We start from the raw sequence: 101,536 nt of genomic DNA, 5'->3' as shown, positions 1-101,536 counted from the left end.
CTCCCCGCGCTTCCACCGGTCCCATAACTCCGTCTTTTCTGCCGCAGTGAAACCTCTATGAAATCTCCGTTCCATCCAACACTCCATCTTTTCCTCTAAGATAAAGTGTTGCGTCGATCAGTTGAGATCGCCCCTCAACAGTGGACATCGGAACACTGCCGCCGCAGGTCCGAAAAGTGCCATAAGCTGCCATTGAAGACGAAGGCACATTTTTTCTCGATCCTGACCGGCATTCTTCCCGATGTCCTAAAGTCTATCTTGGTTGAAAAGACACGAGAGGCAGCGAAATGCTACCGGCACCAATCACTTATTGCTTCTACCGTTGTCGCGGACTCTGCCTTCAGACTTGGATCGTCGCGACTTTCGCAATCATGATGGCCTCCGCTCCACTGCAAGCCTCAACAGCACCAAAAACGTCAGCGTGCGGATACCTCGCTGGTCTAATTGATAAGGCACCGCCATCAGGGCCGTTGTTCCTGCCCAGCTATCCGACCGTCGAATCGGGGCCTCTGCATGGCGCCGCCTACCTCTATGACAATGCGGTAGCCGCCATCGCGTTGGTCGGTTGCGGTGAGCAAGACAAAGCGTATCGGATTGGCTCGGCGCTTCTCTGGGCCATCGACAACGACCGCACCTGGCATGATGGACGGCTCCGGAACGCTTACGCCGCGGGCGTGGTGGGGAATGGCCCCGTCAAACTTCCGGGGTGGTGGGACAATACTCAGAACAAATGGTTAGAGGATCGATATCAGGTGGGCAGCGATGTTGGTAACATGGCATGGGCCATGTTGGCGTTGCTGTCGCTTGATGATGTGAACGCCGGCTCTCGGTCCCGCGATGGTGCAGCACGGCTTGGCGCCTGGGTCGCGCAATGGGCCGATACGCGCGGTACTGGCGGTTTCACGGGTGGTACGTTTGGGCACGAACCGACGCCGGAAGTGCGGACGTGGAAATCGACTGAACATAATACTGACCTCGCCGCCGCGTTTGGCCTTCTTGCGATCCGTACAGGGGATTCGCGCTGGCGCGATAAGGCAACGGTCGCTGAGTACTTCGTAAATACGATGTGGGATCCGGCATGCGCCTGTTTCGCCGCAGGTACCGCTGAAGACGGTGTCACGCACAATCCGATTTTGGCTCTCGATGCTCAGGTCTGGCCTTTAATAGCGCTCCACGGAGCGGTCGAGAAATTTGCATCGGCAATTACGACCGCCGAACAGCGAATGAGTGTCGATGAGGGCTTTTCTTACGGTGAAGACCGAGACGGTGTGTGGACCGAAGGAACGGGCCAAATGGCTCTCTTGATGAAATTGCTCGGCAGGACTGGGAGGGCAGACTCGTTGATCGCTGTAGTCGAATCCCAGAGGTCGCCGGATGGTGGGTTCTATGCCACAACTGCCCGCGAGTTGCCGACCGGGTTCGTGTTGGACACCGATCCGACCAAACCGCGGCTCTATTTCCGATTGTCACATCTTGGCGCAGCTTCGTGGGCTGCCCTCGCGGAACGTGGGTTCAATCCCTTTACGGTGACAAAAGGACTCCCGTAGTTGAGTCGCGGTGCTTCTCGTCCGTTTCGGTCTGTTTTGATTTCGATATGTCCGTTCCGGGTCACAAGCCGACATCTGAGCAAAGACTACAAAGCGTCCGCTTTGGGCCAATAACGGAAGTCGCGATTGGACAACAGGTCCGCGGCCATGGGCGGCTATAAGTATCGTACGTGAAGTGGTTCACAAATGGACGGTTCAGACCGCGATAGGCTAAGCAGGCTCTTCGTGCGCCAGTGGGATCAGCAGATTCGAGATCGAATATCGACGTCCACCGCTCCGTCGCACGTATCGTATTTCGCAATGCTGGCTCTATGAACTGTCAGATTTGGTTCGATGGCATTCTGTGCGGCCGAGAGCCCAAGAATGACCAATTCTTCACGCAATTCAGAAAGTTGATTGGAGAATAAGCCACACGAAAAATCAGATGGAGGATCTGATGGTAAAGAGAGCGATTGCGCTCGGCGGAGGCGGTCCGGCAGCAGGATTGCACATCGGGGTTCTGGAAGCCCTTGCCAACGCAGATATAGAGTTTGAGGTGTGGGCTTTGTCCTGCATCGGCGCCTGGGTTGGGATCGTCTACAATCAGTTTGATGGAGTTGAAAACAAAGCCAGGGCGGAAAAGACCTATCAATTCTTCAAGAATGGCGTGTTTCGAGACGACGAAGGCTATAAGCGCTTCCCCATAAACACCGTGTTTGGTCCGGATTGGGCAGGAAGCATGAGCAGGGCTCTGACCAGCTTCGTCATGGATCCCAAGAACTATCTGCATTTATGGGACCCATCGACCATGGTGAATGCCTTCAGGGATTCTATGTCGCTCTGGTTCCCTCAACAGAAGTTCACGATCCCGGACGACGGAGACATCAACAGATGGATCCTTAATCAGGTCCTGGCACCCAATCCCTTCGTTCGCTATCTCACGTCAATGATGTACTTGTCCCATGTCACTGGCCTCTCCAAGATCAACTATCCGAATAGCCAGTTCATGAAGAGCATAAAGTTCGAAGCGCTCAAAGAGCCTGGAAAGCCCGTCATATTTCACAACGCCTGGAATCTTGATGACCATAAGCTCGCGTTGTTTTCCAACAGACCAATGATCCAGCAAGCCGACAAGAAAGAGTACAAAGGGCCAATTAGCGCGTCCAGCCTATGTGCGTGCTCAGCTCTTCCCTTCATCGAAGAAACAGTTGAGATCGACGGAGTTACGTACTGCGAAGGAGCGCTGATCGACACGGTCAACTTCGAGAGCTTGCTCGAGGAGCACCGTGATCTGGACGAAATATGGGTGAGCAGGATCGTCGATTCGAAGCAGGTCCGCAAACCGAAAGACCTTCATGATGCCCTGGCGAATCTTTGCCAATTATTCGCAGCGACCGTTGGCGAAGATGACGTCAGGATCTTCAAATATCACGTGCAGTACGACGAACCCAAATGGGAAGGCATAATCGTCGAGATCCAGGTGCCGGGGCACATCAATTTCAAATGGAATCACAGCAACCTCTATAACGGGCGAGTGTTGGGAAGAGCTGCTGCGGAACAAGCAATCAAGAGGTATCACGCACATGCAGACCTCGACCCGCATGATGGGCCACACTTCATAAATGAGCATCCAGAGAAGAACGACAAGGAGGGATGGCAAAAGGTGAAAGATACGTATCGTAAATGCCAAGAGCGAGCGGATGCCTAGTGCCAAAGGCAAGTAGCTCTGCGACCGCTGAACCAGACTCCAATATCTGTGATCCGGGCAAAATTACTGCAGTCGATCGAGCAGTGCCTTCGCTTGCTTTAGATCCTGCGTTTCAAAACCCTCGGCGAACCCGGCGTAGATGGGCGCGAGCAGATTGAGCGCGTCCTTGCGTCTGCCCTGGTCGATCCATAAAGCGCCAAGGTCTACTGCAACTCGAAGTTCAAGGGCCTTGGCGTGTTGGCTTCTTGCAGTTGTCAATGCGCGCTCGAACAGTGATTGCGCCTCGGTGCCGGCTCCCGGTACGTCATCGAAGAGCAGCACGCGCGCCTTCAGTCGATACAGTTCGGCCTCAAATATCCGCTCGCTATTGCGGCTGGTTGTTGCAAGGCCCTGTTCGATCAGCTCGAGCGTGGCTTCGCGCTGACGGCTCGACAATAGGGCCGGGCTCAGGAGCACGTATAGGGCCGTGATGCCGAGCTGATAGCCCGCGTTGCGATATTCGTTCATCGCACCCTGGATTTCCGCGAGCGCGGCGGACGAAGGATCAAGAAAGTTGGCACTTATCCCCCGAACGGCGCGCGCCAATCCTCTCCATTGCCGGAATCCGTGCTCCTCCGACAAGGCAAGACAGCGTTCCGCATAGCCGTGCGCAGTCAGGAACTCGCCCCGAAGAGCGTGGAGAATGGACGCATAGTAACATCCATAGGCCTGCGAATGCGGATGACCAATGGCGTCGGCACGCCGAATGGCGGTATCCAGTCGTGCGAGCGCGGTATCGGGGCGGCCCAGCAGCCAGAGCACCCATGACATCAGGGCAAGGTCGGCCACGCCCGCATCCTGGCCGGCGGCACGCGCCGCCAATCTGTCCTGCTCGTTGCTTGCCTCGAACGCTTCGAAGGCCCGTACGATCACTTCGTGGGCTCCTTCGAGATGTCCCATGAAAAGTCGAATCATGCCTTGTCCACGCATCGCGTTGAGCAACGTTGGTCGATCGCCGCGCGCCTCCGCGAGTTCGAGCAGCGCCGAGATCATTTCCTCGGCGACCGGCAACTCACCACGAATGACGCTCGCGGTGGTCAACCAGAACATGATCTGTAGTTGCTCGGGGGGGTCTTCGAGGCGCTGGCACAGCTCGCGCGCGCGAGCGAAGATCGCCACCGCATGTGGCGATGCCGGTCCCTGGGTAGCGATCAGGCATGGTCCCAGCGCGAACTGGAAATCAAGCTCTCGTCTGTCCTTCCGGGCACCGTCGGCCAAATGGGCCAACACCTCGATGCCCTTCCGCAGGTGTGCGATAGCTTCGAGGTTGGCGGAGCGCATGGCCGCCTTCCTTCCCGCCTGAAGCCAATATTCTCCTGCCTTTTCGAACAGTCCCGCCTCCGTGAGGTGGAGCGCGAGAGTCTCGGGTTGAGCCTCCACGATTTCCGGGAACTGTTGCTCGAACACGTCCGCGATGGTGGCGTGCAGCGTCGCGCGTCGGCTCTTCAGAAGTCCGGATTCGGCAGCGTCGCGTACCAGCGCATGCTTGAAAGTATAGACCGCCCGGGGTATCTCGCCCCGGCAGAATATCAGCTCCGCCCTGACAAGCTGGGCAAGCGCCTCCTCCAGCGTCTGCCTTGGCAACTCGGCAACGGCGCTCAGCAGTTCGTAGGAGAACTCGCGCCCCACGACGGCGCCGATCTGAGCCACGTATTTCACCGGAGCCAATCGGTCGAGCCTGGCCATCAGCGATGCGCTCAACGTCGTCGGAATCGCCATCGATGGTAGCGGACGGCTGAGCGTGTAATGGTCGTCCCGCTCCTGCAACAGCCCGGTTTCGAGCACGGCCTTCGTCAGTTCCTCGACGAACAAGGGTACGCCATCGGTACGGGCGAGGATTTGGTGCATGACCTCCTCGGGGAGCGTCTTGCCGGCGGTGACGCGCTCGACCAATGCCGCCCCGTTGCGCCGGCTGAGCCGCGTGAGCGAGATCGTCGTCACATGGGCATGACCAGGCCAGGGCGGGGCGAACTCCGGTCTCGCCGTGATCAGCAGCAGTACGCGAAGCCGCGGCAGCTTTTCCAGTGTAACCGCGAGCAGTTCCAGCGACGTCGGATCCGCCCAATGGGCATCCTCGAATATCACGAACACCGGCTGACGCGCCGCCAATGCTTCGAGCTGGGCCAGGAACGCCGCCAGCGTCATGTCCTTGCGGGTCTGCGGAGTCATTTCGGGAAGGCGATAGCGGTCGCAGAGCGGAAGCGACAGAAGATTGGCCAGGGCCGGCACCACGCGGTCTGCATCGGCGCCAAACCGCAAGAGCAGAGCTTCAAGCTTGGCAAACTTCTCCGTCGGCGTCTCGCCTCGCTCGAACCGGGCGGCACGTTCGAGGTTGACGATGAATGGATACAGCGCACTGTTGGCGTGGTGCGCCGAGCAGAAGTGCCGTACCGTAATGTGTGGTTCGGCCTGGAGCCGCTCTTGAAGCGCCAGCGCGATATGCGACTTACCGATACCCGGCTCTCCAGTTAGAACCACGACGCAGCCTTCGCCTGACGCGGCATGCCGCCAGCGCCGCAACAGCAGCTCGATCTCCTCGTCACGCCCGATTAGCGATGTCAACCGCGTCTTGTGCTGCGCCTCGAAGCGGCTTTCCGCTCCACTGATCCCGAGCACCTGCCAGGCAGGTATTGGTTCCGCCCATCCTTTGAGCGCGACAGGGCCGAGATCGCGGTACTCGAAATGTCCATCGGTGAGCTGGTGTGTGCTCTCGGAAATCAGCACCATGCCGGGCTCGGCGAACTGCTGCAGGCGAGCGGCCAGGTTCGGTGTCTCACCAATGACCGCGTGCTCCTTGGCGGCGCCTTCGCCGGTCAGATCACCCACGACGACCATTCCGGTGGCGATGCCAACGCGGACCTGTAGCCTCGTACCGATATCTGTCTGGAGGTTGGCCACGGCATCGACCAGTGTCAGCCCCGCGCGTGTCGCCTGCTCGGCATCGTCCTCGTGGGCCTGGGGATAGCCGAAATAGGCAAGCACGCCATCCCCCATGTACCGCGCGATGACGCCCTCATTCCGGGCGATGACACCCGCGATGCAGTCGTGATAGGCACCGATTACCGAGCGCAAGTCCTCTGGATCCAGTCGGGCCGCAAGTGCCGACGAGTCCACCAGATCGCAAAACATGACCGTCAGTTGGCGCCGCTCGGCGCTGTCCCGCGGCGCCGGTTTGGCGGCCGTTCGGACTGATACGAGGACTTCACTCTTGAGTTCTGCAATTGCGCGCAGAATTTTGCGCCGGTGCCCAAGCAGGACGCCAAGGTCCTTGAGGTCCTGCTCCGTGAGATCGCTAACGACCGAGAAATCGATGGCGTTCTCGGCGAAACGCTGGGCGTACTCCCCCAAACCGATCGATGCGAGCCACTCTGCAGTACCTGTCATGGGATACCTATGGCCTATGCGATAAGAATAGCACATTGGAATAGCCAGCGAAGGCGCATCTATCGCCGGAAGCGCAGATCGCCGGACCTCTCGCCCAATTGAAAGGGCTCCGGCGAAAACTGGATGCTGCCAAGCGATGTCGCAGTTGGGTCAAAAGCCGACATCAAGCAGACGGCCACGATAGGTCTGCCATGAGCCAATAGCGGTCTTCGGCGAGGCCGGACGTAATATGCACTTTGTGCCAAAATGCGGATTCAAGATGGAGCGCAACTGATGTTCGATTTATCGCGCCGACTAGAGCATCATTGATTAGCCTTTGCTGTCGCCCAAGATGTGGGCGCGCAGGCGACGCCATTTCATCGGGTGATGGTGTGCTCCACCGTTCCCAATTGTCGCGGGCGGGCTTTAGCTTGCTGATCCCCTTGTAACTGGGATGTCCGAGTTGGCGATGAAAGCCATCGGCTATCCATGGGCAGCGATGATGGCATTGTGCCACTGTTTTGCCCGACGGATCAAGTTGATTTCGTAAAATCCGCAGTTGCTGGGTATCAAACCATTGATATCGCTGTCGCCAGCTACTGTGCATGGGGTTGTTTTTCGATATTTTGTTGTGTGGCTCGCCGGGCCTGATCCCGGCTCGCTCTAGTGTCCACCTAGATAGGCCGTGATCAGCCGGGGGTCGTGGATGAGATCCTTGGCCGGACCTGACTGCACGACCTCGCCGGTCTCGAGCACATAGCCGTAGTCGGCTGTCTCAAGCGCGGCGCGGGCGTTCTGCTCGACCAGCAGGATCGACACGCCGAGATCGCGCAGGGACGCGATGGTGCGAAAGATCTCGCGCACGATCAGCGGCGCGAGGCCGAGGCTCGGCTCGTCCAGCATGAGCAGTTTCGGCTTGGCCATCAGCGCGCGGCCGAGCGCGAGCATCTGGCGCTCGCCGCCGGAGAGCGTGCCTGCCGCCTGGCGCTGCCGTTCCTTCAGCCGGGGGAAGCGATCATAGACCTCGTCCAGTGTCTTCTGGACGCCCGAGCGGTCGCGCAGGCTGTAGGAGCCGAGCAGGAGGTTGTCCGCGACCGTCATGTCGGAGAACAGCTCGCGCTTCTCCGGCACCAGGCACAGCCGGCGCTCGACGCGATCTTCGACCGACATCCTGCCGATGTCGTGACCCTGGAAGACCATGCGGCCACGCGAGGCCAGCAGGCCGATGGCCGCCATCAGCAGCGTGGTCTTGCCGGCACCGTTCGGGCCGATGACGGTGACGATCTGACCTTCCTCGACCGACAGCGACACGTTGCGGACCGCTTCGACATTGTCGTAGCAGACCGTCACATCCGTCATGGACAGCATCTCGCTCACGCGACGCCTCCGAGATAGGCTTCCTGGACCCGTTCGTCGCTGCGGATCGCGGCTGGCGCGCCTTCGCAGAGTTTTGAGCCGAAATCGAGCACCACGATGCGGTCGACCAGCGACATCACGAACTCCATGTCATGCTCGACGATCAGGATGGTCAGATGGTCTGCCCGCAGCGACCTGAGCAGCTCCGCGAGCCGCAGCTTCTCCTGGCGGCGAAGGCCGGCGGCGGGCTCGTCCAGCACCAGCAGCGCAGGGTCGGCGGCGAGCGCACGCGCGATCTCCAGAATGCGCTGGTTGCCGAGCGGCAGATTGCCCGCGAGCTCGAACGGCTTGTCGCCGAGCCCGACACGTTCGAGCTGCATCAGCGCCTCGTGCCGGGTACTGGCTTCCTCACGCCCGTTGAGGCGGAAGGCGCCGGCTAACAGGCCGGTGCTTGTGCGCGCATAGGTGCCGAGCATCACGTTTTCCAAAAGGCTCATGCGCGGCCTCAGCTTCACATGCTGGAAGGTCCTGGCGACGCCGGCCTTGGCGATGCGGGACTGCGCGTCATGCGTGATCGGGCGTCCCGCAAAGACGATCTCACCCTTGTTGACCCGGAGCGCCCCGGTCAGGCAGTTGAACATCGTGCTCTTGCCGGCGCCGTTGGGGCCGATGACGGCAAGGATTTCGCCGGCGCGGACTTCGAAGCTGACATTGTTGACGGCGACCAGGCCGCCGAACCGGCGCTCGGCGCCATCCACTTTCAGAAGCAGCTCCCCGGGCGTCGGTTGCGCGCGACGGGGCAGGGGCGGCGCCGGTTGAGGTCGCTCGCGCCTGGCCTTGGGCAGATAGCGCGCGACGAAGGGAACGATGCCCTGCCGGGCCCATTGCAGGAACAGGATGAACAGTGCGGAGAAGGCGACGATCTCGAGCTGGCCGGAGGCACCCTTGGCGATCAGCGGCAGATAATCCTGCACGCTGTTCTTGAGCAGCGTGACGACCGCGGCCCCCACGACGCCGCCGAGCAGGCTGCCGGCGCCGCCGACCATCGACATCATCAGATATTCGATGCCCATGCCGGCATCGAACGGACCCGGGCTGATGAAGCGGCTCATATGCGCATAGAGCCAGCCGGAGAGCGAGGCGAGGGAGGCCGCGATCACGAAGGTCACGAGCTTGATGCGGAAAGCGTTGATGCCGAGGCTCTCGACCAGCGTATTGCCGCCGCGGAGCACGCGCATGGCGCGGCCGAGCCGGGAGTCCAGCAGGTTGTAGCCGAGGAAAAGCACCGCGGCGACGATGCCCCAGATCAGGAAATAGATCTGGGCGCTCGTGACCAGCGCAATCGAACCGAAGCTGATCGGCGGGATCGACGAGATGCCGTTGAAGCGGCCGAGCCCCTCGACATTGCCGAACAGGAAGCCGATCGCAAGGCCCCAGGCGACGGTCGAGAGCGACAGGAAATGGCCCTGAAGTCGCAGGGTGACGACGCCGAGAACGGTTGCGACGCCGCAGGTCAGCACCACGCCGAACACGAGGCCGAGCCACGGGGAGTACCCGTTCAACGCGGAGACCCACGCGGTTGCATAGGCGGCGACGCCCACGAACGCCGCCTGACCGAACGACACGATGCCGCCGACGCCGGTCAGGAGTGCAAGACCGATGGCGACCAGCGAATAGATGCCGATATAGTTCATCAGCGTGATGCTGAACGGACTGAGCACGAAGGGAGCCACCGCGAGACACAGCACGGCGAGGACGGCGGCAAGCTGAATGTGGAGGCGCGTCATTCCTCGATCTCCTCCTCGGAATGCAGCGAGGCGAGGGATCGCCAGATCAGGATCGGGATCAGCAGCGAAAAGACGATGACGTCCTTGAGCGCGCTGCTCTCGAAGGAGGCAAAGCTTTCGAGGATGCCGACGCCGACGGCGCCGATCGCCGCACCGGGATAGCTGGTCATGCCGCCGACGATGGCGCCGACAAAGGCCTTGAGGCCGATCAGGAAGCCGGAATCGTAGAACACGGTGTTCACCGGAGCGATCAGGATGCCCGAGACGCCGGCCATCAGCGACCCCAGCAGATAGGCGATCGTGCCGGCGCGGGCGGGGCGTATTCCCATCAGCCGGGAGCCGGTCCGGTTCACGGCCGTGGCGCGCAGCGATTTTCCGACCAGCGTGAAGTCGAAGAAGAGGTAGAGGAGGCCGCTGAAAACGAGTGCCGCGATCACGATCAGCATGGTCTGGCCCGAGATCAGCACGCCCGCGAACTCGGTCGAGAGCGAGGTCAGCGGCTCGGTCCGAACCCCTTCGGGCCCGAAGAACAACAGGCCAAGGCCGACCAGCGCGAAATGCAGCGCCACGGACACCGTCAGCAACAGCAGCACGGTGCCGTCAGCGATGGGACGGAAGACGATCCGATCCAGAAGCGGGGAGATCGGCGTGATCAGCATCAGCGCCAGCACGAGCCTGACGGCAAGCGGCGGGTCCAGGCGCATGACAAGCCAGGCTGCACCGACCACGGCGAGCGGAAGCAGGAGATAGAAGGACAGCGCGCGGGGCAGCAGCCGGAGTTCGCCGGAGCGCACCAGCGAGATGATCTCGATCAGGGTCGCAAGACAGGCCAGGATCACGACCAGCGCTCCCGTGCCGGGAAAGCGCTTCGCGTCGAGGGCAGCCAACGTCAGCGCGGTGAAGGCCGCGATGTCGCCGAAGGGAATGAAGATGACCCGCGTCACCGTGAAGATCAGGACGGTCCCGATCGCCACCAGGGCGTAGACGGCCCCGGTGGCGATCCCGTCGATCGCGAGAATGGCTGCAATGTCGCTCGTCATTGAGACGTCGTTGCTCCCTGTGATGCCGGGGCCATTGATCCGGTTATGGCGCGTACTTCCAGGCGCCGCCGGTCAGGCGCACCACGACGAGCGAGCGCTCGTCGACACCGGTGACCGCACCGGGCTTGAAATTGTAGACGGCATGCACGCCCGGCAGCTCCTTGGTGCTGAGGATCGCGTCCCGCAGCGCGGTGCGGAATTCCGCCGTTCCGGGCTTGGCGGTCTTGAGCGCGCGCTCGGCAGCGTTGGCGAAAATCAGCCAGGCGTCGAAGGAATAGGCGGAGAAGCCGTCGGTGGTCGGGATGTTATGGGTCTTCTGGTAGACGCTGCGGAAATCCAGCGCGATCTTCTTGGCAAAGTGCTCGTCGGGAAGCTGCTCGGCGACGATCACGGGACCCGCGGAGACCTGAATGCCGTCGGCCGCCTTGCCGCCGACGTTGACGAAGTCCGGATTGACGAGTGCCACCGTGCCGTAGGTGTTGCCCTTGAAGCCCCGCTCGGCGAGCGTGAGGAGCGGCAGCGCGCCTTGCGTGCCCGAGCCGCCGTCCAGCACGGCGTCAGGACGTGCGGCCATCACCTTGAGGATCTGCGCGGTGACCGAGGTGTCGGTGCGGGCGTAGCGCTCGTTGGTCTGTATCTTGATGTCGCCGGCGGCTTCGGCGGCCTTGGCGCCGTTGTAGACGAGGTCGCCCCAGGCGTCAGAGAAGCCGACATAGCCGATGTTCTTCATGCCGTCGCGCTTCATGCGGTCGGCGACGATCTTGACGAGGAGAGAGGCCGGCTGCGGCACCGACACCACCCACTGCTCCGGCGTATCCGGCAGCTTGCCGATCGGCGAGACCGCGATCATCGGCACTTTCAGCTCGCTCGCCACCGCCGCCATGGCGATAGTCGAGGGCGCCGTGGCCGTGCCGATCAGGAGGTCCACCTTCTCTTCTTCCACCAGCTTGCGCGCATTGCGGGTCGCGGCCGACGGGTCGGAGCCGTCGTCGAGCTGGATCAGGCGAATGGTCTCGCCGTTGATGGTCTTCCTGTATTCATAGGCGGCATTGATGCCGCGCCCATAGGGGATTCCGATCGACGAGCCGTTGCCGCTCAGCGAGGTGACGAAGCCGATGGTGATGTCGGCCTGCGCAGCCGGCGCTGCGAAGAGTCCGGCGACAAGTGCGAGTAGGCTCAGAGTCTTGCGCATACGCGTTCTCCTCCGTTGGTGCTGGATAGGAATGCCTCGAAGCTGCCGTGCGGGGACCCCGAACGACGAATGAACCGATTGAAAGCATTGCTGCAGCGCCGAAATCCGGGCGCGACCGAAGAGGGTTTGCTCGGCCGGATCTTAGCGGCCATGGCGCTGGTTGCCGCTCGAATGACAGGCCCATCGGCAGATGCGGGCGGGAATTTCCTGAAGCAACGAAAGGCCGTTTGTCCGGCCGCGATGCGCGGCCGGCGATGCTGTTGCTGCCGGCTGTTCGAGCACGGCGACTGTCCACACGATCGAGTCTCTCAAAATCGGTGCCCTGCAACATCCACCGGTCCCTGGCCGGCGAGGAATTACTTAAAGCCTAAAGTATTGTTGGTGGAGCCGTCAACACGTGTCACGGCTCTGTCAGAAAAAATGTTGTTGCATACAATTTCGCCAGAGTGCGGCGCCTCAGTGCCGATCGAGCGTACAAAATGGCCGGGCTTCCCTTGCGGTGGCGGTCGCCGTCGGCGGCGACGCCGAGCGCATTTGACGCGTGAATTAGTTTATGATTGAAATATATTTATCGGCCGTCGACGACCGATCCTCCGATCACCGCCTGAGGAGAAGGACGATGCGCATCTTCTGGCAGAGCTTCGTTGATGCGAGCGTGAACGCGCCCTACATGGCGCGGCTGTCGGAATACCTCAACAACATTGCTGCATCGGGCACGACAGTTCACGTCGAGGGCATTTCGCCGCCCGACCGGGAGTTCGGACGGCTCGCGGAATTGCGCTGCGCCGTCCAGGCGATCGACAACGGCATCGCGGCGGAGGAGGGCGGGTTCGACGCCTTCGTGATGGGACATTTCCAGGATCCCGGACTCTACGAGTTGCGCTCGACGCTCGACATTCCCGTGATCGGGACCGGCGAGGCGACGTTGCTCGCGGCCTCTCAGCTCGGCCGGAGACTCGGCCTTGTGACGCTCGATCCCGTCTTCGAAGTCTGGCACTACGAGCAGGCCGAGCGTTATGGCCTCGGCGATCGCGTGGTCCACGTGACCGGTCTTGGCTGCAAGCCGGCGGATTTCGCCGATGCCTTTGACGGAGATCAGGCCGCGCAAGCCCGCATGATCAAGGACTTTGTCGCCTGCGCACGCCCGCTGATCGAGCACGGCGCCGACGTCGTGATCCCCGCCGGTGTACTGCCGGGCCTTCTGATCGGAAGGGAGCATGGCCTGAAAGTCGGGCACGCGCCGGTGGTCAATTGCGCGGCGGTGGCGCTGAAAAGTGCCGAGATGTGGGTGCAGCTCCGGCAGCTCAATGGCACCGAGCCCAGCCGCGGGCCGAGCTTCAAGCGGGCCAGCGCCCAGGCGCGCGACGATTTCCGCGCACTGCTTGCTCGCAACAGCCGCTAGGACTGGAGAGTGAATGATGATGACTCCCGAAAAGATCCTGTACGAGACCGAGGTGACGGCGATCGGCGGCCGGGACGGCAAGGCCGCCAGCGCCGACGGCCTGTTGTCGGTATCGCTGTCCGTGCCGAAATCGCTGGGCGGTCCCGGGGGCGAAGGCACCAACCCCGAACAGCTCTTTGCGGCCGGCTACGCCGCGTGCTTTCTCGGTGCGGTCAAGCTCGTCGCGCGCACCCGGAAGGTCGTCCCATCCGCTGAGCCGTCAGTGACCGCGAAGGTTGCGATGGGTCCGGTTCCAATCGGATATGCGCTCGCCGTCGAACTGAAGGTCAATCTGCCCGGTGTCGAGAGGTCGGTGGCCGAGGAGGTCGTCGCGGGCGCGCACGAGCGCTGTCCCTATTCGAATGCAACCCGCGGCAATATTGCCGTGAAGCTGACGGTCATCTGAGACAATGAACGAGGCGGGCGGTTGGTGACCAATACTTTGCGCACACCGTACGACGGCGTCGTGATTGCGGCGCCCGTCACGATTCCCTATGTGCGCTACTCCATCGAGAGTGCACAGTGGTGGATCGGGCGGGCACTGAGCACGCTCGTTGCGCAGGCGGGCATCAAGGCTTCCGACATCGACGGTCTGTGCGTCTCCAGCTTCACCATGGGCACCGACAGCGGGATCGGGCTGACGCAGCATTTCGGGCTCTGCGTGCGATGGCTGGATACGATTCCGCTCGGTGGCGCCAGCGCCATCGCAGGCTTGCGAAAAGCGGCGCGCGCGGTTCAGGCGCGCGACGCCGACATCGTGGCGTGCATCGCCGGCGATACCAACCACGTCGATTCCTTCCGGCTGACGCTGGAGAACTTCTCGCGCTTCAACCAGGATGCCGTCTATCCCTATGGCGCCGGTGGCGCCAATGCGAGCTTCGCGCTGATCGCCCGCAACTACATGCGGGCCTTTGGCGTCACGCGTGAGGATGTCGGCAGGATCGCCGTCGCCCAGCGCGCCAATGCCCTGCGCAACCCGCATGCGCTGATGAAGACGCCAATGACGATGGAGCAGTATCTGGCGGCCCGGCCGATCTCGGATCCCATCCATCTCTTCGATTGCGTGATGCCATGCGCCGGCGCCGAGGCCTTCCTGGTGATGCGAGACGAGACCGCGGCTTCGCTCGGGCTGACAGCAGCACGGCTGCTTTCGACGATCGAGCGGCACAATGCCTTTGCCGACGATCCGATGCAGGTTCGCGGCGGCTGGGCAATGGACGTCGGCGAGCTCTATGCGATGGCCGGCGTGAAGCCTGACGATCTCGATATCGTGCAGACCTATGACGATTACCCCGTCATCACGATGATGCAGTTCGAGGATCTCGGCTTCTGCAACAAGGGGGAGGGGGCCGAGTTCGTGCGCCAGCACGATCTCACCATCGACGGCGACTTTCCGCACAACACGTCGGGCGGACAGCTCTCGGCCGGACAGGCCGGCGCCGCCGGCGCCTATCTCGGTCTCGTCGAGGGACTTCGACAGGTTCTGGGGACTGCAGGCCCCACGCAGGTCGGGAACGCGAGCGTCGCCTTGGCCTCGGGGTTCGGTATGATCAACTATGACCGTGGTCTCGCCTCGGGCGCCGCGATCTTTGCAGGGCCGTCGCGATGATAGAGCCGATCAAGCCGCCCCGGCGCAAGAACCCGCTGCTGCGGACGCGGCTGCCTGCTTCGCCGCCGCGACCGCGCAGCAGGACGTCGCATGGGTTTACGCGGGCAGCCGCCGAGGGCCGCTTCATGCTGCAACGCTGTGACGCTTGCGGTTCTTTTGCTTATCCGGCGCGGGAGGCCTGTCCGTCTTGCCTGTCGGCCGGCCTCGCATTCGTCGACGCGCCGCGCCGGGGCATGCTTCTTTGCGAGACCACTGCGCGCGTGCCGAGCGATGTCTATTTCCGCGAGCGGGCGCCCTGGCGCATCGGCCTCGTGAAGATGGATTGCGGTCCGACGATTGTGACGCACCTCCATGCCGACTGCGTGGAGGGGGCACCGGTCCGCATGTCGTTTCAACTCGACAAGAGCGGCCAGGCAGTGGCCTTTGCCCATCCCGAGGGGGAGACTCCCAACATGGCAGACGACAAGCAATGGCGGGAAATGACGGCCGATCCGAAATTCCGGCGCGTGCTGGTGACCAACGGTCGGAGCGTGATCGGTCAGGAGGCCGTCGCCGCCTTGAAGGCCGCAGGCGCCAAGACGGTGTTCGTCGGGGTTGCCGAACCGTGGCGGCCTTTCGCCGGCGAGCAGCTGCTGCGCGGCCATGACGGAATCGAGATCGTGACCCTTGACGCCGCCGACGAGAAATCTGCGGCCGATCTCGCGGCCGACATCGGCGGCAAGGTCGATATCCTCGTCAACACGACGGAATATGTGCGGCCGGGCGGCCTGCTCGACCGCAGGGGCACGAGCATCGCGCGCGACGAGATCGACCAGGCCTATCTCGGCTTCATCAACCTCGCACAGGCCTTTGGCCCCGCCATGCGGATGCGCGGTGCCGATGGCATCAACAACAGTGCCGCGTGGGTCAACATTCTCTCGGTCTATGCGCTGGCGAACTGGCCTGCCTTTGGCGCCTACTCGGCCTCGCAAGCGGCGTGCCTGTCGCTCTCGCACTGCCTCCGCGCCGAGCTGCGGCCCGGCGGCGTCAGGGTGATGAATCTGTTCACCGGGCCCGTCGACACCGAGTGGTTCCAGACCGTACCGCCGCCGAAGGTCGCGCCGCGCGCAATCGCGCAGGCGATCGTGTCGGGTCTCAAAGGCGGGCTCGAGGAGATGTATGTCGGAGATGTCGCCGAAGAGATCCGGCAACGTCTCGCGGCCAATCCAAAAGCGCTCGAGCGCGAGCTCGACAGGTGACATCGGGATTTCAACCAAGCCGGAGGACGTGACGATGCAGAGCAACAATCTCCTGGAGCTGGCGGGTGCGGTTTCTTCCGGCGCGGTGCGCGTCGTCGATCTCACATTTACGCTCAGTCCGGATTTTCCGGTCATCGTGCTGCCGCCGGAGTTCGGCCAGGCCGCGCCGGTCCGCATCCAGGAAATCTCGCGTTATGATGGTCGCGGTCCGGCCTGGTACTGGAACAACGTCACGTTCGGCGAACACACCGGCACGCATTTCGACGCACCGATCCACTGGTTCACGGGCAAGAACCTGCCGAACAATGCCGTCGACACGATGCCGACCAAGGACATGATCGCGCCGGCCTGCGTGATCGACTGCTCCGCGCAGGCGGCGCAGGATCCCGATTTCCTGCTGACGGTCCCGCTCGTCGAGGCCTGGGAAGCAAAGCACGGCCGGATCCCCGAGCGGAACTGGGTGCTGCTCAGGACCGACTGGTCGAAGAAGGGCTGGCGCGACTACTCCAATCTCAGGGATGACGGCGCACATACGCCCGGCCCCAACGCGGCCGTCATGAAGTGGCTGGTGGAGGAGCGCGGCGTCATCGGGTTCGGCACCGAGACCATCGGTACAGATGCGGGCCAGGCCGGTCATTTCGAGCCGCCTTATCCAGCGCATCATTTCCTGCACGGCGCCGGACGCTACGGCCTGCAATGCCTGTGCAACCTGGATCAGCTTCCACCCACCGGGGCGGTCATCGTGGCCTCGCCGCTGAAGATCCAGAACGGCTCCGGCAGTCCGCTTCGCGTCATCGCGCTGGTTGCGTCAGCCTGAATCCAATCCATGGCGCTTGCCAATCGGAACAGACATCCTCACGAAAGACAGGTGCCATGAACTTGATCAAGAGCCTGCTGGCTTCCACCGCATTGCTTCTCGCCGTCCCGCAACTTGCGCAGGCCGAGATCCTCGTCGGCTTCGTCACCGGCCTCAGCGGGCCGGTATCCTCGATCGGCATCCCGAATGCGAAGGGCATCGCCGCGGGAGGGGCCTATGTCGGTGAGATCGGCGGCGAGAAGGTCCGCGTCATCCAACTCGACGACGCTTCCGATGCCACCGCCTCGGCGCGCAACGCGCGCAAGCTCGTCGAGCAGGAGAAGGTCGATATCCTGATCGGAACGTCGGGTGCGCCGCAGACCCTGGCGATGGCGACCGCCGCGATCGAGATGAAAGTGCCGATGATCGCGGTATCGCCGATCGCGCCGGTGCCGCCGGGCGACGGCGGCCCCTGGGTCGTCCAGACGCCGCAACCGACGCCGCTTCTCGTGCAAGGCATCGTCGACCACATGAAGGCGAAGGGCCTGAAGACGGTCGCCTTCATCGGCTTCTCCGATGCGTTCGGCGACCTCATGTACAACTCGCTCGAGCAGAGTGTGAAGACGACCGACATCAAGATCATTGCCAACGAACGCTACGCCAGATCGGATTCTTCGGTGACGGCTCAGGTGCTGCGCGCACTCGCCGCACGTCCCGACGCCATCATGCTCGGCGGCACTGGAACGCCCGGCGCGCTGCCGGTCATCGCCTTGTCCGAGCGCGGATATAAAGGGCCGCTATACGGCAATCATGGGCTGATCAGCGCCGATTTCCTGCGTCTCGCCGGCAAGGCCGCCAACGGCATCATCTGCCCGACTGGACCCGTGACCGCGGCGGAGCAGCTCCCGTCCGGCAATCCGATCCAGAAGGTGGCCCTGGATTTCCGCTCTGCCTTCGAGAAGGCGAACGGCGAGGCGCCGACGGATTCATTCTCGTCCTATTCCTTCGACGGCTGGCTCGTCTTCGCCGATGCCGCCAAACGCGCGATGGCAACCGGTGCCAAGCCCGGCACGCCGGAATTCCGCACCGCGCTTCGTCAGGCGCTGTTCACGACCAAGGAGGTCGTCGGGACGCAGGGCGTCTACACCTATACGCCGGCGGATCGGCATGGCGTCGACGATCGCTCGCGCGTCATGGTCCAGATTGAGAACGGCAAATACAAGCTGTTGCCCTGAGACGGGAGCATGATCGTGACGGAGAACGCGCCGGTGAACGTCAGCGACGCGGTCGGCCGGGAGAACGTGACGCCGGCCTGGGCGTGTGCAGTGACGTCGTTTCCGCCGTCGGACCGCATCCTCTCAACGATCCTCACCCGGCAGGCCGAGCGCTACGGCGAGCGCGTGCTGCTCGTCGCTGGTGAGACGCGCTGGAGCTTTGCGCAGACCGCGGCGATCGCGGCCGCGTCGGCTCAGACGCTCGTGGATGCCGGGATTAGGCCGGGCGATCGGGTTGCGTTGATGTGTTCGAACCGTCCGGAGTTCCTGCAGGTCTATCTCGGCTGCGCGTGGCTTGGTGCCATCGCGGTCCCGATCAATACCGCGCTGCGCGGCTTCCAGCTCTCCCACATCTTCCGCAACTCGCGTCCCGCGCTCCTCGTCGTCGAGGCTCAGTTCGTCGACGCGATCGAGAGTGTCGAGGCGGGTGTCGACCTGCCACCTCGCACCTGGATCGTCGGAGCTGCCGCCGGTGCAGTCGACGCCAGGCTTTCCGCGGTACCGTTGCCGGCGCTGGGAGCCGCGGCCCCGGCGGGTGCCGTGCGTCCCGGCGACACCGTTGCGATCCTCTACACGTCGGGCACGACCGGGCCAGCGAAGGGCGTGTGCTGTCCGCAGGCGCAGCTGTTCTGGTGGGGCATTTATTCGGCGCGGGCACTTGGCATCCGCGAGGGCGATGTACTGTTCACGACACTGCCGCTGTTCCACACCAACGCGCTCAATGCATTCTATCAGGCGCTCCTGAACGGCTGCACCTACGTGCTGGAGCCGAAATTCTCCGCGTCCGGATTCTGGGCGGCCGCGCAACGGCACAATGCGACGGTCGGCTATCTGCCCGGCGCGATGGCGTCGATGCTGCTGGCGCAGCCGAAGAATGCGAACGACAAGGCGCATCGTCTTCGCGTTGCGCTTGGCGGCGGCGTGCCGCCGCAAATCCACGGTCCGTTCCTCGAGCGGTTTGGCGTGCCGCTGGTTGACGGCTACGGGTCGACCGAGACCAACTTCGTGTTCGCGGGCACGATCCCGTCGGATCGTCCGGGAACGATGGGCTATCTGGCCGACGGAATCGAGGCGCGGATCGTCGATGAGAATGATTCAGCGCTTCCTGACGGGCAGGCCGGCGAACTCGTGCTTCGCGCCGGAGAACCCTTTGCTTTCGCCACCGGCTATTTCGGCATGCCGGAGAAGACGGTCGAGGCCTGGCGAAATCTGTGGTTCCATTCGGGCGATCGGGTCGTTCGAGATGCTGACGGACACTACCGCTTCATCGATCGCATGAAGGATTCGATCCGCAGGCGTGGCGAGAACGTATCCTCATGGGAGGTCGAGCAGACCATCCAGTCCCATCCCGCGGTCGCCGCCTGCGCGATCTACCCGCTGCCGTCGGAGCTGGGCGAGGACGAGGTTGCGGCTGCGATCCTGCTCGAGCCGGGCCAATCGCTGGAGCCCATCGACATCGTCAGGCATTGCGAAGGGCAGATCGCCTATTTCGCCATCCCGCGCTATGTGCGCATTCTGAGCCAGATACCGTTGACTGAGAACGGCAAGATCAAGAAGGGCGTGCTGCGCGAGGCGGGCATCACCACGGATACTTGGGATCGCGAGGCGGCCGGAGTGAAGGTGCGGCGCTGACTGTCGGTCCGCTCAAGGTTTTTGCAGGGCGTCCCTGACGGCCCCCTTGAGGTCGTCGAGCTCGCCGATCAATCCGTCGAACCGGTCGGCCGGGAAATCCGCCAGCAGCTCGGCAAGCCACGCGCCGTGGCTCTTGGCCATCCGTCTGAAGGTCTTGCGGCCTTCGACCGTCATGCAGACAATCTGCACGCGGCGGTCGAGGTTCGAGGGCGTGCGCGTGATGTATCCGTCCTCGACCAGGCGGTCCACGATCGGCGTGAGGTTCCCGGCCGAGACCATCAGGCGCTTGGGCAATTCTCCCAGCACAAGCCCGCTCGGTTCGCGGTCGAGCTGGGCCAGAACATCGAAGCGGGGCATCGTGAAATCGAACTCTTCGCGAAACCGGCGCCGCAACTCGCCTTCGATCAGGGTCGTGCAGGCGAGCAGCCGGAGCCAGACCCGCGTTTGAGCCCTGTACTCGGCGTCCTGATCCGCCCCATTCTTTGAAACAGGCGTGGACTCCTTCGCGAGTGCCAATCGAATCTCCCGGGCTTGGTGGCCTGACGAAAGCCGGCGCAGCTGTCGTGGTCATTGGCAAGATAGTTCGTGCCAAAAGTAAATTCAAGGCTGCGCCCGAGCGGCTCGGAGTCGGCGCTGCCGTGTGTCCAATTTACACTGAATCTCCAGATCGACGCCGCGGAGACCAGCCCGTGGGCCGGGTCTTTGCAGAACCGCCTTGACAAGACGCGCGCCGAGGAAATATTTTATGCTTAAAATAATTTGGGTGAAAGCTCGGCACACGGCGCGACGCGCGAAAGCGAGGGATCATGCGCATAGTCTGTATCGGCGGCGGCCCGGCCGGTCTCTATCTGGGCCTGCTGATGAAGCGCCGGCACCCGGAGCATGTCATCACGGTCGTCGAGCGCAACAAGCCCTACGATACGTTCGGCTGGGGCGTCGTGTTCTCGGATGCCATGATGTCCGCGATGCGCCTTGCCGACCCCGAGAGCGCGGCCGAGATCGAGGACGCCTTCAATCACTGGGACGACATCGAGCTCGTCTTCAAGGGGACGCGCCAGCGCACGACGGGCCATGGCTTCATCGGTATCGGGCGCAAGCATCTGCTCAATATTCTTCAGCGGCGCTGTGAAGCGCTGGGTGTCGAGCTCGTCTTCGAGCGCGAGGTCGAATCCGATCTCGAATACCCCGACGCCGACCTGATCGTCGCCTGTGACGGCGTCAATTCCAGGATCCGCGCTCGCTATGCCGAGCAGTTCCAGCCCGACATGGTGATCCGGCCCAACCGCTTCATCTGGCTCGGCACCAAGAAGGCGTTCGACGCCTTTACATTTGATTTTCAGAAGACCGAGCACGGCTGGTTCCAGGCGCACATCTACAAGTTTGATGCGGAGACCTCGACCTTCATCGTTGAGACCACGGAAGAAGCCTACAACGCCCACGGGCTTGGCGAGCTCGATCAGCAGGCCTCGATCGAGTTCTGCGAAAAAATCTTCGCCGAGACTCTCGACGGCGCGAAGCTCCTGACCAATGCGCGCCATCTGCGCGGCTCGGCCTGGCTCAATTTCAGCCGCCTGATCTGCGGCAAATGGAGCGTGTTCAACGGCAAGTCTCATGTCGTGCTGATGGGGGACGCCGCGCATACCGCGCATTTCGCGATCGGCTCGGGCACCAAGCTCGCGCTCGACGACGCCATCGAGCTTGCCAACCAGTTCGATCGCCATGGTCACGGTCGCGCCGGCATCGAAACCGTGCTGGACGCGTACGAGGAGGTGCGCCGCGTCGACGTGGCGCGCATCCAGAATGCGGCGCGCAACGCCATGGAATGGTTCGAGGTGGTCGGCCACCGCTATGCCGATACGCTCGAGCCGCCGCAGTTCTTCTATTCGATGCTGACGCGCTCGCAGCGCATCAGCCACGAAAACCTTCGCCTGCGCGACCGCTCCTGGCTGGAAGGCTTTGAGCGCTGGTTCGCCGAACGCTCAGGGATCGCGGTCAAGGACGGCGAGCGGGTGCCGCCACCGATGCTGACGCCACACCGCGTGCGCGGCCTTTCGCTTGCGAACCGCATCATGGTTTCGCCGATGGCGATGTATTCGGCACAGGACGGACTCATCGACGACTTCCACATCGCCCATCTCGGCGCGCGCGCCATGGGCGGCGCCGCGCTGGTCTTCGCTGAGATGACCTGCGTCTCGCCCGATGCGCGGATCACGCCGGGCTGCCTCGGGCTCTGGAACGATGCGCAGGCGGCGCAGTGGCGCCGCTTGGTCGAACTCGTCCATGGCGTCGGGCATGCCAAGGTGGGGATTCAGCTCGGCCACGCCGGCCGCAAGGGTGCGACCAGGGTGCCCTGGGAAGGGATCGATCAACCCCTTGAATCCGGCGAATGGCCCCTGATCTCCGCGTCGGCCTTGCCGTATCTGCCGCACAGCCAGATGCCGCGGACGATGGACCGCAGCGACATGGACCGCGTGCGTGACGATTTTGTCGCGGCAACAGGTCGTGCCGCTGCCGCCGGCGTCGAGTGGCTCGAACTCCATTGCGCGCACGGTTATCTGCTGTCGAGCTTCCTCTCGCCGCTGACCAACCGGCGCACGGACGAATACGGCGGCAGCCATGAAAACCGCGCGCGCTTTCCGCTGGAGGTGTTCAAGGCGATGCGCGCGGTGTGGCCGTCCGACCGGCCGATGTCGGTGCGCCTGTCCTGCCATGATTGGACCGACGGCGGTAACATTCCGGCCGATGCGGCGGTCTTCGCTGCGATGTTCAAGGAGGCCGGGGCGGACCTGATCGATTGTTCGTCGGGGCAGGTCTGGAAGGACGAGCGGCCGATCTATGGACGCCTGTTCCAGACGCCGTTCGCCGACCTGATCCGCAACGAGGTCGGCATTGAGACCATCGCAGTCGGTGCGATCTCCGAGGCCGATCACGCCAATTCGATTCTCGCGGCCGGCCGCGCGGACCTCTGCGCCATCGCGCGGCCGCATCTCGCCGACCCGGCCTGGACGCTGCACGAAGCCGCGCGCATCGGCATCACCAAGGTCGAGTGGCCGAAGCAGTATCTGTCCGCCAAGGGACAATATGAAACCAATCTGGCGCGCGCGGCGGCAGCTAGCGCGCAATGAGCGGAGGAGGGATCAGATGAGCTCCACGGCGAAAGTGATCCGGCGCGAATGGCTCGACTGGCCGTTTTTCGAGCCGCGCCATCATGCGGTCGGCGAGGCGCTCGATCGCTTCGTGCAGTCGGGGGCTCTCGACACAATCGATCACAATGATGTCGATGTCGCCTGCCGCAAGCTGGTGCGCGCGATGGGCGAGGCGGGGGTGCTCGATTGCGCCGTAGCGGCGCCCGACGGCGATGCGACGACGATCGATTCCCGCTCGATCTGCCTGTCGCGGGAGTCGCTTGCCTATGCCGATGGCCTCGCCGATTTCGCCTTCGCCATGCAGGGGCTCGGCTCCGGCGCGATCGCGCTCGGCGGCTCGGCGGACCTGCGCAAGGCCGTGCTGCCGAAAGTTCGCGCCGGCGAATGGCTGGCGGCCTTCGCGCTGTCCGAGAAGGAGGCAGGATCGGACGTCGCGGCGATGTCTTGCACGGCGCGGGCCGACGGCAATGACTACGTCATCGATGGCGAGAAGACCTGGATCTCCAACGGCGGTATTGCAGACGTCTACACGCTGTTTGCGCGAACGGGCGAGGCGCCGGGTGCCCGCGGCATCTCGGCCTTTGTCGTATTCCCGGATGATCCCGGCTTCGGCATCGCCGACCGCATCGACGTCATCGCGCCGCATCCGCTGGCGACGCTGCGCTTCACCAATTGCCGGATTCCGGCGAGCCGTCGCCTCGGCGCGCCGGGCGGTGGGTTCAAGCTCGCGATGCAGACCCTCGATATCTTCCGGGCGTCTGTCGCAGCCGCAGCCCTCGGCTTTGCCCGTCGTGCACTGGACGAAGCGCTGTCGCATGCGCGCAGCCGGCACATGTTCGGTGCGACGCTGGGAGATCTCCAGCTGACCCAGGCCGCGCTCGGCGACATGGCGACGGAGACTGACGCCGCCGCGCTCCTGACCTACCGCGCGGCCTGGCGACGCGACGTCCAGAAGCTTCCGACGACGCGCGAAGCTGCCATGGCGAAGCTGACGGCAACCGAGACCGCGCAGCGTGTCATCGACCGCGCCGTCCAGATGTTCGGCGGCCGCGGCGTGCGCAAGGGTGAGATCGTCGAAAGCCTCTACCGCGAAATCCGCGCGCTGCGCATCTACGAGGGCGCGACCGAGGTCCAGAAACTGATTGTCGCGCGCGATCTCCTGAAGCCGCGCTGAGAGGATTGAGAACTCCGCATGAGTACGATGATGAAATCAGAAGCCGCCGCGACGAGCGGCCTGCAAGTGCTTCAGCCCGGTGGCTGGCCGCAGCCGAAGGGATATGCCAACGGCATCATGGCCGATGGACGTCTCGTTGTGACGGGTGGTGTCGTCGGCTGGGATATCGCAGGTCGGTTCGCCGACGGGTTTGTCGCGCAGGTTCGGCAGACGCTCGAAAACATCGTTGCGATCCTGGCGGAAGGCGGCGCCCGGCCGGACCATCTTGTGCGCCTGACATGGTATGTCGTCGACATGGATGAATACACCACGAATCTGAAGGCGCTCGGCAAGGCCTACCGCGAGGTGGTCGGCACCCATTACCCCAGTATGGCGCTCGTGCAGGTGGTGCGCCTCGTCGAGCCATCGGCGCGCGTCGAGATCGAAGCGACTGCCGTCGTCCCGCGCTGACGAGGGCGTGCGCGAAGGTGCTGCCGCCCGTCGCGCGGGCTCATGGGCCGCTACGCGACCGGAATGAACGCATATCCTTTCGCGTCTTCGACCACTCTGCCGATGCCTGGTCGACCTAAATGAGTGCCGGCCAGCCACGTCTGCGCATTTGCTGCGTCCCGGAGCAACCTGATCCGGGTAGCCCTCGCCACGGCTTCGTCATCGTCATAGGCCCAGGTAAGCTCGGGACGGGCAAACTGTGCGACGGGAACGTGGATAAGGTCGCCGCAGAACAAGACATCGTCCTCGTCAGTGTTGAGGAGATAACCCATATGGCCCCGAGCGTGCCCAGGTATATCCACCGCCAGTAAATGATCGGCCAGCCGATCTCCACCGTTAACGGGGGCAAGGAGCGAACGAAACTGCTCCAGCACTGGCTCGGCAAGAAACTCCTCGACGGCGTCTGCCCCTATCACGATCTTCCTCAGGCCGTTAAACGCGCGTCGACCGTCGGGCATCAGGAGACCATTGACGTGGTCGCCATGAGCATGAGTGAGGGCGATCATCGTGATCGATGACGTGTCGATGCCTGCCTCCGCCATCGCCTCCGCGAGGTGACCCATGGACGGGTCCCAACTCGCGCCCGCTCCACAATCGATCAAGACGCGATCCATGCCAGAGCGATCGAATAGGAAGCAGTTGACCGATAATCGAACCAGCGAAGCGTCCCGCTGAGGCGGTTCGGTCTGCCTGCCTACTTTGTCGTTTGGATATTTGAGGGATTCGGCGGGCAGGTCGACATATCCATCAGAGAGTGACCAAATCCTCCATGATCCCGAAGCGCAGCCCAAGGTGTTGGCGCTTTGTGACAGAGCTTTCACGGACAACCTGACAAGCGTTTGATTCACTTTCTCAAAACGGTACCGAAACCGTCAGAGTTTCGAAGTCATCACTTTCTGAGCGATCTTCCAGGTTCCGTCGACCTTCAAGCACGACAGCATGTCGGTGAAGTAGCGCGGCGGAATTTGCAATTTCAGCTTCAGAAGCGCGAGCTCTCCTTCAACGTCAATCGAGAGGATCTGATCCTGGCGCTCCAGGCCCTGTTGCTTCGGAGCTTTCAAATTACGGACAGCTGCCAGCCACGTCGCAATTGGCGTCACGCTCACGTTGCCATCGTCGCCGACCTTGGTCACGGAACTCGAGGGATGAAATATAGACGCGAATTTGTCAGCATCCATTTCATAGGCACTGTCGAAATAGGTCTGCGCCAGGGAGCGCAAGGCACGAGCATCGGTATCCATAGGCCTGTTATCCATCAGCTTGGGAATGGGAAGAAGCTGCGCGTGGCTGGAAAGCGTGGTCTCCGGCCGAAACCTGCAGAAGGTTGCCTCAAGTCTTCCTTGCTGACCGAACCTAGGACAAAGTAGCTTATGAGGATAGGCGTGCTGGACAACTTGGGCTTATGAGGAATATTCATAAACCATGAGAAACGAACTGAACGAACTCGCTACGTTTGCAATCGTCGCCAGAGAACGGAGCTTTACGCGGGCTGCGGCAAAGATCGGTGTGTCTCAGTCTGCCCTGAGCCACACAATCCGGGGACTTGAGCAACGGCTCGAGCTGCAGCTTCTTGCTCGAACGACCAAGAGCGTCGCACCAACCGCCGCAGGCGCAGCTCTTTTGAAAGAATTGTCTCCGGCACTTGAGCAGATTGCTCGTGCCATCAACGAGGCCCGAAACGTTCGGCACCGGCCGGCAGGCCGCCTTCGGATTGTCATGTCCCGGTCGGCTGCCGTGATGGTATTGTTGCCGCGGCTCACGGCATTCGCGGAAGCTTACCCCGACATCGTTCTTGACGTTGTTACCGTCACTGGCCCCGTCGACCTCGTTGCGGGTGAGTTCGACGCCGGTATTCAACTTGGCGAGTACATTCAGAAAGACATGATCGCGGTGCGGGTCACCCAGGAGTTGAGATTGGCGGTGGTCGGATCGCCCGGCTATTTTTCATCACGAAGCATTCCCCGGAAACCCAAGGATCTAAATGACCATCGATGCATAAGCCTGCGTCTTCCGGGCGGTCCATACAGGTGGGAATTCGAGAAGGGACGGAAGGCGGTCACGGTCGGCGTGAATGGCCCGCTCATCATCGATGATACCCACCTGGTGATTCAGGCGGCACTCGCTGGCGCCGGCCTGGGGCTCGCATTTGAAGAGCAGGTCGCAGAGCATGTTGCGAAACGTCGCCTTATCCGTGTGCTGGAAGATTGGACGCCGCCAATTCCCGGCTTCTTCATGTATTACCCCAGTCGTCAGCATCAGCCGGCTGCGCTGTCTGCATTGACGAACGTGCTGCGAGCCTCTTAACCACAATTCGACGCGACGAACTGTATGGTGGCACCGTCGCTGAAATCGAATCCGAACGCCATCAGGGCCCGCGTGGGTCGCGATGCAGCAGTCGACAATCCGTCGAGCGTTCAACGCCGGGATGTCCGGAAGCCACCCAGACCCGACCGCCGATGGCGACGACGACCGTCGTGCTCTTTTAGGAGGCTTGCCTCGGGCTTTTGCGGTGGCTTAGGTACCGAACGGCCAATTTGATGAAATTGCGCACGACCATCGACGTCTCATCCTCTCGGAACACCAAAAACACATCGGCCGAGGGTGGTGAGGGTCTGATGGGCCGGAATACAATGTCGGCTGTCGTGAAGCGCGCAATGGACTGCGGCACCAGTGCCACGCCGAAGCCCGCCACGATCAGGCTCGGAATCGACTGGGCGTCGACGACCTGCTGGGATACCCGCGGCAAAAAGCCGGCATCGACACAGCATTTCTGGATGTAGCGTGCGAACTCCGAGCTATTGGGGTCGAGGACGATGTGATCCTCCGATGCTAGTTCGCTAAGCGCAACGCGCTTGCGCCCGGCCAACGGGTGCGCGTGCGGCAGTGCGAGGACCACCTCTTCCCGCCAAGCAAGCTTGCTGGTCAGGCCGTGTTCGGTCGGAACGCTGCGAATAAGACAAATGTTGGTCGTGCGGTTGAGGAGTGCTGCGATCTGCAATGCAGGCGCCTGCTCATGCACCGTGGTTTTCACCGATGGAGCAACCTTTCGGTAGGCGGCAAGCAGTTCCGCCAGCCGACCGCGCAAGATGGAGCCGGTCGCACCAACGTCAAGCGTGCCGATAAGGCCGGCGCCGATCGACTGAACTTCGTCTTCCGCGAGCTTGATCTGCTGGAGAATGGCGCGACCTCTGCCCAGCAGGGCTTCACCGGCCTTAGTCAGTTCGACCCTTCGGCTGGTCCTGTGGAGAAGCTGCGTCTTGAGCTCGGCCTCCAGCGTCTGGATGTGCTGGCTCAGCGGTGGTTGGGAAAGGTTCAGTCGCCGAGCGGCGAGGGTGAAGCTGCGCTCTTCGGCGACGGCGATGAAATATCGGAGCTGGCGGAGATCCATTTGGAAAACCTATCAATCGTGTCGTTCTATATATTGGACTTGAGATCCGCGATGGTCAACGAATGCCCGACGGAGCCCTCTGCGAGCCGGGCGCGGTCCGCGATCACGGGCAAGCGCGCTCCATTGTGCGTACGACGACACGTCACCATCAAACAACAAGATAGGCGGAGGCCTGAAGGCCCACCAAGCCGCGTCAGTCGAAGACCAGCCAAGCGAGGAAAAGCCGTGCCCAAGATCTTCAAGTCACTCTTCTTCCAGGTCGTCATTGCGCTCATGCTGGGCATCGCCCTCGGCATGGCTAATCCCGACCTCGCCCTTCAGATGAAGCCGCTCGGCGACGGCTTCATCAAGCTGATCAAGATGCTGGTGCCTGTGATCGTGTTCTGCGTCGTCGTGCACGGTATCGCCGCGGCGGGAGACCTGTCGAAGGTTGGAAGGGTCGGCATCCGCTCTCTCCTGTATTTCGAGATCGTCACCACCGTCGCACTGGTGTTCGGCATTGGGCTTGCCTACTATTTCGAGCCGGGCGCAGGAATGAACATCGACCCGAAGACGCTCGACGCCAAGGCCCTTAGCGGGTTCAGCCAAACCGCGGCTCAGGTCGCGGGAGGCGGCGTCTCCGAATTCCTGATGAAGCTCATCCCCTCGACGATTGTGGGGGCCTTCAGCTCCGGCGACGTCCTGCAGGTGCTGATCGTCTCGATCATGTTCGGCTGCGCCGTGTCCTTGTGCGGCGAGCGAGCGAAGCCGGTCGTCGAGTTCATCGAGCGCGTGAACGAGATCATCTTCAAGATGATGAATTTCGTCGTCCGGCTCGCGCCGATCGGCGTCTTCGGTGCCATCGCCTTCACGGTCGGGAAGTACGGTGTTGGTTCGCTCAAGCAACTCGGCGGGCTCGTCGGCCTGTTCTATCTGGCCGTGGTCCTGTTTGTGATCGTGGTGCTCGGCGCGATCATGCGACTGTCCGGCTTCAGCCTGTTCAAGTTGCTCGCCTACTTGCGCGAAGAGTTGATGATCGTTCTCGGCACCGCCGCAGGTGACAGCGTTCTGCCGCAAACCATGCGAAAGCTCGAGCAGCTCGGCATCAAGCGGTCGACGGTTGGTCTCGTTATACCGACCGGATACTCGTTCAATCTGGACGCGTTCTCCATCTACTTGACGCTGGCCGCAGTCTTCATCGCACAGGCGACCAACACGCCGCTTGCGACAGGCGATCTCCTCGCCATCCTTGGCATCGCGTTGCTCACCTCGAAGGGCGCGCACGGCGTTCCGGGCTCGGCCATCGTCGTGCTCGCCGCGACGCTTGCCGCTATCCCGGCCATTCCGGCGATTGGCCTTGTGCTCATCCTGTCGGTCGACTGGTTCATCGGCATTGCCCGCGCCCTCGGCAATTATGTCGGAAACTGCGTTGCCACCGTCGTCGTCGCGTCCTGGGAAGGCGACATCGACAGGGCAAAGGCGCATCGTATCCTGAACGGCGAGATTGATCCCTCAAGTGAGGGGCTGGTCGATGCCGTCGGCGGAGATGAGCCCGTCCCGAGTGCACAGACGGCGTGAAACGCGAGTGTTGGTTGGAATATGGCGATGCTGACGCTTTCGATTGAGCGTCTAACGAGGAAGGCATTTGCGCCGTTTGGCGAGGTCGTCGATACGGATGGGTTGACGCCCCTGCCGATCAACGAAGGCTTTGCCCGGCGCTTCAACGATCTCGCCACGATCGACGTCACCGCGGAAGGCGGACAGATCAACATCAGTTGGTTTGTCGCCTCCACCCGGCCTGCGCCGATCGCGATCCGGCTGATGGAGCGCCATCCGCTTGGAAGTCAATTGTTCATGCCCTTGAACCGCAAGGACTGGCTGATCGTCGTCTGCACGGATCCGCATATCGCCTCGACCTATCGGGCCTTCGCTGCAACGGGATACCAGGGCGTAAACTATGCCCGCAACTGCTGGCACCATCCGCTGCTTGTTCTGGAAGACTCCAGTCCGTTCTTCGTCGTCGACCGGAAGGGCGGGGGCGACAATCTTGAGGAATATTGGCTGGAAGAGATGGTGCAGCTCGATTTTGCGCCGGACAGCATTCTCGGGAAATGACGTGCGGCAAGCAGAGCCGCGCAATGACATACCACACGGGAAACCTATCGGAGGCCACGACCATGCGATCGCAAACCTATCACGTGCCGCAGGGCGGCCATCCGGCCCAGACGGAGCTCTTGAGCGGCCGGGCGGTCTTCACGAACGCATATGCGGTCATACCCGGCGGTGTGCAGCGCGATATCGTCGTCAGCCATCTACCGCATTGGGATAACACGCGTGTCTGGGTGCTGGCGCGACCGCTCTCCGGATTCGCCGAGACATTTTCCCATTATCTTATGGAGGTGGCACCGGGTGGGGGAAGTGAGCTGCCGGAGCCGGACAAGGATGCCGAAGGCGCGCTGTTCGTCGCGGGTGGCAAATTGAGCCTCGAGGTGGCGGACAAGGAGCGGGAGCTGCGACCCGGGGGCTTTGCCTATCTTCCACCCGGCCGCGGCTGGAGCATTCGCAATCGCAGCTCGAGCCCCGCTCATTTTCATTGGATCCGCAAGCTATATCAGGGCGTACCGGGGCTTGCTCACCCCGACGTCATCGTGACCAACGAGGACTCGGTCGCACCGACGCTAATGCCAGATACGGATGGGAGATGGAGGACCACACGCTTCATCGATCCGGCCGATATCCGATATGACATGCACATCAATATTGTCACGTTCGAGCCGGGCGCATCTATTCCCTTCACAGAGACCCATGTCATGGAGCACGGTCTTTACGTTTTGGAGGGCAAGGCCGTCTACCGGCTCAACCAGGACTGGGTCGAGGTCGAGGCAGGAGATTTTATGTGGCTGCGGGCGTTCTGTCCGCAGGCGTGCTACGCCGGGGGCCCAGGTCGGTTCCGTTATCTCCTCTATAAGGATGTCAACCGGCACATGGATCTGCGGCCCTTCACGGCAGCGTAAGTTGGAGGCGCTTTTTGGCGAGCTATCGCGGACGGATCATCCGGACGATGCTGATAATTGCACAAAAGCTCGGGGTTACATCGGCTCGATGCCGATCTTCTTGATGACCGCAGCCCATTTCGTCGTTTCCGATGTCATGAAATCCTTCAGGCCTTGTGGGTCCATCACCATGGGCTCGGCGCCTTGCTCGACGAAGAGGGCGCGCACCTTCGGATCGTTCACGGCTTCCGCCATCGCCGCATAGAGCCTGTTGAGCACGGCCTTGCCTGTGCTCGCGGGCGCGAGCAGAGCAAGCCAAGCGGCGCTCTCGTAATTCTTGAGGCCCGCCTCCGCCGCGGTCGGCACATCCGGCAGCGCGGACATGCGCTTGTCGCTGGCCACCGCGAGCGGGCGTGCATCGCCGCTCTTGATCAGGCTGATGACGTTCGGCAAGAGCTGGAAGCCAAGCGGGACCTGGCCCGCGATGAAGTCCGGCGTGTAGGCGGCGATATTGCGATAGGGAACGTGCGTGATCTCGGTGCCCGTGAGCTGCTCGAAATAGGCGGCCGCCAGATGCTGCGACGAGCCGACGCCGACCGTTCCGTAGTTCAGCTCCCGCGGATGCGCCTTGGCATAGTCGATCAGCTCGTTCAGTGATTTCGGTGGCAGCCTCGAATTGATCACGATGACATTCGGCAGCGTCGCGAACAGGCCGATGGGGACGAGATCCTTCTGCGGATCGTAGGGCAGCTCCTTGTACAGCGATTTGTTCGCGGCCAGCGGACCGGAGGTGCTCATAAGCAGCGTGTAGCCGTCGGGTGCTGCATGCGCCGCAGCAGCGGTGCCGATATTGCCGCCGGCGCCGGGACGATTGTCAACCACGAAGGCCTGCCCTAGCGACATGGACATGCGGTTGAGCAGGATGCGGGTGATGACGTCGCTGGCGCTGCCGCCGGCGAAGGGCACAAGCACCTGGACCGGGCGGGTCGGATAGTCTTGCGCGTTTGCATGCCGCATTCCCGTTGCTGCGAGCAGGGCGCCACCACCGAGCGTGAGCAGCGACCTCCGGTCAGGACGAAATCCCTCGCTCTCCTGGTGAGCGCCATCTGTGATCTTGCTGCGACCGAACCGTGCCATCTCGGACTGAATCTCCCGACTGTGTCTTGTTCTGCGAGCCCAGGGAGCGTCCGGGACGGGAGTCGTCGGGGATGAGCGCCAGGTCGCGTTTTTCTGCGCCTGGACCGTAGTTAGCAGGCCGCTACGACCGTCATGCCTGCACGTCTCAAAACTTACCAACCCGTCTCATTTTGCAGTGGGCGCGACATCTTGTCCGAGCAGGAATTCTGCACTCAAGAGATCGCTTTCCGCCGCGTCTTGCTGCGCGCCTTGCGAGGCGATGAGGTCGTGCTGCCAATGAAAGGCTCCACAAACTCTCGCGCCACGGCGGCCGCTTGCGCAAGATCGTGGCTGATGACGTCGAGCACCGCCTTGGCCGCGACCGACACCGCTCGCCGCGGGTGATGCACCCAGGCAATCGAGCGCACGATCCGTTGCTGGTCGAAACGATGCGCCCGGATGGCGCCGCTCGCGAGCGATTGCCGGAGCGCGATGGTCGGCAGCACTGTGGCAAAGTCGGTGGTCGCGATCACGTCGCAGAGCGCGGGGAGGGTGTCGAGCTCGAGCCGCGGCCGCAGGTCGATGCCGATGGCGGCGGCGTGCTCATCCAGGATCAGCCGCAGGCCGTGGCGCTTGGACGGCAGCACGAGGTCGAAATTCGCGATGTGGTCGAACCGCAGCTTTGCCGGTGGCCTGACCGGGCTGTCCTTGCGGCAGGCGAACACCATCTCCTCGTCCATGATGTGATGCGCGGACAGCGGCGTCTTCCGGCGCGGCACGTTGATCAGCGCGAAATCGAGCTGACCGGTGTTGACCCAGTCCACGAGCGTCTCGGTATAGCCCTCGCAGGCGGACAGCGTGATCTCGGGATAACGACTGGCGACCGTCGCCGACGAACTGGCCATAGTGCTCTGCGCCACCGACGTGATGAGGCCGACCGAGACCCGCCCCGAAATGCGCCCGCCGAGCTGCGCCATCTCCTGCCGCGCATATTCGGCGTCACGCACGATCGGCGCGGTCAGCCGCACCAGCGCCTCGCCGGCGCTGGTCAGAGTCATGCCCTGGACGCTGCGGTCGAACAGTTTTTGGCCGAGTTCGGCCTCGAGCTTGGCGATCTGCATGCTCAGCGCCGGCTGCACGATGTTGAGCTGGCGCGCGGCGCGGGTGACGTTCTTTTCCTCGGCCAGGCAAAGGAAATATTGCATCTGCCTGAGTTCCACGGAGCTGTCCTTTGTTCGCTGTTGCTTGTGCGCGGCCATCATCACAGATGATGGATGATATAATCAATCATTATTTGTAGTGATGGGTGGGATTGCCTAGTCTCGTGGCGGACCGCGAGGCCTCGAGGGCCGCGCCGTCTGGGAGCGAAATCAGACATATGCAGGACGCCACACCCAAACGGATGATCATCGGCATTTCCGGCGCCTCCGGCGTCACCTATGGCGTTCGCCTGCTGCAGCTCCTGCGCAATGCCGGCGTCGAGACGCATCTGGTGATGTCGAAGACCGCTGAGCTGACCTTTGCCTACGAGACCGACCTGAAGATCGCGGAGGTGAGGGAGCTCGCCAATGTCTGCCATGCGATCGACGACATGGCCTCGGCGATCTCCAGCGGCTCGTTCCGCACCGCCGGCATGATCGTGGCGCCGTGCTCGATGCGCTCGATGTCCGAGATCGCCTCCGGCGTGACCACGACGCTTTTGACCCGCGCTGCCGACATCGTGCTCAAGGAGCGCCGGCGACTGGTGCTGATGGTGCGCGAGACGCCGCTGCACACCGGGCATCTCAGGACGATGACGGCCCTGTCGGAGATGGGCGCGATCATCGCCCCGCCCGTGCCGGCCTTCTACGCAAAACCCGAGAACCTCGACGACATGGTCGAGCACACCGTCGGCCGTGTGCTCGACCTGTTCGACATCGATATCGGCGTTGTGCGCCGCTGGGGCGAGGACGAGTCGCTCAAGCGCCGCTCGCCGCCGCTGCGCAAGATCGCGCCCTGACCTGAAGACCTGAGGAATGACCCGTATGCCAATGGAAAATGTTGCGAGGAGAGGCGCGAACGCGCCCGCCGATCTGCGCGCCTGGCTCGCGTTTCTCGCCGAGCGCGGCAAGCTCGCGATCGCCCGCGAGGGCATTGGGCTCGCTGACGAGCTCGCCGCCGTCGCCAAGCGGCTGGAGCGCGACAGCGCGGTGCTCTTCCCGCGCCCCGATGGGCATGAAATTCCCGTCGTCGCCAATCTCTTCGCCGGACGCGACTGGGTCGCCGATTCCATCGGCGTGACCGAGGACCAGTTGCTGCCACGGTTCCTGGCTGCTGCAAACCATCCACTGCCGACGCATGAGGTCGCGAGCGGACCGGTGCAGGACGTCGTCCACGAGGACGTCGATCTGCTGCGCCAACTCCCGGTGCCCAAGCACAATGAGCGCGACAGCGGCCCCTACATCACGGCCGGCCTGCTGATCGCGCGCAACCCGAAGACCGGTGTACAGAACGTCTCGATCCACCGCTGCCAGATCTCTGGCAAGAACCGCATCGGCGTGCTGCTGCTGCCGCGGCACACCTTCTCCTACTACCGCCTCGCGGAGGAGCTGGGCCAGGCGCTGGAGATCGCGATCGTGATCGGCGCGCATCCGGCCTTGATGTTGGCCTCCCAGGCGATCGCCGCGCTTGACGATGACGAGATGGCGATTGCGGGTGCGCTGCTCGGCGCGCCCGTCGACGTCGTGAAGTGTCGCACCAATTCAGTCCGCGTGCCCGCCCACGCGGAGATCGTCATCGAGGGACGCATTCTTCAGGGCGTGCGCGAACCGGAAGGTCCGTTCGGCGAATTCCCCCAATATTATGGTCCGCGCGCCAATCGCGAGGTGATCGAGGTCGATGCGATCACGCATCGTGCGAAACCGATCTTCCATACCATCGTGGGCGGCGGTTTTGAGCACCTGATCCTCGGCGGCGTGCCGCGCGAAGCGACGCTGCTCCAGCATCTGCGGCGCAGTTTTCCGGGCGTGATCGACGTCCGCCTCACGCGCGGCGGCACCTGCCGCTACCACCTCGCGATCAAGATCGACAAGGCGAACGACGGGGAGCCCAAGAACATCATGATGTGCGCCTTCGGCGCCCATTACGACATCAAGCAGGTGATCGTGGTGGACAAGGACGTCGACATCTCCTCGTCCGAGGAAATCGAATGGGCGGTGGCGACGCGCTTCCAGGCCGACCGCGACCTCATGGTCGTCGCCGGCGCGCTCGGCTCGAAGCTCGATCCGACGACCGACAACGGCATCAGCGCCAAGATGGGTCTCGATGCGACCGCGCCGGTCAACGCGCCCGAGCTCGCTTTCAAGCGCATTCGCGTCAAGGGCGAGGAGGAGGTCGATCTCGCCACTGCCTTGCAGGCCGACCCCGGCGCTGCGGTCGCGCGGTTTCTTTCGGAGACGCGCGCATGAGCGGATTACCGCTCGGAAGCAACTTGCGTCGGTTTGCGCCGTTGGAATATGAAGCGGGTGCTGCTTATAGTGCCGCGCCAATGAAGCAATCATTTTGCAGCGCAACGCTGCCGGGAGGAAGGAACTGATGTCGACGGCCCTGCGCATCGCTCATGGCGCTTTCGGCAGGGTCGCTCTGCTCGACATGGACCGTTCGCTGGTCCGCCACGCTCATCATCACTGCCACGTCCTGCTCAAGGTCGAGGGCTCCGACACGCAGTTTCTTGTGGGCGACCAGGTCACGCCGCTGACAGACACCGCCGCCGTGCTCGTCGACGGTTGGAAGCCGCATGCCTATGTGCACGACGCCAACCGTCCGCGCACGCTGATCATGGCGCTCTATATCGAGCCGGAATGGCTGAAGGAGTTCCGTCCCGGCTGGGCGGCCAGCGGTGCGCCGGGCTTTTTCGAGCGGCCGTCGGGCGAGGTGTCGCCGCGCATCCGTCAGCTCACGCTGCATCTGGCGGCCGAAATGATGGCGAATCCGGATGCGGTGCGGACCCACGAGCAGACGCTCTCGGATCTCATGATCGCGGTGATCGAGCGCTTCACGCCCTGGCGCAGCTTCCCGACCTCGATCCGCGGCATGAGCGCGGTGAGCTGCGACTGGCGGATCCGCCGCGCGATGGACGCGATGCGCGTGCATGATTCCTATGCCAACGTCGATCAGTTCGTGAAGGGCGCAGGCCTCTCGCGCGCGCAGTTCTTCCGCCTGTTCGAGACCTCGCTCGGCGTCTCGCCAAAGCTCTATCTCAACGTCGTCCGCATGGAGCGCGCGCTCGATGCTGTCATGCGCGAGGACACACCGCTCGGCGAGCTCAGCGAGCGTTTTGGCTTTCCGGAGCCTGCGCATTTCACGCGCTTCTTCCGCGATCACGCCGGCGTCAGCCCGCGCGAGTTTCGCAATGTCTCGCGTCTTGCGGGTTGAGTCTTGCGGGCCGATATTGCGCTGCACGCTCTCGAATGAGACGATTTGGTAAGTCGTGAGAGCGGGCGGTATGGCTCCCGCACCCCCAGTCCTGACAAACGTCATCGTCGCGTCAAAGAACGCGTCGGGAGGTATGCCGGGACATGTTGCAGGCGGTCAAATCCGCAAATCCGGGAAGTGGCGATGAGCCGTGGGTCGGGCGTTCGATCGAGCGCGTCGAAGACGCCGCGCTGCTCTCTGGCCGCGGCCGCTTCATCGACGATCTCGGTGTCCAGCCCGGCACGCTGCACGCGACGATCCTGCGCTCGCCGCATGCGCATGCCGATATTCTCTCCATCGATGTTGAAGCCGCCAAGCGTCTGCCGGGCGTTGCAGCCGTTCTGACCGGCAGCGACGTCAAGGCCGTCACCACGAGCCTCGTCGTCGGCGTGAAGGCGCCGGTGGAGTGTTGGCCGATCGCGATGGACCGCGTGCGCTATGTCGGCGAACCGGTCGCTTTGGTCGTCGCAACTGACCGTGCGCGCGCCGAGGATGCGGCCGAGCTGATCAACGTCGAGTATCGCCCGCGGGCTGCTGTCGTCGATCCGCTCGGGACGCTCGTATCAGGCGCGCCGGTACTGCACGAAGGCTTTCCCGGCAATCTCGCCAGTGACCGCCATTTCCGGTACGGCGATCCTGAAAAGGCCTTCGCGGACGCGCCGCATCGCTTCTCGATCGACATACGCTATCCCCGCAATTCCTGCACGCCGATCGAGACCTACGGGGTCGTCGCCTCGCACGATGCGGGCGAGGATGCCTATGAGGTGCTCGCCAATTTCCAGGGCCCGTTCAGCATCCACACCGTGATTGCGCGCGCGTTGAAAGTGCCGGGCAACCGGCTGCGGCTGCGTACGCCGCCGGATTCCGGCGGCAGCTTTGGTGTCAAGCAGGGCGTGTTTCCCTATATCGTGCTGATCGCCGCGGCCGCGCGTGTCACGGGCCGGCCCGTCAAGTGGATCGAGGACCGGCTCGAGCATCTGACCGCGTCGGTGTCGGCGACCAACCGCGCGACGACTTTGTCGGCGGCGGTCGCAGCCGACGGAAAGATCCTCGCGCTGGACTGGGACCAGGTCGAGGATTGCGGCGCGCATCTGCGCGCGCCTGAGCCTGCCACGCTCTACCGCATGCACGGCAATCTGACCGGCGCCTACGACATCCGTCACGTCAAGATCCGCAACCGCGTCGTCGTCACCAACAAGACGCCGACCGGTCTCAACCGGGGCTTTGGCGGCCCGCAGGTCTATTTCGCACTGGAGCGCCTGGTGCAGCGGATCGCGATCGGCCTTGGCCTCGATCCGCTCGATGTCATCAAGCGCAATCTGATCGACGCCGGCGCGTTTCCCTATCGCACAGCGACTGGTGCCTTGCTCGACTCCGGCAACTACCAGGAAGCCGTCGCGCTCGCAGTCGAGCAGGGCAGGCTCGCTGCGCTCAAGGCGAAGCGGGACGAGGCGCGAGCGCAGGGGCGGCTCTACGGGATCGGCTTCACCGCGGTGGTCGAGCCCAGCGTCTCCAACATGGGCTACATCACCACCGTGCTGACGGCGGCCGAGCGCCGCAAGGCAGGTCCCAAGAACGGCGCGCAGGCAACCGCAACCGTCGGGCTCGACCCGGTCGGCAGCGTCACGGTTCACGTCGCCTCTGTGCCGCAGGGGCAGGGCCATCGCACGGTGCTGTCTCAGGTGGTTGCCGACGTCTTCGGCCTCCAGCCGAAAGACATCCGGGTCAACACCGAGATAGACACCGCCAAGGATGCCTGGTCGATTGCGTCAGGGAATTACGCCAGCCGCTTCGCCGCAGCCGTGGCCGGTACCGCGAAGATCGCAGCCGAGCGCGTTGCTGGCAGGCTCGCCCGCATCGCCGCCAGCCAGCTGAACGTCGAAGCCGCCGACATCGTGTTTGCGAAAGGCTTCGTTGCCTCCAGGCACAATCCGGAGAACCGGATCGCGTTCTCGCGCGTCGCGGCGCTCAGCCATTGGTCGCCGGGCTCGCTGCCTGATGATGCCGGCCAGACCATCCGCGAGACCGTGTTCTGGACGCCGCCGGAGCTGACGCCGCCCGACGAGGACGACCGCATCAACTCTTCGCTCTGCCACGGCTTCATCTTCGATTTCTGCGGCGTCGAGATCGATCCGACGACGCTGGAGACGCGAATCGACCGCTACGTCACCATGCACGATTGCGGCACCATCCTGCATCCCGCCATGGTCAACGGCCAGATCCGCGGTGGCTTTACGCAAGCGCTCGGCGCCGCGCTCTACGAGGAATATGCCTACGCCGAGGACGGCAGCTTTCTGACGGGAACGCTCGCCGATTATCTGCTGCCGACCACGACAGAGGTGCCGGAGCCGCAGATCATCCACATGGAGACGCCGTCGCCGTTCACGCCGCTCGGCGCAAAAGGCGTCGGTGAGGGCAATTGCATGTCCACACCCGTCTGCCTCGCCAATGCAGTCGCGGACGCGCTCGGCATTGCCGATATCACCTTGCCGCTGGTGCCGGCGCGGCTTGCAGAGCTGGTGCGCGGTGCCGAACCGCCGCCTCCCGCTGGCGGCGCGACTGCCGCGCCTGTGCGCGAAGGCGACCGGCGGCTGCGCGGTGAGGGGCAGGCCTCGGTAAAGGGGGCGCCCGAGCAGGTCTGGGCGATGCTGCTCGATCCCGCAACGCTGCAATCGGTCATTCCCGGCTGCCAGCGCGTCGACAAGATCACCGACACGCATTTCCGCGCCGACGTCACGCTCGGTATTGGCCCGGTCAGCGGGCGTTATCGCGCCGACGTCGAGCTGTTCGATCTCGATCCGCCGCGCGCGGTCACCCTGCGCGGCGGTGCCACCGGCGCGCTCGGTTTCGGCAATGCCGAGGGGCGCATCACGCTCGCGCCCGACGGCAATGGCGGAACGAAGCTGACCTACAGCTACGACGCCGCGATCGGCGGCAAGGTGGCGAGCATCGGCGGTCGCCTGCTCGACGGCGCGACGCGCGTCATCATCGGCCAGTTCTTCACTGCGCTCGCCCGCAAGGCCGGCGGTGGTGGTGCGGAGGGCGGCTTCTCGCTCTTCGCGCTGCTGGCAAAGGTGGCGAGCCTGTTCGGGGGACGCCGATGAAACCGTCCGCATTCGACTATCTCCGTGCCGAAACCCTTGGCGATGTCCTCGAAGGACTCGCGCAGCAGGGTGGCGATGCGCGCGTGCTCGCGGGCGGGCAGTCGCTGATGGCGATGCTCAGCATGCGCCTCGCCAAGCCAAAACTGCTGATCGACATCATGCGCATCAGGGAGCTGCGCGAGATCGAGCGGAAGGGCGATGCCGTCACTATCGGCGCCGGCGTGCGCCAGGCTGACCTCCTGGCATGGCCTGACCTCGCCGAGGCGCTGCCGCTGGTCGCGCTGGCGCTGCCATGGGTTGGGCACATGCAGACCCGCAGCCGCGGCACCATCTGCGGCTCGCTCGCGCACGCCGATCCCAGCGCCGAGATGCCGCTGACGCTGGTTGCGCTCGGCGGCGAGGTGTTGCTGCGCAGCGCCAAGCGGCGGCGGCGCGTTGCCGCCAAGGACTTCTTCGCCGGCATGATGCTGACCGCGCGCGCCGATGACGAACTGATCGAAGGAATCTCGCTGCCCGCCGTCAAGGGATCGCGCTTCGTCTTCCGCGAGGTCGCGCGACGCCATGGCGATTTCGCCATCGTCGCCTGCGCCGCGATGAAGACACCGACGGGCGTGCGCCTCACAGTCGGCGGCGTCGCCGACGTTCCGACCGCGCGCGACTGGCCGCGGCTGGAGGGCAGCGCGCTCGACGATGCCCTCAATGACTTTGCCTACGAGCTTGGCGCCCGCGACGACGTCCACGCCACCGCGCGCTACCGCCGCGACCTCGTGCGCATGATCGGTCGCGATCTGATCGGCGAGGTGCTGCAATGACCCGTCTCAAGGCAGATCAGCGCCATGCCGTCCGTTTCGCGCTCAACGGCAAGCCGGTCGAGGGCGAGGCCGAGCCGCGCATGCTGCTGTCCGATTTCCTGCGTCACCAGTTGGGCGCGACCGGCACCCATGTCGGCTGCGAGCACGGCGTCTGCGGTGCCTGCACTGTTGTCGTCGACGGCATGCTGACGCGGTCGTGCCTCACGCTCGCCGCGCAGGTCGATGGTTGCGAGCTCAAGACTGTCGAAGGCCTCGCGCCGTCGGCGGACCGGCTCGGCGTGCTGCAGCAGGCGTTCCGCCGCAACCACGCGCTCCAGTGCGGCTTCTGCACCGCCGGCATTTTGATGTCGCTCGACCACTATCTCGCCAGGAACCCGGCGCCGACCGAGGCCGAGATCCGCGACCTCCTTAGCGGACATATCTGCCGCTGCACCGGCTACACACCGATCATCCAGGCGGCGCTCGAAGCCGCCGCCGAACTCGCTTCATCCAAAAAAGAGACGTCCGATGCTTGATCTCGCCAGCAGCTTCATGGCCAGCGCCGCGCGCGATCCTCATGCGATTGCGCTTGTCGACGGCGATCTCCGCCTGACCTACCGCCAATGGTACGGCAAGATCTCTGCGCTCGTGGCGTCATTCGACCGCCTTGGCCTCAAGCCCGGCGATCACGTCGTCACGCTGCTGCAAAACCACTGGGAAGCGGCGACGCTGCACTGGGCCTGCCAGTTCGCAGGCCTCGTGATCACGCCGATCAACTGGCGCGCCAAGGCCGACGAGCTCGATTACTGCATCGAGAACGCCGAAGCCTGCGCGATCGTCTATCAGGATATCTCTGCCGAGGCGGTGCAGGGCTCGGGGTTGGCAGGCAAGCTGCTGCGTGTTTCCGTCGATCCCGGGACGGGGGAGGCCACCAGCTTTGCCGATCTGATCAAGGACAGCGCGCCGGACGCCGAGCCGCGTGTCGGCACCGATGCCTGGTCGATCATGCTCTACACGTCAGGCACAACCTCGCGGCCGAAGGGCGTGCCGCGGCGGCATCGCGCCGAACGCGCCGCGGCGATCGCCCATGTCGCGCAAAATCTCTACGGCCGCGGCGAGCGCACGCTCGGCGTCATGCCGCTCTACCACACCATGGGCGTCCGCTCGCTGCTGGCGATGTCGCTGATCGGCGGCACTTTCATCTGCCTGCCGCGCTATGACAGCCACCAGGCCCTGGCCCTGATCGAGAAGGAGGAGATCACCAACCTCTATCTGGTGCCGACGCTCTATCACGACCTCGTTCATCACGAGGCCTTTGCCAGGACCGACGTCTCCAGCGTCCGCAAGCTCGGCTTCGCCGGTGCCTCGATGACCGACGGCCTTCTCAAGAAGCTGAACGAGGCGTTCAAGCCAGAGTTGTTCGTCAATCACTACGGCAGCTCCGAGATCTACACCTTTACGATCGACCAGAACGCCGCCGCAAAGCCCGGCTCGGCCGGCAAGGCGGGGCTGAACCAGCACGTCAAGGTCGTGCGCATCGGAGCGAAGTCGGTCGCGGAGCTTGCCGCGGTCGGCGAGGAGGGCGAGATCATCGCGACGCTGGCCGGCGACGAGGCCTTCGAGGGCTACTGGCGCCGCCCTGAAGCCGACGCCAAGTCGCTGCGCGAGGGCTGGTATTTTACGGGCGATACCGGCTTCGTTGATCCCGACGGCGACCTGTTCGTCACCGGCCGCGTCGACGACATGATCATCACCGGCGGCGAGAACGTCTCGCCGGTCGAGATCGAGAGCTGCCTGTCGCTGCATCCGGCGGTCGACGAGGTCGCAGTGGTCGGCGTCGCCGACGAGAAATGGGGCAAGGTCGTAGCCGCCTTCGTCAAGCGCAATCGCCCTGTGTCGGACGTCGAGCTGGAGCAGTTCTGCCGGACCACGGGCCTTGCCAATTTCAAGCGGCCGCGCCGCTACGTCTTCGTCGACGCCATTCCCAAATCGCCGGTCGGCAAACTGCTGCGGCGACTGCTCGTCGCCGGTGAATACGAAGCCGAGCGCCTGCCGCCATCAGACGCCGCCTGATCATCACTCATCTACAATCAACAGAAGGAAACCAACATGCCGTCAGCCTACAATTTTACCGATCCTCGACTCGCAAAACTCGACGGGTTCAAGGTCGAGATCGATGAGGCGCATGAGCGGGCCGATATCATCCTGGGCCGGCCGCCCTACAACGTCGTGGCGATGCCGCAGCGTGACCAGCTGCGCCTGACCTTCGAGACGCTGGACGAGGATCCGCGCGTCCGCGTGATCGTGGTGCGCGGCGAGGGCGAGCATTTCTCCAGCGGCGGCAATATCGGCGGCTTCATGGAGGCGAGCCCCGAGCACGTCTCCAAGCTCGCCTGGAACATCGCCGCGCCGGCGCGCTGCGCCAAGCCCGTGATCGTTGCCAACCGCGGTTATTGCTTCGGCGTCGGCTTCGAGCTGTCACTCGCCTGCGACTTCCGCATTGCCTCGGAGACCACGCAGTACGCGCTGCCGGAGCAGAAGCTCGGCCAGATCCCGGGCTCGGGCGGCTCGGCTCGCTTGCAGAAGATGGTCGGCATCACCCGCACCAAGGACATCGTGATGCGCTCCAAGCGTATCTCGGCCAAGCAGGCGTTCGACTGGGGCATCTCCACGGAGTGTGTGCCGGATGCCGAGCTGGAGAAGGCGACCGACAAGCTGGTCGACGAGCTCCGCACTTTCTCGCCGCTGGCACAGCGCACCGCCAAGAAGCTGCTCAACGACACCGAGGATTCGACGCTCGCGATCGCCATCGAGCTCGAAGGCCATTGCTACAGCCGCCTGCGGCAGTCGGAAGACTTCAAGGAAGGCGTCGAAGCCTTTAACGCCAAGCGTCCGCCGAAGTTCACCGGGCGCTGATGCGCGACAAAACTGCCGCGGGTCGCAATGACGCGAACCGCGGCTCTATCAAAACGGGGGAGGTAAAACAGCATGGCTGAGATGGATATGCCGGCCGCGGGCGCACAGGCGTCGGCGGATAACAAGCAGATGGTCAATGCGATCATCGCATCGGTGCTCGGATGGGCGCTGGATCTGTTCGATTTGTTCATTTTGCTCTACGTGGCGCCGGTCGTCGGCGCGCTGTTCTTTCCGTCGAGCAACCCAGCGCTGTCGCTGGCTGCGGTCTACGGCTCTTTCGCCGTGACGCTCCTGATGCGGCCGCTGGGCTCGGCGGTGTTCGGGCATTATGCCGACGTGCACGGCCGCAAGCAGGCCATGCTGATCGCCATCATCGGCGTCGGCATCAGCACGGCGGCGTTCGGCCTGCTGCCGACCATCGCCCAGGTCGGCGTGATCGCGCCGATCCTCTTCCTGATCCTGCGTCTGGTGCAGGGCATCTTCGTCGGCGGCGTCGTGGCCTCCACCCACACCATCGGCACCGAGTCGGTGCCGGCGCAATGGCGCGGCGCGATGTCGGGTCTGGTCGGCGGCGGTGGCGCCGGCATCGGTGCGCTGCTCGCGTCCTTCATCTTCCTGATCACGTCCTCGATCTTCCCCGGCGATGCCTTCGCGGTATGGGGCTGGCGCTTCATGTTCTTCTCGGGGTTGCTGAGCTCGCTGCTCGGCTGGTTCATCTTCCGCAACCTCGAGGAGTCGCCTTACTTCAAGGAGCTCAAGCGCCAGCAGGGTAAGAAGCAGGCGAAGGTCTCGAAGGCGCCGGTCAGGGACGTGTTCTCCGGCGAATATCGCGGCGTGCTGCTGGTCAACCTTCTCATCACCTTCGGTGGCGGCGCCGGCTACTACCTGACCTCGGGCTACCTGCCGAGCTTCCTGAAAGTCATCAATGCGGTCCCGAACCAGACCTCGTCGTTGATCCTGATGGGTGCGAGCGTGTCGGCGTTCTTCTCCGCGGTGCTGGTCGGCGCGCTGAGCGATCGTATCGGCCGCAAGAAGACGTTCCTCATCATCGGTGTCTTGGCCGCGGTGCTGCTGCCGCTGTGCTATCTCAATCTCGCGGCGACCAAGGACACGACGCAAATCACGCTCTATGCGCTCGCCATCGCTTTCATCGGCAATGCCGGCTATGCGCCGGTGCTGATCTTCCTCAACGAGCGTTTTCCGACCGCGTTGCGCGCGAGCGGAACGGGCCTGTCCTGGAACATCGGCTTCGCGCTGGGCGGCATGATGCCGACCTTCGTCTCGCTGGTGAGCGGCAGCCCTGCGGAGATCCCGATGTCGCTGGCTTATTTCGCGGTCGGCGTGTTCGTGATCTACCTGATCGGGGCGGTCGTGATCCCCGAGACCAAGGGTAACTTCCGCTGAGCCAAATCGGCGCGGCCGCATTCGTGGCCGCGCCGATCCATCGAATTGCGCGATGAGACGGGAATGGATGGGCTGCATTTCGACGACGTGATCGTCGGCGGCGGGTCGGCGGGCTGCGTGCTCGCCAATCGGCTTTCCGCAGACGGAAGCCGTCGCGTGCTTCTGATCGAAGCCGGGATGGACACGCCGCCCGAGGCGACGCCGCCGGAAATACTCGACAGCTATCCGATGACGCTGTTCTTCGGCGACAAATACATCTGGCCGGGCCTGTCAGCGGCCGCCGGCCGCAATGCCGAGGGCAAGCCGGTCGTCCGCGCCTACGAGCAGGGCCGGGTGATGGGCGGTGGCTCCAGCATCAACGTGCAATCGGCCAATCGCGGCCTGCCGCGCGACTATGACGAGTGGCGCGATCTCGGTGCCCGGGGCTGGGGCTGGGCGGATGTGTTGCCGTACTTCCTCAAGCTCGAGACTGATCTGGATTTCGACGGCCCGCTGCATGGCAAGCACGGCCCGATCCCGATCCGCCGCATCGCGCGCGAGGCGATGCCGCCGTTTGGCCACGCCGTCGGCGAAGCGTTGTCGGCGACCGGCCTGCCGTTCCGAAAGGACCAGAATGGCGAGTTCGAGGACGGCATCTTTCCGCCGGCCTTCTCCAATCGCAATGACCGGCGCGTCTCGACCGCAACCGGATATCTCGACGCAGCAACGCGCGCGCGGCCGAACCTGATCATTTGGGCGGACAGCGAGGTCGAACAACTCCAGCTCGATGGCCGCCGCGCGACGGGCGTCGTGGTCGCGCGGGGCGGGCAGAAGCTCGCCGTCGCCGCCGGCCGCGTGATCCTGACCGCAGGCGCGCTGCAATCGCCGGCGATCCTGATGCGGGCGGGCATCGGCCCGGGTGCGGCGCTGCAAGCGCTCGGCATTCCCGTGGCGATCGATCTGCCCGGCGTCGGCAGCAATCTGCGCGATCATCCCGCGCTGACCTTCTGTCAATATTTGCCGCGGCGGTTGCGGTTGCCGCTTGCCCGGCGGCGACCCAATTGCGCGGCGATGCGCTTCTCGTCGGGACATCAGGGCTGCGATGCTTCCGACATGTACATCACGGCCTCGGCCCGTGGCGGCTGGCACGCGCTGGGCACGCGGCTCGGGCTCTACTTCCTCTGGTGCAACCGGCCGTATTCGAGCGGCTCGCTCACCTTGGCGACGCCCGATCCCAGAACCTATCCGGTCGTGGATCTCAACCTCTTGTCCGACGATCGCGATCTCGAGCGGATGGTTGCGTCGGTCCGGCTGCTCGCGAAGCTTATCGTTCATTCCGCGCTCAACCCCGAGGCGGCCGATTTCTTCCCGGCCTCCTATTCCCCGCGCATCAAGCGGCTGAGCCGGTATGGCACGGCCAACCGAATCGTCGCCTCCATCCTCGGCCCGATGCTCGACGTGCCCGCGGGCCTCAGGCAGCTCTTGATCCGCCTTGTGCTGCTCAACGGCACGGCCTTCCAGGCGACGCTGGCGGACGACCGCGCGCTGGAAGCCTTCGTGCGACAGAGCGTGTTCGGCGTCTGGCACCCCGTGGGGACATGCCGCATGGGCGATCCATCCGACCCGAAAGCGGTGGTCGCCCCGGAAGGGCTGGTGATCGGCAGCGACAATATCTTCGTGGCGGATGCTTCGATCATGCCGCGGCTGCCGACGGCCAATACCAACATTCCCGTGATCATGGCGGCCGAGAAGATCAGTGATGCCCTGCTGTCGCGAAATTAAGCTTTGTGCTGCGCCAGCGCGGAAACGCCCTCCTGCGTGAGGTATTCGAGTTCCACGAGGTCACTCCGTTGGATTCGACTCCTGAACAGGAAGCGCCGCGACGACCGACTGCGGCATCGAGCGGTTCACGTTGGACAGGGCTCGCTCTTCTTCGCTGTTGTTAGAAAGTGGCCCGTGATGGATTGGAGCGAGGGTTAGATTGTTTCAATCAGTTAAGGGGCGGCGTGTGCATGACGTATGCACCGGGAGATCGAGAAAAAAATTTGCGCAGGCCAATGTGAGCAGGCGTTTTTCAGCAGGCGGATTGGTCGCGGAAAGCGCAGCTTCTTTGCACTCACGCAGCTAACTGCGACCTAGTCGATCAATGACGCGACGTCCTGGGATGGGACCAACTGGCTCTTAATCAGCAGGGCTCGGGTTCGAGCCTTTGCCGCGTCGGGCGCGAGCCCCCGCAGAGGCGCCAGGGCTCCAGAGACAAATCCTTTTGTCTTGCCGAAGCGCGTCGTCCTCTTGTTGCAAGACACCCGTCATCTTTGAAAGGACTATCTTGCCGCAAACGCCTAGCATATCCGGATCGTTGCCATCGTGACTGCGTGACATGAACACTCCCCGAGTTGAAAACCAGCGCGCCTCCACCAGCGTGCGATCGCCGATCATCGTCAATCAGCTTGGCCCGGACATTCGTGCGGCGCTGGTCGATCACTGGTCGCGCCCGCTGATCATCGATCATTCCGCCGATCGCGCGCCCTGGGAGGTTGCTCCCGAAGCCGACGTGCTGCTGACGCGGCCGCTCGTGGGCTGGCACAAGGCGCCTGCGGAGAAGCCGGCCGGCTGGCCGTTTGGCCTGCACTGGATCCAGACCGCATCGACGGGAGTCGATTTCTTTCCGGCGTGGCTGCTCGACGGTCCCGTGGTCACGGTCGGCCGCGGCATCTCGGCTGATCCGATCGCGGAATACGTCCTTGCGGCGATTCTCGGCTTCGAGAAGCGCATCCATGACATCCGGCCGAGCAGCCGCGAGCAGTGGAAGATCAGTCCGCTGGGCTCGCTCACCGGCAAGACGATCGGGATTGCCGGTTTCGGCGCGATCGGCCGCGCAGTCGCCGAGCGGGCCAAGCCGTTCGGTGTCAACATCAGGGTTCTCAGGCGCTCGGCCTGGCCATATGTCCTTCCGGGCATCCAGCCGGTTGATAGCATCGAGGAACTGGTCGCGGTTTCCGATCATCTCGTCCTTGCTCTGCCGGCGACGACCAAGACCGCGCGTCTGATCAACGCCGATGTGCTGGCGCGGGCCAAGACGTCGCTGCACCTAATCAATGTCGCGCGTGGGCGGATCGTCGATCAGAGTGCGCTGTTGCAGGCGCTCGACGAGGGGCGGATTGCCGGCGCGACGCTCGACGTCACCGATCCCGAGCCGCCGCCGGAGGGCGATCCGATCTATCGCCATCCCAAGGTCGTCCTGACCCCGCATGTGTCATGGACGGGTGGCGAGGATGCCAAGCGGCTGGCCGACAAGACGCTGGTCAACCTCGATGCCTATGCGCATGGCGTGGCGCTGGCCGACGTCTTCGACAAGAATCTCGAGTACTAGAGAAGGAAACCGCAGCAATGAACAAGGTCGTCGAGAAGCCCAAGAAATACTCTCTGGTCGAGCGCACGCCGGCCGCGACGTTCGAGGAAGAGCGGCTGCACCGCAAACAGCGGCTTGCCGCAACATTCCGCCTGTTCTCGCGCTACGGCTTCGATCAGGGGCTCGCAGGCCACGTCACCGTGCGCGATCCGGAGTTCCCCGAGCGGTTCTGGATCAATCCGCTGTCCAAGCATTTCAGTCAGATCAAGGTCTCCGACCTTCAGCTCGTCGATCACGATGGCAACATCCTGATCGGTGACAAGCCGATCAACCAGGCCGGCTTCGTGATTCACTCCGCGATCCACGCCGCGCATCCTGAGGTGATCGCGGCCGCGCACACCCATTCGACCTATGGCAAGGCCTGGTCGGCGCTCGGCCGCCTGCTCGATCCGCTGACGCAGGACTCCTGCGCCTTCTACGAGGATCACGTGCTGTTCGATCCGTTCTCCGGCGTCGTGCTGGAGGCGGAAGAGGGCCGCAAGATCGCGCACGCGCTGGGATCGAAGAAGGCGGCCATCTTGCAGAACCACGGCCTGCTCACGGTCGGACCGACCATCGAGGCTGCCGCCTGGTGGTACATCGCCATGGACAATGCTGCGCGCGCCCAGCTGCTTGCGGAAGCCGCCGGAACGCCAAAGCCGATCCCGCACGAGATCGCCAGCCTGACCTCGCGGCAGGTCGGAACGCACAAGGGCGGCTATTTCAGCTTCCAGCCGTTGTGGGACTGGATCACCGAGGCGGAACCGGATCTATTCAATTAGGGATCGAGGCTTCCGAGCCGGGCCGATGACCCGGCTAGCCGAATTGCGCCATGCTCTAACATCGTGAGATATAGCGGCAGGCGGCTTGTCACGCTTGTGCAGGCTGCCGCAGCAACGGTGAGGAGCAGGGCGACATGGTCAATGGTCTGCCAAGCGAAGTTGAAGTCATCACATTGTTCGTCGATGACATTGCGTCGTCGAAAGCGTTTTACGCCAAGGTTTTCGCGTCCGAGACGGTCTGGGAGGATGCGGTCTCATCCGTGCTTCGATTTGGCGGGCTCCTGGTCAATCTTCTCGACGCGTCTCAGGCACCGCCGCTTGTCGAGCCGCTGCGTGTCGCGCAGTCCTCCGCAGGGGCGCGCGCACTCCTGACGATCAGGGTCGTCGACGTCGACCAGGTCTGTTCAGCCCTGCGGGAGATTGGCGTCGATCTGCTCAATGGCCCGATCGACCGTCCGTGGGGGCGACGAACTGCGTCCTTTGCCGACCCCTCAGGCCATGTCTGGGAGATCGCGCAGCTGATTGAGCGGAAATAGCAGCCTGCTGCCGGCCCGCCGATCGCTACAGCGTCCCACAGACGCGATTGACCAGTTCGATGAACCAGCGCAGCGCCGGATTGGCCATGGCGCGGCGCGTGTGGAGAAGGTCGATGGTGAATGGCTCCACATCGTAGGGAATCGGAACGACAGATACGCCGGCGGCTGTCGCGAAGCGGCGCGCGACGCGCTCGGCCATGGTTGCCACGAGATCGGTGCCGGCGACGGCAAACGGCACCGCGACGACATGGGCGAGCGTGATTGCGGTCCGGCGCTTGCGTCCGTGCCGGCTCAGCATCGTGTCGATTGCGCCGGGAAGCCCGTCGCCGCCGGCGGAGGAGAACAGCACATGCGGAAGCCGCGTGTAATCGTCCTTGGTGAGACGGGCTTTCAGTTTGGCGCGTTTGGCGTCGCGAATGCAGACGAAACTCTCCGTGAAAAGCGTGGATCGGATGATGCGCGGGGAAGCGGGAAGATGGCCACCTATCAGCGCGTCGACATCGCCGTGTTCCAGGCTTGCGACACTCGCGGCCGGATCAATGATGGGGCGCACCACGAGATCGATACCAGGCGCCTCCCGCCGCAACGCCTCGACCAGTCGCGGCACCACGACGAGGTCGCCATAGTCGGTCGCCGCAATAGACAGGCGATGGCGGGCTGTTGCCGGATTGAAGGCTGATGTCGGTTCGAGCACGCCCCTGATCTGCCCCAGAGCGTCGCTGATCGGCCGCGCCAGCGCCAGCGCCTTGGCCGTCGGCTGCATGCCGGAGGCCGAGCGCACGAAGAGCTCATCGCCAAACAGCGCACGCAGCCGCGTCAGCGTGCTGCTCATGGACGGTTGCGCCAGGCCGATGCGCTGGCCGGCGCGGGTCACATGGCGTTCCTCCATCAGCGCCTCGAAGGCGACCAGGAGGTTGAGGTCGACGGAAACCAAATTCATTTGAACGATGATAGATATAATAACAATCGATTTCAAGAATGATGCGGGGTGTGGTCTTCTGGCGAAGACGACATGATTGGGCGCGGCGTATGCGATCCTCACTCCTGCACTTCATCCCGCGCGGACCGACATTGCTGGCGCTTGGCGTCCTGCTTGGATTGGCCTTTCCGGCTCTTGCGGACCTCGCTCACCCCCTGATGCCAATCACGATCTTCCTGATCGTGCTGGGAACGCTGTTGCGGATCGACAGTCAGGCCGTCGTCGCAACGCTGCGACGGCCATCGCTTTCCGTGCTCTTGCCGGCTGTCGTCATGGTGGCCTGTCCGCTCGTGATCGGTGTTGCCGGTCACGCCTTGAACCTTGGTCCGGAGATCGCGCTTGCGGCGGTGCTCGCCGTCTCGGCGCCGCCATCGAGCGGAACGGCAGCAGTGGCACGCATGCTCGGGCTCGACGGTGCGGTGCCGCTCGTGGTGACGGTGTTGTCCATGGTGCTGGCTCCGGTCACCGTGCCGCTTCTTGCAGGCTGGTTCGGCGGGCTCGAGATCAGCGCGCTCGAGCTCGCGCTTCGTCTGGCGCTATTGATTGGCGGCGCCGAAGGGGTGGCTTTCCTGGTCCGCCGGCATGCAGCCCCGGTGCTGGCGGCCCATGGCGGGATGGTCGACGGGATCATCGTCGCGGCGCTTCTCGTCTTTGCGGTGGCGACGATGGCTGGCATTCGCGCGCAGATCGCGGCAGATGTGCAGGCCGCCATGCTCTGCCTCGGGCTCGCCTTCGCTTGCAATATCGCCCTTCAAGCAGCTGGTGCCGTGCTGCTGCCGGGCAATTTGGGCCAGCGGCTGACCGTCGGGCTCATCCTCGGCAACCGTAATGTCGGCCTGGTCTGGTCGGCGCTGGGTGCTGCCGCCTCGCCACGCATGGCGCTATACTTCGCCGCGACGCAATTTCCGATCTACCTCCTGCCGCGCCTGATCGAGACATTGATCGGCCGGAACACTGGAAAGGCCAAGCCGTGACCACGCCCCGTCTTACCCGCGAACATGCCTCGCATTTTGCCAACATCGCGCTCAGCCATGTCGGGCGCGAATATCCCAATAACGTTGACCACGCGCTGGCTGAACCTGCGGATGCCCGCACGCCGAGCCAGCTGCATCCGATCTTCTACGGCAGTTATGACTGGCATTCCTGCGTCCACAGCTATTGGATGCTGGCGCGACTGCTGCGCAGGTTTCCCGACTTTGCGGCAGCTTCCGACATCCGCGCTCTCTTCGATACGCAATTCGTGCCCGAGAAGGTCGCCGCCGAACGTGCTTACTTCGCCCGCCCGACTGCCCGCGGCTTCAAGCGGCCGTATGGCTGGGCCTGGCTCCTGAAGCTCGCGACTGAACTGGCGCTCCAGCCTGACGATCGCTGGAGCCGCAATCTCGCGCCGCTGGCCGAGGTCATCGCGCAACGCTTTCGCGACTTCCTGCCGTTGGCGTTCTATCCCGTACGCGTCGGCACGCATTTCAATACGGCGTTTGGCCTGCGGATGGCGGCAGACTACGCCGGCATCAAAAAGGATGAAGCGCTCGCCAGGTTGCTGCACGAGACTGGCCAGCGCTGGTATGGTGAGGACACCGACTGCCCCGCCTGGGGGGAGCCGAGCGGCGACGACTTCCAGTCCTCGGCTCTTATCGAGGCCGAATGCATGCGGCGGCTGTTGCCTCCGGACGCGTTCCTGCCCTGGTTCGATCGGTTTCTGCCGCGGCTGGTCGAACAGCGGCCGGCAACGCTGTTCAAGCCTGCGACGGTCACCGATCGCACCGACGGCAAGATCGCTCATCTCGACGGACTCAATCTCAGCCGCGCCTGGTGCTGGCGCTCTCTCGGCGACGCCTTGCCGGCAGGCGACCCCCGCCGCGTCGTTGCTCACGAAGCGGCGCGCGAGCATCTGGCCGCAGGCCTCCCCCATATCGCCGGTCACTACATGGGAGAGCACTGGCTCGCGAGCTTTGCCGTGCTCGCACTGGATGATGAGAACTGAGCGGGCAGGGGCCTTCCGCGGCTTATTCAATCCGCGGTCATGATCAACCGAAGGCGCGCGTGCGCATGTGTGCGACATCGTTGCCACCCGACGGGATCGACGCCAGCAGCGACCTCGTATAGGGCTGCTGAGGGTTGTCGAAGATGTCGGCGACGGTCCCGTGTTCGACGATGCGTCCGCGATGCATCACGGAGACGGTGTGGGCGAGCTGACGCACCAGCGCCAGGTCATGAGACACGAACACGTAGGTCAGGCCCAGAGTAGCCTGTAGCGAGAGCAGGACTTCGACGATGCCGGCCTGGACGCTGACGTCGAGCGCGGAGGTGGGTTCGTCGAGCACGATCACGTCGGGCTTGAGGACCAGCGACCGGGCGATGGCCACGCGCTGGCGCTGGCCACCTGACAGGGCTCCGGGCTTGCGGGAGAGCAGGTGCTCGCCAAGTCCGACATTGGCCAACGCTTCGCGGACGCGCTCATCCCGTTCCTTTCGCGTTCCGATCTTGAATCGATCGAGCGGCTCGCGCACGAGCCGCTCAATCGTCCAGGTCGGATCGAGCGAGGTGAAGGGGTTCTGGTAGACCAGCTGAAGGTGGCGCCACACCGTCCGCAGTGCCTCGGGCGAGCGGCCGGTGATTTGTTCGCCTGCGACCGAGATGCTCCCGGTGTCGGGTCCCTCCAGTCCAAGCAGCAGCCGAACCGTCGTGGTCTTGCCCGAGCCCGATTCGCCGACCAGCGCGTGCGTGGTGCCAGCAGGGACGCTGAACGACAAATCGTCGACGGCCGTCAGCGCCTTGCCGTCGACTGTGAAGGTCTTCGTGACGGCGCTGACCTCGATCTTCGGTGCCTGGCCGGTCTTGAGGGAACGGAAGCCCGTGTCGCGCAGTGCGGCGTAACGGTCGGGGTTGAGGGCCGGGACATCCGCGCGCAGCTTCTTTGCGTAGGCCGACGCCGGCGAGGAGAAGACGGAGGCGGTCCGGCCAGCCTCCTGGATGACGCCGTCCTTGAGCACCACGAGCGAGTCCGCTCGCTCGGCGGCGATCGCAAGGTCGTGCGTGATGAGCAGCAGGCTGATCTTGAGATCGTGCTGCAGCCGCGTGAGCAGGTCGAGGATCCGCTTCTGGATCGTGACGTCGAGCGCGGAGGTCGGCTCGTCCGCGACCAGCAGTGCCGGCCGTGGCAGGATCGCAAGGCCGATCAGCACGCGCTGGAGCATGCCGCCGGACAGCTGGTGCGGGTAGGAGTCGTAGACACGCAGGGGGGTGTCGAGCCCAACCTGGGCGAACGTCTCCAGGATGAGCTGCTTGCGGATCGCCTTGTCGGGCTCGTCGAGCAGCGCAGCCGCCTCCTGCGCCTGGGCACCGATCGTCCGCACCGGGTTGAGTGAGTTGGCGGGGTCCTGCGGGACGAACCCGATGGCTCGTCCCCGCAGCGGCCGGAAGCCGCGCTCGGAAATCCCGAGCACCTCCTGGCCGTCGAACGCGACGCGGCCGGTGGCGTGCCCGCCGCTGGGGAGCAGCCGCAGCACCGCGCGGGCGATCGTCGACTTGCCGGAACCGGACTCTCCGATGAGGGCGAGGCTCTCGCCGCGGCCGAGTTCAAAGCTCACGTTGGTTACGACCTCGTGCGGCCCATAGGAGACCGACAGGCCGTCGACCCGGAGCTGCGGAATCGACCGCAGCGGCGTCGGCGCGACGCGGTCGGCGCGGGTGAACGTGGCGGTCAGTCTGTCTTGCGGAGCCATCGGCTGATCCTGTTTGCGGAGAGGACGGTCGCGATCGTGACGAAGGCGGGGGCGTACACCAGCCACGGCCATTTGAGGTAGTCCTTGCCGATCGAGATCAGCAGGCCCCAGTCGGAGGCGGGAGGCGGATCGCCGTAGCCGAGGAAAGCAAGGCTGGCGATCACCAGGATCGACAGGCCGAACTGCAGCACCGCGAGCGGGAGCACCGAGCGCGATGCATTCGGCAGCACGTGCCGCAACAGAATGTGCCAGCGCGAGCCGCCCATCAGGAACGACGCCTCGACGAAAACGGCCTGCCGGGTCTTGATCACTTCCGAGCGCATCACCCGCGCGAACACGGCGACCGCCGAGACGCCGGTCGCAACCGCAGCGTTCGTGGTGTCGAAACCGATCGCGGTGACGACGATGACCGCCAGCAGGAAGTTCGGGATCGCCAGCAGCACATCCACCAGGCGGGCGAGCACGATGTCCACCCAGCCGCCGAGGAAGCCGGCCAGGAGGCCGATGAGCCCGCCGGCAACCGCGGCGATGACGACCGCGATGAGCGCGCTCGTCACCGAGGAGGCCGTGCCATAGACGACACGGGTATAGAGGTCGCGACCGAGGTGATCGGTGCCGAACCAATGCGCTGCGCTGGGGCTGAGCAGCTTGTCAGCGGGGACGCCGCTGGCGGGATCATGACTCGTGAACAAGCTCGGCGCGAGCGACCAGGCGATTACGATCAGGATGACCGCGAATGCGAGCGCGACGGTTGGCGGCACGCGAAGGGCTGTCAGCCGGCTGATCGCCGTGATGCGCGAGGCCGGCGAGACGGAGACGGCAGTCATGGCGTCACCGCCTGGGAAAGATTGGTGGAGCTCTCGTCGGCGGTGGTCGGGCGGACCTTGCGACCGCCGATCAGCTTCACGCGCGGGTCCAGCAGCGGGTAGACGAGGTCGGCGATCAAATTGACGAGCACGAACACCACTGCCGCAAGCGAGACGACCGCTTGCAGGACAGGCAGGTCCTGCGTGCTCACCGAACGCTGCACCAGGCTGCCGATGCCGGTGCGTCCGAACACCGTCTCGGTGATCAGCGAACCGCCGAGCAGCTCACCGATGGCGAGTGCGATGACGGTGATGACCGGGAGCGAAGACGGCTTGAGCAGGTGCTTGGCAAAGAGGCGCATCTGCCCGAGCCCACGGCTGCGCGCAACGGCGGCGTATTCCTGCTCGGACTCGTTGTCGAGGTTCGCGATCAGCACCTCGGTGATCCGTGCGGAGATGGGGATGCCGAGCGCGACCGCGGCGAAGAAGGTCGCCCAGAAGCTGTCCGGCGCGATTACGCGAAAGAACCCGAGCTGGAAGCCGAAGATGTGGATCAGCACCAGGCCGATCACGAAGTTCGGCACCGACAGGAACAACGATGGGAAGCCACGCAGCAAGCCCTGGCCGAACCGTTTCGGAAGGAACTGGGTGCCGTAGGCGATCGTGGCCGCCAGCAGCAGCGCGATGGCGAAAGCTGCGGATGCAAGGATCAGTGTCGAAGGGAGAACCTCGGCGATCAGAGTTGTCACAGGCCGGTTGGATCGCATCGACAGGCCGAGGTCGCCGGTCATGAAGTTGGACAAGGACGCCCACAGCTGGATCGGAATTGGCCGGTCCAGGCCTTGGGCGGCGATGATCTCCTTGATCTGATCCTCGCTGAATCCATTCTGCGGGTCGCGCAGCACGTTGGTGATGGGGTCACCAGGCAAAATACTGACGACGACGAAGGTGAAGACGTAAGCCAGCAGGATAACGACGACGGCTTGGGCGAAGCGCTTCGCGGCATAGGACAGGTAGGCGCTTCTCATGCCGGTCGCCTCCTCACGCTGCTTGTTTGCACTGCGGATTACTCGCCGATCGTTGCCGTGTAATAGCTGGCGTAGGCGATGCCGTTGTAGACCTCCCCCTTGAGCTTCGGGGACTGCACGTAGATTCGCTGGACGATCTGCGTGCGCGGGATGAAATAGCCCTGCTCGAGAACGTAGGTCTGCAACTGGTCGAGCAGCGGATTGCGAATGCCGAAAGAGGCAGCGCCGGCGATCTTGTCGCGCAGTTCATTGAGCTTCTTGTCGCTGTCGCCGAGGTTGAACCAGTTCTCGCCGTTGTTGGCGTCGGTGAGGATGCTGGCCACCGTGCCGGCGTCGATGAAGCTGCGCGTCACCTCGTAGGCCGGCACGGCCGGCCCGCCGAACCGGACCTTCTCGCCGAACGTCACGACGTCGTAGGCGCGAATGGTGACCTTCCAGCCGAGCTTGCCGAGTTGCTGGGCGATGAGCTCGTCGATCGACTTTGCCGTCGCAAGATAGGGGTTGGAGTGGAGCGTCAGCGACAGCTGCTTGCCGTCCTTGGTCCGGATGCCGCCAGCACCCTTGATCCAGCCGGCTTCGTCGAGAAGCTTCTCCGCCTTGCCGGGATTGTAGGCCAGGAGCTCGCTATGGTCGGTTGCACCCGGCACGTTGCTCTGGATGAAGGACGTCGCCAGCTTCCAGTCGGGCGTATAGACGGTGTCGATGATCTCCTTCCGGTTGATGCCGGCTTGAAGAGCCTGGCGCACTTTCACGTCATTGTACGGCTCCAGCTTGGTGTTGATCGCGAGGCCGTTGACGAAACCGAGATAGCGCGGGGTTGCGATCGTGAAGCCCGCTTCCTTGAGCGATTTCAGTTCCTGCGGTGAGGGGCTGTAGGCGACATCGGCCTGTCCCGACTGGACAGCGGCGACCCGCAGCGACGGCTCGGTCACCAGTTTGTAGGTGATCGAGTTGAGGTAGGCCGGACCGGTGTGGGCGACGGCTGCCGGCCCCCAATTGTAGTCCTTGCGCTTGACCAGCTTGACGAAGTCGCCCTCTTTCCAGGAAGCGACCACATACGGGCCGCTGCCGGATGTCTTGGCCAGATCAGCCTGCTGGGCGGCGGGCTGCGCGATCGTTTTCGGGGAGATGAGGATCGAGCCGTGATAGCCGAGCGTCGGGATAAACCCGAGCGTCGGCGCCTTGAAGACAACCTTCACGGTGGCTGCATCGACCGCCTCGGCGTGGTCGTAAGTCTTCGGGAAGAGGCCGATCGGATTGATCCCCTCGTTCCGCCGGCCTGCGTGCCAGATGTCGAGATTGGCGACCACGGCTGACGCGTCGAGCGGTGTTCCGTCGGAGAAGGTCACACCCTTCTTGAGGCGCAGGGTGAACTGTGTGGCCTCGCCGTTCTGCTCCCAGCTTTCGGCGATCCAGGGGCTGACCTTGCCGTCGGCATCGACATAGACGAGCTTGTCGGTCACGTGGCCCCAGATGTGGCCCTGGAAGCTGGAGATTGCGCTGTTGTTCGGAATCCAGGTGCTGCCGAGCGAGTCGATGAGGAAGGTGATGTCGCCGCCGCTCGGTGGAGCGCCGGCACTTCGCGCCGGAGAGAGGCCCGCCGTTGCCGTCACGGTCGCTGCTGCAATCACGGAGGCCGCAGCGAGGAGGCGGCGCCGGGAGAGCGAGAACATTGGGAAACGTGCGGTCATGAAGAGCCCCTGATGATTGATGCGCGATCAGGTCACCGTTTCGCGAAAGCGTTACGGCACGATCAGCGTTTCCGCGTAGGAGAAGCGAAACAAAGGGACCTGGCCATTCCAAATTTCACATGGGACAGACAACAAAAGCGTCGGGGGCGGGGCAGTGGACGCGATGGTCATTTTGTTTTCATTGCGAACGCGCCCGATCTGGGTTTGCCCGTGACCGAACAGCGCAACGATTGCCGCTTCATTCGCGCGTCAACCCGAGTTCGGCGTCGAGACGGTCCTCTCAGGCGCATTATGTCGCGCGGCGCATCACCAAATTGAAAAGACATTCTGCAGAGAGCCGAGCGCTGGAGAACGGCATGCTGGCGATCGAGAATACGCGCGAAGCTTGCGTCGGTAGCGCGGTCTTGGGTGAAACGGAATAGGTCAGACACGGCCTTCGATGCGATTGCTCGTGCCGACGAGATCAGTGACGTTGGAAGCCGTGGCGCCCATGATGGACCGGAGCGAGAATTAAAGTCCTTCAATAGATTAGATAGTGGCGTGTGCACTGGGAGATCAAGAAAAATCCCGTCAAAGCCAGTGTGAGCAGGCGTTCAAAGGTGGATCGAAGCGCTCAGCAGGCGCTACGATACGAATGTCTGAGATCGGGTACATGTGGCGTAGCGGCGGGCGATTGCAGTAGTGCGCAGATAGAAGCGCCAAATCTCACCACGCACTCCAATCCAACCAGAAACGAGAGGATTTACGGCGCCGTCGTCTAAGGATGCCTCGGTTCGCGATCTGTCAATTCGTCGCGTGGAATTGGCTCGTCTTTTGTTGGCTCTTATTCCACGGCAATCGGCGGCACCGGCAGCGCCGTGATCGACTTGATCTTCTCCATCGCGAAGCGCGAGGTGACGTTCTTGAGCGGGACGGCGTGGATCAGCTTCTTGTAGAACACGTCGTAGCTCGGCATGTCCGGAATGACGACGCGCAGCATGTAGTCGACGTCGCCGGCCATCCGGTAAAATTCCATCACCTCTGGCATTGCGCTGACTGCTGAGGCGAAACGCTTCAGCCAGACGTCGGAGTGATCCGCGCTCTCCACCGAGACGAACACCGAAAGGCCGAGGCCGATCTTGTTCTGGTCCACCAGCGCAACGCGCTTGAGGATGACACCGTCGGCTTCGAGCCGCTGAATGCGCTTCCAGCAGGGCGTGGACGACAGGCCGACCCGGTCGCCGATTTCGGCCACCGAGAGCGAAGCATCCTCCTGAAGCACCGTCAGGATCTTGCGGTCGATGGCGTCGAGGCGGCGGCCAGTCTCGGCGAGCTGCAACGCAGCGTCGGTCATGTCATAAACCTCAGTTTGATGAAAAGTTGGACGCGTTGCCGGGCGTCAGCCGTGGGGCCCGAACAGGAAGATCTCGTAGAGATCGTCCTGCGTGTTATCCGAGCCGCCTGTCCGTGGTCGCAGCGAGCGCGGGAACCATCCACGTGCCTGTTCGATCAAACGAGCGAAGCCTGAATGCAGCGAGATGACGTAGCTCATATTCACTCCGGACGACGGTGTAGGACGAGAACCCGGAAAAGCTATCACGGCAGGGGTGGAATTGAACATTGCGACACACTCGTCGGAATCAGTTTGGTTGAATCATGCTGGCGTCGTCGCGAGCGCGGCTGGAAAATTCCACGATGCTCGGCTGAGATGGATGATTTTGATATCCATCGCCGCGCCGAAAGCATGGAAGGCATAGTCTTGCCGCTAGTCGGCCGTCAGTAGCGCAAGCACTTCAGCCTGCCGGAGCCGCGGCAGGGAACCGAGGTTCGATGGCCTGCGACAGGACTCCGATGCGGGATAGAGCATGGGCATACCCATGCCCCCCGACACGAGATACGGCAAAGCGTGGTTTGCTCGTCCGTTCAAATGAGCTCCTGTCACGATGCCCAGTGCGAACAGGAAGATGATCAGCAAGACCAGCGGGAGGACGAAAGCCTCCTGGAAACGAAGCTTATCGGTCATCGCTCGCGCGTCGATCGCGCGCTCGGCGGCGGTGCGGCGGCTGGCCCATTCAAGCGTGAAATCGAACATGCGCTTCGCTCACTTCATGTAATCAGGCAAAGTGAAGCCGTCATAGAACCGGTCGGCCTGGATTGCCGCCTTGAACCCAGGCGATTTGTAGCCGGCGACGATGTCCTGAGCCCATTCTGCGTTTGCATTCGCCTTCTTCACGGCGAGGACGTTGATGTAGGGCGTCGTCATCTTCTCCAGCGCAAAGGCGTTGGTCAGCTTCAGCCCGCTGAAGATCGCGAAATTGCCCTGTACGGCGGCGAAATCGACGTCGTCGAGCGCCCGTGGCGCCTGTGCGGCCTCGAGCGGCACGATCTTGATGCCGCCGGGATTTTTGATGACATCGAGCTCGGTGACGTCGACCGACTTGCTATCACGGATCTCGATCAGGCCGAGGTCACGCAGCACCCACAGCGCGCGCTGCAGATTGACCGGATCGTTCGGCACGGCGACGCTCGAGCCCGGCTTGATCGGCGTGCCCAGCGGATGCTTCTTCGAATAGAGGCCCATCGGCGGGGTGGGGACGTGGACGATGCCGACGAGATCGGTCTTCTGCCGCTCGTTGTAGGAATCGAGAAAGATCGTGTGTTGCATCACATTGGCGTCGATCTCGGATTTGAATACCGCATTGTTGGCTTCAAGGCCGGTCGAGAACTCGACATAGCGGATCTTGTAGCCCTTCTTCTTCAGCTCGGGCTCGACGCCGATCTTGAACTCGTCGATATACGGTCCCGGCACGAAGCCGACCCGGAGCTCCGGCTTCGCGGGCTGCTGTGCCAAGGCGTCTTCGGCGGCGAAAGGGGAAAGAGCCAAAAGGCCGGAGAGGAGAAACAACGCTGTCTTCATGTCTTCTTACTGGTCTCGAGTTGGGATGTCAGTGCGGAAGCGGTGTCAGGCGATCGCCTTGACCGCGTTGGAGTAGATGCTGGCGGGACGCGCCAGGCCGTAATGCTCGCGGAGCGTCGTACCGGTGTAGTCCTCGCGGAACAGGCCGCGCTTGCGCAGGATCGGGACGACCTGCTCGGCGAAGACGTCGAAGCCGCCGGGCAGCCAGGGCGGCATCACGTTGAATCCGTCCGCCGCACCGCCCTCGAACCAGGTCTGGATGTTGTCGGCGATCTTTTCCGGCGTGCCCGCAATCACCCAATGGCCGCGCGCGCCGGCGAGGCGCTGCACCAGCTGGCGGATGGTCGGCTTCTCGCGGTCGACGATGTCGACCACCAGCTTGAAGCGGCTGGCAACGCCGCGCGCGCTCGCGGTGTCGATGAGATGGCGCGGGACGGGGCCGTCGAGATCATATCCGGTGAGATCGACGCCGATCATTTGGCGCAGCTGGGTCAGGGAATATTCCGGTTGGATCAGCGCGTTGAATTCGTCCTGGAGCCGGTCCGCCTCGGCCTGCGTGCTGCCGATGAAAGGGCTAATGCCCGGCAGGATCTTGATCTCATCCGGACCGCGGTCGAAGGCGCGGGCCTGGCGCTTGATGTCGGTATAGAACGCCTTCGCCGAGTCCACGGTTTGATGCGCGGTAAAGATCGCCTCCGCAAAGTGGGCGGCGAAGGCACGGCCGTCGTCGGAGGCGCCGGCCTGGACATAGACCGGCCGGCCTTGCGGCACGCGCGAAATGTTGAGCGGGCCGCGCACGCGAAAGTGTTTGCCGACATGGTCGAGCGTGTGGATCTTGTTGGTATCGGCAAAAATGCCCGAGATGGGGTCGTTGACGAGCGCGTCATCCTCCCAGCTGTCCCAGAGCCGCGAGATCACGTCGAGATATTCGCGGGCGCGCTCGTAGCGTTCGTGATGCGAGGGGTGTTCGGGCAGGCCAAAGTTCTGCGCTGCTTGTGGCGCACTGGTCGTCACGATATTCCAGCCGGCGCGACCCTGGCTCAGATGGTCGAGCGAGGCGAACAGGCGCGCGAGGTTGTAAGGCTCGGTATAAGTGGTCGACGCGGTTGCGATGAGGCCGATGCGTTTCGTCACTGCGGCAATCGCAGCCAGCCAGGTGATCGGCTCGAAGCGAAAGCGCTGGGCATAGCGAACGTTGTCGGCGAGGGCCGGACCGTCGGCAAAGAAGATGGCGTCGAATTTACTGGCCTCGGCCCGCTGCGCCAGCTCCTGGTAAAAGGTGATGTCGAGGATGCGTTCCGCCGACGATCCCTTGTAGCGCCACGCGGCTTCGTGGTGGCCGCCGGGATAGATGAAGAGATTGAGAACAAGCTGCCGTTGATTGCTCATGGTTCGAATGTCCAGATGCGATTGCCGGAGAAACTAGGAGGCGGATGGAGTCGTTCGCGACCTCGGCTTTCGCGCGAAGGCGAAACGCAGATATCGCTCCAGGCGCAGGCCCTCCGGGGTACGCCTCGCCTCGACTAGCGCTGCAAAGGCCGCGTCGATCGCTGCCCGCTCCGCCGGCGAAAAGCCGCCAAGAAAGTTGCCGAAGGCGCTGGCCTCGGACCATCCCAGCACCGACGTCACGTCGCCGTGCAGATCGACGAGCGAGCGTAGGTCGCTTCGGTAATCGATGAATCCGACCTCGGCGAACAGGGCTCTGAGCTCTTCGTCGGTTGCTCCGAGCACGCGATGCGACTCGCTGCTTCTCTCGCCGAAGCCGGCCTGTTCGATCGCCTGGCGGAGCAGGGTTCGCGACTCGTGAGGTTTGGTCGGATCCTGAACGTTCAGCCCGATCTGGCCGCCCGGCCTGAGAACGCGTTCGATCTCACGTAGCGCCTGCCGCTTGTCCGCGATCCAGTGGAAGACGCTGTTGAGGTAGACGGCGTCGAATTCCGCGGGTCCAAAGCGCGAAAGGTCCTCGGCACGGCCGACATCGAAGGTCAGCGTCCCCGAGGCGCGCCGGCGCGCGATGGCGATCCGGTTCTCCAGCGGGTCGATGCCGATCACGCGGCCGGTCGGGCCGACAAGTCCCGCGACGAATTCGGTCAGGCGGCCGGTGCCGGCACCGATATCGAGCACGCGATCCCCGGACTTCAAAGCCAGCGGTCCGATGAGGAATTTACCATGGTGAAACTGGAGGACGCCGGTTTGCTCGTAGGTCCGTGCAAGCTCGGGCGTGTCCCGTTCAAGGCTGATGACGCCGGCGGTCGACATCGTGCTTTCCAAAATCTCCAACGAGCCGTCGAGACGGCTTGATCGAGACGAACTCTATGTTGTCGGGGTGAGAAAAGTCGATGAAATGGATTTGCGTTGTTCGGTGCGATGCGAGCATGAATCTAGCGGCGGGAGCGCATTCAGTAGATAACGTCGCGAACCGATCGTCTCAACTGAAAGTCGATCTGGCGAGCGAATGGCCGGTCGTGTCTTCTGGCTCGCGCCGCTGTCGGCGCAAATCTTTCAACACCGCGTGACCTCGCGGTCTGTTCGTTGTTCGGGCCGCAAAACAAAGCCAATTCCATTTCATTGACTGAGCACCGTTGGCTTCTACGATTTGATCGCATCTGATGCAGACAAATCCGGGTGCAACATGTTTCAGTCTGATGTCGACGAGGCGGCTCGCGAGACCTTGCGTCTGATTGGTCCAGATCCGCAGAACTGGGTCTCGGATCGTCACGGGGTCGACCACAACGTCGCCATCATCGGGGGCGGGCAATCCGGAAGCGCTTTCGCCTTTGCATTGCGCCGTGCCGGCATCGGCAAGGTCACGGTGATCGATGCATCACATGATGCGGCGTCGTCCGGTCCATGGCGGAGCAGCGCGCGCATGCACAAGCTGCGCACGCCGAAGAGCTTGCCCGGACCCGAGCTCGGCCTACCCGGACTGAGCTTCCAGTCCTGGTATGAGGCCCGCCACGGCGCGGCCGCGTATGAAGCGATCGATCGCATTGCTCGCGTGGATTGGGCCGCCTACCTCGATTGGTACCGCAAGACTCTTGGTATTGAGGTGCGCTACCGGGCGAAGCTTCTCCGCATCGAGCCGGCGGAGGATCATTTTCGGCTTCATCTCGACGTCGCCGGTGAGGCAAGGATCGAGACAGCCCGCAAGATTATCCTGGCCGGCGGTTTCCCAAGCAACGGCGGTCCGTCCGTCCCCGACGTGCTCTCCCGCAATCTGTCAAAGAAGCTTTACGCGCATACGTTGGAGGCGATCGATTTCGACAGGCTCCGCGACAAGTCGGTCGCGGTGCTGGGCAGTGCGGCCTCCGCGTTCGATGCCGCGGCAGTTGCGCTCGAAGCAGGGGCGAGGGAGGTGCATCTCTTTGCACGCCGCGGCAGGGTGGCCTCGGAGCCCGTGATCAGGACGCGTGGATATCCGGGCGCATACGACAATTACGGGGCGCTCCCGGACGCGGTGCGCTGGCATCAGGCCATTCGCTTCCGTCGCGCGGGATCGACGCCGCCGCCCGATGCAATCGCGCGTGCGGTCAAGTTCCCCAACTTCCACCTTCATCTGGCAGCGCCGTGGACATCAGCCAAGCCGTTCGGACGGCGGCTGCTCGCGACCACGCCGCAGGGCGACATCGCATTCGATTTCGTCATCGCCGGTACGGGCTACCAGGTCGATCTGGCGAAGCGGCCTGAGCTCGCCGCCTTCTCCGACGAGATCCTGCTATGGCGCGACCGCTATTCTCCGACCGCGGACGAGCAGGACGAGGCCCTGGGCGCACACCCTTATCTCGGTGCGGGCCATGAATTCCTGGAGAAGGAGCCCGGCCGCGCGCCTTACTTGCGGAACATCCACGTGTTCAACCCCGCGGCATTCGTCAGCTTCGGCCTGCCGATTGGGGACGTGCCGAGCTTCAAGCGCGATATTCCGGGCGTCGTGGCGCGGATCAGCAGGGATCTGTTTCTTGACGACCTTCCGGCGCACGAGGCGCGGATCAACGGGCCGATCGCCGACGACTTCGAGCCGGCCCTTTACGCGTCGGCCGTTTGGCGGTCGCCGAATATCGTCGCGGCAGAATAGAGCAGAGTGCAAGTAGCAACTGGACACGCCATGATCGTGGATGCGTCTGTTTCTTAACGGCCTCGAACTTTGGAAGCTATTTCCGAAGTCCTTGAGTTAGCATCCTGTGACTGAACAAGGGGCTGCATCGATGCAGCCCCTGGGGAAGATCCCGCCAGACGCGATTGTCGCCAGAGCAGACGGCGGTCTCGCAAGAGGATCGATCGCAACATCACTGCCTTTCACTCCGCCATCGCAGCAGCGATCGGCGAACGGCGGAGCCTTGTCCAAATGGATCGCGGTCTCGGGGAAGATGACATGACAGACGGAATCAACATCGACAACGTCATTCCGCGTTCGGATATCGTCAAGCGATCGGCCCGTATCGGCGCCGAAATCAGGAACATCAAGCTATCGGGCGATCTTCCGGATCGGACGATTGCGGCGATCAACCAGGTGCTGCTCGAGCACAAAGTCATCTTCTTCCGTGACCAGAATCATCTCGACGATGCCGAGCAGGAGCGTTTTGCCCATCGGCTCGGCAAGCTGGTGCCACATCCCACGGTCGGCGCCACCAAGGGAACGGCCTCGATCCTCGAACTTGACTCCGCGCGCGGAGGCGGGCGCGCCGACCAGTGGCATACCGACGTCACATTCGTCGACGCTTATCCGAAGATCTCAGTCTTGCGCGGCGTCGTGATCCCCGAGTTCGGCGGCGACACGATCTGGTCGAACACGGCGGCGTCCTATCTGGATCTGCCGGCTCCGCTGCGCAAGCTCGCGGACGAGTTGTGGGCGGTGCACAGCAATGCCTACGACTATGCAGTCAAGACCCGCGCGAGCGATGCTGACCGGAAGCAATTCGAGGAGGTCTTTACGGCGACGGTCTACGAGACCGAGCATCCCGTCGTCCGCGTCCATCCCGAAACCGGGGAACGGACGCTGGTGCTCGGCAATTTCGTCCAGCGCTTTGTCGGCCTGTCGAAATACGACAGCCAGAAACTGTTCGACCTGTTCCAGTCGCACATCACCGCACCCGAGAACACCGTGCGCTGGAGCTGGCGGCAGGGTGACGTGGTGATCTGGGACAATCGCGCGACCCAGCACTACGCGGTCAACGATTACGGCGACCAGCACCGCGTGGTCCGGCGTGCCACCATCGATGGCGAGGTGCCGGTCAGCATCGACGGCCGTAGCAGCGTGACCCGCGTCAAGGCGGCGAAGCCGCAGGCGAAGGCCGCCTGAAGCGAGCAATGGAGTGAACACAATGAAGATCGCTATCTCTGCGTTGCGTCGTCTGGTTGCCGGTCTGCGGGCAAGAGGGCGGCAACTCGGTCTGGCCGGCCTCGGCCTGACGGCTCTCGCCAGCAGTGCCATGGCCGAGCCGCAGCTCGAAAAGACCGAGATTCGTTACCAGGGCTGGGCTGGGCAGGTGACGTTCATCGAACTGGCCGACGATCTCGGCTATCTCGCGCCGCTCAAGCTCAAATGGGTCGGCAACACCATCAGCGGTCCGCAGGACATCCAGACCGTCGTCACCGGCGACATCGATATCGGCGGCGCGTTCTATGGCGCGATCATCAAGCTGATCGCAGCCAGGGCGCCGATCAAGGCTGTTGTCGGCTATTACGGCTCGGACGACAACACCTACAACGGCTACTACGTGAAGGAGGACAGTCCGATCAAGACCGCGCGCGACCTGATCGGCAAGAAGGTCGCGGTGAACACGCTGGGGGCGCATCTCGAATTCGTGCTGCGCGAATATCTGGCCCGCAATGGCCTGACGCCGGCTGAGGCGAAGCAAGTGACGCTGGTTGCGATCCCGCCGGTCACCGGTGAGCAGGCGCTGCGGCAGGGGCAGGTCGAGGTCAGCACGCTGAACGGCGTGCTGCGCGACAAGGCGCTGGAGCGCGGCGGCATCCGCAGGCTGTTCGCGGACTCTGACATCTTCGGAAACTTCACTGGCGGCTCCTATGTCTTGCGAGACAAGTTCATCAAGGACAATCCCAACGCGTCCCGCAAGCTGATCGAGGGCGTGTCCCGTGCCATCGCCTGGGCGCAGACGACGCCGCCCGAGGAGGTCCGGGCCCGCTTCGAACGCATCATTGCCGATCGCAAGCGCAACGAGGACGCAACACCCATCAAATACTGGAAGAGCACGGGTGTCGCGACCAGGGGCGGGGTGATCGGCGATGCTGAACTCCAGGTGTGGATCGACTGGCTGGTCAAGGACGGTCTGTTGAAGCAGGACCAGCTCAAGCCATCGGACATCTATACCAACGAGTTCAATTATTTCCGCCCCGGCAAGACTGCGGAGGCCAAATGACCATGGCCAAGATCCGCTTCGAGCATGTCCGCAAGGAGTTCGTGGTCCGCGGCAAGAATGGTGGGCCTGCGCAGAGCTTCACCGCGCTTGATGATATCACGCTGGATGTTCGTGCCGGCGAATTCCTGGCACTGGTCGGGCCGAGCGGCTGCGGCAAGTCGACCTTGCTGGATCTGCTCGGCGGACTGACGGCGCCGAGCAGCGGACGCATCCTGCTCGATGGCAACACCATCGAGGGGCCGGCGCGCGACCGCGGCATTGTGTTCCAGCAGTACGCGCTGTTCCCCTGGCGTACAGCCGCGCAGAACGTCGAGTTCGGGCTCGATATTGCGGGTCTCAAAGCCAGGGAGCGACGCGAGCGGGCTCTGCATTATCTCGATCTGGTCGGACTGTCCGGCTTTGCCGATCGCTATCCGCACGAACTCTCCGGCGGTATGAAGCAACGCGTTGCGATCGCGCGAAGCCTTGCCTACGATCCGGAGGTGCTGCTGATGGACGAGCCGTTTGCCGCGCTCGACGCACAGACGCGTGAGACGCTGCAAGGCGAGCTGCTGCGGATCTGGCGCAGGACCGGGAAAACCATCCTGTTCATCACGCACGGCATCGACGAGGCCGTCGTGCTCGGCCAGCGCGTGGCCGTGATGACCTCGCGCCCCGGCCGGATCAAGCAGATTGTCGATATTCCCGCCGAGCTGCACAGCGAGACCGAGGACGTCCGCTCGCTGCCCGAGTTCGGGCAGGTCAGGCACGAGGTGTGGTCCTTGCTGCGCGACGAAGTGTTGAAGGCGCAGGGCTCGCAGGTGCCCGCGCCGGACGGCGAGCGCGCAGGAAAGAAGGAGTTGGCCCATGTCTAATCTGGAGATCCTGACGCTGCTGGAACTCGCCGAGGGGAGTCCGAAGGATCGGGTCAGACCACGCGCCGGCGCGGTTGCCGCCGCGACGGGCAGCCTGGTGCGATGGTTCGGCACCATCGGGCAACGATCCCTGCTGCTACTGGTGTTCCTGGCTGTCTGGGAGACGACGCCGCGCCTCGGGTTGATCGACGTGACGTTCCTGCCGCCGTTCTCCGAGGTGATCGCCGCGGGCTGGCAACTCGCGCAGAGCGGTGAACTCTATGACGACGTCGGTGCAAGCCTGCTGCGAGCCCTGAGCGGCTTCCTGATCGCCATTGTCCTGTTCGTGCCGTTGGGTGTGCTGACGGGATGGTACGCCCGGCTGGGCGACTTCCTGAACCAGATCATCGAGATCGCCCGTAACACGGCGCCGCTGGCTCTGCTGCCGGTGTTTATTCTGCTCCTCGGGATCGGAGAGCTCTCGAAGGTCACCATGGTGGTTTATAGTTGCGCTTGGCCGTTACTTCTCAATACGATCGCAGCCGTGCGCCAGGTCGATCCGCTGCTGGTCAAGTCAGCGCGGACGATGGGCGCGACACCGAGCCAGTTGTTCCGGAAGGTGATCCTGCCGGCATCATTGCCGACGATCTTCGTCGGCATCCGTCTGGCGAGCGCATCCGCGATGCTGGTCCTGGTGGCGTCAGAAATGGTCGGCGCGAAATCGGGGCTCGGCTATCTCATCATCAACAGCCAATACAGCTTCCTGATCCCCCAGATGTATTTTGGCATCCTGGGCATTACCGTGATCGGCCTCGTCTTCAACGCGATCCTCGAGACGCTGGAACGCCGCCTGATGCGCTGGAAGGCGCCGGCCGCCTAACCCTGCTTGTTGCGGGCGGTGGCCTGCGTCACGATGCTGTTCGGCGGCACGTCCTGGGTGACCCAGACGTTGCCGCCGATCGTCGCGCCTCGGCCGATCGTGATCCGCCCGAGGATGGTTGCGCCGGCATAAATCACGACGTCGTCCTCGACGATCGGATGCCGTGCATCGCCCTTGATCAGATGGCCATCGTCGTCGGTTGGAAAGTGGCGCGCGCCGAGCGTCACGGCCTGATAGATCCGGACATTGTCGCCGATGATTGCGGTTTCCCCGATGACCACACCGGTCCCGTGATCAATGAAGAAGCCGGATCCGATGCTGGCGCCGGGGTGAATGTCGATCCCGGTTCTCGTATGAGCGATCTCCGCGACAAGTCGGGCGATCAAGCGCGCATTGAGCCCATCAAGGATATGTGCCAGCCGGTGATGGATGATCGCCGTCATGCCCGGATATCCGATCAGGATCTCCGGAAAGTTCCTGGCTGCGGGATCGCCGACGAAGGCGGCTCTCAGATCGGAGATCAGGAGTCCACGCACCACCGGCAGGCGCTCGCCGAACTGCCGCGTCAGCTCGACCGCGTCCTCGCGCCGGTAGCCCGGGATCAGCTCGTCACCGACGAATCGTGCGCCGCGGTGGATCTGGTCGCAAAGGCCGTCGAGGGCGATGCTCAGGCGATTGCCGACGAAATAGTCGATATTCTCGCCGTCGAGGTCGAACTGACCGTAATGCCTCGGAAACAGCGCCTCGGTGAGGCCATCCAGAATGGCTTGAAGCGCCTCGCGCGAGGGAGCGCGTCGCGCCTCTCCGTCGCGCCTTATGCTGTGTGTTTCTTCGCGCGAGAGGCGAAGCTCGGCGACAATCCTGTCAAGCTGCCAGCGCCCGCCGCTGGGCGATTCCGGCGGGTTATCTGACATGGGCCAACGGAATGCTGATCTCGGCGAGGAGGTCGAGGTCGAAGTCATGGGTGATCCTGATGTACTGGCCGTTCCAGTACACCAGGCCCGACAGCTCGTGGGACAGCTCGAAGCTCAACAGGCTGCCGATGATGATGCCATGCGAGTGCCGTTCGATGATTTCCTCGACCTTGCATTCGATGGTTGCGAGGGTGTCGCCAAGCAGCGGCACGCCGGCCGTCCCCGCGGACCATCGGATCCCGTCGAAGCGCTCGTGGCCCTTCAAGCTGCCGTCGCTGAAGCGCCCGGCGAGGGCCTGCTGATCCGATCCCAGAATGTTGACGCCGAATACGCTGTAACGCGCGATTCGAGCAAAGGACGAGGCCTGCCGGTTGACGCTGACTAGTAGCCGGGGCGGACTGGCGCTGAGCGATGTCAGGGACGTCACCGTCATGCCGGTGATGTCCTCGTCGCGGCCGGCCGTGATGATGGTGACGCCGCCGGCCAGGCGCCGCATCACGGCTCGAAACTGATGCTCGACCTCGTCATCGCCGCTGACCAGATGAATGTCGGACTTTCCCATCTGTCGCTCCTCGCATCGGACGCTGTGGATCGGCCTGCTCTCTCTCAGAAAAAGCCCTTCGGGGGCAATGGCGTGCCGTTGATCTCGAATTCTCCGATTGAGCGCGCCTTGTAGGTGGTCGGATTGTGCGAAGAGAGCGTGCGCGCATTGCGCCAGTGACGGTCGAAGTTGGTGACCTTCTTGGTCGCCGATGCGCCGCCGACATCGAACAGCAGGCTGCCACCTCGGATGGCGAAATCATCGGCGATGATCTTGGCCTTTGCCGAGAGCAGCGCGGCGGTGTGCGCCGCCTCTGTAGCGTTCGCCGCGCCGACGTCGAACGCATCGGTTGCAATGTCGAGCGCCTCGGCGGCCGCCAGCACCACCGTCTCGGCCGCAAAAGCGCCGCTGGCGATCTGGCCGACCGTCTGTTGCAGGAGCGGATCGTCGGTCGGGATCTCGGTGGGCGCGTAGTAAAACGTACGCTTGCGCGAGCGGACCAGGGCTGTCGCATCGCGCAGCGTCGCACGCGCAATACCCGCGACGATCGCCGTCAGAAACAGCTGCGCAAACGTGTTGGAATAGGGCACACCATAACCGCCGTCCGGCGTGTCGAACACCACTTCCTGGCGCCTGACCTTGACGCTGCGGAAGTGCGTGGTGCCGGTCGCCGTAAGCCGTTGTCCGAGCCCGTCCCAGTCATCGACCAGCTCGATGCCCTCGCGCTCGATCGGCACGATCGTGGCGCCCGTCGCACCGGACGGATCGGCCGCGCGCACCAGCACATAATCCGAGTACAACGTGCCTGTGCTGTAGTATTTGGTGCCGTTCAGCAGATAATCGCCGTTCCCGTCGGGCGTGAACGTCGTCCCGGGCGTGACATTGCCGACGCGCGGGCTTTCAAGCTCGGTCGTCGCAAGTCCGATGATGGCGCCCTCGGCGACCGCCTTCTGCCATTGCCGGCTCTGCTCGTCCTTGGGGGAACGCACCAGGCGCTCGACCACGCTGAAATGGTTGCGCAGGATATGCGCGACATTGGCGTCGGCCTCGCCGAGGCGGATGACGAAGGCGAAGAGATCGCGGATCGTGCTGCCGGCGCCACCGGCGTCCAACGGCAGCCGCAACGCACCAAGGCGGGCCCGGCGAATGAGATCGATGACCTCGAACGGCAGAATGCGGTCGCGCTCGCGGTCACTGGCGCCCTCGGCGATCTGGTTAAGGAGCGCCTCCAGCTCCGGCGAACCGGTCTTGAGCGGTTCGGGTGTGCCGAGGGAGGGGGCGGACACGGTCTTGTTCATAGTGTTGGCCTGTTATTAGAGCTGGGCGAGATGGTCGGTCACCTTGACCGGCTCGGGTAGAACCTTGCGGGCCGCGAGCCAGTCGGCGGCCTTTTGCAGCTCGCTGATGAAGCGCTCGTCGTTGACCGCGAAGTACCGGTATTTGCGGTTCATCGCGATGAACTGGTCGCGGACCTGATCGCTGTATTTCCCCGCCTTCTGGGCGATGTACTCGGCATCCCTGCTGTTCTCCGAAATCCACTTGCCTTCGGCGCGGAAGGCGTCGTTCACCGCGCGGACGAGGGCGGGATTGTCGGTCGCGAATTTGCGGGTGGTCAGATAGGACGTGTAGTCGATCTGGAATTCGAGATCGCGGCCTTCCAGAAAGATGTCGTGCGCCTTGTATTCGAGCCGGGCGATGTCGACGCCAGGGCTCCACATCGACCAGGCGTCGACCTTGCCGGAGGCGAGCGCCGGCGCCGCATCAGGAGGATTGAGATAGACGAACTTCACCGCGGAGCGGTCGACCTTGTGTTTCTCGAGCGCCGCGACCAGCAGGAACTCGCCGAGGCCTGAGCGGTTGACCGCGACCGACTTGCCGACGAGATCTTCGATCCTGTCGATGCCCGAGCCGTCCTTGGCGATGATCGCTGTGGTGCGGGGCTCGTAGACCACGAACTGGGTGAACACCAGCGGCGAGCCGGCGATGATAGCGGCGAGCGCAGGCGTGGTGCTGCCGCCAAAGCTGAAATCTGCGCTGCCGCCCGTCACCGCCTGCAAGGTCGGCGCATGATTCGGGAAGGGGCCGAGCCACTCGACCTTGATGCCATCCTTGGCCAGCACCTTCTCGAACTCGCCGCGCTCCTTGGCGATCAGATTGAGGCCGCTCAGGCCCCAGGTCAGGCGGACCGTGTCGGTGGTACGGCCAGGCGCGGCCTGGGCGAATTCGCTGATATTCATGCCGGCGAGCGCGCCAATGCCAAAAGCTGCGGAGCCGAGGAAGCTGCGCCGGGATGGTTTGGCAGATGAAGTGTCGGACATGTTGGCCTTCCGGATGATTAGCTGGGAGAATGGGGGACCACGCCAAGCTCGCCGAGGAGCTCGGCGCGCGAGATGGGTGTCGAGCCGTCACGCACGGCGCGATGGTCGAAGGCGATCGCGCCGTTGCGCATCACGAGGATCCGATCGGCCAGCGCGATGGCTTCGTCGACATCGTGGGTGACGAGCAGGACGCCGGGCTGATGATTGGCAACCAGTTCGCGGACCAACTCGTGCATCCGGATACGAGTCAGCGCATCGAGGGCTGCAAACGGCTCGTCGAGCAACAGAAGCTCGGGCTGCTGCACCAGCGCGCGGGCGAGGGCAACGCGCTGGGCTTGCCCACCGGACAGATTGCGGGGCCAGTCGTCGAGCCTGTCACCGAGGCCGACCTCGCTAAGCGCTTCGGCGGCGCGTTCGCGAGGATCAGGAGCCCGCAAGCCGAGTGCCACATTGCGCCAGAGATTGTCCCACGGCAGCAGCCGATGCTCCTGAAACACCACGGCCGGCCGGCGGGGCGCCACGATACGGCCCCCCTGGATGGGGTCGAGCCCGGCCAGCGCCCGTAACAATGTTGTCTTGCCGCACCCGCTCTCGCCGAGCAGGGCGACGAATTCGCCACGATCGATGCGCAGGTTCAGCTTCTCGATCACGACGCGGCTGCCGTAGCTGCGAACGAGGTTGCGGACAACGACGGCCGGTTTGGATTCGAACGGCGCGGAGGGCTGCGGAGCGACGTGCACGTTCATCTCGCTGCTCCGTAATTCGGATGCCAGGCGAGGAGGCGCTGTTCGAGAAAGCGCGCAATGGCGTCGGCCGCGACGCCGACCAGCGCATAGATCACGATCGTCAGGACGATCACATCGGTGCGCAGGAATTCGCGGGCATCCATCGCGAGAAAGCCGATTCCCGACTGCGCGCCGATGGTTTCAGCCACCACCAGCGCGAGCCACGCCGTGGCAAGAGCGTAACGAACACCGGTCAGGATCGACGGCAGCGCGCCTGGAAGGATGATTCTGCGGATCAGTTGGAGCGAGCTTAGGCCCTGGACCCGTCCCAACTCGAGCAGCTTCGGATCGACCTGGCGGATGCCGAGCACGGTGTTGATGTAGATCGGGAACGTGACGCCAAGTGCGACAAGGAAGATCTTTTCCGCTTCGCCGACGCCCAGCCAGACGATGACGAGGGGGAGCGCGGCGAGGAAGGGGATGGCCCTGATCATCTGCACGCTGCGGTCGATCGCGGCTTCCGCTACCCGCGAGAAGCCGACAAGAACGCCCAGCGTGGCGCCAACAGCGGCACCGATCGCAAAGCCGGCTGCGGCACGCAGGAGGCTGACGCCGAGGTCGTTCAATAGGCTCCCGGTGGTCGCAAGCTTGAACGCTGTCCGGATGACCTTGCTCGGCGCGGGCAGAACCTGTGGCGAAAGCCATCCCGCCTGTGCAAGCGCCTCCCAGACAATCACGAGCATCGCGGGCGCGATCCAGGACAGGAGCTGAAGGCCGCGAGCACCAAGCTTGCTTGCTCGCGCCGGCGATTGAACGTTGCCCTGCGTTGACGGCGCGTTAGCCGCGCCGATCGCCGTACTGTCGATTTGGCTCAGTTCGATATTGCTCAAGACGCGAGACCTCGTTCCACCTCCTGCATCCGATCCGGGAGGTGCGACGCCAATGACTTGCCGTCCGCGGAAAATGTCCCACGAAATCGGCCCGACAGAAATAGAGCGCTATTTCAATTGTCATTCGATACGGAGTGATCTGCTGTCGTTGCGGCGCCGCTGCACGACAAAGAAAATCTTTTGAGGCGGATGTGCTTGATCTCGCATCAGCCGTTGGCGAGAACAGGTACCGATCGATAGCATGGCCAAAGAAAGTTACAGGAGAGCACGATGGCGACTGCACCTCTTCGCTTCGGCATTTGGGCGCTGGTGCATGGGCCGCGCGCGGCGCATCAGGATCCCGAAGAGCCTTATGATGCGTCCTGGGAGCGCAATCGCGATCTCATCCTTGCAGCCGAAGAGCTCGGTTATGATTCAACGCTGATCGCGCAGCACACCATCAACCCGCATCAGGAAGACCTCGATCAGCTCGAGGCCTGGAGTGCCGCGGCAGCGATCGCGGCGCTGACCAAGCGCATCGAGATCATTGCTGCGATCAAGCCCTATCTCTATCACCCCGTCGTGCTGGCGAAGCTCGCACTCGGGATCGAGAATATCAGCGGTGGCCGGTTTGCGATCAATCTGGTCAATGCCTGGAACCGTCCCGAACTGGAGAAGGCCGGGATCGGCTTCCCGGACCATGACGCTCGCTATGCCTACGGCCGCGAGTGGATATCTGTCGTCTCGCGTCTCATGGAAGGCGAACGTCTCAATTATGCGGGCGAGCATTTCAACGTCACGGACTATGCCCTGCGCCCGACCAGCCTGTATCGCAAGCGTCCGGCCATCTATGTCGGCGGTGAGTCCGAGCCGGCGCGCGGCCTCGTTGCAGGCCACGGCGACGTCTGGTTCATCAATGGCCAGCCGCTGGAGGATGTGGCTGGGTTGATTGCCGATGTCGCAGTGCGCCCGCGCGATGCCGCGCCGCCGCTCCGTTTCGGCTTGTCGGCCTTCGTCGTCGCACGCGAAACCCGGGAGCTGGCGCAGGCCGCTTACGAGCGGTTGCTGAGCCTCGCGGCAAAGGATGCGCCGATGAAGGCGATCCAGAAGCAGAACACCGACCCTGAGGTCGTGATGATGCAGACCATGCAGAAGACGCCGCGCGTTGGCAGCAATGGCGGTACTGCCGCGGGGCTGGTCGGGAGCTATGACGAGGTGGCGGAGCGCATCGAGGCGTTCCATGCGGCCGGCATCGAGCTCTTCATGCTGCAATTCCAGCCGTTCGAGGCCGAGATGCGGCGATTTGCACTCGAGGTAATTCCGCGCGTGCGGGCCAGGCGATCGGCCAAGGCCGCCGACGGGTGGGCTCGATCTCTGGGATAGATAGTCGGGACAGCTAGGCTGATGCGACCTCCGGCGACCGCTTCGCATATCGGCTCACTGGTCGCTGCAGGCCAAAATGATCGCGCAGCGTCGAGCCGGCGTACTCGGTGCGGAACAGCCCGCGACTCTGTAGGATGGGCACGACGGTATCGACGAAGGTCTCCAGACCGGACGGCAGTACGTCTGGCATGAGGTTGAAACCGTCGGCGGCACCCGCCTTGAACCAAGCCTCGATGTCGTCGGCGATCTGCTCCGGCGTGCCGACGATGATGCGATGTCCGACGCCGCCTCCGAGCGCGCGGATCAGCTGTCGGACTGTGAGATTGCCACGCCGTGCGATATTCACTGTGCCTTGGAACATGGTGTGGTTGGCATTGACCGGAAGCGGCAGGGGATCCGGCAGGGGCTTGTCGAGCTCGAGGAGGGTAGGGTCGATCTGAAGCGTGCCGGCCAACCGCGCCAGGCTGTATTCGATCGGTACCAGTTCCCAGAGCTCGTCCTGTCGCCGCTTGGCTTCGGCCTCGGTGCTGCCGATGACGGTGGCGAGCCCGGGCAGAATGACGATGGAATCGCCGGAACGACGATAGGACGCGGCGCGTGCGCGCAGATCGCGCGCATACGCGACGCCTTCCTCGATGCTCTGCGCCAGCGTGAATACGGCTTCTGCATAAGCTGCCGCGAAATCGCGCCCGTCATTCGAGCCACCCGCCTGCACCGTGACCGGTCGCCCCTGTGGTGAGCGTGGGACGTTCAGCGGTCCTGCCACCGAGTAATGCGGGCCGCGGTGCGCGATCGGGTGCACTTTCGACGTATCAACAAATCGCGCGCTCGCCTTGTCGCCCACAAAGGCGTCGTCCTCCCAGCTGTCGAACAATGCGTGGACGACTTCCGTGAACTCCTTGGCGCGTTCGTAGCGTGCCTTGTGTTCCAGTGCACCCGTGAGGCCGAAGTTGCGGCTTGATGCGGCATCTGCCGTGGTGACCGCGTTCCATCCCGAGCGGCCGCCGCTGGCGTGGTCGAGCGTCACGAAACGGCGTGCGATGTTGTAGGGCTCGTTGTAGGTCGTCGACACGGTCCCAATCAGACCGATGTGCCTGGTCGTTGCGGCAACTGTTGCCAGCACGATGGTCGGCTCCATCGACGTGAACGACCGGTAGTCGATGCGGTCGTTCACGGCTGGCGAGTCCGCCAGAAAGATAGCGTCAAACTTGCCGCGCTCGGCAATCTGAGCCACGCGCACATAATGACCGAGATCGAAGAAGGCGCGTGGATCGCTGTCGGGCAGTCGCCAGGCTGACGGATATACGCCGGAGTGAAGCAGGTTGACGTTCAGGTGCAATTGGCGTGGCGACATGGGGATTACAAAGGTCAGCTGGTTGTCGGGTCACGATGCGCAACGATCGTGCAGCATCGAATTGTCGGATTGGCGTTCGATGTCGTCGATTTCATCCACCGTCGGCGTGAGGGCTCGAATAATTTTTCAAACTTCATGTGCAGCCGTGGTCGCGACCGTTTGCATGTTGCGTTTGCGCGCGACGACGAATTACATCGCGATGCAACAAGAGATAACGCCTCGTGCAGATCGGATGAAGCGCAAACGAACGTCATCCTTCAATTGATGATGTTCGATGCGCCGATTGCAGGGGCAGCAGCAGAAACGATTGCGAGTGACGCGGATGAAGAAGAATAATTTGCTGGTGAGCGGCGTGGCGATTGCCTTGCTTGCGTCGAATGTAGCGTATGCCGAAGACAAGCCGGTTTCCGGAGGCGCGTTGCGGTGGGGCGTGACGACCGAGCCATCATGCTTCGATCCGCATTATTCGTCACAGCAGGCCGCGTTCTTCGTGGCCCGCAATTACATCGACTCGCTGATCGCGAAGAAGGCGGATGGCACGTTCGCACCCTGGCTTGCGACCGAGTGGTCGATTTCGACCGACGGCAAGGAATACACATACAAGCTGAGGGAAGACGTCGTCTTCCACGACGGGGAGAAGTTCGACGCTGCAGCGGTCAAAGCCAACTACGATTTCGTCAAGAAGCCCGAGAACGCGGTCACCGCGGTCTCGCTGCTCCAGGCCTACGATCGTGCCGAAGTGGTCTCGCCCTATGTGGTCAAACTGGTGTTGTCGACGCCGGATTCGAGTTTCCTGGAGTCGACGTCGAATGTGAAGCTCGGCCTGATTTCGCCGAAATCGCTGGTGAAGGGTGATCTCTGCGGAGGTGGACGCGGGTTGGCCGGCACGGGACCGTTCGTGTTCGAGAGCTACACGCGCGGCCAGTCCGCGGTGTTCGCGCGCAACGCGGCCTATAATTGGGCGCCTGGCAATGCCGCGCATAACGGACCTGCTCATCTGGACCGCGTCACTTTCCGCTTCCTCCCCGAATATGCCGTTCGCACGGGCGCATTGGCCTCGGGGCAGGTGGATCTGATCGAGGGCGTGCAGCCGACCGATGCGCCGCTGTTCGCGGAGCAGCCGGGCTTCAAGCTGCTGACCGGCCCGTCCGGCGCCAGCACGTCCTTCACCTTCAACATCAACTACACGCGCCCGCCGGCGGACGATGTTCGCGTGCGCCGCGCGCTGCGCGACGGTTTCGATCTGGAGCCGATCGTGAAGCAGGTCTATCTCGGCACCGTGCCGCGCGCCTGGTCGATCATCGGCCCGGCCAATCCCGCCTATAACAAGGCACTGGTCGGTTCCTGGGGCAACGACATTGCTGGCGCCAACAAGCTGCTCGACGAAGCCGGCTGGACCGGCCGCGATTCCGAAGGCTTCCGCACCAAGGACGGCAAGCGCCTCTCGGTCGAGGTCGGCTATCCGCAGCCCTATGTGCGCGACAATCGCGACATCCTTATCCAGGGCGTCCAGGCGGCGTTGCGCAAGAATGTCGGCCTCGATCTCAACCTGCGCCTGATCACGGCGGGCGAATACGCCAAGAACAACGCCAACGGCACCTGGGTGATCTATCCCAATACGGACAATCCGTCCGATCCTGCCCGCGAGCTCTGGGACATGCTGGGGTCGAAGGGCTTCCTCTATTCCAACATTCCCAATCCAGACCAGGAGATCACGAGCCAGATCGACGAGTCGTTGCGGACGACCGATCCCGTCCGCAAGCGGCAGCTCACCGACGCGATTCAGAAGCGGGGTGTGGACCAGGCCTTCATCGTGCCGTTGTTCGCGCCGAGCTGGTTCCTGGCGGCGAAGAGCAACGTCAACGGTCTGGGCTTCGAGGCCGGCCTCGACTCGCCGTCCAGCGCCTACGATTTCTGGATCGCGAAGAAGTAGGCCATGTGGTCCCGCATCGTCTCCAGGCTGTTCACCAGCCTGGTGGTGGCCTGGGCGAGCGTGACAGCAACGTTTCTCGCGTTGCATGCGCTGCCCGGCCGCATTCAGGACATCCTCGCCGGTGACGTCGAATATCCCGGCCTCCGTGAGGCGATCGCAGCCGAATGGGGCCTAGATCGCTCGTTGCCCGAGCAGTACGTCGAGTTCTTGTCGCGCATCCTCCGCGGCGATTTCGGCACGTCCTATGTGCTACGCCAGCCGGTGATCGAGGTCGTCGGATCGCAGCTTCTGCCGACCGTCGAGCTCGCGCTCACGGCCGGCGTGCTTGCGATCGTGATTGCCGGCTTTATCGCGCTGCTGACTGCGGGGCGAGGGCGGTTCTCGCGCGAGCTGGCCTCGTTCGTCGAACTGGTGTTCGCCTCGACGCCCGTCTTCTGGCTCGGCATCCTCCTGCTGATGGCATTCTCGTTCAATCTGCGCTGGTTTCCAGTATCGGGCGCGGAGGGGTGGAATTCCCTCGTGCTGCCGGCGATCACCCTGGCATTGCCGACCGCCGGCCTGCTGACGCAGGTTCTGCGTGAAGCCATGGAGAAGACGCTCGACCAGCCCTTCGTGACGACCGTGCGGTCGCGCGGCGTCGGCGAACTCGTCATTCGCTGGCGTCACGTGTTGCGGCACGCTCTTTTGCCGGCGGTGACGCTAGGCGGTTGGCTGATCGGCGGCCTGCTCGGCGGTGCGGTCATCACCGAGAAGGTGTTCGGCCGGCCAGGCCTCGGCACGGTAACGTTGGGCGCGGTGCTGACCCACGACGTGCCGGTCGTGCTCACCGTCGTGCTGCTCGCAGCCTTCATCCACGTCGCCGCGTCCACGCTGCTCGACATCCTCTATGTGCTGATCGACCCGAGATTGAGGGCCCAATGACCGCGCCGTCGCATCGCTCCTTCGACACGGCCGTACCGCTCGAGGCCCCGCAAGACCTCGTTGGCTTTGAGGCGTCACATTCTCTGGCTGCAATCGCTGTTCGGCGCCGTCTGCCGTTCGGGCTCGTCCTGTCCTTCGTCTTCGTCGCGTTCCTGATCGCGGCGTCGATCGCGCCTTCGCTGTTCACGCACTTCGATCCGCTCGTCGGCGATTTCAGCGAGGGCCTGAAGCCGCCGGGCTGGGCGCATCTGTTCGGGACCGATCGGCTCGGCCGCGACGTCTTCGCGCGGACCGTCTTCGGCACGCGCTACTCGCTCCTGATCGGGTTCGGCGGTGTTGCGGTCGGACTCGGATCGGGCATTGTCCTCGGCATCATCGCGGGCCAGCGCAATCGCATTCTGGATGAGGCCGTGTCGCGCCTGTTCGATATGCTGTCGTCATTTCCCGGCGTGCTGCTCGCCATGCTGATCGTGACCTTCCTCGGCCAAGGCATGCTCAACATCGCCATCGCGGTCGGCATCGCCGGCATCCCGAAATTTGGTCGCGTGGTGCGGGCGCAGACCCAGCTGATACGCGATGCCGATTACGTGACGCAGGCCGCGATCTACGGGTTGAGCCGCTGCCAAGTGTTCATCCGGCACGTCCTGCCCAACGTCCTTGTTGCCATCCCGATCATCGCCACCGTCTATATCGGCTCGACGATCCTGATCGTATCCGGCCTGAGCTTCCTCGGGCTCGGACCGCAGCCGCCGACGCCGGAATGGGGCGTGATGCTGGCGGAGAGCCGGGATGTGCTGCGCGTCGCCTGGTGGCCTGGAGTCTTCCCGGGCCTCGCCATCACCGCGACGGTGATCGCCTTCAGCGTGATCGGCAATCACCTACAACAGAGATTTGAAGGGCGGCTCGCATGAGCAGCGTAGGTTCGCAGATAGATCTGGCAGCGCCGATCGTCGAGGTGCAGGGACTGAGCATCGGCTTTGCCGGCGCCAATGGTGGCAAGCCGATCGTTGTTGATTTCGATCTGACGATCGGGCCCGGCGAATGCGTTGCCCTGGTCGGTGAATCCGGCTCGGGCAAGAGCATCACCGCGCGAAGCCTGCTCAATCTCGCCGGCGACGGTGCGAAGACCGCCGCGCACCGGTTCGAGATCAAGGGACGCGACGCTCGCAGCTTCGGCGAAGCCGACTGGCGCAAGCTGCGCGGGACCGTGACCGGGCTCGTCATGCAGGATGCTCTGGTCTCGCTCGATCCCTTGCGCACGATCGGCCAGGAGGTTGCCGAGGTCATTTCGAGCCATCGCATTCTGACCGATGCAGGCGCTATCCGGGATCGGACGCTGCAGACGCTCGGCAAGGTCGGCATTCCCAACCCCGCTGATCGTGCCCTGCAATATGCGCATCAATTGTCCGGTGGCCTGCGCCAGCGTGCGCTGATCGCGTCGGCGATCGCGGCTGACCCCGATCTCATTATCGCGGACGAGCCGACGACCTCGCTCGACGTCACCGTCCAGGCGCAGGTGCTCCAGGTCTTGGCGGAGCGAATCCGGGAGGGGGCGGGTCTCCTGCTCATCAGTCACGATCTCGCGGTGGTCGCCGGCATCGCCGACCGTGTCATCGTGATGCGTGACGGCAGGGTGGTCGACAGCGGGCCGACTCGCGATGTCCTTACCCATCCGCGCCATCCCTATACGCGGCAGTTGATCGCGGCGGTTCCGTCGGGGCGGTCGCGCGGGTCCAGGCTCGCGTCGGCGAGGTTCGAGCCCGGTGCGGGTGATGCGACGGCGGTCTCCATCGTGCGGGAGCCCTTGCCGCAGCGACAGGCGGCAGGCGAGGTCGTGCTCGAAGTCAAGGAGATCTCGAAGAGTTTCATTGCGCCGAAAGCCGCCGGACGGGCGAAGTCGGTGGTCCTGCAGGACATCAGCTTCGATGTCAGGGCCGCCGAGGTCGTCGGCATCGTCGGCGAATCCGGCTCGGGAAAATCCACCTGTGCCAAGATCGTGCTCGGGCTGCTTCACCCGGATGACGGTGAGGTAACATTGCTCGGAGAGCCCTGGTCCTCGGTCGCGGAAGCCGGGCGCCGCCGGCTTCGTCGCAAGCTGCAATACATCCCGCAGGACGCACTTAGCAGCTTCGATCCGCGCTATCGCGTCAGGAACATCATTGCGGAAAATCTTCCGGGCGCCGATAGCCGCATGGCGCGCCTGGACCGGATCGTGTCGCTGCTCGAACTGGTCGGCCTGAGTGCCGATCATCTCGATCGGGTGCCGCGATCATTGTCCGGCGGCCAGCGTCAGCGGGTGTCGATCGCGCGGGCGCTAGCGGCTGAACCCGCCATCATCGTCTGCGACGAGCCGGTCTCGGCGCTCGACATCTGCATCCAGGCCCAGGTGCTCGATCTCCTGGCCGAGCTCCAATCGCGGCTCGGAACGGCGCTGCTGTTCATCTCGCATGATCTCGGCGTCATCGAGCATCTGTGCGACCGCGTGCTGGTCTTCCAGAACGGCCGCATCGTCGAGCAGGGTGGCGCCGAGGCCGTGCTCAGGCAACCGCAGCACGCCTACACAAGGAGCCTGCTGGCATCCGTGCCGGACATCCAGCGTGGCTTGAGCGCGGCCTAAGCTGGAAGTCAGGACCCCTTCGGCGCCCAGATCTTGATCGCCGTGGTATCGATCTTCACGGGGATCAGGCCCTCGGCGTGGAACGCGTCCGCAATGCGCTGCTGCTCGGACAGGCCCGGGCCGGTCACCGCGCCCACCTGATAGGAACGGTGGCTGTTGGCCTCTTCGACGGTCGCGGCGTCGATACCCCAGAGCCCGGCGAGCAATGTGGCCGCGTCCTTCGGCTGGGCCTTGACCCATTTTCCCGTCTGGGAGAGTTTTGCGAAGATCACGTTGAGCACCTCGGCGTGCTTGTCCGCATACGCGGCCGAAGCGAGATAGTAGCGCTTGTAGCTCGCGAGACCGTTGCTGCCGTCCGTCAGGATGCGGCCCTTTGTCTGGTGCAAGGCGCTGGTCAGGAACGGATCCCAGGCCACCCAGGCATCGACGTTGTTGCTAACGAACGCAGCGCGGCCGTCGGCGGGTGTCAGATAAGCGGGCGTGATGTCCTTGAAGTTGAGCCCGGATTTCGCCAGCGCCGCAAGCAGCAGATAGTGGCTGCCGGCGCCCTTGGTGACGGCGATCTTCTTGCCCTTGAGCTCAGCAATGGTCTTGATAGTTGAAGACTGTGGAACGACGATCGCTTGCGCTGCCGGCGAGGCGGCTTCTTCCGCGACATAGGCGAGCTTGGCGCCGGCGGCCTGCGCGAAGATCGGCACGGTGTCGGCGACGTCCGCGCCGAAATCGATGCTGCCGATGTTGATGGCTTCCAGCAGCGGCAGGCCGCTGCTGAATTCGTGCCAGGAGATGGTGACGCCGAGCGGCGCGAGGGCCTTCTCCAGCTCCCCGTTCGTCTTCAGGATCGCCGTTAGTGTCGAGGATTTTTGATAGCCGATGCGGATCTCCTCGGACCTCGCGGGCTGAACGGACGCCACGGCCAAGAGGCCGAGCGCAACCGCGGCAAGGGCTCGCAGGCGGAACGTGAGATGATGCATTTCGGGTATCCTGTTCAACGAAACTGCCTTGCCGTCTCGAGCTCTGTTTGGGGGAGACTGGACGGCTCACTTTGCCGGCAAACGGGTCCGCGTGGCAATTTCGCAGTCGGGCGCAGAAGGGAACGAACATTCTCTCGTGCGTCCGGAATTGAGAATGGAGTTATCGGCGCGGAAAGGATGTTGTCGTAGCGCACTGCCTGGACGCATCCGATCAGGGCGATGAGCGGGGAACACAGCTTGGCTCATCGCTGTTCTGCGCGGAGCGCTTCCGTGCGGCGTAGCTCTCGCCGGAAATCGCGAAGCTTACCAGCGCCATGATCCAGACGGACAGTCCGCCATAGAGCATCATCAGCCTGAAGCCGTGGATCAGCGCATTTTGCACGGCAGTTTCCGCTGCCGGCAGGAGGCTCAGCTCGGGGAAGTCGGACATGCCTGCGGTGCCGCCGGCGATCCGCTCCGCAAGGTGTTGCAGATGGCTGGCATCGAGCGCACCGGGAAGCGCGCTGCTCAGCCGGGAGGAAATGCCGGCGATCAGGATGAAGCCCATCAAGGCGATGTTGATGGCGAGCGCGATCATGCGGGCGCTCATGTCGATGCCCGATGCCATGCCGGCTCGCGTGCTCGACACCGCTCCCGTCGTGACGTTGGTCACCGGTGTGTTGGTGAGAGCAAGGCCAGCCCCCGCAAGCAGGCATCCTGGCGCCAGTGTCAACCAGGTAACATGCTCAACGCCGCTACCGGCCCACATCAGCATGAAGCCAAGTCCGATGACGAACAGGCCAACCGGAATGGCGATGCCGCCGCCGAACCTCAGCAATATCCGTTCGCCGAGCGGCGGAATCACAAGCGTCGGAAGCGTGTAAGTGAGAAGCGCAAGGCCAGCTGCGACGTTGTCGTAACCAAGGGCGCTGCGATAGAAGATCGGTAGGTAGATCATGAAGGGCCAGAAGCTGAAATTCATGCCGGCCGATCCGAGCAGCGCGCCCGAAAAGGCGCGTATCCGGAACACGGAGAAGTCGAACATCGGGCGGGCGCTATGCAACTCCGCTAACACGAAGGCGATGAAGCTCAGAACGGCCGTCGCGGCGACCGTAAGGCCGGTTGGGCCAGTGAAGCCGAAGTCGGGGCCTTCCGTGATATAGAAGGCGACGCAGAACACCGACGTCGAGAGCGTCGCAATGCCTGCGATGTCGAGGTGCTTTGCCTCGGGATCGCGCGACTCCCGCACGCCGGTCACGGCGAGCGCGATCGTGACGATTGCGATGAATGCGTGGATCAGGAACACCCATTGCCAGCCGGAGACCGCGACGATCGTCGCGCCGATGATCGGTCCGAAACCAAGACCGATGCCGAAGATGATCCCCCAGGCGGCGAAGGCGCGTGCGCGCTCGGGGCCTTCCCGGAATTGATGGGAGAGAACCGCGACCTGACAGATCAGCATCGCACCACCGCTCATGCCCTGGAAGAAGCGGCTGACGATGAGGAGGAGCGCGTCTTCCACCAGGCCGCAGATCAGGGAGGCGAGGCCGAACACGGCGATGCTGACCACGAATACAAGCTTTCTGCCATAGCGATCTGCCAGCGTGCCGGTTGCCATCAGCACCGTCGTGACCGCGATGGTGTAGGCATTCATGATCCATTGCAGCTGCTGGAAGCTGGCGTGCAGCACCGTCTCGAGCGTCGGCAGGATCGTCGGTACGCTGGATATCTCCAGGCCGAACATGAGGGACGCGAGGCACGCTGCGGCAAGGGCGATCGTGTTTCGTCGTGATGATAAGACCGTCAAGGCTGTGACCTCCAAACATGGTGTCGATTGCCAGCACGCATGCGCCATCGCTCGCTCCGGGAGGGATTGGCGTCCCGTGCGCTTAGGCCCGCGTCAGGCTGAGCGAACATAGGGGGCCCTTGACCACAGCAAAATCCGATCGATATAGATTTCAGAGACAACAAAGCCGGATGATGGAATGCTCTCGCTCGATGTCGATGCCGTCAGAGCCTTTGTGATGGTGGCCGACCTTCACAGCTTCACGCGCGCCGCCAAGGCGTTGGGGACGACGCAAGGCGCGATCAGCGTCAAGCTGAAGCGGCTCGAGGATCGCATCGGGCATCGGTTGCTCGAGCGGACGCCGCGATCGGTCCGGTTGTCTGCGCAAGGGACGGCTTTTCTGCAGGGCGCGCGGGAGCTGATCGTTGCTCACGAACGCGCGATCGCGGGGCTCAATGCGTCTCCGCGTCACTTCGGACTTGGTATCGCTGCGCATATCGCCGGGCCGGAAGTCCCAGCCCTGCTGTCACGTCTCCACGCGCACGATCCGAATTTGACCATCGAGGTCCAGCTCGACAATTCGCGCAACCTCCTCGACCTGTTCGACCAGGGACGGCTCGATGCGGCCATCGTCCAGCGCGAGGACGATCGTCGTGATGGCGAGACGCTGGCGCGTGAGCGCTTCGGCTGGTTTGCGGCGCAGGGGTTCGAGCACAGGCCGGGAGAGCCCTTACGTCTGGCTGCGCTGGCTCCGACCTGCGGCGTGCGCAACGTAGCCACGCAGGCGCTGGATACGGTCGGCATCAAATGGATCGAGGTGTTCCTGGGAGGCGGCTCTTCGGCGGTTCACGCCGCCGTCGTGGCGGGGCTCGCCATCGCGCCGCTGTCGTATCGGATCGCGCCGAGTGGCACGATCGACATCGGCGAGAAGCTTGGGCTTCCCAAGCTGCCGCCGTCCGAGGTCGTGCTTCATTCGTCCTTGACCGATCGGCGGTCACGGGCCGCCTTGGGGGCGCTGGCAGCCGCGTTCCGCGAGCATCGCACGCAGGCGTGAGCTCCGTCCTTGCTATTCGGCGGCGTCGGATTGGAGCGCAGTCGTCGAAGGCGCGCGCCGGAAGCTCGCGCCAGGATGTGTCGTGTGCAACCGCGGGCCGCGTCCCGGGAACAGCTTTTCGCGTAGCGTGCCGTCGCGATAGGCGGTCTTGTAGACGCCGCGCGATTGCAGCTCCGGCACCACGAGGTCGACGAAGGCGTTCAGCGACTCCGGCGCGACCAGGCGGAACAGGTTGAACCCGTCGACGTCGGTCTCGTCAGCCCAAGCGATCAGCTCGTCGGCGACGTCCTGCGGCGAGCCGACCACGAAGGGCGAGCGGGCGCCGGCGCGGCTCAATCTGGCGAGGTCGCCGACATTGACCGGCCGGTCGCTCCGGACCGTGAAATTCTCGACCATCGACTGGATGGCGTTGCTCTCGACATATTTGATCGGCTGGTCGGGCCGGTAGGTCGAGAAGTCGATGCCGGTCCAGCCCGACAACAAGGCGAGCTGGCCGGTTTGATCGACATGCCGTGCGTAGTCTTCGAGCAGATCATTCGCCTCAGACCGCGTCGGCGCCACGATCACGGTCGCGCCGGCAAACAGGCGGATGTCGTAGGGATCGCGGCCATAGGTCTTGGCCGCTTCTCGAATCTCGTGGACAGCGCGTGCGAGGATTGGCTTGGTCTGACCGTTGAGAAAGATCGCTTCCGAGTGCCGGGCGGCGAAGGCGCGGCCGCGCTTCGAGGTGCCGGCCTGATACAGCAACGGCGTTCGCTGCGGCGAGGGCTCGGCGAGATGGATGCCGTCGACCTTGAAGTAGGGACCATCATGCAGAACCCGGTGGAGCTTGGCGGGATCCGTGAAGACGCGGCTGCCGCGGTCGCGGCGAACCGCATCGTCCTCCCAGCTTCCCTCCCATAGCTTGTAAGCCGCGGTCAGAAAGTCCTCGGCCGCGTCATAGCGCTCGTCATGGGCGCGACCAGCCGGAAGGCCCATCCCACGCGCGCCGCTGTCGAGATAGCCCGTGACGATGTTCCAACCGATCCTGCCCTTGGTGAGATGGTCGAGCGTCGAAAACATACGCGCGAGTTGATAGGGATGCTCGAAGGTCAGGTTCGATGTGATGCCGAAGCCGAGATTGCTGGTGACGAGCGCCATGGCGGATACGAGCAGCGTCGGATCCGCGTTCGGAAGCTGCACCGCATGCAGGGCGGCGGTATCGGCCGTGCCGCCATAGACGTCGTAAACGCCGAACACATCTGCCAGGAAGATGCCATCGAGAAGTCCGCGTTCCGCGGTCCTGGCGTAGTCGACCCAATAATCGAGCGTGTTGTAGTCGATGGACGCATCGCGCGGATGAGACCACAGGCCCGCCCAATTGTGGCTGGGCGCAGTCATGTTGAAAGCGTTAAAGCGCAGCTCGCGCGGTCTCGTCATGGTCGGGCCCAATCGTCAATCGCAAAGAACATCTGTTCGCGTGAGCATTTTTAACATTTTGCACGAGCGAGTTTGTTTCCAATTCGGTGAAGGACCGGGAACAAACGCGTTGCGAAGCTGCAATGACGCAGCACGCGCATCGCTATTTTTCAGACACGCTCGACAGCAGCAGAATCCGACCGCATCATTTTCGTCGACAAGCACGGCTTGCCGCGCATGGCGCGCTCTCGAGATCGAAAGGGATTGCAGATGACCTTGGAGACCCGGAACTTCGAGACGCTGGCGTTGCATGGCGGATCCTACCGCTCCGACCCCGCCACCGGCGCGGTCGCGGTTCCGATCTATCAGACCACGTCGTTCCAGTTCGAGAATGCCGATCACGCCTCGCGCCGGTTCGCGCTCGAGCAGCTCGGACCGATCTACACCCGTATCGGCAATCCAACCCAGCAGGCCTTTGAGGATCGGCTTGCTGCACTCGAGGGTGGGGCGGCCGCCCTCGCAGTTGCCTCTGGACAGACGGCTTCCGCCTTCGCGATCTTCAACATTGCCCAGGCCGGCGACAATATCGTGTCCTCGACCGCTCTCTACGGCGGCACCTGGACGCTGCTATCGCAGACCCTGAAGCAGTTCGGCATCGAAGTGCGCTTTGTCGATCCCGCCGATCCCGAAAACTTCCGTCGCGCGACCGACGCCAAGACGCGCGCTTATTTCGGCGAGACGCTTCCGAATCCCAAGCTACACGTATTCCCGATCAAGGAGGTCGCGGACATTGGCCGCTCGCTTGGCGTGCCGCTGATCCTCGACAACACGGCGTCGCCGCTGATCGCACGCCCGTTTGAGCATGGCGCTGCGGTGGTGGTCTATTCGACCACGAAGTATATCGGAGGCCACGGCACCGCGATCGGTGGCGCCATCGTCGACGGCGGCAACTTCGACTGGGCCGCGCATGCCGATCGCTTTCCGCTTCTGAACAAGCCCGACGAGGCCTACCACGGCGCGATCTGGACTGAGGCCGCGAAGCCGCTTGGCCCGATCGCCTACATCTTGCGAGCCCGCGTCAAGCTGCTGCGCGACCTCGGCGCATCGATCGCGCCGCAAAATGCCTTCCAGTTCATCCAGGGCCTCGAAACCCTGCCGCTGCGCATCCGCCAGCACAACGAGAATGCGGTGAAGGTCGCGAACTTCCTCGCCAAGCACGCCTCGGTCTCGAACGTGATCTTCCCCGGTCTGCAAAACGGAGAGAACCGGCGCAGGGCGGACGCCTATCTGAAGGGCGGCTATGGCGGGCTGGTCGGCTTCGAGCTGAAGGGGGGCGTCGAGGCCGGCCGTCGCTTCGTCGACGCGCTCAAGCTGTTCTATCACGTCGCCAATATCGGCGATGCCAGGTCGTTAGCCATTCATCCTGCATCGACGACGCATCAGCAACTGACCGCAGCCGAGCAGCTCGCCGCCGGGGTCACGCCCGGCTACGTACGCCTGTCGGTGGGGATCGAGCATCCCGACGACATCTTGGCGGATCTCGGTCAGGCGCTCGCACAGGCCGACGTTGGGGCGCGCAAGGCTGCGTAAGGCACATCATCTGAATCGTAATGGGACTTGAGATCATGAAAATTCTTCGTCGCACCGCCCAGGCCGCAGGTCTCTGGCTTGCTCTCACGGCGGCCGCCTTCGCCGGCGAGCCGCTGAAGATCGCGACCAGCGCCGGCCCGGTTGGGCAATTGGCGTCCTTTGCCGCCAAGCTCGCCAAGGAGAAAGGGCAGGACGTCAAGATCGTCGAGCTGTCGGACTGGGTGGCATTGAACGAGGTCGTGAACAGCGGCGATGTCGACGCCAATCTGTTCCAGCATGCAACCTATCTCGCGCTTCAGAATAGGCAACGCGGCTTCAACCTTGTGCAGGTCGACAAGGTCGGCGTCATTGCGCCGGTCGGCCTGTTCTCGAAGAAGATCAAGAAGCTCGACGACATCAAGTCCGGCGACAGCGTCGCCATTCCGAACGAGCCGCTCAACGGCGCACGCGGGCTGATCCTGCTCGAGCGGGCCGGGCTGATCAAGCTGGCGCCCGGTAAGGGCTTCTCGGTCAGCAAGTTCGACATCATCGAGAATCCAAAGAACCTCAAGATCGTCGAGCTCGACCCCGCCCAAACCTATCGGTCGCTCGACGACGTAACGTTGGCGCTCGTCAACATCACCTACCTCATTCCGGCCGGCGGGGATCCCAAATCTGCGCTCATCGTCGACCGCACCGTTGATGACGGGCTCGTGCTGCGCTTCACGGCCCGGCCCGACAAGAAGGACGATCCGCGCCTGAAGGCATTTATCCAGGTGTTCAACTCGCCGGAAGTGAAGCAGTTCATCGAGGAGAAGATCCCGGCCTTCATCCCGGCGGGGTTCAGCAGCTAGGAGAGCGCCGTCCGTTGGGAAACTGCACCATGATCTATGTCGTCGACGTCAATCAGATGAGCTTTGCCTTCGTGGCGGGAAGTGAGAGGCACGCATCGGAGATTGCAGGCTCGCCGGGGTTTGTGCAGGCTATGGATCGTTTCTTCCTTCAAGGCTCCAAGGGTTCGAACCATCGTCCGCGTGCTGCGACGGTTCAGGAACTTGCTCTCTTCAACGACATGTCGTCTGAGTTCGCGGATGCCACGGCGGACGTCCTGGTTGCCCGCGTCGGTTAGACGTCGGAACAGATTATCGCTCGATAAGGAGATCGTAGACCATGAGACGTCGCTTGTTGCTCGTGATGGCCGCCTTTGCACTATTCACCGCGCCGGCCTTCGCGGATCAGAAGATCAAGGTCGGGATATCGGGCGGCGATGCCGAAATCATCTGGGCGAAGGTGAAGGAGATCGCGGCCAAGGACGGCCTCGATGTGCAGGTCGTCGTCTTCAACGATTATCTGTTGCCCAATGCCGCGCTGGATGTCGGCGATCTCGATGCGAATGCCTTCCAGCACAAGCCGTTCCTGGACAACCAGATCAAGACCAGGGGATACAAGATCGTCGCCGTCGGCGAGACGATCGTCGCACCGATCGGGCTCTATTCCCGCAAGGCGAAGTCGGTTGCCGAGATCAAGGAGGGGGCGTCGATCGGCATCCCCAACGATCCGTCGAACGGTGGCCGGGCCCTGCGGCTGCTTCAGGCCGAAAAGCTGATCGAGCTCAAGGACGGCGTGGGGATCCTGCCGACCGCGCTCGATGTGACCGCAAATCCAAAGAAGCTCAGGATCCGTGAAATCGACGCCGCCCAACTGCCGCGCAGCCTGGACGACGTCGATGCTGCGGTCATCAACACCAATTACGCCGTCCCCGCCGGCCTCATTCCCGGCAAGGAATCCATCGCAATCGAATCCTCGGTCAACAATCCCTACAGCAACTTCATCGCCGTTCGCGAGAAGGACAAGGATGCTCCCTGGGTCGCGAAGCTGGTGCGTGCCTATCAGAACGATACGGTCCGCCAGACCATCAAGGACAAACTGCCGGGTCAGATACCCGCGTTCTGAACAGATTCAATCCGGAGACGAGCGATGACAAACCCACCTGGCCGTGCCGAGAAGCTATCGAGTTCGGCAGGATCCGTCGTGTTCGATGCGGATGTGCTGGTGCTCGGTGGCGGTCCCGCGGGCACATGGGCCGCAATAAGTGCCGCCGAGCGTGGTGCGCGCGTCGTGCTGGCGGACAAGGGGTTTTGCGGCACCTCAGGCGCGACCGCGGCGGCCGGCACCGGTGTCTGGTACGTCGACCCCGCTCCGGAGCGCCGCGAGGCCGCGATGGCCAGCCGTGAGAAACTCGGTGGCCACCTCCAGGACCGTCGCTGGATGGCGCGCGTGCTGGACCGGACCTACGCCCAGAGCAACCAGCTCGCCGATTGGGGCTATCCTTATCCTTCGGATGACGACGGCAAGCCGCAGCGGAATTCACTCCAGGGTCCGGAATACATGCGGCTGATGCGCAAGCGAACGAAGCAAGCCGGCGTCACCATTCTGGATCACTCGCCGGCGCTCGAGCTCTTGGTGGATGAGAACGGCGTGGTGGCCGGCGCCGCAGGCCTGCGACGGCAGAAAGGCGACCGTTGGGTGGTCAATGCGAAGGCTGTGGTGATCGCCACCGGCGGATGCGCCTTCCTTAGCAAGACGTTGGGCTCGAACGTTCTGACCGGCGATGGCTATCTCCTGGCAGCCGAGGCCGGCGCGGAATTCACCAGCATGGAGTTCTCCAACGCCTATGCTATCTCGCCGGCATTCGGCTCAGTGACCAAGACCCTGTTCTACAGCTGGTCGAGCTTCACCGACGAGGAAGGCAGTGTGATCCCAGGGGCGTCATCCAAGGGCGGCCGGTCGATTATTGCTCGGGCGTTGTGCAAGGGCCCGGTGTACGCCCGGCTCGACGAGGCCGACGCCGAGACCCAGCGGCATATGAGGGTATCTCAGCCGAACTTCTTCCTGCCGTTCGACCGGACCGGCCTCGATCCGTTCACGCAGCGTTTTCCGATCACGCTTCGCCTCGAGGGGACCGTCCGCGGCACGGGTGGCCTGCGGATCGTCGACGACAGCTGCGCGACTACCGTTCCCGGCCTCTACGCTGCGGGCGACGCGGCAACCCGCGAGCTGATCTGCGGTGGTTTCACCGGGGGCGGTAGCCACAATGCGGCCTGGGCAATGTCGTCGGGGTATTGGGCCGGTCAGGGCGCCGCCGAATTCGCGCGACAGCTGGGTACCACAAGCGGGCGTCAGGCATTTCGGCGCGGCAGCGTTGCGCTTCGCTCCGGCAGTGGGCGACCGCTTCAGGCTGACAAGCTCGCCCGGAACGTTCAGGACGAGGTGTTTCCGTACGAGCTGAACTATTTCCGCGAAGCCGGGCGGCTCAGCGAGGCGTTATGGCGTCTGGACGGCTTCTGGTCTGAGGCATCGAATGCCGGCGCGTCAGACGAGCAGGATCTGCTTCGCGCACGCGAGGCCACGGCCATGCTCGCAACGGCGCGCTGGATGTATCGGAGCGCGCTGGCGCGTCAGGAGAGCCGGGGTATGCATCGCCGCGACGACTATCCCGAGCAGGACGACCGCTATCGCCACTACGTGACGACCGGAGGGCTCGACGACGTCTGGACCTCGGCGCGCCCGCTGCGTTCCTCTCAGTACGCGGAGGCCGCGGAATGATCGAGGTCATCGATGCCGAGCGCTGCACGGCGTGCGACATCTGCGTCAACGTGTGCCCCACCAATGTCTTCGACAAGACCGACGACATTCCGAGGATCGCGCGCCAGAGCGATTGCCAAACCTGCTTCCTGTGCGAGCTCTACTGCCCCGAGGACGCGCTGTTCGTCTCGCCATTCGCCGACGCGCCGCAACAGGTCGACGTCGCCGCGTTGAAGGAAGCCGCAGTGCTCGGCAGCTATCGGCGTGCAGTAGGCTGGACCAATGAGAGCCGGCACTTGCGCGATGCGGATCGGAGCTACCGGCTGTTCGGCCATTGAAGTTTACGTCGACTTCGGGAGAACGGACATGACTGGAGATCGCCTGTTCCTGTTGAAGCCCGGATTTGAGGATCCCGGGCAGCCGGGCCGCTTCTTCGTCTGCTCGCACTGCAATGCGATTGCGGGGTTGCTGGCGTCGTTTCCAGGGCTGGCAACACAGATTGAGGTGCAGCGCCTGGGGACGCTTTGAAAAGGGAGCGTGAAGTCCGATCGCGGCGCCGATCAGGGAGGAGGACGTTGTCACCAGGCCCAACAGAGCGGCCATGGCGAGGTAGTAGGGCGACGTCATGAAGCTCCCAATACATCGCGATCGTTCGCCGCAACGTGCCTGCTGCAGCATGATGACGTGCGGGATGTAGGAAAGCGAGAGCGCCTGCGGCGTCGCCGCATAGGAAACTCATATAGACGCACTCAGCCGCAGCTCCGCGTTTCAGGCCGCCCGTTTCATCTGGGCAGAATCCTGCCGATAGGCGGACATGACGAAGCCCTGACGGCATCTGACCCCGGCCTCGATTCGGAAGCCGAGCTGTTCGAGCTTCTTGCGGACCTTGAGCGCGAAGCCCGCCTCGTTCGACTTGATCAGCACCGCGATTGCAGCGGTCGTGCCGAGAGATGGTGCGATCTGGGACAGCGCCATCTCGAACTCACTGAACATGTCTTGCACGGTGATGAGGCCGACGGAAAAGGCCGGCTTACGCAAGAAGATGGAGGGCAGTCCAATTCGGGTGAAGCCGCGCTGGCGCAGCGCCTGATAGAGTTCGGCGCTACCACGGCCCGCGACGATCGCGCGATTGAGATTCGACAGATGGGTGAGCGAGATCATGGTCTCGACCACCTGGTCGCGATCGGTGAAGGGAGCGGGGTGGAGCACGAAGATACTCCTTACAGTAGGTGCGCGGGCGCACTGGAACGAGAATTTGCCCTGAATGGCGCGACCAATATCGTTCGCGGCCAGTATGATTTCGAGGGGACAGGCAGGCTTATCTCATAGGAACGGCATAGGATCGGGACGAGGTTGAGGTGCGTTCAACGTTCGTTGCGCATGTAGGCGCTTCGTGCCGTCACCGATCTCAGGTCGGGCTCCGCACTGCTGCCTGCACCAGGATGGTTGATCGTTGCCTCCGACAGGCGATGGATGCCGGCGTCGATCTGGCGATCCAAGGCATGAAGAATGATGTGCCGCGAAGGCGGCCGTCACCAGGATGAGAAGCCAAGAGCGCAAACCCATGAGACTTCCCCATCCCTGGTGGCGTTGCACAGATCGGACAATTGGAGGGCTGGCCTGAACCGGAGCCTCGCTCAAAAAAGGAGCCCCGGACGTGCCGGGGCTCGAGTGGTTGGAGGTTTGCCGAGAGACTTCAGTATTTGGCGACGACAGGGGCATCCCAATGGAATTTGTAGTTGACGCCGACCAGCGCGGTCGAGGCACGCTGCTGGACGTTGATGACTTCACCCGCGCCGCCGCCAGCCAGTGTGAACGCCCGCGCGCTGTCGTCGAGGAACGACATGTAGTTATACTCGGCGAAGACCGACCAGTTCGGCGCGAACATCCATTCGGCGCCGATACCGATGGTCATGCCGGGCTGCATGAAGCTTGCGGACTCGATCAGCGCGCCACCGGGCGCAAAGACCTGGTTGCGTTCCCGAATGAAGGCCGCACCGCCCTTGAGATAGCCGAGGAATTGCGGCGTCCAGAGATAGCCGATGCGGCCGGTCGCGGTGTAGATCTCTTTCAGGTTGTTCGCTTCGGAGAAGGCGGGGAAGTCGGTCAAGGCGTGGCTGCCCTTGATATTGCCGAAATCGAAGCTGCCGCCGACGCCGAACACCAGATTGCCGGTCTGGAAATCGCAACCGACCTGGCCGCCGCCGATCACGCCGCTGTCCTTCTCGCGGCCGTAGTCGTTCGGTGCAGCCACGCCGCCGACGTCGAGCGCGCGGGCCGTATTCAGCCGTGTCCAGCCGCCACCGACATTGGCGCCGAGGTAGCAGCCGGTCCAGTTGTAGAGCGGAGCGGCAGCCATTGGCCGCGCCTTCAATGGCAGATCGGCAGCGACTGCGGCGCTCGCCGCGCCGAGCCCGATCAGCACACTTGCGACAACAAGAGATTTCAATCGTCCGTACATTCGAGCCCCCTGCATGGCCATGAGGCCAATTCATCTTCGGAGATGATGTTAGGGACAGCGCACGGATTCCGCGATGCCGAAAGGGCTGCTTGAGCGTGCAGAGGTCGCTTTTTGCGCGCGCGTTGTACGCTCGCGACATCGCAAAATGCCGAAAAGAATTAAGGAAAAATAGCTTCCGGACTCGCGGAGTGGTTTCGGTAAATTGAGACGCCGGACATGGCCGCGCGATACGTCGAAGGTCGCCTGAGATTGTATCACTGTGTTTGTGCCGATGGTCCGGTGCGCAATCCCGTCAATCCCTGTCGCGCGTTCGCCAGGCGAAGATGATGAAGATTGCGACAACGGCCGCGCCCGCAAGCATCCAGTACTGGGCGTCGATGCCAAAAACGCTAAATGTTTGAATGAGGAAGTCCACGGCACTCGCCCTTTTGTTGGGCAAGCTACGCGGTTCGGGAATGGAAATATATTATTTTTATACGATGGGTGTTCTGCGCGTCGTGCGCAGGCATGCCAGCACTCGCGGGCGGCGCAAGGTATGGGGCAGCCCTGGTCAGAGCGCGGATCGCGAGGCGCGCTCGATGACCAGTCCGTTGAGGAGATCTTCGAGCGCGATGCGTCCGGCCTCGTGCGCGGCCCGGTGCGAGCGAAACCCGGCTTCACGAAGCCTGATGCCCATCGGCCTGCGCTTGCGCCGGATTTCCCAGGACCAATCCTGACATGCATCGCCGGACCAGGACACGACGACGTAAAAGGATCGTCTTGGAGAAGGGCGAAGCATCAACTCACCCGTGCCGCCACCGGCGCGGCGTCCAGACGGTTCTGAAGGCGATAGCCGACACCCGACTCGGTCACCAGGAGACGTGGCTGGTTGGGGTCGGCCTCGATCTTCTGGCGAAGCTTGCGCACGAGGATCCGAAGGTACTGGATGTTGTCGCGCTGATTGCCGTTCCAGATATCCTTCAGGAGCTGATCGTGGGTGACGACGAGGCCGACATGCATGGCGAGAACGTGAAGCAGCCGATATTCCTTGCGCGTCAGGCGAACCAGGTTGTTGTTCAGCGAGACCGTACGGGTCACGAGATCGACCGACAGCGGGCCTGCGACCACGACTGGATTTTCCGTCGCCGACTTGAAGTACCGCCGCAAGGCGGCCTCGCTTCGCGCCAGCAGTTCGGCCATGCCAAACGGCTTGACGACGTAATCGTCGGCGCCGGCCTGGAGCAGACGTACCTTCTCGTCCTCGCCGGCAGCGACGGAAAGGATGATGATCGGCACGTTGGACCACGCACGGATCCGCTCCAGCACCTCCGCGCCGTGAAGATCGGGTAGCGCCAGATCGAGAACGATGAGGTCAGGTGAACTGAAGGTCGCGAGCTTCAATGCCTCGGTGGCGTTTTCGGCCTCGAGCACGGCGAAGCTGGTGAGCTCGAAGCCGGCGCGGAGGAAGCGCCTGATCTTCGGTTCGTCGTCGATCAGGAGAACGATGTTTGCCGGCTTACTCATCTGTCAGCGCGATCGGTTCGGAGGTGGATGGCTCGAGCGCGGGCAGGGAGATCGATACCGTTGTTCCCTGTCCTTGGCCGCGGCTATGAACCGTGATCATGCCCTCATTGGCCTGGATGAAGGTCGAGGCGATCCAGAAGCCGAGGCCCGACCCCGGCACCGACGCCTGATGTCGCGCGCTTCGAAAGGATCGCTGCCCAAGCTTTTGCTGTTCATCGGCGGTGATACCAACGCCCTGATCGGACACGACGACGTGCACGCGATGGGGCTCGCAACGCACGTCCACGGTGATCGTCGAACCGGACGGCGAATATTTCGCGGCGTTCTCCAGGATCTGCCCGCAAGCCTCCTCCACCAGGCCCGAGTCGACGTGGAGCAGCGGAAGATCATCTGTGAAATTCGCCTCTATCCGATGCGCCGAAAGCCGTCGCGCGCGGCGCGTGATGGCGCCGTTGACGATATCCCTCGGGTCCGCCCATTCGCGGCGCGGGCTCAGTCCGCCCGCGGTGACGCGAGTCGCGCTGAGCAGGTTGCTGATATAGCCGTCGAGATGGCTCGCCTCGTCAGAGATCGCCTCGACCAGCGTTCTTATGCGCGCGTCTCCACGTATGGCTGGAATGGTCTCCAGCACGCTCGCCGAACCCTGGATCGCCGCGAGCGGCGTGCAAAGCTCGTGCGACAGTGTTCCATGGAAGGCGTCGCGTAACATTTGCGCCTGCAGGCGCAATCGCGCGCTCTCCATCACCTTGCCGATGTCGAGGCGCTGCAGCGTCAGCGCGGTCTCGTCGAGGATTGATTGGATCCGTCGAGTCCGCCGTTCAATCGCTGGCTGGGAACCCAGACCGATATTGACCGCGATCACGCCGTGAATAGCGGAATCTGACGAGATCGCCCTGAGCAGCCAGATCTCGCCGCGCTGCTCGTCGACGATGGTCTGCAACCCTGGACCCGCTCCGGAATTCATCGCTGCCGCAGTTGCCTGCACTGAAAGTGGTGCGAAGCGCGACTCAGGGGGTTCGAAATGCCCGTCCGCGGTCGTCACGAACAAAGTTGCCGCGTGGCCGAAGGCGCCCTCGAAATGTTGACGGATGGCGGAAATCAAGTCCGCGACCGTAAAGCAGGAGGCGAGGCGACGCGAGAAGTCATAGAGCGCGTGCATCTCCTTCTCGCGCTGTCGCAACGTGTCCGTTTCCTTGCGCAGCCGCGAGGCCAGATTGCTGCTGACCAGCGCAACGATCAGGAACAGCAGGAGATCGACCGCCTCCTGCGGGTTGTCAACGCGAAAGCTGTAAAGAGGTTCGAAGAAGAAGAAATCCGCGGCTGCCGTGCCCGTGATCGATGCCGTCATTGCCGGCCAGACGCCCCATCGAGTCGCAGCATACATGACTGGAACGAGGTAGGCGATCGGGACCAGGCTTGACGCCAAGGTCGTGCTGAGTGCGAACAGCGCGGTGGTGACCAGTCCGATGCTCAGAACCGACAGCAACACCGGGATCACGTTGCGCCACACGACGACACGCAGCGACGCGACCTCATCCAGGGCCGGTATCCCCGAGGATGGCAATTTGGAATCGGTCTGCCGCACGCTCGTCATCGAAAACATGCGGCCCAGAGGTGGATGAAGAATCAAAGTACGTACTTGCCCTTGCCGACGGCGACATCGAAAGGTCCAGCTCCGGCCGCGTCGGCCGCAACGGGATCAATGGTCAAACAAGACCCGATCGGACAATGTTCGGAAATTCGATTGCTATCGGCATGCGTCGACCAACGGCGCGCACCCGAACCCGTTCAATGTCGTGATGCAGACTCTTCGATGTCGTCAACTACCCGGCGAAGGAACGATGTTCCAGATCGACGTAGAAAATCTATGATGTTGGGAGTGGTCCAACATAAAAAAGAAATAGCCGCAGCCTCCGTAGTTCTACGGAAAAAGTTCGATCCGGACTCCGCGTCAGGCGAAGTCGGGTTCTGATTCCCTCAACGATTGTACCGGGCCTCAGGGCAACGCCGCGATTCGTGGCTGTGAGGCGTCTTATGCCTGCCGGACCAGGCTCGCATATTGCAGGGCGCGCTTCTCGCCGAGAAGCTCCGGCCTAGATGCCCGGTAAAGGCCGGCTTCGTCGGCCGAGCGGGTCTGAGGCAGCGCAAGGGCCGCGACCGCTGCGGCGCTGATCTGCTTGGGCGGATAGAGATAGAAGTCCATCAGCGGCATATGCGGCCCGTGCGCACTCTGTTTCAGGACGTCACGCGCGGTCTCGCCGGCGACCGGATAGATCGCGCTCCATCCGGCGAAGCTGCTCGCCAGAATCTCTAGCGAGAGAATCGTGGTCGCGATCTGCACGAAGCCGTCATTGGCCTTCTTCGAGCTGCGGGTCGTCGAGGCGCGGCGCAGGATTCGGCGAAGCTCAGTGTGCCGTTCGATCAGCGGGCCCAAGCGAAAGTGCCAAAGCATATTGGGCAACGAGGCGAAGCCGTGAACCTCGTGATACGATTCGATCAGGCTGCAACATTGCCGCGTCAGGTTCTTCGGCAGGAAGCCGAGGTCGAACGCGACACCGCCCGCTGTTGTGTTGTCGCTGGCGCGCGCTGCACAAGTCACGGCTTCCATGATCAAACCTCGCGAAGCAAATTTGCCTACGTAGCGAGCTTAGCGAGTCCAGGCATATATCTTCGATCGACAATCTGGCGCACATGCGTAGCAAAATACTAGCTGCGGGAAGCAAGCGGCGCTTGGTTGCGAGTAAGTCGAGCACAGCGCGTCGCGCACTATGACGAAAATGACACAGCTCGAAGCGAACGTTTGCGCTGCATCATCGTTCTAACGGCAAAAGACCACTTTTTCGCTGACGATTTGAGCAAGCGCGGTGAGCATCTGATGCTTACGAATGCAAATGATGCCCGCGAGGCGCCTCGCGCTATTTTATTTTAACGAACGCGCGCCGGAAACCGCATCGCTTTTTTTTGCCCGCCTCACGAAAGATTGCACCTGAAGCTTAACCAAACCGAAAGAGCGCCTGGAAGGCGTCGGTCCAACAGCTTGGGGCAATATGATGAGAAACTATCTTTTGGCGGGCGTATCGCTGGTCGCGATCGGGATTGGCGGCGCCGCCAATGCAGCGGACACGCTTCCGCCCGTGGGGAAGACGTTCTGCGATCCCTACAAGAACTATGCGTGCATGGACTCCTATCTGGGTCAGGACTTCATGACCCGCTTCATCAACTACTATCGGCTCGAATGGGGCCATGAGGCCGCGCCGTCCGATCCGAAGGCGGCGGCGTCGCGCCGCGACGGTTGGCCTGCGACACCGCAGAGCATTCCGCCGATGCCGTTCACCGAATGGCCCTATGGCGGTGCGACCGCAATCGGCGTCACGCGTCCGAACTCGGTCGACAGCCCGCTGATGAACGCGATGAGCAACACGGCCGTCGGGCAGTGGATGAACGACGCGCACATTCAGGTCTATGGCTGGGTCAACGCCGGCGGCAACCTCAGCAACAACACCGTCCGCGGCGGCAATTCGCCGGCGGCATACGACTACAATCCGAACACGGTTCAGCTCGATCAGGCCGTGGTCTATATCGAGCGGCTGCCCGACACAGTCCAGAAGGACCACATCGACTGGGGCTTCCGCATCGCGCCGATCTATGGCGAGAACTATCGCTACACCACGGCTTACGGCTTGTGGAGCAATCAGCTCCTTCAGCAGAACAGGAACTACGGCTATGACATGCCGATGGCCTATGGCGAGGTCTTCATTCCCTATCTGGCCGACGGCCTTCTGCTGAGGTTCGGCCGCTACATCTCGATCCCGGACATCGAGGCGCAGCTCGCGCCGAACAACTACATGTATACGCATTCGATGACGTATACGTTCGACAACTATACGAACACCGGCATCAACGCCTCGCTCGCGCTGAACAAGAACTGGATGATCCAGGGAGGCTTCTCGGTCGGCACCGAAGCAATGCCGTGGCATGTCGGCGCCAAGATCGCCAATCCGAATCCCAATCCGCTGTTCCCGGACAGCACCATGCTGAAAGATCCCGGCGCGCAGCCCACCTTCAGCGCGGCCGTCCGCTACGTCACCGATAGCGGCAATGACGGCGTCTACGTGATCGCCAACGGCATCAACAACGGCACCTGGGGCTACAACAATCTCCAGTGGTACGGGTTGACCTATTATCACAAGTTCAACGATCAGTGGCACATCTCGTTCGAGACCTACAACGAGCACCAGAACAACGTGCTCAACCTCGACAATCCGGCCTCGGTCGCGCTCGTGGCCAGCGGTACACCGTTCTCGCTCGACGTCATGCCCTGGAACGCACCGTTCGGCGCGCATTGCGGCAACGCAACCCAGCTCTCGTGCACGGCGTCGGTCCAGACCTTCCTGACCTACGTGAACTACAGCCCGACGAAGATGGACAACATCTCCTATCGTCTCGAGTGGTTCGACGACAAGCAGGGACAGCGTACCGGCGTGAAGACGCGCTACGTCGAGACCGGGATCGGCTGGCAGCACTGGTTCTCGCCGCAGATCGAGATCCGGCCCGAAGTGTCGGTGTATCACGCGCTGGACGCGCCGGCGTTCAACGGTAACGCCAACTTCGGCATTCCCCCGAACAAGAAGACGGCCGTCATCGGTTCGGCGGACATCATCATCCACTTCTGATTCTGCGGACGGGGGGGGGGGGGGGGCCCCCCCCCCCCGGGGCCGCGACGGGTGAGGGGTTTGCATCCGCGGAGACAGACCCCTCATCCGGCGCGGATTGCCTCCGCGCCACCTTCTCCCACA

At 63.3% G+C, this 101,536-nt stretch carries 88 protein-coding genes and 2 pseudogenes; 51 read left to right on the top strand and 39 right to left on the bottom strand.

What is annotated here, in order from left to right; translation table 11 throughout:
* The first annotated feature begins 470 nt into the window (after positions 1-470).
* Together AC0L3X_RS26505 and AC0L3X_RS26500 are read left to right on the top strand one after the other, a co-directional pair.
* Positions 471-1,547: a hypothetical protein gene (locus tag AC0L3X_RS26505; RefSeq protein WP_063984217.1), complete on the top strand. Its 1,077-nt coding sequence runs from the start codon at positions 471-473 to the stop codon at positions 1,545-1,547.
* Between the two features lie 424 nt (positions 1,548-1,971).
* Positions 1,972-3,234, top strand: a complete 1,263-nt coding sequence (locus AC0L3X_RS26500; RefSeq protein WP_063984216.1) for a patatin-like phospholipase family protein — start codon at positions 1,972-1,974, stop codon at positions 3,232-3,234.
* A gap of 63 nt (positions 3,235-3,297) precedes the next feature.
* Here the strand turns inward: AC0L3X_RS26500 and AC0L3X_RS26495 are convergent, their stop codons facing one another.
* The 5 genes from AC0L3X_RS26495 to AC0L3X_RS26475 form a co-directional block, all read right to left on the bottom strand.
* A complete protein-coding gene (locus AC0L3X_RS26495) occupies positions 3,298-6,657 on the bottom strand; it encodes an AAA family ATPase (protein ID WP_063984215.1) in 3,360 nt (1,119 codons plus the stop codon).
* A gap of 642 nt (positions 6,658-7,299) precedes the next feature.
* Positions 7,300-8,013 carry an ABC transporter ATP-binding protein gene (locus AC0L3X_RS26490; protein WP_014496276.1) on the bottom strand — a complete coding sequence of 238 codons (714 nt, stop codon included), beginning with the start codon at positions 8,011-8,013 and terminating at the stop codon, positions 7,300-7,302.
* A complete protein-coding gene (locus tag AC0L3X_RS26485) occupies positions 8,010-9,779 on the bottom strand; it encodes a branched-chain amino acid ABC transporter ATP-binding protein/permease (protein ID WP_354132305.1) in 1,770 nt (589 codons plus the stop codon). Before AC0L3X_RS26485 ends, AC0L3X_RS26490 begins: the two co-directional genes overlap by 4 nt.
* The gene (locus tag AC0L3X_RS26480; RefSeq protein ID WP_014496274.1) at positions 9,776-10,819 is read right to left on the bottom strand and encodes a branched-chain amino acid ABC transporter permease; all 1,044 of its coding nucleotides are present in this window, start codon (positions 10,817-10,819) and stop codon (positions 9,776-9,778) included. Before AC0L3X_RS26480 ends, AC0L3X_RS26485 begins: the two co-directional genes overlap by 4 nt.
* 43 nt (positions 10,820-10,862) lie before the next feature.
* A complete protein-coding gene (locus tag AC0L3X_RS26475) occupies positions 10,863-12,011 on the bottom strand; it encodes an ABC transporter substrate-binding protein (RefSeq protein ID WP_063984213.1) in 1,149 nt (382 codons plus the stop codon).
* A 619-nt stretch (positions 12,012-12,630) separates the two neighbouring features.
* Between AC0L3X_RS26475 and AC0L3X_RS26470 the strand changes: the two genes are divergently transcribed.
* Genes AC0L3X_RS26470 through AC0L3X_RS26440 form a run of 7 tightly spaced genes read left to right on the top strand, consistent with a single transcriptional unit; the run spans position 12,631 to position 20,001 of the window.
* Positions 12,631-13,413: an aspartate/glutamate racemase family protein gene (locus AC0L3X_RS26470; protein WP_063984212.1), complete on the top strand. Its 783-nt coding sequence runs from the start codon at positions 12,631-12,633 to the stop codon at positions 13,411-13,413.
* Between the two features lie 16 nt (positions 13,414-13,429).
* On the top strand, positions 13,430-13,858 hold the full coding sequence (locus AC0L3X_RS26465) for an Ohr family peroxiredoxin (RefSeq protein ID WP_187388084.1): 429 nt from the start codon (positions 13,430-13,432) through the stop codon (positions 13,856-13,858).
* A gap of 24 nt (positions 13,859-13,882) precedes the next feature.
* Positions 13,883-15,061 (top strand): thiolase family protein, encoded by a 1,179-nt coding sequence (locus tag AC0L3X_RS26460; RefSeq protein WP_063986504.1) that lies wholly within the window; start codon positions 13,883-13,885, stop codon positions 15,059-15,061.
* The gene (locus AC0L3X_RS26455; RefSeq protein WP_084795214.1) at positions 15,058-16,299 is read left to right on the top strand and encodes an SDR family NAD(P)-dependent oxidoreductase; all 1,242 of its coding nucleotides are present in this window, start codon (positions 15,058-15,060) and stop codon (positions 16,297-16,299) included. Before AC0L3X_RS26460 ends, AC0L3X_RS26455 begins: the two co-directional genes overlap by 4 nt.
* A gap of 34 nt (positions 16,300-16,333) precedes the next feature.
* A complete protein-coding gene (locus AC0L3X_RS26450; RefSeq protein ID WP_063984211.1) occupies positions 16,334-17,116 on the top strand; it encodes a cyclase family protein in 783 nt (260 codons plus the stop codon).
* A gap of 56 nt (positions 17,117-17,172) precedes the next feature.
* Positions 17,173-18,330: an ABC transporter substrate-binding protein gene (locus AC0L3X_RS26445; RefSeq protein WP_063984210.1), complete on the top strand. Its 1,158-nt coding sequence runs from the start codon at positions 17,173-17,175 to the stop codon at positions 18,328-18,330.
* A 9-nt stretch (positions 18,331-18,339) separates the two neighbouring features.
* Entirely contained in the window at positions 18,340-20,001 is a 1,662-nt protein-coding gene (locus AC0L3X_RS26440) for an ATP-dependent acyl-CoA ligase (RefSeq protein ID WP_354102031.1), read from the top strand.
* Between the two features lie 12 nt (positions 20,002-20,013).
* Here AC0L3X_RS26440 and AC0L3X_RS26435 read toward each other — a convergent pair whose 3' ends face one another.
* The gene (locus AC0L3X_RS26435; RefSeq protein ID WP_028149405.1) at positions 20,014-20,517 is read right to left on the bottom strand and encodes a MarR family winged helix-turn-helix transcriptional regulator; all 504 of its coding nucleotides are present in this window, start codon (positions 20,515-20,517) and stop codon (positions 20,014-20,016) included.
* A gap of 290 nt (positions 20,518-20,807) precedes the next feature.
* Here AC0L3X_RS26435 and AC0L3X_RS26430 point away from each other — a divergent pair, with 290 nt between their 5' ends.
* The 3 genes from AC0L3X_RS26430 to AC0L3X_RS26420 are packed head-to-tail and all read left to right on the top strand — an operon-like array spanning position 20,808 to position 24,771.
* Positions 20,808-23,126, top strand: coding sequence for a bifunctional salicylyl-CoA 5-hydroxylase/oxidoreductase (locus tag AC0L3X_RS26430; protein ID WP_063984208.1), 2,319 nt, complete (start codon positions 20,808-20,810; stop codon positions 23,124-23,126).
* Between the two features lie 16 nt (positions 23,127-23,142).
* The gene (locus tag AC0L3X_RS26425) at positions 23,143-24,321 is read left to right on the top strand and encodes an acyl-CoA dehydrogenase family protein (protein ID WP_063984207.1); all 1,179 of its coding nucleotides are present in this window, start codon (positions 23,143-23,145) and stop codon (positions 24,319-24,321) included.
* Positions 24,322-24,339: 18 nt separating this feature from the next.
* Positions 24,340-24,771 carry a RidA family protein gene (locus AC0L3X_RS26420; protein ID WP_063984206.1) on the top strand — a complete coding sequence of 144 codons (432 nt, stop codon included), beginning with the start codon at positions 24,340-24,342 and terminating at the stop codon, positions 24,769-24,771.
* Between the two features lie 50 nt (positions 24,772-24,821).
* Here AC0L3X_RS26420 and AC0L3X_RS26415 read toward each other — a convergent pair whose 3' ends face one another.
* Both AC0L3X_RS26415 and AC0L3X_RS26410 read right to left on the bottom strand, forming a co-directional pair.
* Positions 24,822-25,631, bottom strand: a complete 810-nt coding sequence (locus AC0L3X_RS26415; RefSeq protein WP_063986502.1) for an MBL fold metallo-hydrolase — start codon at positions 25,629-25,631, stop codon at positions 24,822-24,824.
* A gap of 51 nt (positions 25,632-25,682) precedes the next feature.
* Complete coding sequence (locus tag AC0L3X_RS26410) at positions 25,683-26,051, bottom strand: nuclear transport factor 2 family protein (protein ID WP_063984205.1); 369 nt, start codon at positions 26,049-26,051, stop codon at positions 25,683-25,685.
* A gap of 181 nt (positions 26,052-26,232) precedes the next feature.
* On the opposite strand from AC0L3X_RS26410, the gene AC0L3X_RS26405 reads away from it, so the two are divergent.
* A complete protein-coding gene (locus tag AC0L3X_RS26405; protein WP_063984204.1) occupies positions 26,233-27,114 on the top strand; it encodes a LysR substrate-binding domain-containing protein in 882 nt (293 codons plus the stop codon).
* Between the two features lie 178 nt (positions 27,115-27,292).
* Here the strand turns inward: AC0L3X_RS26405 and AC0L3X_RS26400 are convergent, their stop codons facing one another.
* Entirely contained in the window at positions 27,293-28,198 is a 906-nt protein-coding gene (locus AC0L3X_RS26400; protein WP_063984203.1) for a LysR substrate-binding domain-containing protein, read from the bottom strand.
* Positions 28,199-28,423: 225 nt separating this feature from the next.
* Here AC0L3X_RS26400 and AC0L3X_RS26395 point away from each other — a divergent pair, with 225 nt between their 5' ends.
* The 3 genes from AC0L3X_RS26395 to AC0L3X_RS26385 all read left to right on the top strand — a co-directional run bounded on the left by AC0L3X_RS26395 (position 28,424) and on the right by AC0L3X_RS26385 (position 31,191).
* Positions 28,424-29,755, top strand: a complete 1,332-nt coding sequence (locus AC0L3X_RS26395; RefSeq protein ID WP_063984202.1) for a C4-dicarboxylate transporter DctA — start codon at positions 28,424-28,426, stop codon at positions 29,753-29,755.
* 27 nt (positions 29,756-29,782) lie between these two features.
* Positions 29,783-30,292: an ureidoglycolate lyase gene (locus AC0L3X_RS26390; RefSeq protein ID WP_063986501.1), complete on the top strand. Its 510-nt coding sequence runs from the start codon at positions 29,783-29,785 to the stop codon at positions 30,290-30,292.
* A 62-nt stretch (positions 30,293-30,354) separates the two neighbouring features.
* On the top strand, positions 30,355-31,191 hold the full coding sequence (locus AC0L3X_RS26385; protein ID WP_063986500.1) for a bifunctional allantoicase/(S)-ureidoglycine aminohydrolase: 837 nt from the start codon (positions 30,355-30,357) through the stop codon (positions 31,189-31,191).
* A 75-nt stretch (positions 31,192-31,266) separates the two neighbouring features.
* Here the strand turns inward: AC0L3X_RS26385 and AC0L3X_RS26380 are convergent, their stop codons facing one another.
* Both AC0L3X_RS26380 and AC0L3X_RS26375 read right to left on the bottom strand, forming a co-directional pair.
* Positions 31,267-32,307, bottom strand: a complete 1,041-nt coding sequence (locus tag AC0L3X_RS26380) for a Bug family tripartite tricarboxylate transporter substrate binding protein (RefSeq protein ID WP_063984201.1) — start codon at positions 32,305-32,307, stop codon at positions 31,267-31,269.
* A 212-nt stretch (positions 32,308-32,519) separates the two neighbouring features.
* A complete protein-coding gene (locus tag AC0L3X_RS26375) occupies positions 32,520-33,491 on the bottom strand; it encodes a LysR family transcriptional regulator (protein WP_063986499.1) in 972 nt (323 codons plus the stop codon).
* A 173-nt stretch (positions 33,492-33,664) separates the two neighbouring features.
* Between AC0L3X_RS26375 and AC0L3X_RS26370 the strand changes: the two genes are divergently transcribed.
* From AC0L3X_RS26370 to AC0L3X_RS26310, 13 genes and pseudogenes are all read left to right on the top strand, one after another.
* Positions 33,665-34,285 carry a UbiX family flavin prenyltransferase gene (locus AC0L3X_RS26370; RefSeq protein ID WP_283018596.1) on the top strand — a complete coding sequence of 207 codons (621 nt, stop codon included), beginning with the start codon at positions 33,665-33,667 and terminating at the stop codon, positions 34,283-34,285.
* A gap of 25 nt (positions 34,286-34,310) precedes the next feature.
* On the top strand, positions 34,311-35,732 hold the full coding sequence (locus AC0L3X_RS26365; protein ID WP_063984199.1) for a UbiD family decarboxylase: 1,422 nt from the start codon (positions 34,311-34,313) through the stop codon (positions 35,730-35,732).
* Between the two features lie 127 nt (positions 35,733-35,859).
* The gene (locus AC0L3X_RS26360; RefSeq protein ID WP_014496257.1) at positions 35,860-36,699 is read left to right on the top strand and encodes a helix-turn-helix transcriptional regulator; all 840 of its coding nucleotides are present in this window, start codon (positions 35,860-35,862) and stop codon (positions 36,697-36,699) included.
* A gap of 143 nt (positions 36,700-36,842) precedes the next feature.
* Entirely contained in the window at positions 36,843-39,842 is a 3,000-nt protein-coding gene (locus AC0L3X_RS26355; RefSeq protein ID WP_063984198.1) for a xanthine dehydrogenase family protein molybdopterin-binding subunit, read from the top strand.
* The gene (locus tag AC0L3X_RS26350) at positions 39,839-40,654 is read left to right on the top strand and encodes an FAD binding domain-containing protein (RefSeq protein ID WP_473316983.1); all 816 of its coding nucleotides are present in this window, start codon (positions 39,839-39,841) and stop codon (positions 40,652-40,654) included. Before AC0L3X_RS26355 ends, AC0L3X_RS26350 begins: the two co-directional genes overlap by 4 nt.
* Positions 40,651-41,169 carry a (2Fe-2S)-binding protein gene (locus AC0L3X_RS26345; protein ID WP_063984196.1) on the top strand — a complete coding sequence of 173 codons (519 nt, stop codon included), beginning with the start codon at positions 40,651-40,653 and terminating at the stop codon, positions 41,167-41,169. The genes AC0L3X_RS26350 and AC0L3X_RS26345 overlap by 4 nt, the downstream gene beginning before the upstream one ends.
* The gene (locus AC0L3X_RS26340; RefSeq protein ID WP_063984195.1) at positions 41,162-42,706 is read left to right on the top strand and encodes an AMP-binding protein; all 1,545 of its coding nucleotides are present in this window, start codon (positions 41,162-41,164) and stop codon (positions 42,704-42,706) included. The genes AC0L3X_RS26345 and AC0L3X_RS26340 overlap by 8 nt, the downstream gene beginning before the upstream one ends.
* 36 nt (positions 42,707-42,742) lie before the next feature.
* Complete coding sequence (locus AC0L3X_RS26335; protein ID WP_063984194.1) at positions 42,743-43,549, top strand: enoyl-CoA hydratase/isomerase family protein; 807 nt, start codon at positions 42,743-42,745, stop codon at positions 43,547-43,549.
* 72 nt (positions 43,550-43,621) lie between these two features.
* Positions 43,622-44,953 carry an MFS transporter gene (locus AC0L3X_RS26330; protein WP_063984193.1) on the top strand — a complete coding sequence of 444 codons (1,332 nt, stop codon included), beginning with the start codon at positions 43,622-43,624 and terminating at the stop codon, positions 44,951-44,953.
* A 63-nt stretch (positions 44,954-45,016) separates the two neighbouring features.
* Entirely contained in the window at positions 45,017-46,714 is a 1,698-nt protein-coding gene (locus AC0L3X_RS26325) for a GMC family oxidoreductase (protein WP_354132307.1), read from the top strand.
* 598 nt (positions 46,715-47,312) lie between these two features.
* Positions 47,313-48,305 carry an NAD(P)-dependent oxidoreductase gene (locus AC0L3X_RS26320; RefSeq protein WP_063984191.1) on the top strand — a complete coding sequence of 331 codons (993 nt, stop codon included), beginning with the start codon at positions 47,313-47,315 and terminating at the stop codon, positions 48,303-48,305.
* Positions 48,299-49,105: pseudogene (locus AC0L3X_RS26315) on the top strand (class II aldolase/adducin family protein); the annotation flags it as partial. The gene AC0L3X_RS26320 and the pseudogene AC0L3X_RS26315, both read left to right, overlap by 7 nt.
* 134 nt (positions 49,106-49,239) lie before the next feature.
* Positions 49,240-49,641, top strand: a complete 402-nt coding sequence (locus AC0L3X_RS26310) for a VOC family protein (RefSeq protein ID WP_063984190.1) — start codon at positions 49,240-49,242, stop codon at positions 49,639-49,641.
* Between the two features lie 25 nt (positions 49,642-49,666).
* Here the strand turns inward: AC0L3X_RS26310 and AC0L3X_RS26305 are convergent, their stop codons facing one another.
* Complete coding sequence (locus AC0L3X_RS26305; protein WP_063984189.1) at positions 49,667-50,581, bottom strand: LysR family transcriptional regulator; 915 nt, start codon at positions 50,579-50,581, stop codon at positions 49,667-49,669.
* Between the two features lie 89 nt (positions 50,582-50,670).
* Here AC0L3X_RS26305 and AC0L3X_RS26300 point away from each other — a divergent pair, with 89 nt between their 5' ends.
* Complete coding sequence (locus tag AC0L3X_RS26300) at positions 50,671-51,594, top strand: hypothetical protein (protein WP_063984188.1); 924 nt, start codon at positions 50,671-50,673, stop codon at positions 51,592-51,594.
* Positions 51,591-52,604, top strand: coding sequence for a DUF2891 domain-containing protein (locus tag AC0L3X_RS26295; protein WP_063984187.1), 1,014 nt, complete (start codon positions 51,591-51,593; stop codon positions 52,602-52,604). Before AC0L3X_RS26300 ends, AC0L3X_RS26295 begins: the two co-directional genes overlap by 4 nt.
* Before the next feature lie 43 nt (positions 52,605-52,647).
* Here the strand turns inward: AC0L3X_RS26295 and AC0L3X_RS26290 are convergent, their stop codons facing one another.
* The 10 genes from AC0L3X_RS26290 to AC0L3X_RS26245 all read right to left on the bottom strand — a co-directional run bounded on the left by AC0L3X_RS26290 (position 52,648) and on the right by AC0L3X_RS26245 (position 63,025).
* Entirely contained in the window at positions 52,648-54,345 is a 1,698-nt protein-coding gene (locus AC0L3X_RS26290; RefSeq protein WP_063984186.1) for an ABC transporter ATP-binding protein, read from the bottom strand.
* A complete protein-coding gene (locus AC0L3X_RS26285) occupies positions 54,324-55,172 on the bottom strand; it encodes an ABC transporter permease (protein WP_063984185.1) in 849 nt (282 codons plus the stop codon). The genes AC0L3X_RS26290 and AC0L3X_RS26285 overlap by 22 nt, the downstream gene beginning before the upstream one ends.
* Entirely contained in the window at positions 55,169-56,179 is a 1,011-nt protein-coding gene (locus AC0L3X_RS26280; protein WP_063984184.1) for an ABC transporter permease, read from the bottom strand. Before AC0L3X_RS26280 ends, AC0L3X_RS26285 begins: the two co-directional genes overlap by 4 nt.
* A gap of 38 nt (positions 56,180-56,217) precedes the next feature.
* Entirely contained in the window at positions 56,218-57,870 is a 1,653-nt protein-coding gene (locus tag AC0L3X_RS26275; protein ID WP_063984183.1) for an ABC transporter substrate-binding protein, read from the bottom strand.
* Positions 57,871-58,693: 823 nt separating this feature from the next.
* Positions 58,694-59,203 carry an Lrp/AsnC family transcriptional regulator gene (locus AC0L3X_RS26270; protein WP_063984182.1) on the bottom strand — a complete coding sequence of 170 codons (510 nt, stop codon included), beginning with the start codon at positions 59,201-59,203 and terminating at the stop codon, positions 58,694-58,696.
* A 45-nt stretch (positions 59,204-59,248) separates the two neighbouring features.
* Positions 59,249-59,401, bottom strand: a complete 153-nt coding sequence (locus AC0L3X_RS26265; RefSeq protein ID WP_187387755.1) for a hypothetical protein — start codon at positions 59,399-59,401, stop codon at positions 59,249-59,251.
* 213 nt (positions 59,402-59,614) lie between these two features.
* Positions 59,615-59,941, bottom strand: a complete 327-nt coding sequence (locus AC0L3X_RS26260; RefSeq protein ID WP_063984181.1) for a hypothetical protein — start codon at positions 59,939-59,941, stop codon at positions 59,615-59,617.
* Between the two features lie 9 nt (positions 59,942-59,950).
* Positions 59,951-60,766, bottom strand: a complete 816-nt coding sequence (locus AC0L3X_RS26255) for a MetQ/NlpA family ABC transporter substrate-binding protein (protein ID WP_063984180.1) — start codon at positions 60,764-60,766, stop codon at positions 59,951-59,953.
* A gap of 45 nt (positions 60,767-60,811) precedes the next feature.
* A complete protein-coding gene (locus tag AC0L3X_RS26250) occupies positions 60,812-62,155 on the bottom strand; it encodes an LLM class flavin-dependent oxidoreductase (protein ID WP_063984179.1) in 1,344 nt (447 codons plus the stop codon).
* Between the two features lie 33 nt (positions 62,156-62,188).
* Positions 62,189-63,025 (bottom strand): class I SAM-dependent methyltransferase, encoded by an 837-nt coding sequence (locus tag AC0L3X_RS26245; RefSeq protein ID WP_063984178.1) that lies wholly within the window; start codon positions 63,023-63,025, stop codon positions 62,189-62,191.
* Positions 63,026-63,398: 373 nt separating this feature from the next.
* Here AC0L3X_RS26245 and AC0L3X_RS26240 point away from each other — a divergent pair, with 373 nt between their 5' ends.
* The 5 genes from AC0L3X_RS26240 (at position 63,399) to AC0L3X_RS26220 (ending at position 68,856) form a co-directional block, all read left to right on the top strand.
* Positions 63,399-64,838, top strand: coding sequence for an FAD-dependent oxidoreductase (locus AC0L3X_RS26240; RefSeq protein ID WP_063984177.1), 1,440 nt, complete (start codon positions 63,399-63,401; stop codon positions 64,836-64,838).
* Between the two features lie 297 nt (positions 64,839-65,135).
* On the top strand, positions 65,136-66,062 hold the full coding sequence (locus AC0L3X_RS26235) for a TauD/TfdA dioxygenase family protein (protein ID WP_283018598.1): 927 nt from the start codon (positions 65,136-65,138) through the stop codon (positions 66,060-66,062).
* A 22-nt stretch (positions 66,063-66,084) separates the two neighbouring features.
* Complete coding sequence (locus AC0L3X_RS26230; protein WP_283018599.1) at positions 66,085-67,143, top strand: ABC transporter substrate-binding protein; 1,059 nt, start codon at positions 66,085-66,087, stop codon at positions 67,141-67,143.
* Positions 67,140-67,997, top strand: coding sequence for an ABC transporter ATP-binding protein (locus AC0L3X_RS26225; protein WP_283018600.1), 858 nt, complete (start codon positions 67,140-67,142; stop codon positions 67,995-67,997). Before AC0L3X_RS26230 ends, AC0L3X_RS26225 begins: the two co-directional genes overlap by 4 nt.
* The gene (locus tag AC0L3X_RS26220) at positions 67,990-68,856 is read left to right on the top strand and encodes an ABC transporter permease (RefSeq protein WP_063984176.1); all 867 of its coding nucleotides are present in this window, start codon (positions 67,990-67,992) and stop codon (positions 68,854-68,856) included. Before AC0L3X_RS26225 ends, AC0L3X_RS26220 begins: the two co-directional genes overlap by 8 nt.
* Here the strand turns inward: AC0L3X_RS26220 and epsC are convergent.
* Genes epsC through AC0L3X_RS26190 form a run of 6 tightly spaced genes read right to left on the bottom strand, consistent with a single transcriptional unit; the run spans position 68,853 to position 74,097 of the window.
* Complete coding sequence (epsC, locus tag AC0L3X_RS26215) at positions 68,853-69,770, bottom strand: serine O-acetyltransferase EpsC (RefSeq protein ID WP_166352076.1); 918 nt, start codon at positions 69,768-69,770, stop codon at positions 68,853-68,855. The two genes, AC0L3X_RS26220 and epsC, sit on opposite strands and share 4 nt — an antisense overlap.
* The gene (locus AC0L3X_RS26210) at positions 69,760-70,332 is read right to left on the bottom strand and encodes a flavin reductase family protein (protein WP_063984174.1); all 573 of its coding nucleotides are present in this window, start codon (positions 70,330-70,332) and stop codon (positions 69,760-69,762) included. Before AC0L3X_RS26210 ends, epsC begins: the two co-directional genes overlap by 11 nt.
* 44 nt (positions 70,333-70,376) lie before the next feature.
* A complete protein-coding gene (locus AC0L3X_RS26205; RefSeq protein ID WP_063984173.1) occupies positions 70,377-71,609 on the bottom strand; it encodes an acyl-CoA dehydrogenase family protein in 1,233 nt (410 codons plus the stop codon).
* 15 nt (positions 71,610-71,624) lie between these two features.
* Positions 71,625-72,629, bottom strand: coding sequence for an NrtA/SsuA/CpmA family ABC transporter substrate-binding protein (locus AC0L3X_RS26200; protein ID WP_063984172.1), 1,005 nt, complete (start codon positions 72,627-72,629; stop codon positions 71,625-71,627).
* Positions 72,630-72,646: 17 nt separating this feature from the next.
* On the bottom strand, positions 72,647-73,375 hold the full coding sequence (locus AC0L3X_RS26195) for an ABC transporter ATP-binding protein (RefSeq protein ID WP_354132309.1): 729 nt from the start codon (positions 73,373-73,375) through the stop codon (positions 72,647-72,649).
* Positions 73,372-74,097, bottom strand: coding sequence for an ABC transporter permease subunit (locus tag AC0L3X_RS26190; protein ID WP_063986497.1), 726 nt, complete (start codon positions 74,095-74,097; stop codon positions 73,372-73,374). The genes AC0L3X_RS26195 and AC0L3X_RS26190 overlap by 4 nt, the downstream gene beginning before the upstream one ends.
* Positions 74,098-74,514: 417 nt before the next feature.
* On the opposite strand from AC0L3X_RS26190, the gene AC0L3X_RS26185 reads away from it, so the two are divergent.
* A complete protein-coding gene (locus tag AC0L3X_RS26185) occupies positions 74,515-75,606 on the top strand; it encodes an LLM class flavin-dependent oxidoreductase (RefSeq protein ID WP_063984170.1) in 1,092 nt (363 codons plus the stop codon).
* 13 nt (positions 75,607-75,619) lie between these two features.
* Here the strand turns inward: AC0L3X_RS26185 and AC0L3X_RS26180 are convergent, their stop codons facing one another.
* Positions 75,620-76,960 carry an LLM class flavin-dependent oxidoreductase gene (locus AC0L3X_RS26180; RefSeq protein ID WP_063984169.1) on the bottom strand — a complete coding sequence of 447 codons (1,341 nt, stop codon included), beginning with the start codon at positions 76,958-76,960 and terminating at the stop codon, positions 75,620-75,622.
* On the opposite strand from AC0L3X_RS26180, the gene AC0L3X_RS26175 reads away from it, so the two are divergent.
* Genes AC0L3X_RS26175 through nikE form a run of 5 tightly spaced genes read left to right on the top strand, consistent with a single transcriptional unit; the run spans position 76,919 to position 82,431 of the window.
* Positions 76,919-77,296, top strand: a complete 378-nt coding sequence (locus AC0L3X_RS26175; RefSeq protein WP_187388103.1) for a hypothetical protein — start codon at positions 76,919-76,921, stop codon at positions 77,294-77,296. The two genes, AC0L3X_RS26180 and AC0L3X_RS26175, sit on opposite strands and share 42 nt — an antisense overlap.
* The gene (locus tag AC0L3X_RS26170) at positions 77,283-78,893 is read left to right on the top strand and encodes an ABC transporter substrate-binding protein (RefSeq protein WP_063984168.1); all 1,611 of its coding nucleotides are present in this window, start codon (positions 77,283-77,285) and stop codon (positions 78,891-78,893) included. The genes AC0L3X_RS26175 and AC0L3X_RS26170 overlap by 14 nt, the downstream gene beginning before the upstream one ends.
* A gap of 3 nt (positions 78,894-78,896) precedes the next feature.
* Complete coding sequence (locus AC0L3X_RS26165) at positions 78,897-79,814, top strand: ABC transporter permease (protein ID WP_063984167.1); 918 nt, start codon at positions 78,897-78,899, stop codon at positions 79,812-79,814.
* On the top strand, positions 79,811-80,725 hold the full coding sequence (locus AC0L3X_RS26160) for an ABC transporter permease (protein WP_084795211.1): 915 nt from the start codon (positions 79,811-79,813) through the stop codon (positions 80,723-80,725). The genes AC0L3X_RS26165 and AC0L3X_RS26160 overlap by 4 nt, the downstream gene beginning before the upstream one ends.
* Positions 80,722-82,431, top strand: a complete 1,710-nt coding sequence (nikE, locus tag AC0L3X_RS26155) for a nickel ABC transporter ATP-binding protein NikE (protein WP_283018603.1) — start codon at positions 80,722-80,724, stop codon at positions 82,429-82,431. Before AC0L3X_RS26160 ends, nikE begins: the two co-directional genes overlap by 4 nt.
* 8 nt (positions 82,432-82,439) lie before the next feature.
* Here nikE and AC0L3X_RS26150 read toward each other — a convergent pair whose 3' ends face one another.
* Both AC0L3X_RS26150 and AC0L3X_RS26145 read right to left on the bottom strand, forming a co-directional pair.
* Positions 82,440-83,405, bottom strand: a complete 966-nt coding sequence (locus AC0L3X_RS26150; RefSeq protein ID WP_063984166.1) for an aliphatic sulfonate ABC transporter substrate-binding protein — start codon at positions 83,403-83,405, stop codon at positions 82,440-82,442.
* A 211-nt stretch (positions 83,406-83,616) separates the two neighbouring features.
* Positions 83,617-85,239 carry an MFS transporter gene (locus AC0L3X_RS26145; RefSeq protein WP_063984165.1) on the bottom strand — a complete coding sequence of 541 codons (1,623 nt, stop codon included), beginning with the start codon at positions 85,237-85,239 and terminating at the stop codon, positions 83,617-83,619.
* Positions 85,240-85,369: 130 nt separating this feature from the next.
* On the opposite strand from AC0L3X_RS26145, the gene AC0L3X_RS26140 reads away from it, so the two are divergent.
* Positions 85,370-86,224, top strand: a complete 855-nt coding sequence (locus AC0L3X_RS26140) for a LysR family transcriptional regulator (RefSeq protein ID WP_063984164.1) — start codon at positions 85,370-85,372, stop codon at positions 86,222-86,224.
* Between the two features lie 12 nt (positions 86,225-86,236).
* On the opposite strand, the gene AC0L3X_RS26135 is transcribed toward AC0L3X_RS26140, so the two are convergent.
* Entirely contained in the window at positions 86,237-87,643 is a 1,407-nt protein-coding gene (locus AC0L3X_RS26135) for an LLM class flavin-dependent oxidoreductase (protein ID WP_473316980.1), read from the bottom strand.
* A gap of 249 nt (positions 87,644-87,892) precedes the next feature.
* Between AC0L3X_RS26135 and AC0L3X_RS26130 the strand changes: the two genes are divergently transcribed.
* The 7 genes and pseudogenes from AC0L3X_RS26130 to AC0L3X_RS26100 form a co-directional block, all read left to right on the top strand.
* Positions 87,893-89,212, top strand: a complete 1,320-nt coding sequence (locus AC0L3X_RS26130) for an O-acetylhomoserine aminocarboxypropyltransferase/cysteine synthase family protein (protein ID WP_473316979.1) — start codon at positions 87,893-87,895, stop codon at positions 89,210-89,212.
* A 35-nt stretch (positions 89,213-89,247) separates the two neighbouring features.
* Positions 89,248-90,045 (top strand): MetQ/NlpA family ABC transporter substrate-binding protein, encoded by a 798-nt coding sequence (locus AC0L3X_RS26125; protein WP_084795384.1) that lies wholly within the window; start codon positions 89,248-89,250, stop codon positions 90,043-90,045.
* Between the two features lie 29 nt (positions 90,046-90,074).
* Complete coding sequence (locus AC0L3X_RS26120) at positions 90,075-90,320, top strand: hypothetical protein (RefSeq protein WP_063984162.1); 246 nt, start codon at positions 90,075-90,077, stop codon at positions 90,318-90,320.
* Positions 90,321-90,361: 41 nt separating this feature from the next.
* Entirely contained in the window at positions 90,362-91,144 is a 783-nt protein-coding gene (locus AC0L3X_RS26115) for a MetQ/NlpA family ABC transporter substrate-binding protein (RefSeq protein WP_063984161.1), read from the top strand.
* A 24-nt stretch (positions 91,145-91,168) separates the two neighbouring features.
* On the top strand, positions 91,169-92,797 hold the full coding sequence (locus AC0L3X_RS26110) for an FAD-dependent oxidoreductase (RefSeq protein ID WP_231144542.1): 1,629 nt from the start codon (positions 91,169-91,171) through the stop codon (positions 92,795-92,797).
* Positions 92,794-93,114, top strand: a complete 321-nt coding sequence (locus AC0L3X_RS26105) for a 4Fe-4S dicluster domain-containing protein (protein WP_063984159.1) — start codon at positions 92,794-92,796, stop codon at positions 93,112-93,114. The genes AC0L3X_RS26110 and AC0L3X_RS26105 overlap by 4 nt, the downstream gene beginning before the upstream one ends.
* Before the next feature lie 28 nt (positions 93,115-93,142).
* Positions 93,143-93,292: pseudogene (locus AC0L3X_RS26100) on the top strand (DUF3088 family protein); the annotation flags it as partial.
* Between the two features lie 252 nt (positions 93,293-93,544).
* On the opposite strand, the gene AC0L3X_RS26095 reads toward AC0L3X_RS26100, so the two are convergent.
* The 7 genes from AC0L3X_RS26095 to AC0L3X_RS26065 form a co-directional block, all read right to left on the bottom strand.
* Positions 93,545-93,985, bottom strand: a complete 441-nt coding sequence (locus AC0L3X_RS26095) for a hypothetical protein (RefSeq protein WP_081369286.1) — start codon at positions 93,983-93,985, stop codon at positions 93,545-93,547.
* 487 nt (positions 93,986-94,472) lie between these two features.
* Positions 94,473-95,237: an outer membrane protein gene (locus AC0L3X_RS26090; RefSeq protein ID WP_187387754.1), complete on the bottom strand. Its 765-nt coding sequence runs from the start codon at positions 95,235-95,237 to the stop codon at positions 94,473-94,475.
* 292 nt (positions 95,238-95,529) lie between these two features.
* Positions 95,530-95,652, bottom strand: coding sequence for a hypothetical protein (locus tag AC0L3X_RS26085; protein WP_256376419.1), 123 nt, complete (start codon positions 95,650-95,652; stop codon positions 95,530-95,532).
* A 135-nt stretch (positions 95,653-95,787) separates the two neighbouring features.
* A complete protein-coding gene (locus AC0L3X_RS26080) occupies positions 95,788-96,015 on the bottom strand; it encodes a hypothetical protein (RefSeq protein ID WP_187387753.1) in 228 nt (75 codons plus the stop codon).
* Positions 96,015-96,740, bottom strand: a complete 726-nt coding sequence (locus AC0L3X_RS26075) for a response regulator (RefSeq protein WP_063984157.1) — start codon at positions 96,738-96,740, stop codon at positions 96,015-96,017. Before AC0L3X_RS26075 ends, AC0L3X_RS26080 begins: the two co-directional genes overlap by 1 nt.
* Positions 96,733-98,325, bottom strand: a complete 1,593-nt coding sequence (locus AC0L3X_RS26070; RefSeq protein ID WP_231144543.1) for a DUF4118 domain-containing protein — start codon at positions 98,323-98,325, stop codon at positions 96,733-96,735. The genes AC0L3X_RS26075 and AC0L3X_RS26070 overlap by 8 nt, the downstream gene beginning before the upstream one ends.
* A gap of 447 nt (positions 98,326-98,772) precedes the next feature.
* Entirely contained in the window at positions 98,773-99,348 is a 576-nt protein-coding gene (locus AC0L3X_RS26065; protein ID WP_063984154.1) for a hypothetical protein, read from the bottom strand.
* A gap of 442 nt (positions 99,349-99,790) precedes the next feature.
* Between AC0L3X_RS26065 and AC0L3X_RS26060 the strand changes: the two genes are divergently transcribed.
* Positions 99,791-101,413 (top strand): outer membrane beta-barrel protein, encoded by a 1,623-nt coding sequence (locus AC0L3X_RS26060; RefSeq protein WP_084795383.1) that lies wholly within the window; start codon positions 99,791-99,793, stop codon positions 101,411-101,413.
* Positions 101,414-101,536: the final 123 nt, after the last annotated feature.

It is taken from the genome of Bradyrhizobium sp. MI1.7 (assembly GCF_055811795.1).
Note: the sequence above shows the minus strand (reverse complement) of the source record. Positions and strands in the feature narration are given on the sequence as shown.

Bases quoted from the DNA above. Each gene is read 5' to 3' on its own strand.
- AC0L3X_RS26365 (WP_063984199.1), top strand. From the start codon at position 34,311: ATGCCAATGGAAAATGTTGCGAGGAGAGGCGCGAACGCGCCCGCCGAT.
- AC0L3X_RS26150 (WP_063984166.1), bottom strand. From the start codon at position 83,405: ATGCATCATCTCACGTTCCGCCTGCGAGCCCTTGCCGCGGTTGCGCTC.
- AC0L3X_RS26400 (WP_063984203.1), bottom strand. From the start codon at position 28,198: ATGGATCTCCGCCAGCTCCGATATTTCATCGCCGTCGCCGAAGAGCGC.
- AC0L3X_RS26255 (WP_063984180.1), bottom strand. From the start codon at position 60,766: ATGAAGACAGCGTTGTTTCTCCTCTCCGGCCTTTTGGCTCTTTCCCCT.
- AC0L3X_RS26170 (WP_063984168.1), top strand. From the start codon at position 77,283: ATGAAGAAGAATAATTTGCTGGTGAGCGGCGTGGCGATTGCCTTGCTT.
- AC0L3X_RS26290 (WP_063984186.1), bottom strand. From the start codon at position 54,345: ATGGCTCCGCAAGACAGACTGACCGCCACGTTCACCCGCGCCGACCGC.
- AC0L3X_RS26160 (WP_084795211.1), top strand. From the start codon at position 79,811: ATGACCGCGCCGTCGCATCGCTCCTTCGACACGGCCGTACCGCTCGAG.
- AC0L3X_RS26115 (WP_063984161.1), top strand. From the start codon at position 90,362: ATGAGACGTCGCTTGTTGCTCGTGATGGCCGCCTTTGCACTATTCACC.
- AC0L3X_RS26200 (WP_063984172.1), bottom strand. From the start codon at position 72,629: ATGTCCGACACTTCATCTGCCAAACCATCCCGGCGCAGCTTCCTCGGC.
- AC0L3X_RS26385 (WP_063986500.1), top strand. From the start codon at position 30,355: ATGCGATCGCAAACCTATCACGTGCCGCAGGGCGGCCATCCGGCCCAG.
- epsC (WP_166352076.1), bottom strand. From the start codon at position 69,770: ATGTCAGATAACCCGCCGGAATCGCCCAGCGGCGGGCGCTGGCAGCTT.
- nikE (WP_283018603.1), top strand. From the start codon at position 80,722: ATGAGCAGCGTAGGTTCGCAGATAGATCTGGCAGCGCCGATCGTCGAG.
- AC0L3X_RS26445 (WP_063984210.1), top strand. From the start codon at position 17,173: ATGAACTTGATCAAGAGCCTGCTGGCTTCCACCGCATTGCTTCTCGCC.
- AC0L3X_RS26195 (WP_354132309.1), bottom strand. From the start codon at position 73,375: ATGAACGTGCACGTCGCTCCGCAGCCCTCCGCGCCGTTCGAATCCAAA.
- AC0L3X_RS26330 (WP_063984193.1), top strand. From the start codon at position 43,622: ATGGCTGAGATGGATATGCCGGCCGCGGGCGCACAGGCGTCGGCGGAT.
- AC0L3X_RS26140 (WP_063984164.1), top strand. From the start codon at position 85,370: ATGCTCTCGCTCGATGTCGATGCCGTCAGAGCCTTTGTGATGGTGGCC.
- AC0L3X_RS26370 (WP_283018596.1), top strand. From the start codon at position 33,665: ATGCAGGACGCCACACCCAAACGGATGATCATCGGCATTTCCGGCGCC.
- AC0L3X_RS26355 (WP_063984198.1), top strand. From the start codon at position 36,843: ATGTTGCAGGCGGTCAAATCCGCAAATCCGGGAAGTGGCGATGAGCCG.
- AC0L3X_RS26105 (WP_063984159.1), top strand. From the start codon at position 92,794: ATGATCGAGGTCATCGATGCCGAGCGCTGCACGGCGTGCGACATCTGC.
- AC0L3X_RS26430 (WP_063984208.1), top strand. From the start codon at position 20,808: ATGCGCATAGTCTGTATCGGCGGCGGCCCGGCCGGTCTCTATCTGGGC.
- AC0L3X_RS26260 (WP_063984181.1), bottom strand. From the start codon at position 59,941: ATGTTCGATTTCACGCTTGAATGGGCCAGCCGCCGCACCGCCGCCGAG.
- AC0L3X_RS26185 (WP_063984170.1), top strand. From the start codon at position 74,515: ATGGCGACTGCACCTCTTCGCTTCGGCATTTGGGCGCTGGTGCATGGG.
- AC0L3X_RS26120 (WP_063984162.1), top strand. From the start codon at position 90,075: ATGATCTATGTCGTCGACGTCAATCAGATGAGCTTTGCCTTCGTGGCG.
- AC0L3X_RS26165 (WP_063984167.1), top strand. From the start codon at position 78,897: ATGTGGTCCCGCATCGTCTCCAGGCTGTTCACCAGCCTGGTGGTGGCC.
- AC0L3X_RS26270 (WP_063984182.1), bottom strand. From the start codon at position 59,203: ATGACCGACGCTGCGTTGCAGCTCGCCGAGACTGGCCGCCGCCTCGAC.
- AC0L3X_RS26075 (WP_063984157.1), bottom strand. From the start codon at position 96,740: ATGAGTAAGCCGGCAAACATCGTTCTCCTGATCGACGACGAACCGAAG.
- AC0L3X_RS26180 (WP_063984169.1), bottom strand. From the start codon at position 76,960: ATGTCGCCACGCCAATTGCACCTGAACGTCAACCTGCTTCACTCCGGC.
- AC0L3X_RS26110 (WP_231144542.1), top strand. From the start codon at position 91,169: ATGACAAACCCACCTGGCCGTGCCGAGAAGCTATCGAGTTCGGCAGGA.
- AC0L3X_RS26375 (WP_063986499.1), bottom strand. From the start codon at position 33,491: ATGCAATATTTCCTTTGCCTGGCCGAGGAAAAGAACGTCACCCGCGCC.
- AC0L3X_RS26275 (WP_063984183.1), bottom strand. From the start codon at position 57,870: ATGACCGCACGTTTCCCAATGTTCTCGCTCTCCCGGCGCCGCCTCCTC.
- AC0L3X_RS26225 (WP_283018600.1), top strand. From the start codon at position 67,140: ATGACCATGGCCAAGATCCGCTTCGAGCATGTCCGCAAGGAGTTCGTG.
- AC0L3X_RS26125 (WP_084795384.1), top strand. From the start codon at position 89,248: ATGAAAATTCTTCGTCGCACCGCCCAGGCCGCAGGTCTCTGGCTTGCT.
- AC0L3X_RS26265 (WP_187387755.1), bottom strand. From the start codon at position 59,401: ATGAGCTACGTCATCTCGCTGCATTCAGGCTTCGCTCGTTTGATCGAA.
- AC0L3X_RS26360 (WP_014496257.1), top strand. From the start codon at position 35,860: ATGTCGACGGCCCTGCGCATCGCTCATGGCGCTTTCGGCAGGGTCGCT.
- AC0L3X_RS26205 (WP_063984173.1), bottom strand. From the start codon at position 71,609: ATGAACAAGACCGTGTCCGCCCCCTCCCTCGGCACACCCGAACCGCTC.
- AC0L3X_RS26465 (WP_187388084.1), top strand. From the start codon at position 13,430: ATGATGACTCCCGAAAAGATCCTGTACGAGACCGAGGTGACGGCGATC.
- AC0L3X_RS26410 (WP_063984205.1), bottom strand. From the start codon at position 26,051: ATGGATACCGATGCTCGTGCCTTGCGCTCCCTGGCGCAGACCTATTTC.
- AC0L3X_RS26240 (WP_063984177.1), top strand. From the start codon at position 63,399: ATGTTTCAGTCTGATGTCGACGAGGCGGCTCGCGAGACCTTGCGTCTG.
- AC0L3X_RS26335 (WP_063984194.1), top strand. From the start codon at position 42,743: ATGCCGTCAGCCTACAATTTTACCGATCCTCGACTCGCAAAACTCGAC.
- AC0L3X_RS26080 (WP_187387753.1), bottom strand. From the start codon at position 96,015: ATGCTTCGCCCTTCTCCAAGACGATCCTTTTACGTCGTCGTGTCCTGG.
- AC0L3X_RS26320 (WP_063984191.1), top strand. From the start codon at position 47,313: ATGAACACTCCCCGAGTTGAAAACCAGCGCGCCTCCACCAGCGTGCGA.
- AC0L3X_RS26345 (WP_063984196.1), top strand. From the start codon at position 40,651: ATGACCCGTCTCAAGGCAGATCAGCGCCATGCCGTCCGTTTCGCGCTC.
- AC0L3X_RS26230 (WP_283018599.1), top strand. From the start codon at position 66,085: ATGAAGATCGCTATCTCTGCGTTGCGTCGTCTGGTTGCCGGTCTGCGG.
- AC0L3X_RS26250 (WP_063984179.1), bottom strand. From the start codon at position 62,155: ATGAGCAATCAACGGCAGCTTGTTCTCAATCTCTTCATCTATCCCGGC.
- AC0L3X_RS26060 (WP_084795383.1), top strand. From the start codon at position 99,791: ATGAGAAACTATCTTTTGGCGGGCGTATCGCTGGTCGCGATCGGGATT.
- AC0L3X_RS26285 (WP_063984185.1), bottom strand. From the start codon at position 55,172: ATGACTGCCGTCTCCGTCTCGCCGGCCTCGCGCATCACGGCGATCAGC.
- AC0L3X_RS26325 (WP_354132307.1), top strand. From the start codon at position 45,017: ATGGATGGGCTGCATTTCGACGACGTGATCGTCGGCGGCGGGTCGGCG.
- AC0L3X_RS26190 (WP_063986497.1), bottom strand. From the start codon at position 74,097: ATGCTCGTGATTGTCTGGGAGGCGCTTGCACAGGCGGGATGGCTTTCG.
- AC0L3X_RS26470 (WP_063984212.1), top strand. From the start codon at position 12,631: ATGCGCATCTTCTGGCAGAGCTTCGTTGATGCGAGCGTGAACGCGCCC.
- AC0L3X_RS26440 (WP_354102031.1), top strand. From the start codon at position 18,340: ATGATCGTGACGGAGAACGCGCCGGTGAACGTCAGCGACGCGGTCGGC.
- AC0L3X_RS26090 (WP_187387754.1), bottom strand. From the start codon at position 95,237: ATGTACGGACGATTGAAATCTCTTGTTGTCGCAAGTGTGCTGATCGGG.
- AC0L3X_RS26305 (WP_063984189.1), bottom strand. From the start codon at position 50,581: ATGAATTTGGTTTCCGTCGACCTCAACCTCCTGGTCGCCTTCGAGGCG.
- AC0L3X_RS26145 (WP_063984165.1), bottom strand. From the start codon at position 85,239: ATGGCGCATGCGTGCTGGCAATCGACACCATGTTTGGAGGTCACAGCC.
- AC0L3X_RS26210 (WP_063984174.1), bottom strand. From the start codon at position 70,332: ATGGGAAAGTCCGACATTCATCTGGTCAGCGGCGATGACGAGGTCGAG.
- AC0L3X_RS26135 (WP_473316980.1), bottom strand. From the start codon at position 87,643: ATGACGAGACCGCGCGAGCTGCGCTTTAACGCTTTCAACATGACTGCG.
- AC0L3X_RS26390 (WP_063986501.1), top strand. From the start codon at position 29,783: ATGCTGACGCTTTCGATTGAGCGTCTAACGAGGAAGGCATTTGCGCCG.
- AC0L3X_RS26350 (WP_473316983.1), top strand. From the start codon at position 39,839: ATGAAACCGTCCGCATTCGACTATCTCCGTGCCGAAACCCTTGGCGAT.
- AC0L3X_RS26425 (WP_063984207.1), top strand. From the start codon at position 23,143: ATGAGCTCCACGGCGAAAGTGATCCGGCGCGAATGGCTCGACTGGCCG.
- AC0L3X_RS26380 (WP_063984201.1), bottom strand. From the start codon at position 32,307: ATGGCACGGTTCGGTCGCAGCAAGATCACAGATGGCGCTCACCAGGAG.
- AC0L3X_RS26280 (WP_063984184.1), bottom strand. From the start codon at position 56,179: ATGAGAAGCGCCTACCTGTCCTATGCCGCGAAGCGCTTCGCCCAAGCC.
- AC0L3X_RS26245 (WP_063984178.1), bottom strand. From the start codon at position 63,025: ATGTCGACCGCCGGCGTCATCAGCCTTGAACGGGACACGCCCGAGCTT.
- AC0L3X_RS26420 (WP_063984206.1), top strand. From the start codon at position 24,340: ATGAGTACGATGATGAAATCAGAAGCCGCCGCGACGAGCGGCCTGCAA.
- AC0L3X_RS26130 (WP_473316979.1), top strand. From the start codon at position 87,893: ATGACCTTGGAGACCCGGAACTTCGAGACGCTGGCGTTGCATGGCGGA.
- AC0L3X_RS26310 (WP_063984190.1), top strand. From the start codon at position 49,240: ATGGTCAATGGTCTGCCAAGCGAAGTTGAAGTCATCACATTGTTCGTC.
- AC0L3X_RS26405 (WP_063984204.1), top strand. From the start codon at position 26,233: ATGAGAAACGAACTGAACGAACTCGCTACGTTTGCAATCGTCGCCAGA.
- AC0L3X_RS26485 (WP_354132305.1), bottom strand. From the start codon at position 9,779: ATGACGCGCCTCCACATTCAGCTTGCCGCCGTCCTCGCCGTGCTGTGT.
- AC0L3X_RS26235 (WP_283018598.1), top strand. From the start codon at position 65,136: ATGACAGACGGAATCAACATCGACAACGTCATTCCGCGTTCGGATATC.
- AC0L3X_RS26455 (WP_084795214.1), top strand. From the start codon at position 15,058: ATGATAGAGCCGATCAAGCCGCCCCGGCGCAAGAACCCGCTGCTGCGG.
- AC0L3X_RS26220 (WP_063984176.1), top strand. From the start codon at position 67,990: ATGTCTAATCTGGAGATCCTGACGCTGCTGGAACTCGCCGAGGGGAGT.
- AC0L3X_RS26475 (WP_063984213.1), bottom strand. From the start codon at position 12,011: ATGCGCAAGACTCTGAGCCTACTCGCACTTGTCGCCGGACTCTTCGCA.
- AC0L3X_RS26480 (WP_014496274.1), bottom strand. From the start codon at position 10,819: ATGACGAGCGACATTGCAGCCATTCTCGCGATCGACGGGATCGCCACC.
- AC0L3X_RS26065 (WP_063984154.1), bottom strand. From the start codon at position 99,348: ATGGAAGCCGTGACTTGTGCAGCGCGCGCCAGCGACAACACAACAGCG.
- AC0L3X_RS26450 (WP_063984211.1), top strand. From the start codon at position 16,334: ATGCAGAGCAACAATCTCCTGGAGCTGGCGGGTGCGGTTTCTTCCGGC.
- AC0L3X_RS26495 (WP_063984215.1), bottom strand. From the start codon at position 6,657: ATGACAGGTACTGCAGAGTGGCTCGCATCGATCGGTTTGGGGGAGTAC.
- AC0L3X_RS26300 (WP_063984188.1), top strand. From the start codon at position 50,671: ATGCGATCCTCACTCCTGCACTTCATCCCGCGCGGACCGACATTGCTG.
- AC0L3X_RS26340 (WP_063984195.1), top strand. From the start codon at position 41,162: ATGCTTGATCTCGCCAGCAGCTTCATGGCCAGCGCCGCGCGCGATCCT.
- AC0L3X_RS26500 (WP_063984216.1), top strand. From the start codon at position 1,972: ATGGAGGATCTGATGGTAAAGAGAGCGATTGCGCTCGGCGGAGGCGGT.